General features: G+C 59.3%; 110 protein-coding genes, 4 tRNA genes and 1 riboswitch (1 of these 115 running past the window's edge). Of the genes, 63 read left to right on the top strand and 51 right to left on the bottom strand.

Annotation, left to right across the window (positions count from 1 at the left end):
- Together ACN0Q0_RS04045 and ACN0Q0_RS04040 are read right to left on the bottom strand one after the other, a co-directional pair.
- Nucleotides 1–914, bottom strand: partial view of a Gfo/Idh/MocA family protein gene (locus ACN0Q0_RS04045; protein ID WP_417242085.1) — the 5' portion only. The gene continues 142 nt to the left of window position 1, outside the view; 914 of the gene's 1056 nt are visible here — the first part of the coding sequence; the start codon lies at nt 912–914; its stop codon lies off the left edge, out of view.
- Between the two features lie 233 nt (nt 915–1147).
- A tRNA-Leu gene (locus ACN0Q0_RS04040) sits at nt 1148–1233 on the bottom strand.
- Nucleotides 1234–1376: 143 nt separating this feature from the next.
- On the opposite strand from ACN0Q0_RS04040, the gene ACN0Q0_RS04035 reads away from it, so the two are divergent.
- On the top strand, nt 1377–2366 hold the full coding sequence (locus ACN0Q0_RS04035; RefSeq protein WP_417242084.1) for a complex I NDUFA9 subunit family protein: 990 nt from the start codon (nt 1377–1379) through the stop codon (nt 2364–2366).
- Nucleotides 2367–2423: 57 nt separating this feature from the next.
- Here the strand turns inward: ACN0Q0_RS04035 and ACN0Q0_RS04030 are convergent, their stop codons facing one another.
- Complete coding sequence (locus tag ACN0Q0_RS04030; RefSeq protein ID WP_417242083.1) at nt 2424–3227, bottom strand: undecaprenyl-diphosphate phosphatase; 804 nt, start codon at nt 3225–3227, stop codon at nt 2424–2426.
- Between the two features lie 225 nt (nt 3228–3452).
- On the opposite strand from ACN0Q0_RS04030, the gene ACN0Q0_RS04025 reads away from it, so the two are divergent.
- The 6 genes from ACN0Q0_RS04025 (at nt 3453) to ACN0Q0_RS04000 (ending at nt 13259) form a co-directional block, all read left to right on the top strand.
- Nucleotides 3453–4886, top strand: coding sequence for an NAD(P)-dependent oxidoreductase (locus ACN0Q0_RS04025; RefSeq protein ID WP_417242082.1), 1434 nt, complete (start codon nt 3453–3455; stop codon nt 4884–4886).
- A gap of 163 nt (nt 4887–5049) precedes the next feature.
- Entirely contained in the window at nt 5050–9585 is a 4536-nt protein-coding gene (gene gltB / locus ACN0Q0_RS04020) for a glutamate synthase large subunit (RefSeq protein ID WP_417242081.1), read from the top strand.
- Between the two features lie 135 nt (nt 9586–9720).
- Nucleotides 9721–10491, top strand: coding sequence for a monofunctional biosynthetic peptidoglycan transglycosylase (gene mtgA, locus ACN0Q0_RS04015; RefSeq protein WP_417242080.1), 771 nt, complete (start codon nt 9721–9723; stop codon nt 10489–10491).
- Between the two features lie 49 nt (nt 10492–10540).
- Complete coding sequence (locus ACN0Q0_RS04010) at nt 10541–11206, top strand: glutathione S-transferase family protein (protein WP_417242079.1); 666 nt, start codon at nt 10541–10543, stop codon at nt 11204–11206.
- A 27-nt stretch (nt 11207–11233) separates the two neighbouring features.
- Entirely contained in the window at nt 11234–12274 is a 1041-nt protein-coding gene (gene queG, locus ACN0Q0_RS04005; RefSeq protein ID WP_417242078.1) for a tRNA epoxyqueuosine(34) reductase QueG, read from the top strand.
- A 67-nt stretch (nt 12275–12341) separates the two neighbouring features.
- Nucleotides 12342–13259 (top strand): DMT family transporter, encoded by a 918-nt coding sequence (locus ACN0Q0_RS04000; RefSeq protein ID WP_417242077.1) that lies wholly within the window; start codon nt 12342–12344, stop codon nt 13257–13259.
- Between the two features lie 11 nt (nt 13260–13270).
- Here ACN0Q0_RS04000 and ACN0Q0_RS03995 read toward each other — a convergent pair whose 3' ends face one another.
- Both ACN0Q0_RS03995 and ACN0Q0_RS03990 read right to left on the bottom strand, forming a co-directional pair.
- Nucleotides 13271–13747 carry a hypothetical protein gene (locus tag ACN0Q0_RS03995; protein ID WP_417242076.1) on the bottom strand — a complete coding sequence of 159 codons (477 nt, stop codon included), beginning with the start codon at nt 13745–13747 and terminating at the stop codon, nt 13271–13273.
- A gap of 83 nt (nt 13748–13830) precedes the next feature.
- On the bottom strand, nt 13831–14700 hold the full coding sequence (locus tag ACN0Q0_RS03990; RefSeq protein ID WP_417242075.1) for a branched-chain amino acid aminotransferase: 870 nt from the start codon (nt 14698–14700) through the stop codon (nt 13831–13833).
- 164 nt (nt 14701–14864) lie between these two features.
- Between ACN0Q0_RS03990 and ACN0Q0_RS03985 the strand changes: the two genes are divergently transcribed.
- The 5 genes from ACN0Q0_RS03985 to dxs all read left to right on the top strand — a co-directional run bounded on the left by ACN0Q0_RS03985 (nt 14865) and on the right by dxs (nt 19224).
- Nucleotides 14865–15377 carry a MarR family winged helix-turn-helix transcriptional regulator gene (locus ACN0Q0_RS03985; RefSeq protein ID WP_417242074.1) on the top strand — a complete coding sequence of 171 codons (513 nt, stop codon included), beginning with the start codon at nt 14865–14867 and terminating at the stop codon, nt 15375–15377.
- On the top strand, nt 15374–16072 hold the full coding sequence (locus tag ACN0Q0_RS03980; RefSeq protein WP_417242073.1) for a response regulator: 699 nt from the start codon (nt 15374–15376) through the stop codon (nt 16070–16072). Before ACN0Q0_RS03985 ends, ACN0Q0_RS03980 begins: the two co-directional genes overlap by 4 nt.
- A gap of 98 nt (nt 16073–16170) precedes the next feature.
- On the top strand, nt 16171–16413 hold the full coding sequence (locus tag ACN0Q0_RS03975; protein WP_417242072.1) for an exodeoxyribonuclease VII small subunit: 243 nt from the start codon (nt 16171–16173) through the stop codon (nt 16411–16413).
- 11 nt (nt 16414–16424) lie between these two features.
- Entirely contained in the window at nt 16425–17279 is an 855-nt protein-coding gene (locus tag ACN0Q0_RS03970) for a polyprenyl synthetase family protein (protein WP_417242071.1), read from the top strand.
- Nucleotides 17280–17295: 16 nt separating this feature from the next.
- Entirely contained in the window at nt 17296–19224 is a 1929-nt protein-coding gene (gene dxs / locus ACN0Q0_RS03965; RefSeq protein ID WP_417242070.1) for a 1-deoxy-D-xylulose-5-phosphate synthase, read from the top strand.
- A gap of 8 nt (nt 19225–19232) precedes the next feature.
- On the opposite strand, the gene ACN0Q0_RS03960 is transcribed toward dxs, so the two are convergent.
- The gene (locus ACN0Q0_RS03960; protein WP_417242069.1) at nt 19233–20093 is read right to left on the bottom strand and encodes an SDR family oxidoreductase; all 861 of its coding nucleotides are present in this window, start codon (nt 20091–20093) and stop codon (nt 19233–19235) included.
- Nucleotides 20094–20230: 137 nt separating this feature from the next.
- Between ACN0Q0_RS03960 and ACN0Q0_RS03955 the strand changes: the two genes are divergently transcribed.
- The 3 genes from ACN0Q0_RS03955 to ACN0Q0_RS03945 all read left to right on the top strand — a co-directional run bounded on the left by ACN0Q0_RS03955 (nt 20231) and on the right by ACN0Q0_RS03945 (nt 23106).
- Nucleotides 20231–21712 (top strand): AMP nucleosidase, encoded by a 1482-nt coding sequence (locus ACN0Q0_RS03955; RefSeq protein WP_417242445.1) that lies wholly within the window; start codon nt 20231–20233, stop codon nt 21710–21712.
- A 132-nt stretch (nt 21713–21844) separates the two neighbouring features.
- Complete coding sequence (locus ACN0Q0_RS03950; protein ID WP_417242068.1) at nt 21845–22135, top strand: HU family DNA-binding protein; 291 nt, start codon at nt 21845–21847, stop codon at nt 22133–22135.
- A gap of 110 nt (nt 22136–22245) precedes the next feature.
- The gene (locus ACN0Q0_RS03945) at nt 22246–23106 is read left to right on the top strand and encodes a DMT family transporter (RefSeq protein WP_417242067.1); all 861 of its coding nucleotides are present in this window, start codon (nt 22246–22248) and stop codon (nt 23104–23106) included.
- A gap of 14 nt (nt 23107–23120) precedes the next feature.
- On the opposite strand, the gene aroC is transcribed toward ACN0Q0_RS03945, so the two are convergent.
- Entirely contained in the window at nt 23121–24224 is a 1104-nt protein-coding gene (aroC, locus tag ACN0Q0_RS03940) for a chorismate synthase (RefSeq protein ID WP_417242066.1), read from the bottom strand.
- Between the two features lie 111 nt (nt 24225–24335).
- A riboswitch (TPP riboswitch) is annotated at nt 24336–24439 on the top strand.
- Between the two features lie 41 nt (nt 24440–24480).
- On the opposite strand from aroC, the gene thiB reads away from it, so the two are divergent.
- Genes thiB through ACN0Q0_RS03925 form a run of 3 tightly spaced genes read left to right on the top strand, consistent with a single transcriptional unit; the run spans nt 24481 to nt 27666 of the window.
- Complete coding sequence (gene thiB / locus ACN0Q0_RS03935; RefSeq protein WP_417242065.1) at nt 24481–25458, top strand: thiamine ABC transporter substrate binding subunit; 978 nt, start codon at nt 24481–24483, stop codon at nt 25456–25458.
- Nucleotides 25434–26984, top strand: a complete 1551-nt coding sequence (locus ACN0Q0_RS03930) for a thiamine/thiamine pyrophosphate ABC transporter permease ThiP (RefSeq protein WP_417242064.1) — start codon at nt 25434–25436, stop codon at nt 26982–26984. Before thiB ends, ACN0Q0_RS03930 begins: the two co-directional genes overlap by 25 nt.
- On the top strand, nt 26971–27666 hold the full coding sequence (locus tag ACN0Q0_RS03925) for an ATP-binding cassette domain-containing protein (protein ID WP_417242063.1): 696 nt from the start codon (nt 26971–26973) through the stop codon (nt 27664–27666). The genes ACN0Q0_RS03930 and ACN0Q0_RS03925 overlap by 14 nt, the downstream gene beginning before the upstream one ends.
- 79 nt (nt 27667–27745) lie before the next feature.
- Here ACN0Q0_RS03925 and ACN0Q0_RS03920 read toward each other — a convergent pair whose 3' ends face one another.
- The 6 genes from ACN0Q0_RS03920 to dapF all read right to left on the bottom strand — a co-directional run bounded on the left by ACN0Q0_RS03920 (nt 27746) and on the right by dapF (nt 33438).
- Nucleotides 27746–28564, bottom strand: a complete 819-nt coding sequence (locus ACN0Q0_RS03920; protein ID WP_417242062.1) for a cytochrome c1 — start codon at nt 28562–28564, stop codon at nt 27746–27748.
- Between the two features lie 16 nt (nt 28565–28580).
- A complete protein-coding gene (petB, locus tag ACN0Q0_RS03915) occupies nt 28581–29906 on the bottom strand; it encodes a cytochrome b (protein ID WP_417242061.1) in 1326 nt (441 codons plus the stop codon).
- 11 nt (nt 29907–29917) lie between these two features.
- Nucleotides 29918–30481: a ubiquinol-cytochrome c reductase iron-sulfur subunit gene (gene petA / locus ACN0Q0_RS03910; RefSeq protein WP_417242060.1), complete on the bottom strand. Its 564-nt coding sequence runs from the start codon at nt 30479–30481 to the stop codon at nt 29918–29920.
- A 209-nt stretch (nt 30482–30690) separates the two neighbouring features.
- Nucleotides 30691–31341, bottom strand: coding sequence for a glutathione S-transferase (locus tag ACN0Q0_RS03905; protein ID WP_417242059.1), 651 nt, complete (start codon nt 31339–31341; stop codon nt 30691–30693).
- A 4-nt stretch (nt 31342–31345) separates the two neighbouring features.
- Nucleotides 31346–32605, bottom strand: coding sequence for a tRNA (N(6)-L-threonylcarbamoyladenosine(37)-C(2))-methylthiotransferase MtaB (mtaB, locus tag ACN0Q0_RS03900; RefSeq protein WP_417242058.1), 1260 nt, complete (start codon nt 32603–32605; stop codon nt 31346–31348).
- Nucleotides 32605–33438, bottom strand: coding sequence for a diaminopimelate epimerase (dapF, locus tag ACN0Q0_RS03895; protein ID WP_417242057.1), 834 nt, complete (start codon nt 33436–33438; stop codon nt 32605–32607). The genes mtaB and dapF overlap by 1 nt, the downstream gene beginning before the upstream one ends.
- Nucleotides 33439–33540: 102 nt before the next feature.
- On the opposite strand from dapF, the gene ACN0Q0_RS03890 reads away from it, so the two are divergent.
- Nucleotides 33541–33616 (top strand) — tRNA-Lys (locus tag ACN0Q0_RS03890).
- A 151-nt stretch (nt 33617–33767) separates the two neighbouring features.
- Here ACN0Q0_RS03890 and ilvD read toward each other — a convergent pair.
- Nucleotides 33768–35609, bottom strand: a complete 1842-nt coding sequence (gene ilvD / locus ACN0Q0_RS03885) for a dihydroxy-acid dehydratase (RefSeq protein WP_417242056.1) — start codon at nt 35607–35609, stop codon at nt 33768–33770.
- Between the two features lie 126 nt (nt 35610–35735).
- Nucleotides 35736–36794, bottom strand: coding sequence for a LacI family DNA-binding transcriptional regulator (locus ACN0Q0_RS03880; protein ID WP_417242055.1), 1059 nt, complete (start codon nt 36792–36794; stop codon nt 35736–35738).
- Nucleotides 36795–37119: 325 nt separating this feature from the next.
- Here ACN0Q0_RS03880 and ACN0Q0_RS03875 point away from each other — a divergent pair.
- Nucleotides 37120–37196, top strand: a tRNA-Arg gene (locus ACN0Q0_RS03875).
- Nucleotides 37197–37228: 32 nt separating this feature from the next.
- Here the strand turns inward: ACN0Q0_RS03875 and ACN0Q0_RS03870 are convergent.
- Together ACN0Q0_RS03870 and ACN0Q0_RS03865 are read right to left on the bottom strand one after the other, a co-directional pair.
- Nucleotides 37229–37927, bottom strand: a complete 699-nt coding sequence (locus ACN0Q0_RS03870; protein WP_417242054.1) for a winged helix-turn-helix domain-containing protein — start codon at nt 37925–37927, stop codon at nt 37229–37231.
- Entirely contained in the window at nt 37899–38201 is a 303-nt protein-coding gene (locus tag ACN0Q0_RS03865) for a hypothetical protein (protein ID WP_417242053.1), read from the bottom strand. Before ACN0Q0_RS03865 ends, ACN0Q0_RS03870 begins: the two co-directional genes overlap by 29 nt.
- Before the next feature lie 172 nt (nt 38202–38373).
- Here ACN0Q0_RS03865 and ACN0Q0_RS03860 point away from each other — a divergent pair, with 172 nt between their 5' ends.
- The 3 genes from ACN0Q0_RS03860 (at nt 38374) to ACN0Q0_RS03850 (ending at nt 40864) form a co-directional block, all read left to right on the top strand.
- A complete protein-coding gene (locus ACN0Q0_RS03860) occupies nt 38374–38868 on the top strand; it encodes a hypothetical protein (protein WP_417242052.1) in 495 nt (164 codons plus the stop codon).
- Between the two features lie 142 nt (nt 38869–39010).
- Complete coding sequence (locus ACN0Q0_RS03855; RefSeq protein WP_417242051.1) at nt 39011–39637, top strand: ribonuclease HII; 627 nt, start codon at nt 39011–39013, stop codon at nt 39635–39637.
- A gap of 126 nt (nt 39638–39763) precedes the next feature.
- On the top strand, nt 39764–40864 hold the full coding sequence (locus tag ACN0Q0_RS03850) for a site-specific DNA-methyltransferase (protein ID WP_417242050.1): 1101 nt from the start codon (nt 39764–39766) through the stop codon (nt 40862–40864).
- Nucleotides 40865–41068: 204 nt separating this feature from the next.
- On the opposite strand, the gene ACN0Q0_RS03845 is transcribed toward ACN0Q0_RS03850, so the two are convergent.
- Nucleotides 41069–42199: an alkane 1-monooxygenase gene (locus tag ACN0Q0_RS03845; protein WP_417242049.1), complete on the bottom strand. Its 1131-nt coding sequence runs from the start codon at nt 42197–42199 to the stop codon at nt 41069–41071.
- Between the two features lie 29 nt (nt 42200–42228).
- Nucleotides 42229–43311, bottom strand: a complete 1083-nt coding sequence (gene mutY / locus ACN0Q0_RS03840; protein WP_417242048.1) for an A/G-specific adenine glycosylase — start codon at nt 43309–43311, stop codon at nt 42229–42231.
- Between the two features lie 151 nt (nt 43312–43462).
- Here mutY and ACN0Q0_RS03835 point away from each other — a divergent pair, with 151 nt between their 5' ends.
- Nucleotides 43463–43951, top strand: a complete 489-nt coding sequence (locus ACN0Q0_RS03835) for a DUF721 domain-containing protein (RefSeq protein WP_417242047.1) — start codon at nt 43463–43465, stop codon at nt 43949–43951.
- Entirely contained in the window at nt 43948–44589 is a 642-nt protein-coding gene (locus tag ACN0Q0_RS03830) for a DsbA family protein (protein ID WP_417242046.1), read from the top strand. The genes ACN0Q0_RS03835 and ACN0Q0_RS03830 overlap by 4 nt, the downstream gene beginning before the upstream one ends.
- A gap of 3 nt (nt 44590–44592) precedes the next feature.
- On the opposite strand, the gene lpxK is transcribed toward ACN0Q0_RS03830, so the two are convergent.
- The 6 genes from lpxK to ACN0Q0_RS03800 form a co-directional block, all read right to left on the bottom strand.
- Entirely contained in the window at nt 44593–45585 is a 993-nt protein-coding gene (gene lpxK / locus ACN0Q0_RS03825; RefSeq protein WP_417242045.1) for a tetraacyldisaccharide 4'-kinase, read from the bottom strand.
- Nucleotides 45582–46871, bottom strand: coding sequence for a 3-deoxy-D-manno-octulosonic acid transferase (locus tag ACN0Q0_RS03820; RefSeq protein ID WP_417242044.1), 1290 nt, complete (start codon nt 46869–46871; stop codon nt 45582–45584). Before ACN0Q0_RS03820 ends, lpxK begins: the two co-directional genes overlap by 4 nt.
- 11 nt (nt 46872–46882) lie before the next feature.
- Nucleotides 46883–47128 carry a DUF4170 domain-containing protein gene (locus ACN0Q0_RS03815; RefSeq protein WP_417242043.1) on the bottom strand — a complete coding sequence of 82 codons (246 nt, stop codon included), beginning with the start codon at nt 47126–47128 and terminating at the stop codon, nt 46883–46885.
- 83 nt (nt 47129–47211) lie between these two features.
- A complete protein-coding gene (locus ACN0Q0_RS03810) occupies nt 47212–47994 on the bottom strand; it encodes a 3'(2'),5'-bisphosphate nucleotidase CysQ (RefSeq protein ID WP_417242042.1) in 783 nt (260 codons plus the stop codon).
- Nucleotides 47981–49327, bottom strand: coding sequence for a TldD/PmbA family protein (locus tag ACN0Q0_RS03805; protein WP_417242041.1), 1347 nt, complete (start codon nt 49325–49327; stop codon nt 47981–47983). The genes ACN0Q0_RS03810 and ACN0Q0_RS03805 overlap by 14 nt, the downstream gene beginning before the upstream one ends.
- A gap of 85 nt (nt 49328–49412) precedes the next feature.
- Nucleotides 49413–50936: a hypothetical protein gene (locus ACN0Q0_RS03800; RefSeq protein ID WP_417242040.1), complete on the bottom strand. Its 1524-nt coding sequence runs from the start codon at nt 50934–50936 to the stop codon at nt 49413–49415.
- Nucleotides 50937–51094: 158 nt separating this feature from the next.
- Between ACN0Q0_RS03800 and ACN0Q0_RS03795 the strand changes: the two genes are divergently transcribed.
- Together ACN0Q0_RS03795 and ACN0Q0_RS03790 are read left to right on the top strand one after the other, a co-directional pair.
- A complete protein-coding gene (locus ACN0Q0_RS03795; RefSeq protein ID WP_417242039.1) occupies nt 51095–51712 on the top strand; it encodes an enoyl-CoA hydratase/isomerase family protein in 618 nt (205 codons plus the stop codon).
- A complete protein-coding gene (locus ACN0Q0_RS03790; protein ID WP_417242038.1) occupies nt 51675–52901 on the top strand; it encodes an NAD(P)/FAD-dependent oxidoreductase in 1227 nt (408 codons plus the stop codon). The genes ACN0Q0_RS03795 and ACN0Q0_RS03790 overlap by 38 nt, the downstream gene beginning before the upstream one ends.
- On the opposite strand, the gene holA is transcribed toward ACN0Q0_RS03790, so the two are convergent.
- The 5 genes from holA to ACN0Q0_RS03765 all read right to left on the bottom strand — a co-directional run bounded on the left by holA (nt 52867) and on the right by ACN0Q0_RS03765 (nt 58824).
- Nucleotides 52867–53892 (bottom strand): DNA polymerase III subunit delta, encoded by a 1026-nt coding sequence (gene holA, locus ACN0Q0_RS03785; protein WP_417242037.1) that lies wholly within the window; start codon nt 53890–53892, stop codon nt 52867–52869. The genes ACN0Q0_RS03790 and holA overlap by 35 nt on opposite strands.
- Nucleotides 53889–54383: an LPS assembly lipoprotein LptE gene (gene lptE, locus ACN0Q0_RS03780; RefSeq protein WP_417242036.1), complete on the bottom strand. Its 495-nt coding sequence runs from the start codon at nt 54381–54383 to the stop codon at nt 53889–53891. Before lptE ends, holA begins: the two co-directional genes overlap by 4 nt.
- Nucleotides 54370–56946 (bottom strand): leucine--tRNA ligase, encoded by a 2577-nt coding sequence (gene leuS / locus ACN0Q0_RS03775; protein WP_417242035.1) that lies wholly within the window; start codon nt 56944–56946, stop codon nt 54370–54372. The genes lptE and leuS overlap by 14 nt, the downstream gene beginning before the upstream one ends.
- Before the next feature lie 101 nt (nt 56947–57047).
- Entirely contained in the window at nt 57048–57593 is a 546-nt protein-coding gene (locus ACN0Q0_RS03770) for a DUF3576 domain-containing protein (protein WP_417242034.1), read from the bottom strand.
- Nucleotides 57594–57747: 154 nt separating this feature from the next.
- Nucleotides 57748–58824, bottom strand: coding sequence for a porin (locus ACN0Q0_RS03765; RefSeq protein WP_417242033.1), 1077 nt, complete (start codon nt 58822–58824; stop codon nt 57748–57750).
- Between the two features lie 212 nt (nt 58825–59036).
- On the opposite strand from ACN0Q0_RS03765, the gene ACN0Q0_RS03760 reads away from it, so the two are divergent.
- Nucleotides 59037–59690 carry a YggS family pyridoxal phosphate-dependent enzyme gene (locus ACN0Q0_RS03760; protein WP_417242032.1) on the top strand — a complete coding sequence of 218 codons (654 nt, stop codon included), beginning with the start codon at nt 59037–59039 and terminating at the stop codon, nt 59688–59690.
- A gap of 6 nt (nt 59691–59696) precedes the next feature.
- On the opposite strand, the gene ACN0Q0_RS03755 is transcribed toward ACN0Q0_RS03760, so the two are convergent.
- Nucleotides 59697–60197 (bottom strand): L,D-transpeptidase family protein, encoded by a 501-nt coding sequence (locus ACN0Q0_RS03755; protein WP_417242031.1) that lies wholly within the window; start codon nt 60195–60197, stop codon nt 59697–59699.
- A complete protein-coding gene (gene ribA / locus ACN0Q0_RS03750) occupies nt 60194–61282 on the bottom strand; it encodes a GTP cyclohydrolase II (protein WP_417242030.1) in 1089 nt (362 codons plus the stop codon). The genes ACN0Q0_RS03755 and ribA overlap by 4 nt, the downstream gene beginning before the upstream one ends.
- Nucleotides 61283–61454: 172 nt before the next feature.
- Here ribA and ACN0Q0_RS03745 point away from each other — a divergent pair, with 172 nt between their 5' ends.
- The 5 genes from ACN0Q0_RS03745 to ACN0Q0_RS03725 all read left to right on the top strand — a co-directional run bounded on the left by ACN0Q0_RS03745 (nt 61455) and on the right by ACN0Q0_RS03725 (nt 64983).
- Complete coding sequence (locus ACN0Q0_RS03745) at nt 61455–62141, top strand: response regulator transcription factor (protein WP_417242029.1); 687 nt, start codon at nt 61455–61457, stop codon at nt 62139–62141.
- Nucleotides 62142–62368: 227 nt separating this feature from the next.
- Nucleotides 62369–63157, top strand: coding sequence for an exodeoxyribonuclease III (locus tag ACN0Q0_RS03740; protein ID WP_417242028.1), 789 nt, complete (start codon nt 62369–62371; stop codon nt 63155–63157).
- A gap of 69 nt (nt 63158–63226) precedes the next feature.
- Nucleotides 63227–64132, top strand: a complete 906-nt coding sequence (locus tag ACN0Q0_RS03735; RefSeq protein WP_417242027.1) for a tetratricopeptide repeat protein — start codon at nt 63227–63229, stop codon at nt 64130–64132.
- 27 nt (nt 64133–64159) lie between these two features.
- On the top strand, nt 64160–64789 hold the full coding sequence (locus ACN0Q0_RS03730; protein ID WP_417242026.1) for an LON peptidase substrate-binding domain-containing protein: 630 nt from the start codon (nt 64160–64162) through the stop codon (nt 64787–64789).
- Entirely contained in the window at nt 64789–64983 is a 195-nt protein-coding gene (locus tag ACN0Q0_RS03725; protein WP_417242025.1) for a Trm112 family protein, read from the top strand. The genes ACN0Q0_RS03730 and ACN0Q0_RS03725 overlap by 1 nt, the downstream gene beginning before the upstream one ends.
- Before the next feature lie 7 nt (nt 64984–64990).
- On the opposite strand, the gene ACN0Q0_RS03720 is transcribed toward ACN0Q0_RS03725, so the two are convergent.
- The gene (locus ACN0Q0_RS03720; RefSeq protein ID WP_417242024.1) at nt 64991–66214 is read right to left on the bottom strand and encodes an FAD-dependent monooxygenase; all 1224 of its coding nucleotides are present in this window, start codon (nt 66212–66214) and stop codon (nt 64991–64993) included.
- Between the two features lie 92 nt (nt 66215–66306).
- Between ACN0Q0_RS03720 and ACN0Q0_RS03715 the strand changes: the two genes are divergently transcribed.
- The 4 genes from ACN0Q0_RS03715 to ACN0Q0_RS03700 all read left to right on the top strand — a co-directional run bounded on the left by ACN0Q0_RS03715 (nt 66307) and on the right by ACN0Q0_RS03700 (nt 72613).
- The gene (locus tag ACN0Q0_RS03715) at nt 66307–67635 is read left to right on the top strand and encodes an amidase (RefSeq protein ID WP_417242023.1); all 1329 of its coding nucleotides are present in this window, start codon (nt 66307–66309) and stop codon (nt 67633–67635) included.
- A 129-nt stretch (nt 67636–67764) separates the two neighbouring features.
- Nucleotides 67765–68946, top strand: a complete 1182-nt coding sequence (locus ACN0Q0_RS03710; RefSeq protein WP_417242022.1) for an aminotransferase class I/II-fold pyridoxal phosphate-dependent enzyme — start codon at nt 67765–67767, stop codon at nt 68944–68946.
- A gap of 13 nt (nt 68947–68959) precedes the next feature.
- The gene (locus ACN0Q0_RS03705) at nt 68960–71905 is read left to right on the top strand and encodes a DNA translocase FtsK 4TM domain-containing protein (protein WP_417242021.1); all 2946 of its coding nucleotides are present in this window, start codon (nt 68960–68962) and stop codon (nt 71903–71905) included.
- 99 nt (nt 71906–72004) lie between these two features.
- Nucleotides 72005–72613 carry a LolA family protein gene (locus tag ACN0Q0_RS03700; RefSeq protein ID WP_417242020.1) on the top strand — a complete coding sequence of 203 codons (609 nt, stop codon included), beginning with the start codon at nt 72005–72007 and terminating at the stop codon, nt 72611–72613.
- A gap of 96 nt (nt 72614–72709) precedes the next feature.
- Here the strand turns inward: ACN0Q0_RS03700 and ACN0Q0_RS03695 are convergent, their stop codons facing one another.
- Together ACN0Q0_RS03695 and ACN0Q0_RS03690 are read right to left on the bottom strand one after the other, a co-directional pair.
- On the bottom strand, nt 72710–73294 hold the full coding sequence (locus ACN0Q0_RS03695; protein WP_417242019.1) for a lytic transglycosylase: 585 nt from the start codon (nt 73292–73294) through the stop codon (nt 72710–72712).
- 100 nt (nt 73295–73394) lie between these two features.
- Nucleotides 73395–74276: an AEC family transporter gene (locus tag ACN0Q0_RS03690; protein WP_417242018.1), complete on the bottom strand. Its 882-nt coding sequence runs from the start codon at nt 74274–74276 to the stop codon at nt 73395–73397.
- 85 nt (nt 74277–74361) lie between these two features.
- On the opposite strand from ACN0Q0_RS03690, the gene hspQ reads away from it, so the two are divergent.
- Complete coding sequence (hspQ, locus tag ACN0Q0_RS03685) at nt 74362–74688, top strand: heat shock protein HspQ (protein ID WP_417242017.1); 327 nt, start codon at nt 74362–74364, stop codon at nt 74686–74688.
- Between the two features lie 13 nt (nt 74689–74701).
- Here the strand turns inward: hspQ and ACN0Q0_RS03680 are convergent, their stop codons facing one another.
- Both ACN0Q0_RS03680 and ACN0Q0_RS03675 read right to left on the bottom strand, forming a co-directional pair.
- Nucleotides 74702–75187 (bottom strand): ATP-binding protein, encoded by a 486-nt coding sequence (locus ACN0Q0_RS03680; protein WP_417242016.1) that lies wholly within the window; start codon nt 75185–75187, stop codon nt 74702–74704.
- Nucleotides 75177–75521: an STAS domain-containing protein gene (locus tag ACN0Q0_RS03675; RefSeq protein ID WP_417242015.1), complete on the bottom strand. Its 345-nt coding sequence runs from the start codon at nt 75519–75521 to the stop codon at nt 75177–75179. The genes ACN0Q0_RS03680 and ACN0Q0_RS03675 overlap by 11 nt, the downstream gene beginning before the upstream one ends.
- Before the next feature lie 90 nt (nt 75522–75611).
- Between ACN0Q0_RS03675 and ACN0Q0_RS03670 the strand changes: the two genes are divergently transcribed.
- The 3 genes from ACN0Q0_RS03670 (at nt 75612) to ACN0Q0_RS03660 (ending at nt 77528) form a co-directional block, all read left to right on the top strand.
- The gene (locus ACN0Q0_RS03670) at nt 75612–76070 is read left to right on the top strand and encodes a GAF domain-containing protein (RefSeq protein ID WP_417242014.1); all 459 of its coding nucleotides are present in this window, start codon (nt 75612–75614) and stop codon (nt 76068–76070) included.
- A gap of 9 nt (nt 76071–76079) precedes the next feature.
- Complete coding sequence (locus ACN0Q0_RS03665; protein ID WP_417242013.1) at nt 76080–76745, top strand: RluA family pseudouridine synthase; 666 nt, start codon at nt 76080–76082, stop codon at nt 76743–76745.
- 129 nt (nt 76746–76874) lie between these two features.
- Nucleotides 76875–77528 carry a peroxiredoxin gene (locus tag ACN0Q0_RS03660; protein ID WP_417242012.1) on the top strand — a complete coding sequence of 218 codons (654 nt, stop codon included), beginning with the start codon at nt 76875–76877 and terminating at the stop codon, nt 77526–77528.
- Nucleotides 77529–77612: 84 nt separating this feature from the next.
- On the opposite strand, the gene ACN0Q0_RS03655 is transcribed toward ACN0Q0_RS03660, so the two are convergent.
- The 3 genes from ACN0Q0_RS03655 to pnp form a co-directional block, all read right to left on the bottom strand.
- Nucleotides 77613–77993 carry a VOC family protein gene (locus tag ACN0Q0_RS03655; RefSeq protein ID WP_417242011.1) on the bottom strand — a complete coding sequence of 127 codons (381 nt, stop codon included), beginning with the start codon at nt 77991–77993 and terminating at the stop codon, nt 77613–77615.
- 69 nt (nt 77994–78062) lie between these two features.
- Entirely contained in the window at nt 78063–78803 is a 741-nt protein-coding gene (locus ACN0Q0_RS03650) for a helix-turn-helix domain-containing protein (RefSeq protein WP_417242010.1), read from the bottom strand.
- 184 nt (nt 78804–78987) lie between these two features.
- Entirely contained in the window at nt 78988–81120 is a 2133-nt protein-coding gene (gene pnp, locus ACN0Q0_RS03645; RefSeq protein ID WP_417242009.1) for a polyribonucleotide nucleotidyltransferase, read from the bottom strand.
- A gap of 429 nt (nt 81121–81549) precedes the next feature.
- Here pnp and ACN0Q0_RS03640 point away from each other — a divergent pair, with 429 nt between their 5' ends.
- The gene (locus ACN0Q0_RS03640) at nt 81550–82236 is read left to right on the top strand and encodes an SGNH/GDSL hydrolase family protein (protein ID WP_417242008.1); all 687 of its coding nucleotides are present in this window, start codon (nt 81550–81552) and stop codon (nt 82234–82236) included.
- A 267-nt stretch (nt 82237–82503) separates the two neighbouring features.
- On the opposite strand, the gene rpsO is transcribed toward ACN0Q0_RS03640, so the two are convergent.
- A complete protein-coding gene (gene rpsO / locus ACN0Q0_RS03635; protein WP_417242007.1) occupies nt 82504–82773 on the bottom strand; it encodes a 30S ribosomal protein S15 in 270 nt (89 codons plus the stop codon).
- Between the two features lie 147 nt (nt 82774–82920).
- On the bottom strand, nt 82921–83214 hold the full coding sequence (locus ACN0Q0_RS03630; RefSeq protein ID WP_417242006.1) for a DUF5665 domain-containing protein: 294 nt from the start codon (nt 83212–83214) through the stop codon (nt 82921–82923).
- Between the two features lie 167 nt (nt 83215–83381).
- Between ACN0Q0_RS03630 and ACN0Q0_RS03625 the strand changes: the two genes are divergently transcribed.
- The gene (locus tag ACN0Q0_RS03625) at nt 83382–84380 is read left to right on the top strand and encodes a hypothetical protein (protein ID WP_417242005.1); all 999 of its coding nucleotides are present in this window, start codon (nt 83382–83384) and stop codon (nt 84378–84380) included.
- Nucleotides 84381–84402: 22 nt separating this feature from the next.
- Here ACN0Q0_RS03625 and ACN0Q0_RS03620 read toward each other — a convergent pair whose 3' ends face one another.
- Genes ACN0Q0_RS03620 through rbfA form a run of 3 tightly spaced genes read right to left on the bottom strand, consistent with a single transcriptional unit; the run spans nt 84403 to nt 86295 of the window.
- Entirely contained in the window at nt 84403–84909 is a 507-nt protein-coding gene (locus ACN0Q0_RS03620) for a DUF1643 domain-containing protein (protein WP_417242004.1), read from the bottom strand.
- Nucleotides 84910–84961: 52 nt separating this feature from the next.
- Complete coding sequence (gene truB, locus ACN0Q0_RS03615; protein WP_417242003.1) at nt 84962–85870, bottom strand: tRNA pseudouridine(55) synthase TruB; 909 nt, start codon at nt 85868–85870, stop codon at nt 84962–84964.
- Nucleotides 85870–86295 carry a 30S ribosome-binding factor RbfA gene (gene rbfA, locus ACN0Q0_RS03610; protein ID WP_417242002.1) on the bottom strand — a complete coding sequence of 142 codons (426 nt, stop codon included), beginning with the start codon at nt 86293–86295 and terminating at the stop codon, nt 85870–85872. Before rbfA ends, truB begins: the two co-directional genes overlap by 1 nt.
- 113 nt (nt 86296–86408) lie before the next feature.
- Here rbfA and dapB point away from each other — a divergent pair, with 113 nt between their 5' ends.
- A complete protein-coding gene (gene dapB / locus ACN0Q0_RS03605; protein WP_417242001.1) occupies nt 86409–87218 on the top strand; it encodes a 4-hydroxy-tetrahydrodipicolinate reductase in 810 nt (269 codons plus the stop codon).
- Between the two features lie 25 nt (nt 87219–87243).
- On the opposite strand, the gene ACN0Q0_RS03600 is transcribed toward dapB, so the two are convergent.
- Nucleotides 87244–87459 (bottom strand): DUF1674 domain-containing protein, encoded by a 216-nt coding sequence (locus ACN0Q0_RS03600; RefSeq protein ID WP_417242000.1) that lies wholly within the window; start codon nt 87457–87459, stop codon nt 87244–87246.
- Between the two features lie 47 nt (nt 87460–87506).
- Between ACN0Q0_RS03600 and ACN0Q0_RS03595 the strand changes: the two genes are divergently transcribed.
- The 11 genes from ACN0Q0_RS03595 (at nt 87507) to ACN0Q0_RS03545 (ending at nt 100266) form a co-directional block, all read left to right on the top strand.
- On the top strand, nt 87507–88787 hold the full coding sequence (locus tag ACN0Q0_RS03595) for an RsmB/NOP family class I SAM-dependent RNA methyltransferase (protein WP_417242444.1): 1281 nt from the start codon (nt 87507–87509) through the stop codon (nt 88785–88787).
- Between the two features lie 108 nt (nt 88788–88895).
- Entirely contained in the window at nt 88896–90641 is a 1746-nt protein-coding gene (locus ACN0Q0_RS03590; RefSeq protein ID WP_417241999.1) for a heparinase II/III family protein, read from the top strand.
- A gap of 28 nt (nt 90642–90669) precedes the next feature.
- Nucleotides 90670–92259: a bifunctional phosphoribosylaminoimidazolecarboxamide formyltransferase/IMP cyclohydrolase gene (gene purH, locus ACN0Q0_RS03585; RefSeq protein WP_417241998.1), complete on the top strand. Its 1590-nt coding sequence runs from the start codon at nt 90670–90672 to the stop codon at nt 92257–92259.
- 33 nt (nt 92260–92292) lie between these two features.
- On the top strand, nt 92293–92766 hold the full coding sequence (lspA, locus tag ACN0Q0_RS03580; protein ID WP_417241997.1) for a signal peptidase II: 474 nt from the start codon (nt 92293–92295) through the stop codon (nt 92764–92766).
- A 57-nt stretch (nt 92767–92823) separates the two neighbouring features.
- Nucleotides 92824–93321: a DUF3035 domain-containing protein gene (locus tag ACN0Q0_RS03575; protein WP_417241996.1), complete on the top strand. Its 498-nt coding sequence runs from the start codon at nt 92824–92826 to the stop codon at nt 93319–93321.
- Between the two features lie 96 nt (nt 93322–93417).
- Nucleotides 93418–94761: a M16 family metallopeptidase gene (locus tag ACN0Q0_RS03570; RefSeq protein ID WP_417241995.1), complete on the top strand. Its 1344-nt coding sequence runs from the start codon at nt 93418–93420 to the stop codon at nt 94759–94761.
- Nucleotides 94758–96062 carry a M16 family metallopeptidase gene (locus ACN0Q0_RS03565; protein ID WP_417241994.1) on the top strand — a complete coding sequence of 435 codons (1305 nt, stop codon included), beginning with the start codon at nt 94758–94760 and terminating at the stop codon, nt 96060–96062. Before ACN0Q0_RS03570 ends, ACN0Q0_RS03565 begins: the two co-directional genes overlap by 4 nt.
- 67 nt (nt 96063–96129) lie before the next feature.
- Nucleotides 96130–98028, top strand: a complete 1899-nt coding sequence (gene mutL, locus ACN0Q0_RS03560) for a DNA mismatch repair endonuclease MutL (RefSeq protein WP_417241993.1) — start codon at nt 96130–96132, stop codon at nt 98026–98028.
- Complete coding sequence (locus ACN0Q0_RS03555; protein ID WP_417241992.1) at nt 98025–99188, top strand: DNA recombination protein RmuC; 1164 nt, start codon at nt 98025–98027, stop codon at nt 99186–99188. The genes mutL and ACN0Q0_RS03555 overlap by 4 nt, the downstream gene beginning before the upstream one ends.
- 88 nt (nt 99189–99276) lie before the next feature.
- The gene (locus tag ACN0Q0_RS03550) at nt 99277–99678 is read left to right on the top strand and encodes a DUF3775 domain-containing protein (RefSeq protein ID WP_417241991.1); all 402 of its coding nucleotides are present in this window, start codon (nt 99277–99279) and stop codon (nt 99676–99678) included.
- Nucleotides 99679–99756: 78 nt separating this feature from the next.
- Complete coding sequence (locus ACN0Q0_RS03545; protein ID WP_417241990.1) at nt 99757–100266, top strand: hypothetical protein; 510 nt, start codon at nt 99757–99759, stop codon at nt 100264–100266.
- 106 nt (nt 100267–100372) lie between these two features.
- Here the strand turns inward: ACN0Q0_RS03545 and ykgO are convergent, their stop codons facing one another.
- Complete coding sequence (ykgO, locus tag ACN0Q0_RS03540) at nt 100373–100498, bottom strand: type B 50S ribosomal protein L36 (protein ID WP_005850168.1); 126 nt, start codon at nt 100496–100498, stop codon at nt 100373–100375.
- Between the two features lie 61 nt (nt 100499–100559).
- Nucleotides 100560–100634, bottom strand: a tRNA-Val gene (locus ACN0Q0_RS03535).
- A gap of 173 nt (nt 100635–100807) precedes the next feature.
- Here ACN0Q0_RS03535 and ACN0Q0_RS03530 point away from each other — a divergent pair.
- A complete protein-coding gene (locus tag ACN0Q0_RS03530; protein WP_417241989.1) occupies nt 100808–101668 on the top strand; it encodes an N-formylglutamate amidohydrolase in 861 nt (286 codons plus the stop codon).
- 3 nt (nt 101669–101671) lie between these two features.
- Here ACN0Q0_RS03530 and ACN0Q0_RS03525 read toward each other — a convergent pair whose 3' ends face one another.
- Nucleotides 101672–102925: a DNA polymerase IV gene (locus ACN0Q0_RS03525; RefSeq protein WP_417241988.1), complete on the bottom strand. Its 1254-nt coding sequence runs from the start codon at nt 102923–102925 to the stop codon at nt 101672–101674.
- Between the two features lie 89 nt (nt 102926–103014).
- Between ACN0Q0_RS03525 and ACN0Q0_RS03520 the strand changes: the two genes are divergently transcribed.
- From ACN0Q0_RS03520 to ACN0Q0_RS03510, 3 genes are read left to right on the top strand one after another with little or no spacing between them, the layout of a single operon-like run.
- A complete protein-coding gene (locus ACN0Q0_RS03520) occupies nt 103015–103908 on the top strand; it encodes an SPFH domain-containing protein (protein WP_417241987.1) in 894 nt (297 codons plus the stop codon).
- The gene (locus ACN0Q0_RS03515; RefSeq protein WP_417241986.1) at nt 103908–104192 is read left to right on the top strand and encodes an NfeD family protein; all 285 of its coding nucleotides are present in this window, start codon (nt 103908–103910) and stop codon (nt 104190–104192) included. Before ACN0Q0_RS03520 ends, ACN0Q0_RS03515 begins: the two co-directional genes overlap by 1 nt.
- The gene (locus ACN0Q0_RS03510) at nt 104182–104622 is read left to right on the top strand and encodes an NUDIX hydrolase (RefSeq protein ID WP_417241985.1); all 441 of its coding nucleotides are present in this window, start codon (nt 104182–104184) and stop codon (nt 104620–104622) included. The genes ACN0Q0_RS03515 and ACN0Q0_RS03510 overlap by 11 nt, the downstream gene beginning before the upstream one ends.
- Here ACN0Q0_RS03510 and pyrF read toward each other — a convergent pair.
- Nucleotides 104619–105329 (bottom strand): orotidine-5'-phosphate decarboxylase, encoded by a 711-nt coding sequence (gene pyrF / locus ACN0Q0_RS03505; RefSeq protein ID WP_417241984.1) that lies wholly within the window; start codon nt 105327–105329, stop codon nt 104619–104621. The genes ACN0Q0_RS03510 and pyrF overlap by 4 nt on opposite strands.
- Before the next feature lie 70 nt (nt 105330–105399).
- Nucleotides 105400–105675, bottom strand: coding sequence for a hypothetical protein (locus ACN0Q0_RS03500; protein WP_417241983.1), 276 nt, complete (start codon nt 105673–105675; stop codon nt 105400–105402).
- A gap of 172 nt (nt 105676–105847) precedes the next feature.
- On the opposite strand from ACN0Q0_RS03500, the gene clpB reads away from it, so the two are divergent.
- The 4 genes from clpB to msrQ all read left to right on the top strand — a co-directional run bounded on the left by clpB (nt 105848) and on the right by msrQ (nt 111759).
- Nucleotides 105848–108475, top strand: a complete 2628-nt coding sequence (gene clpB, locus ACN0Q0_RS03495; protein WP_417241982.1) for an ATP-dependent chaperone ClpB — start codon at nt 105848–105850, stop codon at nt 108473–108475.
- A gap of 142 nt (nt 108476–108617) precedes the next feature.
- Entirely contained in the window at nt 108618–110114 is a 1497-nt protein-coding gene (locus tag ACN0Q0_RS03490; protein ID WP_417241981.1) for an FMN-binding glutamate synthase family protein, read from the top strand.
- A gap of 107 nt (nt 110115–110221) precedes the next feature.
- Nucleotides 110222–111148 carry a protein-methionine-sulfoxide reductase catalytic subunit MsrP gene (msrP, locus tag ACN0Q0_RS03485; RefSeq protein ID WP_417241980.1) on the top strand — a complete coding sequence of 309 codons (927 nt, stop codon included), beginning with the start codon at nt 110222–110224 and terminating at the stop codon, nt 111146–111148.
- Nucleotides 111148–111759 carry a protein-methionine-sulfoxide reductase heme-binding subunit MsrQ gene (msrQ, locus tag ACN0Q0_RS03480; protein ID WP_417241979.1) on the top strand — a complete coding sequence of 204 codons (612 nt, stop codon included), beginning with the start codon at nt 111148–111150 and terminating at the stop codon, nt 111757–111759. Before msrP ends, msrQ begins: the two co-directional genes overlap by 1 nt.
- Nucleotides 111760–111878: the final 119 nt, after the last annotated feature.

Below are 111878 nucleotides of genomic sequence, written 5' to 3'. Positions count from 1 at the left end.
CTGACAGGCGGGGATGTGATGTCGCGCCATGTCGCGGTGAGCCTGTCATCGCCAAGGCAGGCACGCATCGTGCTTTTGTGGTTGTGGTCGCACACCTCAATGGCGCCGTCTGTGCCGTGGATGCGCAGCGTGAGATCGTTCAGGTGCCCAGTGGCGAACCGGCTTGCATGCACCACACCCACGGCTCCGTTCTGAAGGCGCACCTGCATCGTGGCGCTGTCATTGGCGTCAAGTGTGTATGCCCCGATTGCCCCGCCGGGGGCCTTGTCGAATGTCGTCAGGCGACAGGAAATATCGTCCACCCGAGAGCCTGCAGCAAGGGTGGCGAAATCGAGGATGTGAACGCCGACATCGCCCAAAACGCCCTTGGACCCATGTCGGGTCGAGAGGCGCCAAAGCCACGTTGGATCGGTTTTCCAATCGCCCCATGCGGGCTGTGTCAGCCAGCTTTGCAAATAGGAGGCTTCGAAATGGCGCACCGCACCAATCGCACCCTGACCAATGAGGTGGGCCGCATGCATCAGGCTCGCACCGTTTCGGTAGGATAGGTTAACCATGTTTATAACGCCCGCGTGTCGGGCCGTTATCGCCATCTCGCGGGCATCGGCATAGGTCGTGGCCAACGGCTTTTCGCATAAAACGTGTTTTCCCGCCGTCAAGAGCGGCAGCGTGGTGGCGGCATGTGCGCCGTCCGGCGTGACATTGGTCACGGCATCAAACGCACCCCACGCCAAGGCCTCGTCAAGCGTGCTAAATCCGTTGGAGATGTCATGTTTTTCGCAAAAGGCGCTCAATCGGTCCGTGTTTGTGTCCACGCCTGCGACGATATCCACACCGTCGATGGCCGCGAAGGCTTCGGCGTGATTGGCTGCCATGCCGCCCGTTCCGAGGATCAAAAGTCGAATTTTGTTCATGTGAAACCCCCTGCGCCATTTTGGTGGAATCTCGATCTGTGGGCCAAATCGGAAAACGACTCGCACCCAAGCCCGTTCGGATAACAGTCAAACAGTGGAATCAAGGTCGGTTCCAGTTGTTTTATCCGGAGGTCCTGCGGAGATTCGTTCAACTGACCCACGGTGATTTAGCCTCGTGGCAGCCGGAGTGTTGGCCCGGGTGAGGGGAATCTGTTCACAATGTCGGGGGTAAGTGGTGCCCAGAAGAGGACTCGAACCTCCACGTCCTTGCGGACACTAGCACCTGAAGCTAGCGCGTCTACCATTCCGCCATCTGGGCACGATGTCGTAGCGCCGCGATGTAAAGTGGGATTGAGCCGGTGTCAACGGCGTTTGTGTCGATTTTGTATCCTGCAATCACGTCTTGTTCATTCGTGTCTGAAAAGCTATTGAAAGTGCGACATTCAGGCATTGGAGATGCAGATGGCAAAATTGGTCACCATCTATGGCGGCGCTGGCTTTGTCGGGCGGTATATCGCCCGTCGTATGGCGAAAGAGGGTTGGCGCGTTCGCGTTGCGGTCCGTCGCCCCAACGAGTCGCTTCATGTGAAACCTTATGGCGCGGTTGGTCAGGTCGAGCCGATCTTCTGCAATATTCGCGATGACGCTTCGGTGCGTGCTGCGATGCAGGGTTCTGACGCGGTTATCAACTGTGTGGGCGTTCTTACCGAGCGTGGCAAAAACTCTTTTGCGGCTGTGCAGTCCGAGGGGGCCGGCCGTATCGCAAAGATTGCCACCGAGTTGGGTGTGCCCCGCCTTGTTCATCTTTCGGCCATCGGCGCCGACAACGCATCGCAAAGCGATTATGCCCGTACTAAAGCCGAAGGCGAAGCGGCTGTCGTGTCGGCCTTCCCCGGGGCTGTCATTTTGCGCCCTTCGGTGATCTTTGGCATTGAGGACGGATTCTTTAACCGCTTCGGCAAAATGGCGGCAAAAATACCGTTCGTTTTGTCCATCGTGGGTGGCGACACCAAATTCCAACCCGTTTATGTCGATGATGTGGCTCAGGCTGCGGTTGCGGGTGCGCTCGGTACCGCTCCTGCGGGCGTTTACGAGTTGGGCGGCCCTGATGTGGATACACTCAAAGGTATGATCGGCAAGATGCTTGTGTCGATCCGCCGCCGCCGTCTCATTATCAATCTGCCGTTCTGGGTGGGTCGGATTATGGCGACGGGATTTTCTGTCGCGCAGTTCCTCACCGGCGGCCTGTTTCACAACGGCATCCTGACAAAGGACCAGGTGAAAAACCTTGCTGTTGATAACGTCGTGTCAGACGGGGCCAAGGGATTTTCCGATCTTGGGATCAAGCCGACAGCGATGAAGATTATTCTGGACGATTACCTTTGGGTCTACCGTCCACATGGCCAGTTCGAGGCTGTTCGCGAAAGCGCAAAGGGCCTTCGCGAATACTAGAGCCGGCGTCTCCGGTGAACATAAAACGCGCTCCATTCGGGGCGCGTTTTTTCATGTTTAGGAGTAGGCCATTGCCAGAAGAACGAGACCAAGGATCACACGGTAATAGACGTAGGGCGCAAAGCTGACTGACCGCAACAGGCGCATCATCAGGGTGAGAGCAAGGAGGGCAGCGACAAAGGCAAAGGCTGCGCCGAGTGCGGCGTATTTCATCATCTCGATATCTGCCTCGCCCGCGACATCAATGCCAAGCAGGATGCCCGAGGCGATGATCGTGGGAATCGACATCAGCATGGAAATCTTGGCCGCGTCTTCGCGGGTGTAGCCCAATGCGCGCGCGCCGGTGATGGTGATCCCTGAGCGGGAGGTGCCGGGGATGAGTGCGATGGCTTGCCACAGGCCGAGAATAATGGCGTCGCGCCGGTTCCAGTCGGTGGCTATTTTGGAGTCCTCACCTTTTTTGTCGAACCAGTACAGGACAAGGCCAAAGATCAGCATGGCCCATCCGATAACGGTGATGGACCGCATCGCATCTGCGAGGCCGGTTACTTTGGCGATGAGGCCTACGACGATGACGGGAACGGTGGCGACGAGGAGGAGGAAGGCGAGTTTTGAGCCTTGTGTGTCGATCCGGCCCGTCAGCATGCGTGGAATGCCGGCAAGGCCCGATTTCACGTCGGTCCAGAAAAACAGGATCACTGCACCAAGGGTGCCGACATGAACGGCCACGTCGATGGTCAGGCCCTGATCCCGCATTCCTGTGAGTTGGGGTAGGAGAATCAGGTGCCCCGAGGAAGAAACAGGAAGAAATTCAGTGAGGCCCTGAATGAGAGCAACAAGAAGAAGGTAGAAGGTGCTCATAGAGGTCTCTTTTTTGCACTATTTCTGAAACGATAAACTCATTTAATCTCAATAAGAAGACCAAATATAAGTCATACAAGCTTACCTATAAGATCAGAAAAAATGTAAATTTTATGATGAGCTGTCAATTCAAATCCATAATACGTCAGCACTTATGACTTTTCTTTTGAACTTGGCTTGTGTAGATAGGGCGCAAATCTCGTCAACTCATGGGGATAGTGCGTTATGGCAAAAGAGCCTATGCTGAAATTTGTGTCGGTCGGGCGTGATATGCCTGAAAAGCGGACGGCGGAGGTCCGTAAGGAAGATTTCAATGAAATCTATGCGGAGTTCGCAAAGGAGAAGGCGGCGGAGCAGGCTTCGCGCTGTTCTCAGTGTGGCGTGCCGTATTGCCAGACGCACTGTCCGTTGCACAACAACATTCCCGACTGGTTGCGCCTGACGGCCTCCGGTCGCCTGAAAGAAGCCTATGAGATGTCTCAGGAAACCAATACGTTTCCGGAGATTTGCGGGCGCATCTGTCCACAGGACCGTCTGTGCGAAGGCAACTGTGTCATCGAGCAATCCGGCCACGGCACTGTGACCATCGGTTCGGTCGAGAAATACATCACCGACACCGCCTTTGACGAGGGGTGGGTCGAGCCGATTGCACCGACACACGAGCGCACCGAGAGCGTTGGCATCATCGGCTCCGGCCCGGGGGGTCTGGCCGCCGCCGACCGTCTGCGCCGCCAAGGTATCCAGGTCACGGTCTACGAGCGCTCCGACCGCGCCGGTGGCCTGATGATGTACGGCATCCCGAGCTTCAAACTGGAAAAAGACATCGTTCTGCGCCGCGTCAAACAACTCGAAGAGGGCGGCGTCAAAATCGTACTTAACTGTAACGTTGGCACGGACATCTCGTTCGATGACCTGCGCGCGAAACACGATGCTGTGTTGATCGCAACGGGTGTTTACAAGTCCCGCGACCTTCAGGGACCGGGTTCGGGATCCAAAGGGATCGTGCGCGCACTCGACTATCTCACGGCCTCCAACAAGGTCGGTTTTGGCGATAAAGTCGCCGAATACGAGAGCGGAGAGTTGAACGCAGCGGGCAAAAAAGTCGTCGTGATCGGCGGCGGTGACACGGCGATGGACTGTGTGCGCACCGCGATCCGTCAGGGCGCCACATCCGTCAAATGCCTCTACCGTCGTGACCGCGCCAACATGCCCGGCTCGCAACGCGAAACCCAGAACGCCGAAGAGGAAGGCGTGGAATTCGTCTGGCTCGCGGCCCCCAACGGGTTTGCGGGTGATCCGGTCACGGGCGTCATGGTGCAGAAAATGCGCCTCGGCGCACCCGATGCCTCCGGTCGCCAGTCCCCCGAATTGATCGAGGGTGCGGACTATGTCGAAGAGGCCGATCTGGTCGTCAAGGCGCTCGGGTTCGAGCCTGAAAATCTGCCCGAACTCTGGGGCACTGACGGGTTGGACGTCACGCGCTGGGGCACCGTTCTGGCCGATTTCAAGACCCACGCGACCGCGCTCCCCGGTGTCTATGCCTGTGGCGATATTCAACGTGGCGCGTCTTTGGTTGTCTGGGCAATCCGCGATGGCCGTGAGGCCGCCGATGCGATTCTCGAACAGGTCAACGCCGCCGCTGCCGTGGCCGCAGAGTGAAAAAGTAGGACAGGGATTGCGCAGCGATATCGGGTAAAATTGCCGGTCAGACCCCCGTCGGACAGTTGTCGGACATGTGTCGGACCCACCGAACGTTGCGCACCCGATCAGATTTCAAAATAGGACAACCGTCCTGACCCACCAACGAAGGAAGGGTTATACAATGACAGTATACGATGAAAAATGGGCCGCACGCGAAGAAGCAAAACGCGCTTACATGGCCGAGCACTCCTTGTTCCGCGAAGAGGATGAACACTCCTCTTGTGGTGTCGGGCTTGTTGTTTCCATTGATGGATCGAAGTCCCGCAAGGTCGTTGAAAACGGCATCACCGCGTTGAAGGCCATCTGGCACCGTGGTGCGGTTGACGCCGATGGCATGACGGGGGACGGCGCGGGCATCCACGTCCAGATCCCTGTTCCGTTCTTTTACGATCAGGTCGAGCGCACGGGCCACACGCCGCGCAAGGGCGAGTTGTTGGCCGTGGGTCAGGTGTTCTTGCCGCGCACCGATTTTGGCGCACAGGAAACGTGTCGCACAATCGTCGAGAGCGAAGTGTTGCGCATGGGGTATTACATCTACGGGTGGCGTCACGTCCCCGTGGACACGTCCTGTTTGGGTGAAAAGGCCAACGCGACCCGCCCCGAGATCGAGCAGATCCTGATTTCGAATTCCAAAGGTGTGGATGAGGAAACATTCGAGCGCGAGCTTTATGTGATTCGTCGCCGGATTGAAAAAGCCGCCGCCGCCGCGGGCATTGGTCAGCTTTATATCTGTAGCCTGTCGTGCCGCTCGATCATCTACAAGGGCATGATGTTGGCCGAGCAGGTGGCCGAGTTCTATCCCGATCTGATGGACGCGCGTTTTGAGTCCGCCTTTGCGATTTATCACCAACGCTATTCGACCAACACATTCCCGCAGTGGTGGTTGGCGCAGCCGTTCCGCATGTTGGCGCATAACGGCGAGATCAACACGCTCAAGGGCAACCTGAACTGGATGAAGAGCCACGAGATCCGCATGGCGTCGTCCACGTTCGGTGACATGGCCGAGGACATCAAGCCGATCTGCCCGCAAGGTTCGTCGGACAGTGCCGCGCTTGACGCGGTGTTCGAGGTTCTGGTGCGTGCGGGTCGCACGGCGCCGATGGCGAAAACCATGTTGGTGCCTGAGTCGTGGTCCAAGAACGCACAGGAGTTGCCACAGTCGTGGCGCGATATGTATTCCTATGTGAACTCGGTGATGGAGCCGTGGGACGGTCCCGCAGCGCTTGCCATGACCGATGGTCGTTGGGTTTGTGCCGGTCTGGATCGCAACGGTTTGCGCCCGATGCGTTATGTCGTGACGGGGGACGGTTTGGTGATTGCGGGGTCCGAGGTGGGCATGGTGCCGACCGACGAGGCCACCGTGGTGGAGAAGGGTGCGCTTGGTCCGGGTCAGATGTTGGCCGTGGATATGAAAGAGGGCAAACTTTATCAGGACACGGAGATGAAAGATGCATTGGCCAATGCACAGCCGTTTGGTGAGTGGGTTGGCAAGATCAATGATCTTGATGAGGAACTGACCGGTCTCGAAGAGAAGACCCTGTTCACGGGTGAGGAGCTTAGAAAGCGTCAGATCGCGGCGGGTTATTCGATTGAGGAACTGGAGCAGATCCTTGCGCCGATGGCCGAGGATGGCAAAGAGGCATTGGCCTCGATGGGTGATGACACGCCCTCTGCCGTGTTGTCGGAAAAGTACCGTCCGTTGTCGCATTTCTTCCGCCAGAATTTCAGTCAGGTGACGAACCCGCCGATCGACAGTTTGCGCGAGTTCCGCGTGATGTCGCTCAAGACGCGGTTCGGCAACCTCAAGAACGTGTTGGATGAGGACAGCAGCCAGACCGAGATCTTGGTGTTGGAGAGCCCGTTTGTGGCCAACGCGCAACTGGATGCGCTCAAGACGCATTTCAACGCGCCGATGAAAGAGATCGACTGTACCTTTGACGCGGATGGCGGGCCGAACGCGTTGCGTGACGGGCTTGACCGTATTCGGGCCGAGGCCGAGGATGCGGTGCGCTCCGGGGGTGGTCACCTTGTGTTGACGGATCAGGGGCAGAACGCCGACCGCGTTGCGATGCCGATGATTCTGGCGACCTCTGCGGTGCATTCGTGGCTGACGCGCAAGGGTTTGCGGACGTTCTGTTCGATTGGTGTGCGTTCGGCCGAGTGTATTGATCCGCATTATTTTGCGGTGTTGATCGGCTGTGGGGCGACCATCGTGAACGCCTATCTCGCCGAGGACAGCCTTGCCGACCGGATCGAGCGTGGTCTGTTGGATTGTACGCTGACCGAAGCGGTGTCGCGCTACCGTGCGGCGGTGGACGCGGGTCTGTTGAAAATCATGGCCAAGATGGGCATTTCGGTGATCTCGTCGTACCGTGGCGGTCTGAACTTCGAGGCCGTGGGGCTGTCGCGCGCGATGGTTGCCGAATTCTTCCCCGGGATGCATTCGCGCATCTCCGGTATCGGCGTCGCGGGCATTCAGCGCAAAACCGAAGCCGTGCATAAACAGGGGTTCCACGGCGGCAAAGTCCTGCCCGTTGGCGGGTTCTACAAGTCCCGCAAATCCGGCGAGACCCATGCGTGGGAAGCACAAGCGATGCACATGTTGCAATCGGCCTGTGATCGCGCGTCCTACGAGATGTGGAAGCAATACAGCGCCAAGATGCAGGCGAACCCGCCGATCCATCTGCGCGACCTGCTCGACATCAAACCCTTGGGCAAAGCCGTTCCGATCGAGGAAGTGGAAAGCATCACGTCGATCCGCAAACGCTTTGTCACGCCGGGCATGTCGCTTGGGGCCTTGTCGCCCGAGGCGCACCGCACGCTTTCCATTGCGATGAACCGCATTGGCGCGAAGTCGGATTCCGGTGAGGGTGGCGAAAGCCCCGACGATTTCACGCCGGAACCCAATGGCGACAACCCGTCCGCCAAGATCAAACAGGTGGCTTCGGGGCGCTTTGGCGTCACCGCCGAATATCTCAACCACTGTGAAGAGCTTGAGATCAAGGTGGCTCAGGGTGCGAAACCCGGTGAGGGCGGCCAGTTGCCCGGCATGAAGGTCACCGACCTGATTGCCAAGCTGCGCCACTCGACCAAAGGCGTGACGCTCATCTCGCCACCGCCGCACCACGACATCTACTCGATCGAGGACCTCGCACAGCTGATCTACGACCTCAAGCAGATCAACCCGCGGTGCAAAGTCACGGTGAAACTCGTGGCGTCCTCGGGTGTCGGTACGATTGCCGCAGGCGTGGCCAAGGCGAAAGCCGACGTCATCCTGATCTCGGGTCACAACGGTGGCACGGGCGCCTCTCCGGCGACCTCGATCAAATTCGCAGGTCTGCCATGGGAAATGGGCCTCACCGAGGCGCATCAGGTGCTCGCCATGAACAACCTGCGCGACCGCGTGACCTTGCGCACCGACGGCGGGTTGCGCACGGGGCGTGACATCGTGATGGCGGCAATGATGGGGGCCGAGGAATACGGCATCGGCACCGCCGCACTCATCGCGATGGGCTGTATTATGGTGCGTCAGTGCCAGTCGAACACCTGTCCCGTGGGCGTGTGTACCCAGGACGAAGACCTGCGTGCGAAATTCTCGGGCAGCGCCGACAAGGTGGTGAACCTCATCACGTTCTACGCGCAAGAAGTCCGTGAACTGTTGGCCTCTATCGGCGCACGTAGCGTTGACGAGATCATCGGTCGCGCCGATCTTTTGACACAGGTATCGCGCGGGTCTGCGCATCTCGACGATCTCGACCTTAACCCGTTGCTGTTGTCGATGGATGGGGCCGAGAACATCGTTTACGACCGTTCCAAGCCACGCAATGCCGTGCCTGATACGCTCGATGCACAGATTGTGTCGGACGCGGCGCGGTTCCTCAACGATGGCGAGAAAATGCAATTGTCCTATGCGGTGCAAAACACGTTGCGCACCGTTGGCACGCGCACCTCGTCGCATATCGTCACCAATTTCGGGATGCGCAACGATCTTCAGCCTGACCACCTGACCGTGAAACTCACGGGGTCGGCGGGTCAATCGCTCGGGGCGTTTGCCGCGCCGGGTCTGAAAATCGAGGTCTCGGGTGATGCCAACGACTATGTGGGCAAGGGGCTTTCGGGCGGGATCATCACCGTGCGTCCGCCGATGCATTCGCCGCTTGTGGCGTCTGACAACACCATTATCGGCAACACCGTTTTGTACGGTGCGACCGATGGCTATCTGTTCGCCGCAGGGCGTGCAGGCGAACGTTTCGCTGTGCGCAACTCGGGTGCAAAGGTGGTGATCGAGGGCTGTGGGTCCAACGGGTGTGAATACATGACCGGCGGTACGGCGGTGATTCTCGGGACGATTGGCGCCAACTTCGGGGCCGGTATGACCGGTGGTATGGCCTACCTCTATGACCCTGCGGGCAACGTTGAGGATCTGATGAACCTTGAGACGCTCGTGACCTGTCGTGTGACTGTCGAGCACTGGGAAAACGACCTGAAGACCTTGATCGAGCGGCACGCGGCGGAAACAAACTCCGCCAAGGCCCGCATGATCTTGTCGAACTGGGATGTCGAAAAGGGCAATTTCCTACAGGCCTGTCCAAAGGAAATGCTGGTCCATATTCCGGCGCCCTTGTGGCTCGAAGAGAAAGCGATTCCTGCCGAATAGGCCGGATTAGAGACGCATTACGGAAAGCCCTCGCACCTGCGGGGGCTTTTCTTTTGGTCACACCCGCGCGGTGATTTTGCGGTGGGGGTGTGGCGGTGCTTGACCCTCATACGAATTCCATGTTCCCACTGTCCCATGGCAAAAAAGACCACCAGAAAATCCACCAAAACGGCGGCGTCGGGACGGGCGCGACAGGCAACGCGTGCGCCAAAGGGCGGCGATGTGGCGCCGATGGGGCTCTTGCGTCGTGTGCGCCGGCGGATTGTGCGTCTGGGTCTGGCGGTGGTCGTGTTGTGGGTCGTGTGGATTCTGGCCTATGCCGTGATCCCCGTTCCGGTGACGCCCTACATGATGGCCGAACGGATGCGCGAGGGCGAGTTGGATTACCAATGGACGCCGATTGATGACATGGCGCCGGTTCTGGCGCGGTCTGTTGTTGCCGCCGAGGATGCGAATTTCTGTTTGCATTGGGGGTTTGATATGGCGGCCATTCGCGATGCGATCGAGCATGGTGGTGCGCGGGGGGCCTCGACGATTTCGCAGCAGACGGTCAAGAACGCGTTTTTGTGGCATGGGCGGTCGTGGCCGCGCAAGGCGATCGAGGCGCTCACGACGCCGGTGGTCGAGATGTTGTGGAGCAAGCGGCGGATATTGGAGGTGTATCTGAACATCGCCGAGTTTGACGCGGGTGTGTTCGGGGTCGAGGCGGCGAGCCGTCATTATTTCGGTGTCGGGCCTGACGAGGTGAGCGCCATTCAGGCCGCCCGCCTTGCCGCTGTTTTGCCCAGTCCAAAGGACCGGAGTGCCGGTAAGCCGGGCCAGTTTGTGCAGCGGCGTGCGCGTCAGATTGCCGATGGTGCGGCCACTATTGCCGCAGATGGCCGTGCCGGCTGTTTCGAGGATTGAAACGCCCCGCCATTCACGGCAAGTAGGGGCAAACAATGAGTATTAACCGATGAACCGACTGTATCACGTGCCGCTCTCTCCGTTTTGTCGCAAGGTGCGCCTTGTGCTTGCGGAAAAGAAAATCGAAGCCGAATTGGTGGAGGAGCGCTATTGGGAGCGCGATCCCGATTTCATGCGCCGCAACCCTGCGGGCAAGGTGCCGATTTTGCGCATTGGCGAGATGAACCTGTCGGAAAGCTCGGCGATTTGCGAGTATCTCGAAGAGGTTTATCCCACGCCGTCGTTGATGCCCAAAGACCCCGAGGGGCGGTATGAGGTGCGGCGTTTGGTGTCGTGGTTTGATGACAAATTCCATCAGGAAGTGACGTCGAACCTGTTGTACGAACGGGTGAACCGCAAGTTGATGAAGGCGGGTTATCCGGTGTCGGCGAACGTCAAGGCGGGGTCAAAGGGGATCAAGTATCACCTCGATTATATGGCGTGGTTGCTGGATCGTCGCCGGTGGCTTGCGGGGGATGCGATGACGCTTGCGGATTTCACGGCCGCGGCGCATCTGTCCTGTCTCGACTATATCTCGGATGTGGATTGGAACCGTTCGGCCGTGGTCAAGGATTGGTACGCAAAGATCAAATCACGTCCGGCGTTCCGGTCGCTGTTGGTGGATCAGGTTCCGGGCTTTCCGCCGCCCGCGCATTATGCCGATCTTGATTTTTGATTTATCCTGTCCCTGAAAGGGGCGAATGTGACACATCTCGATAAGGACACCGTGCGCGCCAAAGCGTTGGAGGAAGGATTTTCCAAGGTCGGGTTCGCGCGGCCGGATTTGCCGGAGGCGATGGCGCGTCTGCGGGCCTTTGTCGCGGCGGGGCGCCACGGTCAAATGGGGTGGATGGAGGAGCGCATGGCGTGGCGGGGTGATCCGACCGCGCTGTGGCCCGAGGCGAAATCGGTGATCATGTTGGCCGAGGCCTATACCCCCGACGATGATCCGATGGAGGCCGTAAACAGACCCGAATCCGGCGCAATATCTGTCTATGCTCGCAACCGCGACTACCATGATATCGTCAAGAAACGTCTCAAACGCGTTGGCCGCTGGTTGATCGAGCAGGCGGGCGAGGACACCCAGATCAAGGTGTTCGTCGACACCGCCCCCGTGATGGAAAAGCCGCTCGCCGCAAAGGCGGGACTGGGGTGGCAGGGTAAGCACACCAATCTTTTGGGGCGCGATATTGGCAGCTGGTTTTTCATCGGGGCGATTTTTACCTCGGTAGATTTCGACCCTGATCCCGCCGAAATCGAGCGATGCGGGTCGTGCCGTGCCTGTTTGGATGCCTGTCCGACCGATGCGTTCCCCGCGCCATACCAACTCGATGCGCGGCGCTGTATTTCCTATCTCACGATCGAACATCACGGCCCCGTCGACGAGGAATTGCGGGCGCGGATGGGCAATCGCATTTACGGCTGTGATGACTGCCTCGCCGCCTGTCCGTGGAACAAATTCGCGATGGAGGCCAAAGAGCTGCGCTATGCCGCACGCGATGACTTGCGTGCGCCGCCCTTGGCCGAACTGGTGCAACTGGACGATGCTGCCTTTCGCGAAAAATTTTCCGGCTCCCCGATCAAACGGGTGGGACGCGACCGGTTCGTGCGCAATGTCCTGTATGCCATTGGCAACTCGGGCGATCCGAAGTTTGTGCCACAGGCCACCGCATTGACCCGCGATCCCGACCCGACGGTCGCGGATGCGGCGCGTTGGGCGGTAGGGCGGCTTGCAAAAACGTAGACGGGTCAATGCTTGCGCGGGGTGTTGAACGCGCTACCCTACGGGCCTGTCAAAAGGACACCAAACCATGAGCGTGATGCGCGGCATCGGATTAAAACTTGCGTCTTTGGTGGTGTTTTTGGCCATGGCGTCTTTCGTGAAATCGGCAACCACCGAAGTGCCATCGGTTCAGGCCGCATTTTTCCGGTCGCTGTTCGCCATTCCGGTCGTTGTCGGCTATCTTTTGTCACGCGGCGAGTTGCGGCAGGGGCTAAAAATGGTGCGCCCCGGAACGCATTTGATCCGCGGGATTTTGGGGGCGTGTTCGATGATGCTCGGGTTTACGTCATTGGCGTATCTGCCGCTGCCCGATGCCACCGCTATCGGATATGCGCGCCCCCTTTTCATTGTGCTGTTCTCTGCGGTTTTGCTTAAGGAGCGGGTGCGCCTTTTCCGGTTTACGGCGGTGGCCATCGGGATGGTGGGGGTGTTGATTATCCTGTCGCCACGCCTGACCATGTTGCACGGCGTGCCGTCCCCGTCGGAGAAATACGGGGCCCTGGCCGCGTTGATTGCCGCCGTTATCGTGGCGTTCATCCAATTGCATCTGCGCACAATGGTCAAAACGGAATCCACCACCTCCATCGTGTTTTGGTTTTCGGTGATTGCCACGCTTGTCACGGGGCTGACGTTTCCGTTCGGATGGGTCATGCCAAGCGGGTGGATTTTGGCCCAACTGGTGCTTGCGGGGCTCTTGGGCGGGGTCGGCCAGATCCTTTTGACGGCGTCGTACCGTCATGCGCCTGCGTCGACTCTGGCCTCGTTTGAATACACGTCGATGGTGTTCGCGGTCCTTGTTGGCTACGCCTTTTTCGGGGAGGTTCCGACATGGATGACGATCATCGGGGCGGCCATCATTGTGGCGTCCGGTCTGTTGGTGATCCACCGTGAGCGGCAATTGGGTCTGTCCGCCGAGCGGTTGAAAAAGACCACCGCGCTTATGTAGCTGTCGCGGCGCTATTCAGACAGGATACGGACCCAGAAGCTACCGTTCTGAAGTTTTGCTTGTTCCTTGCGCAGCGCGAGGGCGCGTTGTTTTGTCACCATGCGCTCGGCCTCGACGGCGGGGCGAATGCCCTCTGCGGCCCGTTCAATCGGGAAGGGGCCGATGATGCTGTTGCCGACCTCATAGCGCACGGTGATATCGTTGCCGCGTTTCGCGGTGCGAAACTGGACCCGTGTTTCGGTGTTGAAGCCGCCAAAGGATTTGGTAAACGCCGCGCGGTAATCGTCAAGCGACAGGCTCGCGTCGGCCTGCGGGCCAAAGGTGATTTGTGTGACGATGAGTGTTCTGTCGCTCATATGGCCCGCTTCGATCATCCGTTCAAGGGTGATCCCGAGCGGGCGCAGCGCCGGATTTTTGGTGGTGTGGTACATTGCGAGCATAAAAAAGGCCGGTGCGATGACCAAAAATGCAGTGATGCTGATGAACATTGTTTCGCGCTTGATCAAAAGAACTCTCCGCCTGATTGGATCGACGGAGAGTCGCATTTTAACCTTTAGGACGGGTTAATTCCTTAGGCGCGCACGAGTTTTTCGTAGCTTTCGGCGATATCGCGGGTCAGGGCGCCGACCTCGAATGTGTAGTCACCGATCTGGCCCACGGGGGTCACTTCGGCGGCGGTGCCGGTGAGCCAGCATTGTTCGAACCCTTCGAGTTCCTCGGGCAGGATGCGGCGCACGTGGACCTTGATGCCTTTTTGTTCAAGCATCGTGATCACGGTCTGGCGGGTGATGCCGTTGAGGATGGCATCGGGATCGGGGGTGTGGACCTCGCCGTCCTTGACGAAGAAGATGTTGGCGCCTGTCGCCTCGGCCACGTAGCCGCGGTAGTCCATGAACAGCGCATCGGAGCAGCCTTTGGCCTCGGCGGCGTGTTTGGACATGGTGCAAATCATGTAGAGACCGGCGGCCTTTGCGGCGGTCGGGATTGTTTCGGGGGAGGGGCGTTTCCATTTGGCGATGTCGAGTTTGGCGCCGTTCATTTTGGCGTCGCCGTAGTAGGCGCCCCATTCCCATGCGGCCACGGCCATGCGGACGGGGTTTTTGTTGGAGGCCACGCCCATATCTTCGCCGGCGCCGCGCCATGCGACAACGCGGACATAGGCATCGTCCCACCCGTTGGCTTTGAGCACATCGTATTTGGCTTTTTCGATCTCTTCGACGGTGTAGGGGATTGGCATGTCGAGCAAGGCGCCGGAAGCCAGAAGGCGTTCGGAGTGTTCGACCGATTTGAAGATTTTACCGTTGTAGCAGCGCTCGCCCTCGAACACGGAGGAGGCGTAGTGCATGGCGTGGGTCAGAATGTGGACGTTCGCGTCGCGCCATTCGACCAGTTTGCCATCCATCCAGATTTTGCCGTCGCGATCATCATATGCGCCTGCCATAGGGTGTATCCTCCGATTGGGTCGAGGTGGGATGTGTGTCACAATACCGCCGCGAAGCCGTTATTTTATTGCACGAAATCGGATCGTCGCTACCAATTGGACCTTGGAATGTCAATAACGCTGACATAAGATTGCGGGCAACGGACTGGTGATGTGAGGATTGTATGGCGGACGGTAAAAGCGGCGGCAATACGGGGAGCGAAGGGCTTCTCTTTCTCACGGATGAACAGTTGCGCAAGGGCATCGAGGCGATGTTCTTTGCCTATCGCGGGTTCACCCAAGACCCCGATCTTATCCTTGACCAACACGGATATGGCCGTGCGCATCACCGCGCTGTCCACTTTATCAACCGCACGCCGGGGACGACGGTCAACAATCTGTTGCATATCCTCGGCGTTACAAAACAGTCTCTAAACCGTGTGCTTCGGGCCTTGATCGAGGATGGTCTGGTGGAGAGCCGGATCGGCAAACGCGACAAGCGCGAGCGGCATTTGTATCTGACCGATACGGGCAAGCTGCTTGAGGCGGAGCTGTCGGAGGCACAGCGCGGGCGGATGCGATCGGCCTACCGCGAGGCGGGCCACGAGGCTGTCGCGGGGTTTCGAAAGGTGCTTGAGGCTATGATGGATCCCGATCAAAGGGCGCATTTCGACGCTTTCAAGGAGGGGGACAGTTGAAGAGCGATATTCACCTTCTCATTGTCGATGACGACGAGCGGATCCGCGATTTGCTAAAGAAATATCTGATGCGCAACGGGTTTTGCGTCACATCGGCGCGGGATGCGGCCCATGCGCGGCGGCTGTTGGCGGGGTTGGAATTTGACCTCATCGTCCTTGATGTGATGATGCCGGGCGAGGACGGGATTGCGCTGACCCGTGATTTGAGGATGCGCATCGCGACCCCGATCATGCTTTTGACGGCCAAGGGCGAGACCGAGGACCGGATTGCGGGGCTTGAGGCGGGGGCCGATGATTACATCGCCAAACCGTTCGAACCCAAAGAACTGCTGTTGCGGATCAACGCCGTTTTGCGACGGGTTCCGGACGAGGACACCACGGATCAGGTACCAAAGCACCTGCTTTTGGGTCTGTTTCGCTACGATATCGAGCGTGGTGAACTGTGGCAGGGCGATACGCCTTTGCGCCTCACGGCGACCGAAAGCCAATTGATGCGCATCTTTGCCGCCACGCCCGCCGTGGCCGTGTCGCGCACGGATCTTGTGGAGCGGTTGGGCCGCGATGGCGGTCAGGCCCAAGAGCGCGCCGTGGACGTTCAAATCACCCGGTTGCGCCGCAAGTTGGAAACCGATCCACGCCAACCGCGTTACCTGCAAACGGTGCGCGGTGAGGGGTATATGCTCGTCCCTGAATAACGGTGCAGGTCAGGCGGATGTTAACACAAAAGCGGGTGGCGCTAACTGTCCTGACGCACTAGTTTGGGGGCGACGTGATTATCGCCGGGGAGCCTCACATGACCGATACAGCCGTAGACCAAATGAGTTTTGAAGCCGCTATGGCGGAACTCGATCAGGTTGTGGGCAAACTCGAGCGCGGCGATGTCGCACTTGAGGACAGTATCGCGCTCTATGAACGCGGCGCGAAACTCAAAGCGCATTGTGAAACCAAACTCAAAGATGCCGCAGAAAAGGTTGACCGGATTTCCGTCGGCGGCGACGGTCAGGCCACGGGAACAACGCCCGTCGAAGGTCTGTAATGCAAAGCCGGATGGACCACTGTCATCGCGCCGTTGATGCGTGTTTCGATGCGGCCCTCGCACCGCTGGGCAATCGCCCTGTCGAGGCTGCAATGCGCTATGCCTTGGGGGGCGGCAAACGGCTTCGGGCGTTTTTGGTGATGGAGGGGGCGCAGCTTCATGGTGTTGCGCCCGCGCAATCCGTCTGGGCCGCCGCCGCGATCGAGGCCATCCACGCCTATTCCCTCGTCCATGATGATTTGCCGTGCATGGATGATGACGACCTGCGCCGTGGTCAGCCGACCGTGCATAAACGGTGGGACGAGGCCACCGCCGTGTTGACGGGGGATGCGCTTCAGACACTTGCGTTTGATTTGTTGACCCGTCCCGAATTGGGCGCATCGAGCCGGATCAGGGTCGAATTGATCGCATCTTTGGCCAAATCGTCGGGCATTGGCGGCATGGTGTTGGGTCAGGCACAGGACATCGCGGCGGAAACCGCGCCGGTCCCGCTCGACCTTGCGGCGATCACCGAATTACAGGCCAACAAGACCGGCGCGTTGATCGAATGGTCCGCGCGTGCGGGGGCGATTTTGGGCGGGGCCGATCCCACGGCACTGGGCCATTATGCCAAAGCCGTGGGTTTGGCGTTCCAGATCCAGGATGATATTCTAGATATCGAAGGCGACGCAGAGAAAACGGGCAAGGCCGTTGGCAAGGATGCCGATGCGGGCAAGGCCACGTTTGTCTCTCTTTTGGGTCTTGCGGGTGCGAAAACGCGTGCGCGTGATCTGGTCGATGAGGCCTGTGCGGCGTTGAGTCATTATGGCTCGCGTGCGGATGCCTTGCGGGATGTGGCCCGTTTCGTTATCTCGCGTGAAACTTAAGGCAGGAGTTGCGACAATGTCCGACCGCCCCCAAACACCGATCCTTGACCGTGTCACGGTCCCCGCCGATATGAAGACGCTCAGCGATGGCGAGCTCAAACGCCTTGCAGGGGAGTTGCGGGCCGAGACGATTTCGGCCGTGTCCGAGACGGGTGGGCATCTTGGTGCGGGTCTGGGTGTGGTCGAGTTGACTGTGGCGCTTCATGCGGTGTTCGACACGCCAAAGGACCGGTTGATCTGGGACGTGTCGCACCAGTGTTATCCGCATAAAATCCTCACGGGGCGGCGCGATCGCATTCGCACCCTGCGCCAACCGGGCGGCTTGTCGGGGTTCACCAAGCGTTCTGAAAGCCCCTATGATCCGTTTGGCGCCGCGCATAGTTCGACGTCGATTTCCGCCGCCCTCGGGTTTGCGGTGGCGCGTGATCTGGGTGGGGCGACCGAGCACGGGATTGGCGATGCGATTGCGGTGATCGGCGACGGGTCGATGTCGGCGGGCATGGCGTTCGAGGCCATGAACAACGCGGGTCATCTGGGCAAGCGGATGATTGTCATTCTCAACGACAACGAGATGTCGATTGCGGAACCTGTGGGGGCGCTGTCGTCCTATCTGTCGCGGCTGTACGCGGGGGCGCCGTTCCAGGAATTGAAAGCGGCGGCCAAGGGGGCGGTGTCGTTGCTGCCGCATCCGTTTCAGGAGGGCGCAAAGCGGGCCAAGGAAATGCTCAAGGGCATGACCGTGGGCGGGACGATGTTCGAGGAGTTGGGATTTTCCTATGTCGGTCCGATTGACGGTCACGATCTGGATCAACTGCTGTCGGTTCTGCGCACGGTGAAGGCGCGGGCCACGGGTCCGATCCTGATCCACGCGATCACGAAAAAGGGCAAGGGCTATGCCCCCGCCGAGGCCGCCGCTGACAAAGGTCACGCGACTGCGAAATTCGATGTGGTGACGGGCAAGCAGAAAAAGGCGAAGTCAAACGCGCCGTCCTATACCGCTGTGTTTGCCAAGGCGCTTTTGGATGAGGCGGCGCGCGATGACAAGATTTGCGCGGTAACGGCGGCGATGCCCGATGGCACGGGATTGAACCTGTTCGCGGAGCGCTACCCGTCGCGGTGTTTCGATGTGGGCATTGCCGAGCAGCATGGCGTGACCTTCGCAGCGGGTCTGGCCGCGGGCGGGCTGAAACCGTTTTGCGCGATGTATTCGACGTTCCTGCAACGTGGTTACGACCAAGTGGTGCATGATGTGGCGATTCAGCGCCTTCCCGTGCGGTTCGCGATTGATCGTGCGGGTCTGGTCGGGGCCGATGGCGCGACCCATGCGGGATCGTTCGATGTGGCCTTTATGTCCAACCTGCCCGGTATGGTGGTGATGGCTGCCGCTGATGAGGCCGAGTTGGTCCATATGGTGGCTACGGCTGCGGCGCATAATGACGGGCCGATTGCGTTCCGGTATCCGCGTGGCGAGGGGGTCGGTGTCGAGATGCCCGAGCGCGGTATTCCGCTCGAGATCGGCAAGGGCCGGATCGTCAAGGAGGGCACGCGCGTGGCGCTGTTGTCCTTTGGCACGCGCCTTGAGGAAACCATGCGGGCGGCGGAAGCCCTGGAGGCACGGGGCGTGTCGTGCACCGTGGCCGATGCCCGGTTTGCCAAACCGCTTGATGAGGATCTGATCCGCAATCTGGCCGCGAACCACGAGGTTCTTATCACGATCGAAGAGGGCGCTATCGGCGGATTCGGGTCACATGTGGCCGATTTCCTCGCCAACGACGGTGTGTTCGACCGCGGGATCAAATTCCGGTCCATGGTGCTGCCCGACACGTTCATTGATCAGGCAAGCCCCGAGGCGATGTACGAGGTCGCGGGCCTGAGTGCGGCGGATATCGAGGCCAAGGTGATGGCCGTTTTGGGCGTGGCCGATATCGCGACCAAACGCGCCTGATCCGTCTTTTATTCCGCGTCCAAAAGCGCCTCTAGCCCCGTTTTGTAATCGGGGTACAGAAGCTTTACACCCAGAACGGATTTGATCCGGTCATTGCGGACCTTTTTGCTCTCGGCATAAAAACTGCGGGCCATAGGCGACATGTCCGCCGTTTCAAAATCGACAGCTTCGGGAAGCGGTAGGCCCAAAAGCTCTGCGGCATAGGCGATCACGTCCTGAGGCGGGGCGGGATCATCGTCACACACATTGAAAATCCCGCTGCATTGGGGTCGATCGAGCGCGGCCTCAAGCACCTGCGCGATATCGTCGACATGGGTGCGCGAGAACACCTGACCGTCCTTGATGATGCGCCGCGCGGTCCCGGCGCGCACTTTGGCAAAGGGGCCGCGCCCCGGACCGTAGATGCCCGCGAGGCGGAAAATCGACAGGGGGACATCGTGGGTGGCGCAAAAACCGCGCCATGCCGCTTCTGCCTCGACCCGCATCCGGCCGCGCCGTGTTGCGGGAGACAGGGCGGTGTCCTCGTCCACCCAATCGCCGCCGTGATCGCCGTAAACCCCCGTGGTCGACAGGTAGCCCACCCATGTGAGGCGCGGTGCCACCTCGGTCAAAAGAGCACGGTGTTGGGCCAGCATCGGGTCGCCATCGGCATCGGGGGCGGCGGAAATCAAAAGGTGGGTGGCGTCGCGCAACGCGGCGTCTATGTCTTGGTCGGGAACGACCACGGGCGTGACGCCGCTTGCGCGGATCCCCGCCGCTTTGGCCGCATTGCGTGTGGTTCCGGTGATGCGCCATCCCTGTGGCACCAACCGTGCAGCCAAGGCCCGGGCGCTATATCCGTGGCCGAATGAAAACAGATGTCCCGTCACGTTTGTTCCGTCCTTACGCTTTAGTTTGTGCGCACGGTCTTGCGCCGCGCCGTCAAGTGATGACAAATGACTCTAGAGGCTTGGACCCGAAATCAAGTCCAAAGAAAAAGACGCACAGGAAAAAGAGACCGCCCGTGATCCAGAATGTAAATCCGCTGACCATCGAGACGCCCGAGACACCCGATGCCGAACTGTTCACCGATCCCGTTGCGGCGGTGGACCGGTTGGAGGCGCTGTATCGCTCTGCCACGCGTTATCTGACGGAGCAGTTTTCCAAGGCGGCAACAGGGACGGCCCCCGCGGCGCGTCACCGTGCGTTCTATCCCGAAATCCGTGTCACCACGACATCGTTCGCGGCGATGGACAGCCGGCTGTCCTTTGGCCATGTGTCCAAACCCGGGAGCTATTCGACCACGATCACGCGCCCTGATTTGTTCCGTAACTACCTGATCCAACAGATCACCCAGATTGTGCGCAATCATGGTGTGTCTGTGTCGATCGGGGCCTCCGCCGTGCCGATGCCGGTGCATTTCGCCGTGGCCAATGACGAGAGCATTACCATCCCGCAAGAGGGCGCGATGAATTACCCGTTGCGCGATTATTTCGATGTGCCGGATCTGGCGACGACCCACGATGATATCGTCAACGGGTCGGGGTATCTGAACGCGGATGGCTCGGGCCCGCTTGCCCCCTTTACCGCGCAGCGCGTGGATTATTCGCTCGCCCGCCTGTCGCATTACACCGCGACCGATGCGACGCATTTTCAAAACCACGTCCTGTTCACCAACTACCAGTTCTATGTGTCCGAATTCGAGGCCTACGCCCGCGCTCAGATCGACGATCCGGATAGCGGTTACACGTCGTTTGTCTCGACAGGCAACGTCGAGATTTTCGACGGACAGACCCCGATTGCGCCGACAACCAAGATGCCGCAAATGCCGACCTACCATCTCAAACGTGCGGATGGGTCGGGTGTGTCATTGGTCAATATCGGTGTTGGCCCGTCGAACGCCAAAACCGCCACGGACCATATTGCCGTGCTGCGCCCCCATGCGTGGATCATGGTCGGTCACTGCGCGGGCTTGCGCAATTCGCAGCGGCTCGGGGATTTTGTCCTCGCCCATGCGTATTTGCGTGAGGATCATGTGTTGGATGCCGATCTGCCGGTTTGGGTTCCGATCCCTGCCTTGGCGGAGATCCAGACCTCGCTCGAAGATGCGGTTGAGGAGATTACCCAATTGGAGGGTTATGATCTCAAGCGGATTATGCGCACGGGGACGGTGGCGACGATCGACAACCGGAACTGGGAATTGCGGGACCATTCCGGCCCGGTGCAGCGGTTGAGCCAGTCGCGTGCTGTGGCGCTTGATATGGAAAGTGCGACGATTGCCGCCAACGGATTCCGGTTCCGCGTGCCGTACGGGACGTTGCTATGTGTGTCCGACAAGCCGTTGCATGGGGAGTTGAAACTGCCCGGTATGGCATCGGAGTTCTACACATCTCAGGTGTCGCGCCATCTTTTGATCGGAATTCGTGCAATGGAGAACCTGCGCAAGATGCCGATTGAGCGGATTCATAGTCGCAAGTTGCGCTCGTTCGAGGAGACGGCCTTCCTTTAATCCTGCTTTTTTACCCAAATACGGTAAAATATTGCCCAATCGCATACTAATCGTTGTGTCCCCTCACAATATTCGCTTAAAAATGCGCAATAACCCCCAATTACATGGGGGAGAGTTACGAGGAGTTACACAATGTCCACCAAACCAATGACCAAGACCCAGCTTGTTGCCGCACTGGCAGAAGATATGGGCACCGACAAGAAATCCGCTGCTGCTGCACTGGACGCCGTTATCGGCATCATCACCAAAGAAGTGTCTGCCGGCGGTGCTGTGACCCTTCCCGGTGTTGGCAAAATCTATTGCCGCGAGCGCCCCGAGCGCATGGTCCGCAACCCGCAGACTGGCGAGCAAATGAAAAAAGCTGCCGACAAAGTTGTCAAAATGACGATCGCCAAAGCGCTCAAAGACAGCGTGAACGGCTAAGATCGACATGTCGATTTTGAGGAGGGGGTCGCCGTGAGCGGCCCCTTTTCTGTTTGAGGCGATACCTGATGTTACATCGGGCAATGATGACATGAACCGGGGACCTACCTATGGATATAAAAGCAATCATGATGGGTCTGGCGTTTGTCCTTATCTGGTCGTCGGCCTTTACCTCTGCGCGGATCATCGTGGCGGATGCTCCCGCGCTTGCGGCGCTTGCGTTGCGGTTTTTCCTGTCGGGTGTGGTCGGTGTGGCCATTGCGCGGTCGCTTGGCCAGAGTTGGGCGTTCACGCGGGCGCAGTGGCGCGGGATCATCATTTTCGGCCTGTGCCAGAACGCCGCCTACCTCGGGCTGTACTTCCTCGCCATGCGCTCCGTCGAGGCCTCGCTTGCCTCGATTCTGGCGTCCTCGATGCCGTTGGTTGTGGCACTGTTTTCGACCCTGTTCCTGCATGACCGGCCCAAACCCCTCGCTGTTGCGGGGCTTGTGACCGGCTTTGTCGGTGTGCTTGTGATCATGTCACACCGGCTCTCGGCGGGGAGCGATGTTGTGGGCATTGTGATGTGTGTCATCGGGACGGTTGCCCTTGCCATCGCCACGCTCACCCTGCGCTCGACGGGCGCGGGTAAAAACGTGTTGATGGTGGTGGGCATTCAAAGCCTGATCGGGTCCAGTGTCCTGATCGTCCTGTCGCCCTTTGTCGACACCTATACGCTCAACATGTCGGGCAAACTGGTCTTTGCGATGCTCTACACCACGTTCCTGCCGGGCCTGTTTGCCACATGGCTGTGGTTCAAACTCGTCGAGCGCATCGGCACGGTCAAGGCCGCCGCCTTCCACTTTCTCAACCCGTTTTTCGGTGTGGCCATCGCGGCTGTGCTCTTGGGCGAAGCCGTGACGCGGTGGGACATGATCGGCGTGGCCACCATCATGGCGGGCATCCTCGCCGTGCAGCTGTCAAAGGCGTAGAGTCGTCCGCGCCCTTAGCCGCCGATCTGTCCCTTGGGTCCATCGCCCACCTGACCGCGATGCAAGAGCAGGTGGTCAAGCACGACACAGGCCATCATCGCCTCGCCCACAGGCACGGCACGGATGCCGACACAGGGGTCATGGCGCCCCTTGGTGATGAGATCGGTTTCGGCGCCCTCTTTGGTAATCGTCTTGCGCGGGGTGAGGATCGACGAGGTCGGTTTGACGGCAAAGCGCACGACCAGATCCTGACCTGTGGAAATCCCGCCCAAGATGCCGCCGGCGTGGTTCGATGCGAACTCTGGCCCATCTGGCCCCATGCGCATCTCGTCGGCGTTCTGTTCACCCGTTAGGCAGGCCGCGTTCATGCCCTCGCCAATCTCGACGCCTTTAACGGCGTTGATCGACATCATCGCGGCGGCCAGATCCGTGTCTAACTTGGCGTAAATCGGCGCGCCAAGCCCCGCGGGGACACCCGAACAGGTGATCTCGCAAATCGCGCCAATGGAGGATCCGCTCTTGCGAATGCCGTCCAGATAGGTGGCCCAGTGTTCGGCGGTTTTGGCCGAGGGCACCCAGAACGGATTGTTGTCGATCTCGGCCATATCGCGGGGGCCGTCGATGCCGTGCGGCCCGATTTGGGTCATGTAGCCTTTGATGTCGATGCCAGGCACCAGTTGATCCAGAACCGCGCGGGCAATGCCGCCCGCCGCCACCCGCGCTGCCGTTTCGCGTGCGGAGGACCGCCCGCCGCCGCGATAGTCGCGAATGCCGTATTTCTGGAAATAGGTGATGTCGGCGTGACCGGGGCGGAATGCCTGTGCGATCTCGCCGTAATCCTTGGATCGTTGATCGGTGTTGCGGATCAACAGCTGGATCGGCGTGCCTGTGGTTTTGCCCTCGAACACACCGGACAGGATTTCGACCTGATCGGGTTCCTTGCGCTGTGTCGTGTATTTCGACGTGCCGGGTTTGCGCTTGTCGAGCCAGACTTGCAGCATCTCTTCGTTGATCTCGATGCCGGGAGGACAGCCATCGACCGTCGCGCCAAGGGCAGGTCCGTGGCTTTCCCCCCAAGTGGTGAAGCGGAAAAGATGTCCGAAGGTATTCATGCTCATGGTCTGCTCCTCGTGTTGTCCCTGCTTTACCCGATGTCACAGGGTTGAGCAATCAGGCGTGGTGTGTCGCGTGTAGAGGGCTTGCACTTCGCGCCAAACGCACATAGCGTCGCCGTCACCTCGGGGTGCCACCTTTGTTGTGGCTGAGATGCGAAAGCGGACCCGTTGAACCTGAACCGGCTAACACCGGCGGAGGGAAGGTATCAGCGATACGAGCTGCCCCTTTTTCTTCGCCCATTTGACTATGGAGCGAGCCATGAAATATGGACTGACTTTTGCAGCAACCTTTGCTGCTTTCGGCGCGAATGCCGATCCTTTGACCATCTATGCCCCCGATTATTTCGCCTCTGAGTGGGGTCCTGGTCCCGCGATCAAAGCGGCGTTCGAGGAAACCTGTGGTGGTTGTGAAATCGAATATGTGACGGGCGATGTCTTGCCCCGTATCTTGCTTGAGGGCGAACGCACCCCCGCAGATGTCGTGATCGGGTTGAATTCCGATGTGACCAAAAAAGCCCGCGAAACGGGTCTTTTTGCGCCTCATGGGCTGGATTTGTCACCTTTGACGCTGCCGCTTGAGTGGACGGATGACACGTTCCTGCCGTTCAACTGGGGCTATACGGCGTTTGTTTACGACAACACGAAAATCACCAACCCGCCCGCGTCCTTTGCCGAGCTTGTAAACTCGGACGAGGAGTGGACCATCGCGATTCAGGATCCGCGCACCTCGATTTCGGGGCTTGCTCTGGTGCTATGGGGCCAAGAGGTGTTCGGGGACGAGGCCGAGGCCGCGTGGGCGAAACTGGCGCCCAAAATCACCACGGTGACAAAGGGATGGTCGGAGGCCTACGGGCTGTTCACCGATGGTGAGGTCGACATGGTGTTGTCCTACACGACCTCGCCCGCTTATCACATCATCGCCGAAGAGGACGACACAAAGTCCGCCGCTTTGTTCGATGAGGGGCATTATTTCATGGTTGAACTGGCCGCGAAACTGGCCGGAACCGATCAGCCCGAGTTGGCGGATGCGTTCATGGCCTTTATTCTCGATGAGCGGTTTCAGACCCTTATTCCGACTGCGAACTGGTCCTACCCTGCGGCGCTGCCAAAGGATCAGTGGCCCGCTGCATTCTCGGAATTGAACTATCCTGAAACGGCGATTTTCCTGAACGAAGACGAGGCCGCAGCGGCCCGTGACGAGGCCATCGCCGCATGGCGCGCCGGCCTGTCTCAATAGGCACTTGGTCGGGGCTGATTGCGGCGGCGCTTGTCGCGGTTTTCAGCCTCGGCACATTGATCGCAGTGGCGTTGAGGGCGGAAGAGTTTTCCGCCCTCTCAAGCTATGATTGGGCGGCGGTGCGGTTCACTGTTGTGCAGGCCGCATTGTCGGCGGGGCTGTCGGTGGCGGTGGCCATTCCCGTGGCGCGGGCGTTGTCGCGCCGTGCGTTTGTCGGGCGTGGGGTGCTTGTGACGCTGTTGGGCGCGCCGTTCATCCTGCCCGTTATTGTCGCGATCCTTGGTCTCACGGCGGTGTTCGGCAAAAGCGGAATTGTCTCGAAACTGTTGTTTTGGGCCGGATTAGAGCCTCTTTCGATCTACGGATTTCACGGTGTGATCCTTGCGCATGTGTTTTTCAACATCCCGTTGGCCACCCGACTTTTATTGCATGGGTGGGGGGCGATTCCCGCCGAGCGGTTCCGGCTTGCGGCCTCCTTGCGCTTTACGTCCCGTGATGTGTTTCGCCATATCGAGGTGCCGATGCTGCGTGACCTTGTTCCCGGGGCGTTTGCGGTGATCTTTCTGATTTGCACCACATCCTTTGCCGTGGCGTTGACCTTTGGCGGCGGGCCGAAAGCGACCACCGTCGAGCTCGCGATTTACGAGGCCTTCCGCTACGATTTCGACCTCGGAAAGGCCTCCCTACTGGCGCTGATCCAGTTTGCCATTTGTGCCGTTGCCGCCGGTGCGTCGATGCGGTTTCGGGTGCCTCAGGTGATGGGGGGCGCGCTTGACCGGACGGTGCTGCGGTTTGATGCGGCCACGCCGGTGGCGCGTCTGTCCGACGGGATCTGGATCGTGCTTGCCGCGCTGTTCCTGCTCTCGCCTCTGGCGGCGTTGATCGTGGATGGCGCGGCGGGGCTGTTGCACCTCCCCGCCTCTGTGTGGCTATCTGCGCTGCGTTCCATTGCCACGGCGCTCGGCTCCGCGGCGCTTGCCATTGCCCTGTCTCTTGCTCTTGTCCTCGTGGCACAGCGGTGGGCGTGGATCGAAGGGGTCGGGATGCTGTCCATCGCGGCCTCGCCCTTGGTGATGGGGACGGGGCTGTTCATTATGATTTTCCCGTTCATCGACCCCGCTGCGCTTGCCCTTGTCATCACGGCGCTTGTGAATGCGGTGATGTCGCTGCCGTTCGTCATCCGCGCGATTGCGCCCGCCGTTGCGGGGAGCGAGGCGGCCTACGGGCGTCTGGCGGATGGCCTTGGCATGTCGGGATGGACGCGGTTGCGGTTGGTGACCCTGCCGCGCATTCGTGCGCCACTCGGGTTCGCGGCGGGTCTGTCGGCGGCGCTGTCAATGGGTGACCTTGGCGTTATCACCCTGTTTGCCCGTCCCGAACAGGCGACCCTGCCGCTCCAGATTTACCGCCTCATGGGGTCCTATCGCATGGATCAGGCAATGGGGGCGGCGCTGTTGTTGCTCGCGCTGAGCCTTGGCCTGTTTTACATTTTTGACCGGGGAGGGCGCGGCCGTGCTCACACTTGACGACCTCAACATCACACAGGGCGATTTCCGCCTGAGCGCCGGTTTTGCCGTCCCGATGGGGACGACCACGGCCATTCTCGGCCCGTCAGGGGCGGGAAAGTCCACGTTGCTGTCGGTGATTGGCGGATTCTTTGCGCCCACGTCGGGCCGCGTGACGTGGGAGGGGCGTGACCTGACCGCGATGCCGCCCGCGAAACGGCCGATGGCGCATCTGTTCCAAGACAACAACCTGTTTCCGCATATGACGGCGGCGCAAAATGTCGGGTTGGGGATCAAGCCAACGCTGCGCCTGTCGCCCGCGGACAAGAGGGCTGTGCAGGAGGCTCTGGCGGCCACGGGTCTGGGGGATATGGGCAACCGCCGTCCGGCGCAGCTTTCGGGCGGGCAGCAATCGCGCGTGGCGCTCGCGCGGGTGTTGGTGCAACGTCAGCCGCTTGTGCTGCTCGATGAGCCGTTCTCGGCACTCGGACCGGCCATGCGCAAGGATATGACGGCTCTGGCGCGGGATGTGGGCGCGCGGATCGGCGCGACCATGTTGATGGTGTCGCACGATTTGGGCGATGCACAGGCCTTTGCCGATCAGGTGATCTGGGTCGAGGGTGGCGAGGCCCATCCGCCGCGCACATGGACGCAAATCGCGGCCCACCCGCCGCAAGGGTATCGTGACTACATCGGTCACTAACCTGCGTTTGATGCACCCCATTAAAAAAGCGCCCCGAAATCCGGAGCGCTTTTCATGTCATGTCATATCTGTCTGAACGTTACAGATCGACTTTTTTGCCTTTGTGCGGTGCCCAAAGCTTTTTGTTCGTCAGATACAAAAGCGAGGTCAGCAAGGTGAGGAAGACAACCGCGAGGAAGCCGGTGTGCTTGCGGGCTTCCAGTTTCGGTTCGGCGGCCCACATCAGGAAGGCAGCGACGTCTTCGGCTTCGTGGTGCAACTCGGTGGAGTGACCGTCCGCGTATTCGACATCATCACCGTAAAGTGGTGGCGCCATGGCAATCCATCCGCCCGGGAACGCGGTGTTCTCGTAGTAGATGGTGCCTGCTTCTTCTTTTTCTTCACCGGTGTAACCGGCGAGGATTCCGACGATGTATTCGGGACCACCCGTGCCACGCAGGAGCTGATTGATCCCGGAGCCGTAGGGGCCGTGGAATGCGGCACGTGCCTTGGCCAACAGGGACAGGTCAGGTGCGTTTTGCGAGTTGTTGGCGGGGAACTTGTCGTTCGCCGTCAGCGCGCGTGCGGCACCTTCGTCGTAGTCGAACAAATGCATGTTGGAGGCTTCGTCGTTCACGGGGAACTCGGCCGCATAGGCGCGAACCTGATCCTCGGGAAGCATCGGGCCGCCTTTGTCCGCAAGGGTGCGGATCGCAACGTATTGCATCCCATGACAGCTGGAGCAGACTTCAGTGTAGATCTGAAGACCGCGCTGGAGCTGCATCTGGTCGTAGGTGCCGAACGGGCCTTCAAAGGAGAAGTCCACGTCATGGATGTGTGCCGCATCGCCCGCAGCCATGGCCGCGGATGCGGTCAGGCCCAGAGCGGTGAGGGCGGAGAGGGTAAGTTTCTTCATCATTTCCCTAGTTCCTTTCTCACTCGGACGTGTTTTTGGCTGCGGCCGGATAGTGGGCCAGGAAGTCTTCTTCGATCGTTTCGGGAAGCGGAAGCGGCTTCTCGATGACGCCCAGGAGCGGCATGAGGACGAGGAAGTAGCCAAACCAATACGTCGCACCGATCAGTGAGATATACGGATAGATACCGTCGGTTGGCATCGCACCAACCCACATCAGCACCACGAAGTCGATGGACAGGAGCCAGAACCACCATTTGAACATCGGGCGGTATTTGCCGGAGCGGACCGTCGATGTGTCGAGCCAGGGCACCAGAGCCATGACGATGATCGCGCCGAACATGGCGAGGACGCCAAAGAACTTTGCGTCAACGATGCCACCGGTGAGGAACGATACGGCCTGAACGATCCAGACGTCAGCGGTGAAGGCACGCAGGATCGCGTAGAATGGCAAGAAGTACCATTCTGGCACAATGTGCGCAGGTGTCGAAAGAGCGTTGGCTTCGAGGTAGTTGTCGGGGTGGCCGAGGTAGTTCGGCATAAAGCCCACGACAGCAAAGAACACGACCAACACAACACCGAGAGCAAAGAGGTCTTTGATCACGAAGTAGGGCCAGAACGGCAGTGTGTCTTTCTCGGCTTCGGCTTTGGAGGTCTTGCGCACATCAACACCGGTGGGGTTGTTGTTGCCCGTGGTGTGGAAGGCCCAGATGTGAACGATCACAAGAGCGGCAATCACGAAGGGCAGCAGGTAGTGCAGCGAGAAGAAGCGGTTGAGCGTGGCGTTGTCCACAGCAGGCCCGCCGAGCAACCATGCCTGAATTGGCTCGCCCACGAGTGGGATCGCGCCGAACAGGCCGGTGATCACGGTTGCGCCCCAGAAGGACATCTGACCCCAAGGCAGCACGTAGCCCATGAAGCCCGTTGCCATCATCATCAGGTAGATGATCATGCCGACGATCCATGTGATTTCGCGTGGCGCTTTGTAGGAGCCGTAGTAGAGGCCGCGGAAGATGTGCAGATACACCGCAAAGAAGAACAGCGATGCGCCGTTCGCGTGCAGGTAACGCAGCATATAGCCACCGTTCACGTCGCGCATGATGTGCTCGACAGAGGCGAATGCCATGTCGACGTGGGGGGTGTAGTGCATCACCAGAACAATACCGGTGACAATCTGGAGGCCGAGGCAGAAGGCAAGAACAATGCCCCAGATCCACATCCAGTTGAGGTTTTTCGGCGTCGGGATCATCAGCGTGTCATAGACAAGGCCAACGATCGGCAGACGGGTGTGAACCCATTTTTCGATACCGGACTTAGGTTCGTAGTGGTCGTGTGGAATACCAGACATCAGTTTCTCCCTCAGCCCAGAATGATTTCAGCGTCGCCGTCAAAGGCCGCCATCGGAACCGGAAGGTTCTCGGGCGCCGGACCTTTGCGGATGCGGCCGGATGTGTCGTAGTGCGAACCGTGGCATGGGCAGAACCAGCCGCCAAAGTCACCGGCACCATCGCCGAGCGGCACACAACCGAGGTGGGTACAAACCCCCATCATCACCAACCATTCGCCGTTTTCGTCCATCGAACGGTTTTCGTCGGATGCATCAAGCGTTGCATCACGGTTGTCGTTGCGTGCGCTTTTGTCGGGCAGGTCGGTCATCGGCACAGCGCGGGCTGCGTCGATCTCGTCTTGCGTGCGACGACGGATGAACACGGGCTTGCCGCGCCATTTGACCGTCAACTGTGTGCCAACCGGCACATCAGCGATGTTTACGCGGATGGAGGCCAGAGCCTTAACATCTGCGGATGCGTTCATTTGATTGACCAAAGGCCAGACCGCGGCGCCGGCTGCTACTGCACCTGCGCCACCAGTGGCGTAGTACAGGAAATCGCGGCGGGTGCCTTCGTGTTCGTCTACGTGGGACACGAGCAAATCTCCATTGTCTCAAGCCGGAACCAACCGGCCAATGCTTTCGGGACCACAGTTTCCCCGTGGTCCTTCGGAGGCGCTTTTAGCGGGGCAATGCGTCCACGTCTAGCATACAATAGGACGCAGGGGCCGTTGAGAGGGTCCAGAGTGACATTCAAACCCGCCCGATGCGGGATTTTTGTCGAAATGTGAGCGCAACCATTGCCTTAAGGCCGCGGTGTGACCCGCTCGGGGAAACGTACCGGATCTGAGTCGCCCACCCATTTGGGATATTTCGCCATGATCGCCGCAAACCGGTCTGATGCGAGGAACCGCGTGAGCCATCCGTGAACGCCGGCCCAGTCCTGTGCGTCGAACCAAATGCGGTCCGTGTTGGCGAATTGGCGTACAAATGTGAGTGTAGCCATGTCGGCCAGAGTGGGTGCCGCCCCGAACAGCCACGGTGTGTCGCGCAACTGTGCATCAACGCGCCACAGTATCGCCGCCGCCGTATCGCGCTCGTGTGTGGCGTCGACATCGGCGTATCGTGTGGCATATTTGTAGCGGTCGAGCGCGGATTTGAATGGGCCGTCAATGGTGGCGATCCAGTCCTCCCCCTGAGGCGGCATGTCGCACCACCCCTCGGGATCTGCCTGCGCAAGCGCCCAGTCCATAATGTCGCGGCTCTCGTCAATCACGGTCCCGTCGTCGATCAGGACGGGCACCGTTGCTTTGGGGGAGGCCGCGATCAATTGCGCGGGCTTGTCGCGCAGCACCACTTCGCGCAGCTCGACCTCGATCCCTGCGGACACAATCGCAAGGCGGGCGCGCATCGCATAGGGGCAGCGGCGGAACGAATAGAGGATGGGACGGCCCACCGCGTCACACTGCGAGTTGCGAGCCGTTCAGCCCGATGATGGTGGCACGGACAATCGCGCCCTCTGTCTGTGGCACCGCAAAGCCGACTTCGGTGAACTGCTCGGTGCGGCCCATATGCGGATTTTCCATCAGGATGGAATGCGTCCGCCCGACCTGCGCCTCAAGGTGCTTGCGGACCTGCGCATCTCCCGCCCCGCGCAACCGCGCCGCACGATCCTTGATCGCCTTGCCGTCTACGGCGGGCATTCTGGCGGCGGGGGTGCCTTCGCGGGCAGAATACGGGAAGACGTGCAGCCACGTCAGGTCGCACTCCTCAACCAGTTTCAGCGAGTTTGCGAACATCTCTTCGGTCTCGGTCGGGAAACCCGCGATGATGTCGGCGCCAAAGGTCATATCGGGGCGCAGTTTCCTGGCGTCTTCACAGAACCGGATCGCATCATCGCGCAAATGGCGTCGCTTCATCCGTTTGAGAATCATGTCGTCCCCCGCCTGAAGCGACAGGTGAAGGTGCGGCATGAGACGGTTCTGGGTGGCAATTGCCTCCATCAGGGCGTCATCGGCCTCAATCGAATCAATCGAGGAAATCCGCAGCCGCGCCAGATCGGGAACCAGTTTGAGAATGCGCATGACCAAATCACCCAAACGCGGCGCGGCGGGCAGGTCCGCCCCCCATGAGGTCAGATCAACACCCGTCAGGACAACTTCGTTAAAGCCCTTCTCCACGAGCCGCTTGATCTGATCGACCACAACGCCCGCAGGCACAGAGCGCGAATTGCCGCGCCCGTAGGGGATAATGCAAAAGGTACAGCGGTGGTCGCAGCCGTTTTGCACCTGTACATAGGCGCGGCTGCGCGTGCCGAATCCGTCGATCAGGTGGCCCGCCGTTTCGGTGACGCTCATAATATCGTCGACCTGGACGCGTTCGGTCCGGCCGATGAAATCCGGCCCCATCGCGGACCATGTTTCCGGCTGCATCTTTTCGGTGTTGCCGATAACGATATCGACCTCGTCCATCGCACTAAAGGTCCCGGGTTCGGTTTGCGCGGCACAGCCCGTGACGATGATTTTGGCATCGGGGTTGTCGCGGCGCAGTTTGCGGATCTCTTGGCGCGCTTTGCGCACGGCCTCTGCCGTCACGGCGCAGGTGTTGACCACCACGGCGTTTTTGACGCCCGCTTTCGCCGCGAGATCTTTCATCGCTTCGGTTTCATAGGCGTTGAGGCGACAGCCGAGGGTCGCAAAGACGGGCGGTTTTTCGGACATTACAGACGCTCCAGAAAGGATGCGTCGAACTCGCCCTTGAACACAAGCTGCACAGGGCCGGTCATCCATACGCCATCGTCGCGCCAGTCGAGGCTCATCCACCCGCCATCGACCTCCATGCGCACACAGCGATCCGTCAGGCCGCGCTGGGCGGCGGCCACAACGGTGGCGCAGGCCCCCGACCCACAGGCCAGAGTGATTCCCGCCCCGCGCTCCCACACGCGCATTCTGATCTCGTCGCGGCTGCGCACCTGGGCGAACTCTACATTGGTGCGTTGGGGGAACAGCGGATCATGTTCGATGGTCGCGCCACGCACGGCCACGTCCACACCCGCGATGTCGTCAACAAAAAACACCGCGTGCGGATTGCCCATGCCGACCGCCACGGGGTCGCCCGCGAGGGGCAGGTGGTCGGTGTCCACGGCGTGGCTCAGCGGCACCTCGTGCCAGTCGCGTTGCGGATGGCCCATGTTCACCGACACCTCGTCACCTGCGCGCACCGCGCCCAGAATGCCGCGCTCTGTGCGGATGCTGACGCTATCCGCGCCGCTCTCGGTCATCATCAGCCATGCAACACAGCGGGTGGCATTGCCACAGGCCCCTGCGCGGCTGCCGTCACTGTTCCAGAAATCAAGCGTGATGTCGGTGTCCTCGCCGTCACGGATTTCGGCAAGCTGGTCAAACCCCACGCCGCGATTGCGATCTCCGACCGCCTTGGCCAAGGCGGGGGTCACGCGTGCGTCCATCCCCCGGGAATCAAGGATCACGAAGTCATTGCCGAGCCCGTGCATCTTTACGAAGGGGAGGTTCGAGGGGGAGAATACCTGTTTCATATCGCGGCATATAAACCTTGATGGAACCTTTTCCAAGAAAATCTCTGTTTAGTCCTTGACCCTCACGCGCTGCGCTCTTAATACCCGCAACACGATGAAAGTGGGCCGTTAGCTCAGCTGGTAGAGCAACTGACTTTTAATCAGTAGGTCGATGGTTCGAACCCATCACGGCTCACCACTTCGTCCCTAAGAACCCGCGCTTTCGAGCGCGGGTTTTTTGATTCTGGGGGTTTTGCCTGCGAATCGACCCCAATCCCCGTAAAACCCCCCGTAAAAACGCAAAACGCCGCCCCGAAGGACGGCGTGATGATCGTTCCGGTTGGCCGGATTTATGCGTCGTCAGGCAGAATCCGAACCGCGCCCTTGTCGGCGGCAGAGGCCAAAAGCGCATAGGCCTTGAGCGCGGTGGACACATGACGCGGGCGCGGGTCCTTGGGTTTCCACGGCAGTGGGCCCATTTCCTCGCGGCGGCGTGCCAATTCATTTGCCTCGACCTTCAGATTGATTGTGCGGTTGGGGATGTCGATTTCGATTACGTCCCCCGTTTCAACCAGTCCGATCGTACCGCCCTCCGCCGCCTCGGGAGAGACGTGGCCGATGGACAGGCCCGATGTGCCGCCCGAAAACCGGCCATCCGTGAGCAAGGCGCATTTTTTGCCGAGGCCTTTGGATTTGAGGTAGGAGGTGGGGTAGAGCATCTCTTGCATCCCCGGACCGCCCTGTGGCCCCTCATAGCGGATCACAACGATATCGCCCGGCTCGACCTTGCGGCTGAGAATCGCGCTCACCGAATCATCCTGACTTTCGAACACCCGCGCTTTGCCGGTAAATTTCAGAATGCTGTCGTCCACGCCCGCCGTTTTCACGATACAACCGCGCTCGGCGATGTTGCCGAACAGAACGGCCAGACCGCCATCCTTGGAAAACGCGTGCTCAACCGAACGGATCACACCGTTCTCACGGTCGGTGTCGAGTTCCTTGTAGCGATTCTCGGTGGAGAAGGCCTGTGTTGTGCGCACCCCGCCCGGGGCGGCCTTGAACAGGTGTTCGGCCTCGGGGTTGTTGGCGACCGTGATGTCCCATTTGGCAATCGCGGCGGCCATCGTGTCGGCGTGAACCGTGCGCACGTCGCCGTGGATCAACCCGCCACGGTACATCGACCCGAGGATGGCGAAAATGCCGCCCGCGCGGTGGATGTCCTCCATGTGAACGTTCGCCACCGAGGGCGCGACCTTGCACAGCACCGGAACCTTGCGGCTCAGGCGGTCAATGTCATCCATCGTAAAGTTGACCTTGCCCTCATAAGCGATGGCCAAGAGGTGCAACACGGTGTTGGTCGAACCACCCATCGCAATGTCGAGCGACATGGCGTTTTCAAAGGCTTCGAACGTGGCGATTTCGCGGGGCAGGTAGCCGGGAAGCTCTTCTTCGTAGTGTTTCTTGGTGATCTCGACGATCTTGCGACCGGCTTCCAGAAAGAGGTTTTTGCGATCCGCATGGGTGGCCAAGGTCGATCCGTTGCCCGGAAGGGCAAGACCGAGCGCCTCGGCCAGACAGTTCATCGAGTTGGCGGTGAACATACCCGAGCATGACCCACAGGTCGGACAGGCGGCTTTCTCGATCTCCTCCACCTGCGCGTCGGTGTAGCTTTCGTCGGCGGCCGAGACCATCGCATCCACGAGGTCGAGCTTTTGCACGATGTCGCCATCTTGCACCTTGCCCGCTTCCATCGGGCCACCGGAGACGAAAATCACGGGGATGTTGAGGCGCATTGCGGCCATCATCATCCCGGGGGTGATTTTATCGCAGTTGGAAATACACACCATCGCATCGGCACAGTGGGCGTTGACCATGTATTCGACGCTATCGGCAATGATTTCGCGTGAGGGCAGGGAATAGAGCATCCCGTCGTGGCCCATCGCAATGCCGTCATCCACCGCAATGGTGTTGAACTCTTTGGCCACGCCGCCTGCGCCCTCGATCTCGCGGGCCACCATTTGACCGAGGTCTTTGAGGTGGACGTGACCGGGAACGAATTGGGTGAACGAGTTGACGACCGCGATGATCGGCTTGCCGAAATCGTCGTCCGTCATGCCTGTGGCGCGCCAAAGGCCACGCGCACCGGCCATGTTACGTCCGTGGGTAGAGCGGCGGGATTTGTAATGGGGCATCTGCAGTTTCCGTTGTCAAAATGTGTTGTGGTCACGCATAAGCACGCGCGTTTGTCGCCCGTTTACGCGGTTTTCACGTTTGTTTCCAGTCAATCAGTGGTGAGATTGCGTTCAGGGGGGCTTGCCTTAAAGCGGCTTTTTCTTACGACGGAGCGTGTCGCCAAAATAAAGCTGCGGCTCAAGGATGATTTCCTCACCGGTGGGCGCCTTGTCATCGGCGGCACGTGCGGCGATGATTTTCGCGGCGGCACGGCCGATTTCAACACGGCACGCATCCATTGTGGCAAGCTTTTTTGGCAGACCTTCGATGAACTCGATCTTGTTGAACCCCGCCAACCCGATGTCCCCCGGAACGTCGATACCGTTGTCGAGACAGTACAGCAACCCGCCAGAGGCGATCATGTCGTTGGAGTAATACAGGAAATCAAGCGGCTCATCGGCGTTGCGTTCCAGAATGGTCTGGGTCATCTCGCGCCCTTTGACCAAAGCGGAGCCGCCCGAATAGAATTCCTGATCGGCGATCTCCAGACCGGCCTTGGCAAGGGTCTCGGTAAAGCCCTCGAAGCGTTTGCGCGCACGGTGGTCGAGCGGCATTTTCGTGCCGAGGAACCCGATCCGCTTATACCCCGCCTCGATGATGGCCTGTGCCATCTGGCGACCCGCACGGCGGTGCGAAATGCCGACCTTTGCGTCAATGGCATCGCCGTCCGTGTCCATGATCTCGACCACGGGAATCCCCGCTGCGGCCAACATCGCCTTGGAGGCATCGGTATGTTCAAGCCCCGCAATGATCACACCCGAGGGGCGCCATGACAGCATCTGGTAGAGCACTTTTTCTTCGCGTTCGGGTTTGTAATGGGTGACGCCGACCACGGGTTGGAGTTCCGTGTTGTCGAGGATGTCGGAAATGCCCGTCATCACCTCGGGAAACACCATGTTGGACAGGGACGGGATAATCACCGCCACGAGGTTCACACGGCTCGACGCCAAAGCCCCGGCGATTTTGTTGGGGACGTAGCCAAGCTCGCGGGCCGCCTCCAGCACTTTGTTGCGGGTGGCTTCCGACACATCGCCGCGATTTCTAAGCACGCGGCTGACCGTCATCTCGGAGACGCCCGAGGCCTCGGAGACATCGCGAAGTGTAAGCGGACGCTTCGGTGGTGTGAAATCCTGATCCTGCGACATGGCCATTGGCTCCATTTTATATATCCCTCACAGAATACATTATAAAACCACCTTGTCCACGCTGCGCAACCTGTGTATGTTATCGCTAACACGTTGCCCGATACCCTTTGCGCGCACAGTTATATCCGGATCGTCCTGCAAGCTCTCTAACTCTCAGTGCGGTTCCGGATTTAAAAAGGGGGAGTGGTGGGCCAATTTCACTCCCCCTTTTTTCCTATCCGGTCCCGGAATCGCCACTCAAAACACACCCCGCACCGCGCTGCGCCGGATTTGGACGGCTTTCCCCTTGCCCCCAAACACTCCCCCCCGCTAAACACCGCGCAGTGGTCCCGTGGCTCAACTGGATAGAGCAGCCCCCTCCTAAGGGGCAGGTTACTGGTTCGAATCCAGTCGGGGTCACCATTTTCAATGTGCGTGGTTCGGGTGTTCGGGGGTCAGACCATCTGGATGGCGTCTTTGGACACCGATAACAGGTAGCCTTTGCGGGCGATGTTTTTCACCAACATCTCGCTGACCATTTGATTCCCCAACGTGTCGCGCAGGCGTTTGATGCGTGTGGCGCCGGCGGCCTCGTCGCAATCCGCGACCGGGCGCCCTGAAATCATCGCTTCTATTTCTGCGCCCGATAACATGTCGCCATCAAGGCGCGCTTCGGCCAGTATCGACATGGTTTCCATCGCGGCGGGTGTCAGTTGGAATGCCATGTCGTTGAGGTAAACGGCGTTTTCGGCGCGGGAGATTTGCAGGCTCGATACCTGCATTCCGGCGCGCTCAATCTCGCTCATGCGGCGGTTCATGGCGAGGATCGTCACCACAAACACCAAGGCGGCGACCAATAGAGCGGTGGCGAAAATCAGCAGGACGAAAATCACCATGCGGTAACTGGTCAGCGTGTCCGAGAATGCCGTGCCCGACTGGGCGAGGATTTCGAGCAGTTTGATTTCGGCCCCTGTGGTCAGGTCGTTCTCGACGAAAATCCGTTCCACCCGCGCGTTGAACGCATTGGCGTCCGGCAGGGTGGCGAACAAAAACGCGGCGGTGGCAAGCAATATGAGGACAATTGCCCCAACGCCGACCGCCACAACCCGCGCCGAACGCGCACTATCAGTATTTGAGGAAAAACGCGCCAACACTGTCTTTCAGAGCCTCCAGTTCGGTCTCGTCGATCATTGCGGCAATCGTCAGAAGAATCCACCCGTCATGCGCAAGGCGCGGGGCGAGTGCTGCGGCTGCGGCGTCTTTTGAACAGGCCGCGTCAGGCACCGCCGCCACACCAAAGTGCAGCTTGAGCGGATCTTCCCGCTTGGCCTTATACGAGACGTAGCACTCCGCCTGCGCGAGGGCGGGCATGAGCGCGATGAGGCCGGTGGCCAACCCGATGCGGGCGATATGTGTGATGCGTGTCATGGCGGTATCCTTGGGCAAAGGGCGCGTGATATTCAATAACAAAGCCCGCTTTGGCGGCTGCTATCCGATATCATGCGGCTGATATTGTGCGATTTTGCCGCTCTGGCCCAATGTTGTTTCATCACCGACGCCTCTGTTTGCCTGTCGGTCACGTCACACAAAGGATCACCAGATGAGACATACAAAATTCACCGCAGGCCTCATGGCCCTTTCGATTTCTGTTGCGGCTTATGCCGCCCCCGCACGCGCAGGGGACGAGGATGTCGCCCGTGTCGTCGGAGGCCTGTTGACGCTGTTCGTGGTCGGAAAGCTCATTGATGACGCGGGCAAGTCGAAAGCAACGGTGACCACCGCGCGCCCGCCGGCCCAATCGCACCACGATAGAAACGGGCGCCGCCGCCACGATGTACCGCGCCACGAGACAAAACCGACACCCTCGGCGCATTTTGCAATCCCCGCGCAATGCATTGTGACGGTGGATCGGCGTCATGGGCCGGATACCTCCATCGCGATGGAACGGTGTCTGGATCAAACCCGCCGCTCCAATGCGCCCTTGCCACGCCGCTGTGAGACGGATGTGCATACCCGCAAAGGCACGGTCGGTGGCTATGACATGAGCTGTCTGAACCGGTTCGGTTACGAGGCGGTCGCCGCCCGCCGCCGCTAATCCGGAACCCATCCACATAGAATACGCGACAATCATGTCCCCATGGGTCGCGTTACGCGGGCGGGAGGTTACATGTGGACCTCCCGTCCCTTTTTCATATCCGTTTCTTGCCATTCGCCCCGCGATGGGGTTTCACGGGCCTATGGTAAAAACAGCGCCCGATTATTCATTCGAAACCGCCGCGACCACCCGTGGCTATGGCCGTATTGTCGGTGTGGACGAGGTGGGCCGTGGTCCGCTTGCCGGACCTGTTACCGCCTGTGCGGTTTGGCTCGACCCCGCCCGTATCCCCGCGGGGTTGAATGATTCCAAAGCCCTGACCGAAAAACGCCGTCTTGTGCTCTACGATCAGATTATGGCGGTGGCGGATGTGTCGATTGCCTCGTGTTCGGTCGAGGAAATCGACGAGATCAATATCCTGCAAGCGTCATTGCGGGCGATGGAGCGTGCGGTTGCGGGCCTGTCGGTGGCCGCTGATTATGTTCTGGTCGACGGCAACAAAATCCCCGCCGCATTCGGCCTAAATGCCGAAGCCGTCGTCAAAGGCGACGCGCGATCCGTGTCGATTGCGGCGGCCTCGATTGTGGCCAAAACATGGCGCGACCGGCGGATGGTGGATTTGGCGCAACAGTACCCCGGCTACGGGTGGGAAAAGAACGCGGGCTATGGGACAAAATTGCATCTCGACGGCCTCCGAAATCTTGGGGTGACCCCTCACCATAGACGTTCGTTCAAACCGGTACACAACATCTTGTATCAAGATAAATAACTAAGTGACTGATTCAAAAAAGAAATTGACCGCGAATCATCTTTGACTCATCTTAAGCCTCATAAAATGACGCCGAAAACGGTGCGGTAACGATGCTCCAATAAGGGGCGCGACAAGAGGCAGAGTATGACGACGAAAACACGTGAGGCAGCCACAGAGCTGCCGCTAAACCAGATCCTTGGTGGCGATTGCATCGAGATCATGAACAGCCTTCCCGAAGGCTCGGTTGACCTGATCTTTGCGGATCCGCCCTATAACCTTCAACTGCGCGGCGATCTTCACCGCCCCGACAATTCCAAAGTCGACGCGGTTGATGATGCTTGGGATCAATTCGACAGCTTTAAGGTCTATGACAATTTCACGCGCGACTGGCTTGCCGCGGCGCGTCGGATTCTCAAACCGAATGGTGCGATCTGGGCGATCGGGTCGTATCACAACGTCTATCGCATGGGCGCCGAGCTTCAGAACCAAGGCTTCTGGATTCTCAACGATGTGGTGTGGCGCAAATCCAACCCGATGCCGAACTTTCGTGGCAAACGGTTCACCAATGCTCATGAGACAATCATCTGGGCGTCCAAAAACGAAGCCGCGAAATACACCTTCAACTACGAGGCGCTCAAGGCGCTGAACGAAGGCATCCAGATGCGGTCGGATTGGGTCTTGCCGATTTGTAACGGGGGCGAACGTCTCAAAAACGAAGACGGCGAAAAAGCACATCCGACGCAAAAACCCGAAAGCCTGCTGCACCGTATTCTGGTTGGCACGACCAACCCCGGTGATGTGGTGCTTGACCCGTTCTTTGGCACGGGGACAACGGGCGCTGTCGCCAAAATGCTTGGCCGTGAATTCATCGGTATCGAGCGCGAAGAGAAATACCGCAAGGTCGCGCAAAAGCGCATTGATGCCGTGCGCAAGTTCGACAAGGACGCGCTGCGTGTGTCCACCTCGAAACGCGCCGAGCCACGCGTGCCGTTCGGCCAGTTGGTCGAGCGCGGCATGCTGCGCCCGGGCGAGGAATTGTACTCTCTCAACGGTCGTAAAAAGGCAAAGGTCCGTGCCGATGGCACCCTTGTGGCCAATGATGTCAAAGGGTCGATCCATCAGGTCGGCGCACATCTGGAGGGGGCGCCCTCGTGCAACGGGTGGACCTACTGGACGTTCAAACGCGATGGGCAACAGGTGCCGATTGACGTGCTGCGCCAACAGATCCGTGCGGAGATGAACTAGCCCCGCCTCCGCCCCGTCATAGCCGTGGCGCCCGCCCGTTTGCCCGACAAAAGTCCGACACAGGTCCGACAAAAGTCCGACAGGCCTTTTTGCGGGTGCCACGCGCTTTATTTTCCAGATTTGAATACCGCCTGATGCCTGTGGTCTGACTTCCACGGCATCCACTTATGCCCCGCCTTTATGGCGGGGCTTTTTTATGTGGCGCTATTGCGCAGGGGCCGGATTGCGACCGTATTTATAGTCATCCCAATCGGTGATGTCGGGATAATACCGGTCGCGCCATGCCCGCACTTTGGGGTTCATAATGCGCCGCCAAAGCGGTGGCACCAGAGCGACAAAGGCAATCACGGTATAGCCATAGGGCAGTTGTGGTGCGTCCGTTTCGTCATAGTTTTGCAGCAAGGGAAACCGGCGATCCGGTTTGTAATGGTGGTCCGAATGGCGTTGCAAATTGATCAGCAACCAATTGGTCGCCATATGCGCCGCGTTCCAACTGTGGTGCGGTTTGACGTGTTCATATTTGCCGTCCCCGAGGTGGCGGCGGGTCAACCCGTAATGTTCGATGTAGTTGGTCAATTCCAATTGCCAAATGGCCACGCTCGCCTGCCAGATAAACAGGAAAAACCCCGCAACACCGCCAAGCAAAACCGCGAGGGCGAGCATCAGGATTTGCAGTGTCCAATAGCGGAAATGCGGGTTGCGCGGATGCCACTTTGACAGGCCCCGACGCGCCAGCATCGCGGCCTCGGCGCGCCACGCAGAGCGCGGACAGGCCCGCAACACCCGAAAGAGATAGTGGTGGAACCCCTCGTTATAGCGCGCCGTCACCGCATCGCGCGGCGTGCCGACATGGATGTGGTGGACAAGCAGGTGTTCGGAGCGGAAATGGGAGTACAAAACAGACGCCAAAAGCAGATCGCCAAGCCACCGTTCCGTGGCATTGCGTTGGTGCATAAGCTCGTGGGAATACACGATCCCGATGGTGCCTGACGAGACGCCAAGGCCAAAGAACAGCACGATGGTGGCAAGCGTCGACAGGTGGTCGGTGTGGGTGACAAAATAGATCAGCCCAAAGATATTGACGGCCTGTATCGGGAACCAGATCAGCGTCACCAACCGATACCAGAATAGCGCCTTTTCAGGGGTTTGTGGGTCAGGGTTTTCCGTGTTGAGACCCAAAACGGCATCCAGTGCGGCGAACAGATACCACGCGTAAAGCGGCACCAGAATGGTCCACCATCCGCCCATGACGGCCCCGATCCACAACAGCGGCACAACCCCGAGCGACAGCCAGAACGGTATCGCGTTTCGGGTGGAGATTCTGGTCATATCCATCTTGGCACCTCATACAGTCACGTTGGTCATCACGTTGGCGCGGACCCTACCTCCCGATTGTCGAAGGTTGCTTGGGCAAGGTCAAATGCCTTTCGCATCAGGGTCGGCAAATCCGAAGGGCGGAATGCGGCCTGCGGGACCAAAACCGTCCCTTCGGGGGCGGTGACGCAGGGCGCGACATGCACGGATAATATCAGGTGGAAATGGGTAAAGGTGTGACGGACCTCCCCGACGTGGTGCCACGGCGCATCATAGGGGGGCGTGGCGGACGGGGCCTCGTTCCATTCGGATGTCGGCCATCCGAGCATCCCGCCCAAAAGCCCCTTTTCGGGGCGCTTTTCCAACACCCATTCCTTGGCGGCGGTGCGGGTGACATAGACATGGCCCAACCGCACGGGTTTGGGTTTCTTTGGCACCTTCTTGGGCAACTGCGCGGCGACGCCGGACCGGTGGGCGCGGCAGACGTGAACGAGCGGGCAGATGTCGCAGGCGGGGGATTTCGGGGTGCATACCGTCGCGCCCAGATCCATCACCGCCTGCGCATAATCGCCGGCGCGGGCTGTGGGCGTCAGGCGCGTGGCCAAAGCCATCAGTTCGGGTTTGGATGTGGGCAGCGGGATCTCGACCAGAAACAGCCGTGACATCACGCGTTCCACATTGCCGTCCAATACGGTTTCGGGGGCGTCGAACGCAATCGCGGAAACGGCGGAGGCCGTATAGGGGCCTATGCCGGGTAGGGTCAGAAGCGTGGCGTGACTGTTCGGGAACGCGCCGCCGTGCTCGGCCACGATGACCCGCGCACATTTGAGCAGGTTGCGGGCGCGGGCGTAGTAGCCAAGCCCCGCCCACTCGGCCATCACGGCATCGTCGGGTGCCGCGGCAAGGTCGGCGACCGTTGGCCACAGCGCGGTGAACCGTTCGAAGTAGGCCTTTACCGCCGCGACCGTTGTTTGCTGTAGCATGATCTCGGACAGCCATACGCGGTAGGGGTCTGGAATGATTCCCCGTGCGCGATCCTGTGGGGCGATGCGCCACGGCAAAACGCGGGCATGGGCATCGTACCACGCCAGAAGCGGGCCTGTGATGTCATTACATTTCAAATCGTCACGCAATGTTTAGCATCCGTCATCGGCTTTCTACTGGTGCAAGGCGTCTGGACCACTACAATAGAGCGCAGGGCCGAAGAGGCCAGATGGAGACTTGGAATAATCGATGGCCGCCAAACCGGAACATAAAACCGCGCGTAGACGGAAGGGGTTCGAAATGACCTCCGGCCTTTTGCAGTCGCGTATCCGCACGGCGACCGAGGCGCGCGGGTTTTCCGAAACGCGGCTTTTGACCCATTGGCCCGAGGTGGTCGGTGAGCAAACTGCCGCAATGGCCCGCCCGATCAAGGTGTCCTACGCCAAGGGCGGGTTCGGCGCGACGCTCACCCTGTTGACCACTGGCGCCTTTGCCCCGATTTTACAGGCCGAATTGCCCAAAATCCGCGACCGCGTGAATGCGGTGTACGGGTTCAGCGCCATCACCCGCATTCATATTACACAGACCGCTCCCACGGGTTTTGCCGCCGGGCGCGTTCAGTTCGAGACGACGAAAACCGACCAGAAACCCGCCCTTGATCCCGCATTGGTTCACGAGGCGCATGAGATGTCGACAGGTGTCCATGACGAGGGATTGCGCGCCGCGCTTGATCGACTCGGGGCGAATGTCCTAACCAAAAACGCCAATCATTCAAAGGTGGACCCATGAACAGACGCACTTTCCTTACAACGACCGCTCTCGCAACCGTTGGATTTATGTCGAGCTTTGCCCTGCCAGGCTTTGCACAGGACGCCGAGGCCGTTGAGCCGACCACTGTTGTGGTGCCTGATCTGACAATCGGTGACGCCGATGCGCCAATCGAGGTTATCGAATATGCATCCTACACCTGTCCGCATTGCGCGAATTTCCATGAGGCGGTCTTCAAGCCGTTGAAAAAGGATTACATCGACACGGGTAAGGTCAAGTTCACCTACCGCGAAATCTACTTTGACAAATTCGGCCTTTGGGCGTCGATGGTTGCCCGCTGTGGCGGTTCCATGCGGTATTTCGGTATTCAATCCTTGCTTTATGAACAACAGGAAGAGTGGATTGCAGGCGGCAAGGACGCGATGCAAATCGTCGAAAACCTGCGCAAAATCGGCAAAACGGCGGGCCTGTCCGATGCTGATCTGGATGCCTGTATGAACAATGGCGAAATGGCGCAGGCGATGTTCGAGAAAGCCAGTCAAGAGGCTGAGGCCGACGATGTCAGCTCGACCCCGAGCCTCGTCATTGATGGCGTGAAACATTCCAACATGTCCTACGCGGATCTTCAAAAAATCCTCGACGAAAAATTGGCGCAATAACCTTTAATCAAGTCCGAGGCGTGTGAGGGTGGCGTCGATCACCGCCCAATCGTCGCTCGCCAAACGGACGGGTAGGGTGACAACCTTCTGGCGAAAGGCGCGGGGCAAACGCACCGCGTCTTTTTCCGTTGTGACCATCTGTGCGCCCAGGGCGAGGGCCTCGATCTCCAGCCGTGTCATCAGTTGCGTCGACAGCGGTTGGTGGTCACTCAGAGCTTCGGCCCGCAGGAGCTGCGCCCCAAGGCCTTTAAGCGTCGCAAAAAATTTCTCGGGATGGCCAATGCCGGCGAAGGCCAGAACCGGCTGTCCCTCCCATTCGAACCCCGTTTGCAACGGTGACAAATGCGCCCGAACGCGCGGGACGGACACCACATTTGACCACAGTGACGAAAAGCGGTTTTGGGCTGCGGCATCCCCGATGGAGATGACGGCGTCCGCGCGGGCAAGGCCGCGTGTGACGGGTTCGCGTAGCGGTCCGGCGGGAATGACGCGCCCGTTGCCAAAACCGCGATGGGCATCGACCACGACAAAGGTCGCGTCCTTTTCGACGCTGCCGTTTTGCATTCCGTCATCCAGAAGGATGACATCGGCGCCTCCGGCCTGTGCGGCGCGGACCCCGGCGGCGCGGTCTTTGGCAATCCATGCGGGGGTAAAGGCGGCGATCAGGAGCGGCTCGTCGCCCACCTGATCCGCGCTGTGGCGGCGTTCATCGACACGGGTCGGCCCGTCGAGGGACCCGCCATAGCCACGCGAGACAACATGCACCGATTTGCCACGCGCGATCAGCCGTTGGGCGAGGGCGATCACGGTCGGCGTTTTGCCTGTGCCGCCGGCGTTGATGTTGCCGATGCAAATGACGGGGACGGTTGCCGTGAGCCCCGTTTTGGCCACGCGGCGTGCGGTTTGACCGGCATAGACCGCGCCAAGCGGCGTCAACATGCGTGCAAGAAATCCGGGGTGTTTGGCCGTGTTAGACCAGAATTTTGGCTCTCTCATCCGTCAATCGCCTCTCGCACATCGAGAAGATCGTGCAGCAGGTCGGCTGTGCGTGTCGAGACTTCCGCCCCCGACGACATCACCGCCCATGCGGCATTTGCGGCCACAGCGGCGGCATCGGGGGCGAGCAGTTCGCGCACGGCTTCGCTCAAATCCGTGTCCGAACGGACAAGTCGGGCCGCTTTGGCCGCGCTCAATCGCGCATAGGCATTGGCGTGGTTGAACACGTGTGATCCATGGACGATCGCCGACCCGTAGCCCACAGCATCATTGGGTGACGTCCCGCCGTCCTGAGTGAGGGACGCGCCCAAAAAACTCGTCGGGGCGGCGCGATACCAGAGGGCATTTTCGTCAATCCCGGGATCCGCAATCAGGATCTGGATTTCTTCGGTTATAGGGGTGAGGTCGCGGCGATGCGCGATGCGCAGGCCCGCGTTTGCGGCCTGACGTTCGAACGTATCCCGGGCGGCGTCGTCGTTGAATGTCGCGATCAACAAAAGCCGGTGTGCGCGGCGCATCACGGTGGCATGGGATTTCAAAATGTCGGACACTTCGCCCGCGCACAGGTTTGCGGCGAACCATGTCGGGCGGGTGCCGATTTCGCGGGACAGCTCTGTAAACCCGTACTCTTCGAACCGGTGCGACAGCGTGCCTTCTTCGAGGGGGCCGAGCACATCGACCTCACGCCCCTCGGCCCCCATCCGTCTCCAAACGGCAGCTTGGGCCTCATTGCCGGCGATGACATGATCGAACCGGGAGAGGGTGATGTGGCGCAGCGCAGGGAGGAGAAACCGTGTGTCGATATCCAATGCGCAATCGGGGGCCGCAATGGCGACACTTGCGATTTGCGCCTCTTGCGCGTGCCAAAGTAAAGAGGGGCGAAACCCGTCTCCGATCCACCCCAAAGCGTCCGGTTGCCAGTGATCCAGAAACCGTTTGACCACCACAGTGCATTCGTCGGGAAGTGGCATGTGGATGACGTTCGCAAGGAGGGTGATATGCTCGGGCAGGGGATCAACAGTCGTCAAAAGACACGCCAGACCCGGCCGTTCCTCGCGTAGGGTTTCCAACAGTTCAAGGGCGGCAGGCACCGATTGGATGCGGGCGACGTGAAACCAGACGAGCTCCCCCACAGGGCGCTCGGGGAGGGTCCGCGCGAGGCGGTGATCACAGTCTTTTTGCGACAGGACGCCACACGCCTGAAGGCGCCGCAGCCGTTTTACGGCTTGCGACTCCGAACGTGCGGTACTGGCGAGATAGGCCCGAAGGGATGCGGGTTTGGCCACGAGGCCGATCCTCAGGAATCAAGCTCTTCGGTCGAGCTTGCGGCCGCTTCTTCGTCACGCAGGCGATGCAGGTGCGCGATAAAGTAGCGCATGTGCGCGTTATCAACGGTGCGCTGGGCCTCGGATTTCCATGCCGCGTGTGCGGAGTCATAATCCGGAAAAATGCCGACAACGTGGATGTCATCCGTGTTGCGAAATGTGGTTTTGGTCGGGTCGACCAGTTCGCCACCGAAGACGAGGTGAAGTCGTTGAGCCATGAAATCCTCCATCGGGTCATTGCGGTTGCACCCTATCCGATCCAGTTGGACGGTCAAGGCGCTCTGGCGGAATGCCCGCCGCCTTACGCTTTGGCGAGGCGGGACACGATGGCATTGGAAAGTGTGTCACAGCCCGCGATAAGGCCGTTGATCGCGGGGTGCGGTTGGTTGAATGCGGGGCGTGCGCCCGTGCGGTCCATCACCACGCCGCCTGCCTCCTCCATAATCAACGACCCCGCCGCCACATCCCATTCCCATGTCGGGCGCAGCGTCATCATGGCATCGTAGCGTCCTTGGGCGACAAGCGCGAGACGGTAGGCGAGGGAGGGACGGAACTTGCGCACAAAAGACGGCGGACCGCCTTGCCAATGTTCCGCGGCCAGAACCCCCTTTTTCATCAACACGCGGGCGCCATCGGGCAGCTGACAATTGCCGACCCGAATGGCTTGGCCGTTCAGGGTCGCGCCGCCGCCTTTGGTTGCCGCAAACAGGCGGTCGCGCAGCGGCAAATAGACCACCGCCGCGATGGGCTCGCCGTGTTCGACAATGGCCAGAGAATGCGCCCAGTTGGTATCGCCCTGGATAAAGCTGCGGGTGCCGTCAACCGGATCGACGATCACCACGCGGTCCTTGCCCAGACGAGCGTCCGTATCGGCGGTTTCCTCGGACAGCCACCCGTAGGTCGGGCGCTCGGTCGCAAAGCGGTCCCGCAGATAACCGTCCACGGCCAAATCGGCCTCGGTCACGGGACCTGCGCCGTCCCCCTTGTCCCAGACTTCAGGGTTGGCGTTCCAAAACGGGACCGCCAGTCGACCCGCTTCATGGGCCGCGTCAATCAGCAGCGCGAGGTCATCAGTCACCGGCAAGGGTCATCCCCTCGACCAAAAGCGATGGCACCACGGTGCTCAGGTGCGTGCGGGCATCGTTTGCGGGGATGAGCGTGGCGAGCATCTCGCGCAGGTTGCCCGCGATCGTACATTCGTTGACGGCATAGGCGATCTCGCCGTTCTCGATCCAAAAGCCCGCCGCGCCGCGTGAATAATCGCCGGTGGTGGGGTTGATGGTAGAGCCGATCATGGATGTGACGAGCAGGCCCGTTCCCATGTCGGCTATCAGCTCTTCGCGGGTCTGTGTGCCCTGCGTTAGGGTCACATTGGACAGCGAGGGCGAGGGTGGGGATGAAACGCCACGTGCCGCACTTGCGGTGCTGTCCATGCCCAGTTTGCGGGCGGAGGCAAGGTCGAGGGTCCACCCCATGAGGCGTCCGTTTTCAATGATGGCGCGGTCCTTGGTCGGCAACCCTTCGCCGTCAAACAGGCGCGAGGCCGTGACCCGTTTGCGGTGTGGCTGCTCCACAATCGACAGGCCTGCGGGCAAGATAAATTCACCCATCGCATCGCGCAGCCAACTGGACCCGCGTGCAATCGACGCACCGTTTACGGCCCCGAGCAAATGCCCGATCAAAGAGGCGGAGATGCGTTCATCGTAAAGCACGGGGTAGCTGCCGGTTTTGGGTTTACGTGCGCCGATGCGATCCACCGTGCGCTTGCCCGCGAGGGTTCCAATGTCGTCGGGAGTGGGCAGGTCGGTTTGAAACACGCGCGACTCGCCGCAATAATCGCGCTCCATCTTTGCGCCATCGCCGGCGATGGCCACACAGGATGTCATGCGGTCCGAGCGCATGTAGCGGCCTTCGAATCCGTTGGATGCGGCCATCTGGATGCGGCGGCGACCATAGGCGGCGGAGGCGGACTGGACCTGGCTTACGCCCTCGACGGCCAGTGCGGCGGCCTCGGCGCGGGCGGCGTCCTGTTGCAGATCGGCGGGGCTTGGTTCGTCGGTCGGGTCGTAAAGCTCCAAAACGGATGTATCGCGGTCTTGCGCCAACTGGCTTGCCTCGGCCAGACCGATATAGGGGTCCTCGGGGGCCATACGCGCCATCGCAACGGCCCGTTCGGCCATCGTGGTCAGCGTTTCCTCGCGGGTATCGGAGGCGGAGACACAGGCCTGTCGCTTACCGATCAGAACGCGCAGACCGATGTCGACGCCCTCGGAGCGCTCGGCATGTTCCAACGCACCGGCACGCACATCAATAGAGACCGATGTCCCATCCACCGCGAGCACATCGGCGGCCTCGGCCCCTGCACGTTTCGCTGCATCCAAAAGCTGTGCGGCCAATGCCGATAGGTCTTGCGCCATGGTCTATCCTTTGTCTCGTTTGGATAAAGGACTTAAGCCGCATGGCTCTATCTCGCAAGGGCGCGCAGGCTTTCGGGGTGTTGCGTCAGAACGGCAGCGGCATCCCGTTGGCAAGGATCTGTCCGTCCTCGGTCCGCTCGATATGCGAGACCAATGTGCCAACCTCCGGACCCGGGCGGGCGAGCATTCCGAGCATCATCTGTGCCATGCCGCCAAATTCGGGTGGGGCGATGCCCATACGGGTCAGTGTATCGATCAACGAGGTGACATTTGTCATCGTCACATCGATGCTTCCGGCCAGATCAGGCAGCCCGCCCATGGGGCTCGCCGCGCCTGTGATCGCCTTGAACGCGCCGGTGGCGTCGACTTTGGCCCCGGCAAAGGACACCAGAAGCGTATCGAGGTTCAGCCTGTCGAGTTGTGGCGCCCCCCCGTCCGTGATCGCGGCCGGATTGGTCGGGGTCAGGGCCTCCGTCACCAAGGCATCACCGCTCAGTTTCAGGGTCACGGTTGCGGGTTCCTGGCTCAGTTGCCCTTGCGGGTCGAACATCGCCCAAATTGCGGAGGACACGCCGATATCTTCGAATGACAGGCCAAGCCCGAAGGGCTGTGCGGTTTCGCGCCCCGTCAGAGGAAGGTTGATATTCGTGCTCATGTTGGCAATGAAAACTTGTGCATCGTCAACGGGGACCGCAGGTCCTGAAATCGTTGCTGCGATGTCGCTGCTGCTTGTCTCGTAACTTGCGCTGCCGTCCAACGTGGACATATCGACCCATGTGTGGCCTATGGTGCCGGCGACTTTGGTGGCGGACGGGCTGTCCCCGTCGGCGAATTGCGTCTCGAACGTGCCGGTTTCAAACGATTGTGCGAACCGTGCGGTCAGGTTCGACAACGCGGTGTTCCAATCCTCGGGATTGGCCTGTTCGGTTCCCTCGTACTCACCTTCGGTCGACACGTCTTTCATGGTGAGGTTGATCTGGGCTTGTGGACCCTCGGCCCCCGGTTGGTTCATCTGAAGGCCGTAGCTGTCGGCATCGAACAGGAACTGGCCTGTCAATTTGGTGCCGTCCAGTGTTGACGACCATGCGCCCGAGACATCGCTCATCGTCATCTCGGTGGTCTGGGCCAAGGCCATTTCATCCGCGCTTGAAACTTCGGACAAAAATTCGAAATCGGCGCCGTCCACCTTGTACATGACCGCATCGGGATCGCCGGACACGATGATGTCACCCATCACCATCACATTGCTCGTCATTTCCGCGAGAATGTCATCGCCGTCTATCTCGCTAAATGTCGGGTAAGAGGCATGGCTTATGATCGGTGATACAAAGTCCATTTTCACCGTGCCGTTGCCCAAATTCACGAGGTTCAGTTGCTCCATCGTGGTGACGGAACTCAGCCCGCCCTCGTCCGCGCCTGAGCGAAACTCCACATTGCGCGCGATGAGCGTTTTGCCGTCCCGTTCCAGATCGGCGGTGACAGACTGGCCAAACAACTTGATCGTCGCCAAGGTATCGTTCCACACGTCCTCTGGCGTCACATCCGCGACGACGGGCATGGCGATGGCGGTACAAAGCAGGGTGGACGGGATGAGGGCAAATGCGCGCATGAAATCTCTCCTTAGAAAAGTTACCTGTAGGGTTTCCCTCTTTGACGGTGGGGTCAAGACTGGAACGCACTTGCGGCCCACCGTAACATGGACCTATCAGACATATGCGTCCGCTTTGGGCGGAACTTGGCTGATACCGAACCACAAGGAGATCTGCGATGATTGACGTGCGCAAAGAGGGCGGTCTGTGGGTTGTGACCCTGAACCGACCCGAAAAGGCAAATTCGCTGACCGCAGATATGCTTGCCACCTTGGTTGATACCGTGCGGGCCGCGCATGGGGTGGCGCAGGTTCTGGTGCTGACGGGGGCGGGCAAAGTGTTTTCTGCGGGCGCTGATCTGGACGCGGCCAAAGCGGGCCTTGCCGTGTCTCCCCTGTGGGAAGATCTCTCATCGGCCTTGGCGGACCTGCCGTGTCTGACCATCGCCGCGTTGAACGGCACGCTTGCGGGTGGTGCGTTTGGCATGGCCTTGGCCTGTGATTTGCGTCTCGGCGTCCCCGAGGCAAAGTTTTTCTACCCTGTGATGAAACTCGGCTATCTGCCGCAGCCCTCTGACCCGAAGCGCCTTGTGGCGCTCGTTGGGCCGGCGCGGGCCAAAATGATCTTGATGGCGGGGCAAAAGATCGACGCGGAGGAGGCGCTGTCGTGGGGGCTTGTTGACCGTCTTGTGGATCGTGACGGCCTACTGTCTGCGGTATCGGAATTGAGTCAGGCCGCCCTGTCGGCTACGCCCGAACATGTTGCAGGGATCAAAGGGTTGGTGCGCGGTGGCTGATCCCGTTGAGACCTGCGATGCGCTTGTCATCGGTGCGGGGCCTGCGGGTCTGATGGCGGCGGATGAAATGTCGCGGGCGGGTCTGTGCGTTGTGATCGCCGAGGCCAAACCATCGCCTGCGCGTAAATTCCTTATGGCCGGAAAATCGGGTCTGAACCTTACGAAACACGAGGATTTGGAGGCGTTCATCGCCGCCTATGACCCGTGCCCGCCGACGATGGTGGAGGCCTTGCGCGGATTTGGCCCCGAGGCCGCGATTGCATGGGCCGGAGCGCTTGGGCAAGAGGTCTTCACGGGATCGACGGGGCGGGTGTTTCCCAAAGCGATGAAGGCCTCGCCGCTGTTGCGCGCATGGCTCGCCCGACTGGACGGCCAAGGCGTCACCCTGCGGCGCAACTGGCGTCTGACGGGGATCGACGACGGGTTTACGTTCGAGACGCCCGAGGGCGTGCACCGCCTGTTGCCCGCCGTTGCGGTTCTGGCCTTGGGCGGTGCCAGTTGGGCGCGATTAGGGTCGACAGGCGCGTGGCGCGATATGATTGCCCCCCTTGGTCCCGTGACGCCCTTTCAGGCGTCAAACGTGGGATTGCGCCATACGTGGTCATCCCACATGGAGCGGTTCTTTGGCTGTGCCGTCAAAAATATCGGTTTGAAGTCGGGCGATTTTTCCTCTCGTGGCGAGATGGTCATTTCGCGCAAAGGTCTTGAGGGGGGCGGGATCTATTCCGTGTCTCGCGGCTTTCGGACGGGGGCGCCGTTGGTGGTCGATTTGATGCCCGATTGGGATGACGCGCGTCTGGGACAGGCTCTAAAGCGGCGCAAGACAAAGGACAGCACAGCGAATTTCCTGCGCAAAACATTGCGCCTGCCGCCCGAAAAAATTGCCCTGTTGATGGAGTTCGCGCGACCGTTGCCCGTTGATCTCGGTCCCGCACTCAAGGCCTTAAAGATCACCAATGCAAAGCCCGCGCCAATGGACGAGGCCATCTCGACATCGGGTGGCGTGTCGTTTGATGCGCTCACACCTGCGCTTGCGTTCAAATCGCGCCCCACCTTATTCGCGGCAGGTGAAATGCTCGATTGGGATGCGCCCACGGGGGGCTATTTGATCACGGGGTGTCTGGCCACGGGACAGCTCGCAGGGCGGGGGGCACTCAGCGCCTTTGCGCAAGCATCGCAAGACGGATAAGCGCACGTTCCATCACGGCCATGGTCGGCGCCCGCGAAGCAGAGCGCAATGTCAGGTCGGTTTCCGTCAAGATCTTGAGCGCGTCTTCGAGTTTGAACATACCCCAATTGTGGGCCTGTCGTGTCATGCGGTCGCGGCGCGGGCCAAAGATCGGCGGGCGGGCGCGGGCAATCCCCGAGGACGCCCCGCCCGGATCAGAGGCGGCGGCGTGCAGCGCCCGAAAATGACGCATCGTGTAGATCGACAACGCCACGGCATCGATGCCCTGACCTTCGATTTTTTTGAGGATAGGACCGAGGTCCTCCTTGCGCCCGTCTGCGGTGGCGTTGAGCACATCATCCACTTCCGTCTCGGTGGTCACGGGGGCGCATGCTTCGATCTCTGCGCTTGTCAGCGGGGTCTCGTCGCCGATTTTGTAGAGCGATATTTTTTCAAGCGTCTGACGGAAATCGCCGGGATCAAGCACCCGCGCCAAGGCTTCGATATCCGCCATGGCGTGGTTCGATAGGTTTTTCAGGCCGGATCTGGTCAGGGTCGCCTCGATTTCCGCGCGGGACGGCGGATCGGCATAGATCGCGGCGGCATAGGCGCGGGGGTGCCCCTCGAACGCCTTGCGCAGCTTCGATGTCGCTTTCAGACTCCCTGCGGTGACAACGATTTGGGCATCGCCCTCGCTCCAGTCGCTGAGCGCCGCGATGATCATCGGGCCGACGAGTTCGGTGGCCTCGTCGACAAAGGCCACACGCGGACCGGGAAAGAACCCCTGACTTTTGACCGCATCCGATAGTAATGCCTTGTCCTTGCGCAACTCCGCTCCGGATATGCGGGTCAGGCGCATTTCCTCTTCACCCTGAGGGCCGATGAGGGCGGCGATCAATTCCTGACGTTTGAGGGCGATCCGCATCGTGTCGGGACCGTAGATCAGCACGCCTGCGCGTTTCGGGTCCGGCTTGGCAAAATAGCCCACAGCGTCACGGGGGGACAGTTTCATCCCGCGGTTCCCACACCGGCGAGGATCTGTGCCACGACCTTGTCGGCCAGTTGCACCGTCAGGCGGGTATAGGCATCCCGCGTGGCTGTGAGGGCGGCAAAGGTCGATCCGGAGGTGGAGTAGGCGGAAAAGGCCGTGACGTTCCCGCTGCTGACGATGTCGCCCGACGACAGGTCCGTCAATGTATAGGTCGCCTCACCCGTGACGTGGTAGCGGTTGATTTCCTGATCGCGGGTCAGGCCGATAGAATCCTCATCCGTGGAAATCGTGTAGTCGAGTTTGAACCGCGCCGTGCGGGCGGCGCCGAACCGGTCTTCGACAGCGCGCACGAAGGTATAGTCCTCGCGCGTTTCCGGCGTGGCCAATTCGATGGCGTCACGCAACACACCCGCCCGCCCGTTCGGGCCATAGGCGGGCGCAAACCCACAGCCCGCCAAGCCGCCAAAGGCGGTGGCGGTCAAAAGAAAGCTGCGGCGGTTAAACGACGACATTGACGATGCGACCCGGGACAACGATGAGTTTTTTCGGCTGCCCGCCATCGAGCGCCTTGATCACAGCATTGTTCGCCAGAACCAGTTTTTCAATCTCTTCTTTGGGCATATCCGTTGGCACCGTGATCTCGTCACGGCGTTTGCCGTTGATCTGGATCGGTAAGGTCACGTTGTCCTCAACGAGCATTTTCTCGTCCGCACGGGGCCATGGCGCCCGCGCGATCAGGCCCTCACCCCCCAACATCGACCACATTTCCTCGGCGAGGTGCGGGGTCATGGGGGACATGAGTTGTGCCAGGATCTTGAGCGCAAACCGTTTTGCCTCACGGCCCGCTTTGGATTTCGCAATGGTGTTGGTGAAACCGTATATTTTGGCGATCGACGCGTTAAAGCCGAAACTCTCGATGCCTTGCGTCACCTCAAGCATGGCTTTGTGTGTGGCACGAATCAAATCATCATCACCGGTGCCGCTCTCCGGTGCATTTTCCAGTTCCGCCGTGAGACGCCACACGCGGCCAAGGTGTTTGAACGACGCCTCTGCACCGCTTGCGGTCCATTCAACGTCCCGCTCGGGAGGCGAATCCGAGAGTACAAACCAACGCGCGGTGTCGGCACCGTATTGTTTGATGATCTCGACGGGATCGACCACGTTGTTCTTGGATTTCGACATCTTGGCGGAGGGGATGACGGTGATCGCCTCGCCTGTCGCTTTGACATAGGTGCCGCCATCGCGCTCCTCGACCTCGTCGGGATAGTGGTAGATGGCGCGGCCGTGTTCGTTCTTGCGCTCTGCATTCTGATAAATCGCGTGTGTCACCATCCCTTGGGTAAAGAGTGCGTTGAACGGCTCGCGGGCGCTGTCGGGCAGGTGGCCTGTTTCGTTCATGGCGCGGGCGAAAAAGCGCGAGTAGAGCAGGTGCAAAATCGCGTGCTCGATGCCGCCGATGTATTGATCGACGTTCATCCAATAGGCCGCGTCCTCGGGCTCGGTCGGCGTGGTGGCGTGCGGCGAGGTGAAGCGGGCGTAGTACCACGAGCTGTCCACAAAGGTGTCCATCGTGTCCGTCTCGCGCAGCGCATCGGCGCCACAGCTCGGGCATGTGCAGTTGCGCCATGACGGATGACGGTCAAGCGGGTTGCCCGGTACGGAGAAATCAATCGGCTTGCCATCTTCATCGAAGGGCAGTTCGACAGGCAGGTTCTCTTTCTTTTCGGGCACCACGCCGCAGGTCTCGCAATGGACCACGGGGATCGGACAGCCCCAGTAGCGTTGGCGGCTCAAGCCCCAATCGCGCAGGCGGAACTTGGTGACGCCATGACCCACGCCGTTGCTCTCGCAAAAATCGATGGCGGTTTCGACGCCTTGATCCCCCGTCTGGACCTCGTCGCCTGCAAACCCGAGCAGGTATTTCACCGCGTCGGTTTTGAACGGCACAAAGGCCTCGGTGGTGTCCAGATCGCCCTCGGTGGGCGCAAAAACGTAGTTGATCGGCAGACCGTATTTGGTCGCGAAATCATAGTCGCGTTGGTCGTGCGCCGGACAGCCGAAAATCGCGCCCGTGCCGTAATCCATCAAGATAAAGTTGGCGATATAGACGGGCAGTTCCCATGCCGTATCAAACGGGTGGCGTACTTTCAGGCCTGTATCAAGACCAAGTTTTTCCGCCTTTTCAATGACCTCTTCGGTTGTTCCGCCCTTGCGGCATTCGTCACAAAACGCGGCAATCTCGGGATTGTCGGCGCAGAGTTTCTTGGCCAGAGGGTGATCGGCGGAGATGCCGACAAAGGATGCGCCGCGCAATGTGTCGGGACGGGTGGTGTAAACCTCCACACGGTCGTGGCCCTCGGGCGCGTCGATCAACGAGAAGGCAAATTGCAGACCGCGTGATTTGCCGATCCAGTTTTTCTGCATCGTCTTGACCTTGTCCGGCCAATTGTCGAGCGCATCGATGGACGTCAAAAGATCGTCGGAATAATCGGAGATTTTAAAGAACCACTGCGTCAGGTCACGCCGCTCAACGGGCGCACCAGAGCGCCACCCGCAACCGTCAATCACCTGCTCGTTGGCCAGAACCGTCATGTCGACGGGATCCCAGTTCACGGTGGCGTTCTTGCGGTAGACCAGACCCTTTTCGAGAAAGTCGATGAACATGCTCTGCTGTTTGCCGTAGTACTCGGGATCACAGGTTGCGAACATGCGTGTCCAGTCGATCGACAGGCCGAGCGGCTTCATCTGATCAACCATCGTGTCGATATTGGCGTAGGTCCAGGTTTTCGGGTGTCCGCCCGAGGCCATGGCCGCGTTTTCGGCGGGCATTCCGAAGGCGTCAAAACCCATCGGGTGCAATACGGAAAATCCGCACGAGGATTTGTAGCGCGCGACAACATCGCCCATCGTGTAGTTGCGCACGTGGCCGATGTGGATGCGTCCCGACGGATAGGGGAACATCTCGAGGACGTAATATTTCTCTTTGTCGGGGTCCCGTTTGGCGAGGAAAACCTCGGCCTCGTTCCAGGCATGTTGCCATTTCGGTTCCAGATCGGCGGGCGCGTAGCGGCTCATGTTCGTTTCCTTCGTTTCTCACGTAAAACGCCGGGCATCAGTGGCCCGGCGTGGTGATAATCCTTTGGCTCTCTTGGGTCTAGAGGCCAATGCAGTATCGGTTATTTCCCCGACCGCAACTGGCGGGCGCGGGTCAAAATCGCATCTTCGACCGCGCGAACGGTTGCGGCACTGACAGCGCCGCCGCGGGTATAAAGCGAAATGTTCAGGGTGCGGGCATCCAGAGCGGGATCGGTGACGTGGATTGTCGCGCGGTAAGCGCGACCACCCCCCGGAGGGGTGCCATACCCGGTGGTGATCACGCCTGTGAATGGGTCCGCGGATTGGACGGGCAAAAAGGACAGCACTTCGAGTGCGGCGTTCCAGATGTATTTGTTGACCTGAACATCGCTCGTGGCGCCATTGCGCCCGCCGCCAAAGATGGTGCGGGATTTGCGTTGTTCGATGACAATGGTTTCGCCGTTGGGGATTTCGACGGCTTGGCCGGTTGAGCGTGTGTCAACGACTTGGCCGCCATCGGCCACAACGGTCTTGCCACCGCCCGAAAACGGGCCGGAGCCGATCGAGCCGAACCCGATGCTGTCGCTGATCGAGCCACAGGCGGTTAGGGCCAGAGTTGCAAATAGAGCAAGGCTTGGACGGTACATGCTTGATCCCCTCAATATCAATCGCCGCAACCGTATAGGCCAACGTGAGAGGGAACAAGTGGTTAGACGCAGGACGCCGGATGCAAATGGCGTCTCCGAACGGAAAGGGCCACCCCGAAGGGTGGCCCAAACTTAACTCAAATCTCGGGAGAGATTAGAATTTGAGGGACAACTGAAGTGTTGCGCCTGTGTTCAGCTCGTAACCGCCGGTGACTGTGTCGATGTCGTCGGTTGCAGCGCCGGTGTAGCTTGTGTGGTCAGCGTAGGACGCGATGAAGGATGCGCCGCCGCCGAGGTCGTACTCAGCTGCTACGTAGGCTGCGAAATCGTTGTCTGCAACGGAGTCGCCGTCGATGTAACCACCGGTAACTTTCAGGCCATTGCCCATGTCGTATGTCGCGCCGAGGCCGTACTCGTCGGAACCCATGAGGTTCTTGTAGTATGCTTTAGCTGTGAGTGCGCCTTCGGAGTAGACAGCGGATACGCCGTATGTGTCGTCGCCTGCGGATTCAGCAACGTAGAACGCGCCGAGAGCAACGGGACCAACAGGGTAGCCAACTTCGAGGCCGAGCGAGTTTTCGTCAGCTGTCTGGTTTTTCGCGTATGCAACTTTCACGGACGCGCCGGAGAAGGTTGTTGCTGCGGACAGAGCGAAGATTTCGTCGCTGTTGTAGTCGCCGGAAACGGATGCTGGGCCTGCATCTTCTTCTTGGTAAGCTGCGGTCAGAACAACGTTGCCGAATGTTGCTTTAGCGCCGAAACCAACCTGGTATGTGTCGCCAGTTGCTTCGTCAACGCCAGTCGACACAGCAGCTTCAACACCACCGAAAGTGCCGCCGATGATCAGAGTTGCTTCACCGTCGTTTTCGGAGAAACCGTCTTGTGCCATTTCGGACACGCCGGACCAATGGGAAACAGCAGCCCACTCGGTGTCGCCGTATGTGAAGTAGGAGTTGGCGTTGGCCAAGGAGATTGTCAGGTTGTCGTCGAAGTTAACGTCCTGATCTACGTTGCCACCGTTGTCGTCAAGCTCAACACCGTATGTTACGGATGCGGTCCAGCCGTTGTTCAGCTCGGCAGATGCTTTCATGTCAACGTCAACATCAACGTACACGCCGTCTTGGAAGTCGTCGTTGTAGCCCAGTTTGGCTGCGCCGGAGAAAGAAATGTCAGCAGCAGCTGCGCCGGCGAAGCCAACGATTGCTACGGAGGAGAGAAGGATGTTTTTCATAGTGCCCTCGTGGAGTTTAAAAATCAGGATGCCGGGTTGCCCGACACATGCCGAATGAAATGCGCCGAATGACTGTTTTGGTCAAGCGACAGGCGGGGCGGGTGCGCATGATACACAGAAATGATGCAACTAGGACACACACCTGTTGCATGGCCTATGGTGCGCACAATACAAAGCGAACAGGCCATAAATGCGATGAAAGAGAGTAAAATATGGGGTTTGAACAGGTCAATGCACGGGTGGAAGCGGCCGTAGAGGCTGCGCGGCGGCCAAAAGGCGCGGTGCAGCTTATCGCTGTGTCCAAAGTGCAACCCAATGCCCGTGTGGCGGCTGTTTTGGAAAAAGGACACCGCGTTTTCGGTGAAAACCGCGTTCAGGAGGCCGCGGAAAAGTGGCCCGGGTTCAAAATGCGATTCCCGGGGGTCGAGTTACACCTCATCGGACCGCTGCAAACCAACAAGGTGCGTCAGGCGATGGAGCTGTTCGACGTGATCCAGACGGTGGACCGGCCGAAACTGGCCAAGACCATTGCGCGGATTGCAGATGAGGTGGGGCATTGTCCGCGTTTGTTCGTTCAGGTCAACACGGGCGAAGAGGCGCAAAAGGCGGGTGTTTTGCCCGGTGATGCGGATGGCTTTATAACAGAGTGCCGTGAGATGGGGCTCACGGTTGAGGGATTGATGTGCATTCCGCCTGCCGATGGAGATCCTGCGCCCCACTTTGCCATGCTCGCCGCGATCGCCGCCCGCAACGGGATCGACGCGGTGTCGATGGGCATGTCGGGGGACTTCGAGGTGGCGATTGCGGCGGGGGCCACGCATGTTCGTGTCGGGTCGGCGATTTTCGGGGATCGTGACTACGGGTGATGCGCCTTAGCGGATGACCAACCGTGTGCGTGGTGTGATGTGATCCACGATCCATGCGAGGTGATCGGCGCGAAAGGCTACGCACCCTTCGGTCGGGTGGCGCGGTTTGCGCCAACGATGCACGAAAATGGCCGAGCCTTTGTGTGGTGTGGCCACAGGCCAGTTCCAATCTGTGACCACAAACAGGTCATAAAGCGGGTCGGCGCGGCGTAGTTTTTCGTGGCTCCCGGAAAAGGGTGATTTTACCGCCCCATTATAGAGTGCGTGATTTGGGGCGTCGCACCACAGATCGCGGGGGGTGATTGGGCGGGCGCCGTGGACCAATATGCGGTCGGGGCGCGCCCAGACGTGCGGGAGGGCGTGGATGCCGCGCGGTGTGGCGCTGTCGCCTTCGTGTTTGTTGTCCGTTATCCCGCCCTTGCCGATGGCGCAGGGAAAGCGGCGTCCGCGAAACCGTGCGCCCCATTTTGTCACCACAATATCGTCGGGGCCGATGGCGCGGGTCACAGCAGATGCCCCGATTTCTTGGCTTTGGTCGCCAGATAGGCGGTGTTGTGGGCGTTTTCGCCAACCTTGAGCGCCACACGTTCGGTCACGGTGATCCCTTGGTCCTGCATCCGTGCGATTTTGGCGGGGTTGTTGGTCATCAGGCGCACCGCGCCAAATCCCATCTCTTTCAGGATCGCGGCCCCGATGCGAAAATCGCGCTCGTCGTCCTCAAACCCGAGGCGGTGATTGGCCTCGACGGTGTCAAAGCCCTGATCCTGAAGCGAGTAGGCGCGCATTTTATTGGCGTGGCCGATGCCGCGCCCCTCCTGATTGAGGTACAACAGCACGCCTGTGCCTTCCTCCCCCATTTGTGCCAGTGCGCTGCGCAGTTGCGGGCCGCAATCGCATTTGAGCGATCCGAGCAGGTCGCCCGTAAAACACGCCGAATGCAGGCGGGCCAGAACCGGCTTGCTGCGATCAGGGCGACCGATTTCGACAGCAAAATGTTCCTCGCCGCCATCATCGGGACGAAACACATGCACGCGCCCCGCCTCGGATGCGACGAGCGGCACGCGGGCGTGGATCACATCCATGAGTGGCGCAAGGTCGGCCATGAGAGGCAGAGCGGTCTCGACGGGCAATACGGTGAGGCCGTTGGTGGCGGCGATCTGTGCCGCATTGGCAACCGTGACAACAATCGCGGCGGGCAACAGGCGGGCGGATTTGGCGAGGGCAATGGCGGCGCGGTGAACGGTGGCATCCCCGTCACGGACAGAGACAAACGGACCTTTCATCGGATGGGTCAGGTCGTCGGCGGGGTCCGCGACCGACCCGACCCAAAGCGTTGTGGCGTCCTTTGGCAGTGTCAATCGCGCCACGTCACCGTCATAGGCGCGCGCATTCAGGGTCGTTGCGCGGCGTGACGTAATGGTCAAAACAGGCGCACCCAATGCGGTCATATCCGCGAGGCGTTCGGGGGACAGCCCCTCGGCGGCAATCGCAATTGCATCGCCGTGGGGGCTGCGCAGGGCCACGGGAACCCCCATACGCAGGTCGGCGCGGGCGCGGGCGATTAACTCAGGCAGGCTGGGCGCGAGGCTCATGGGCGGGCTTTCCGTTACAATCGTGACCCCTGATGTAGCGATTATTGGCGCAATGTGAAACATTTAGCGTGCATTTCACACGGTTGCGTGAGGGAACTGTCGCAAATCTTGTCGAATGCGTGATCGCGCATCACATCTATCCCAGACAGAGACAAATGCAGGAGGTCTGACAATGGCCACTCTCAAACGAATTCTCCTTGTGGATGATGATGACGATCTGCGCGAGGCCCTGAGCGAACAACTCGTCATGACCGAAGACTTCGACGTCTTTGAAGCGGGCGACGGGGCCGGCGGCATGGAGCGGGTCAAAGAAGGTCACTATGACCTTGTCATTCTTGACGTGGGTCTGCCCGATACCGACGGGCGTGAATTGTGCAAACGGATGCGCAAATATGGCGTGAAATCCCCGATCCTGATGCTCACGGGGCAGGATAGCGATGCCGACACGATTCTCGGCCTCGATGCGGGCGCGAATGATTATGTGTCCAAGCCGTTCAAGTTTCCGGTCCTTTTGGCGCGTATCCGTGCGCAGTTGCGCACCCATGAGCAATCCGAGGCTGCGGTGTTCCAACTCGGGCCGTATACCTTTCAGCCGGCGCAAAAGATGTTGATCACCGAGGACGAAAAGAAAATCCGTCTGACCGAGAAAGAGACCAACATCCTTAAATTCCTCTATCGCGCCACCGAGGGTGTCGTGGCCCGCGACACGTTGCTCCACGAGGTGTGGGGATATAATGCCGGTGTGACCACGCACACGTTGGAAACCCACATTTACCGCCTGCGCCAGAAGATCGAACCGGATCCCTCGAACGCGCGTTTGTTGGTGACGGAATCGGGCGGATATCGCCTCGTTGCCTAGGCGCCGGAATAATTTTTGAAAAAAATGCAAACACGCGGGAACCTTTTGACGGTCTCGCGTGTTGTCTTTTCGAAGCCGCAGCGTATCGCGGATAAGATACGCAGTCCCTCGTTCCCTCCTCCCATAGCCCGGCTCTTGTAGCCGGGCTTATTTTTTGCACGGCTTTCGGGTGGCCTTGGGCGTGGCGCGGCGCTACTGTTTGCGCCGATCCAAAGGAGACGAGCCTCATGTCCTTCACCCTTGCTACGTGGAATATCAACTCCGTGCGTTTGCGCGAACCGATTGTGTGCAAGCTGCTCGAGGAGGAGGCCCCCGATGTGCTGTGCCTTCAGGAATGCAAATCGCCCGTCGATAAAATCCCGATGGAGCGGTTTCACGCCCTTGGCTACACCCACATGGTTGCGCGTGGCCAAAAGGGCTACAACGGCGTGGCGATCCTGTCCAAGATCCCGATGATCGAGGCCGGAGCGGCGGATTATGCCTCTCTCGGCCATGCGCGTCACATCGCGGGCAAGTTGGAAAACGGCGTGACCATCCACAACTTTTACGTCCCCGCAGGGGGTGACAAACCCGACCGCGAGATCAATGAGAAGTTCGGGCAAAAGCTCGATTACCTCACCGGGATGCGCGATGCGTTTTTTGCCGATGCCCCTGAAAAGGCGATCCTTGTGGGGGATCTCAACATTGCCCCGCGTGAGGACGATGTGTGGGACCACAAAAAGCTGCTCAAAATCGTGTCGCATACACCCGTCGAAATCGAACACCTCGCCCAAGTTCAGGACGCGGGAAAATGGGTCGACATCACCCGTCAGGATATCCCCGACGGATTGCTCTATTCGTGGTGGTCGTATCGCGCCAAGGATTGGGATGATGCCGATAAGGGCCGTCGGCTTGATCACGTTTGGTCCACGCCCGACATTGCGACCGCGGCGCATTCCAGTCGCGTGTTGCGTGCCGCGCGCGGGTGGGATCAACCCTCGGACCACGCCCCCGTGTTTGCGACATTTGACCTCTAACGCGGCTCTTTAAATCGCGCCCCGCACGGCGCATATAACAGCCAACAGACCTTTAGCGGAGACGATCCAATGGATTTTGGGCAAGCAACCCCCGTCGTATCTGACGACAACGTATATGATGTGACCGAAGCCGATTTCATGGAAAAGGTCATCGACGCCTCGCATGTCACGCCGGTCATCCTTGATTTCTGGGCGCCGTGGTGTGGCCCGTGTAAAACGCTTGGCCCCGCGTTGGAGGCGGCGGTGAATGCCGCAGGTGGCAAGGTCAAGATGGCCAAGATCAACGTGGACCAGAACCAAGGGATAGCGGGCCAGATGCGCGTGCAATCCATCCCGACCGTGTTCGCCTTTCATCAGGGCAAGCCCGTTGACGGGTTTCAGGGCGCCTTGCCCCAATCCGAGGTCGATGCTTTCGTCGCCAAAATTGCCGACATGCACGAAGAGGACGGCGGGCTTGCCGATGCGATCGAGGCCGCAGACCTGATGTTGGCCGAGGGCGAGATCGATGACGCGATCGAAACCTTTACCGCCATCCTCGAAGAAGACCCCGATGCCGCCGCGGCCTTTGCGGGTCTGGCGAAATGCCATCTGGCCAAGGGTGATCTGGAGGCCGCCGAGGCCGTGCTCAACGGTGCGCCCGCCGATGTGGCCACCCATGCCGCGATTGAAGCGGTTCAGGCGCAGATTGCCCTTGCCCGCGAGGCCGAACATGCCGGTCCCGTTGACGAGTTGCGCGCCAAGGTGGCCGCGGATCCCGCCGATATGGCGGCCAAACTGGAGCTGGCCACCGCACTTCACGGTGCGGGCGATGTGGCGGGGGCTGTCGATGTGCTGCTTGAGGCGGTGCGTATGGATCGCGATTGGAACGAGGCAGCGGCCAAAACGCAGCTGTTCAAAATCTTTGACGCACTTACCCCCAATGACAAAATTGCGCTCGACGGGCGGCGCAAATTGTCGTCGATCCTGTTTGCCTGAGGCCCTCACCGCGCTAGGTGTGTTCCTATGATGAACGCAATCGAACTCCCACAGGTGATCCCTGTCTTTCCGTTGCCCGGGGCGCTTTTGCTGCCACGGGCGCGGCTTCCGCTTCATATCTTCGAGCCGCGCTATTTGCAGATGATCGAGGAGTGCATGGCCACGCCCGCGCGTCTGATCGGCATGGTGCAACCCGTCACCGATACGCGCCTGAGCGCCATTGGCTGTGCGGGGCGCCTGACGGGGTTTTCCGAAACCGAAGATGGCCGCTACATGATCACCCTGTCCGGCGTGTCGCGTTTTCGCGTGGGCGAGGAGGTCACAGGCCCCGCCGCCCCCTACCGCACATTCGCCGTCAATTGGGACAGTTTTGCCGCCGATATGGGCCGCACCGAGCATGACCCGTCTTTGGATCGTGACGGGTTCATGCGTTTGTTGTGTCGCTATTTCGAGAACGAAGGGCTTGAGGCCGATTGGGACAGTCTGGGCGAGGCCGATGACGAGTTGCTGATCAATTCGCTCTCGATGCTCGCGCCGTTTGAACCGGAGGATAAACAGGCCCTTTTGGAGGCACCCTCCCTTTCCACGCGCCGCGAAACTCTGGTAACGCTTATGGAGTTCGCCCTACATGGCGGCACCAATCAGGAGATAATGTGATGGACGCCGAGCAATCCCAAATCCAATTCGACCGCCGCATGTTGGAGGCGCTTGTCTGCCCCGAAACGCACGCGGTGTTGAGCTATGACGCCGAACGTCAGGAGTTGGTTTCCAAAGCCGCCGGACTGGCGTTCCCGATCCGCAACGGCATTCCGATCATGTTGATCTCCGAGGCCCGCAAACTCGACGGTTAAGCCCGCGTCACAGCGGGATCCCGCGCATCAGTTTCGGCAGATCCCCGTTGACGCCCGCGGCTTCACGGATCGCTTCGCGGCGCACATTCGGCAGCGCATTCACAACACCCATCCCGAGGTCGCGCACAAGACGCAGCATGGGATTGTCGTTTGAGAACAGTTTGTTGAACGTGTCTGTCATCAGGGCCATCGTGGCAATGTCAAAGTGGCGCCACTGGCTATAGCGGGCCAGAACGTCCTCGCGTCCGATGTCTTCGCCACGGCGATGCGCCTCGACCAACACTTCGGTGAGCGCTCCCACATCCTTTAGCCCTGCGTTCAATCCCTGTCCCGCGATGGGGTGCATCCCATGGGCGGCATCCCCGACCAAGGCCACGCGCGGGGCGTAAAATGCATTGGCGAGCGTGATGTTGAGCGGGTAGGTGAACCGCCCGCCGGCAAGTGAAATCTCTCCGAGAAAATCGCCAAAGCGCGGTTTGAGCACGGCGAGGTAATCCTCATCCGACAGCGCCTGGATTTGTTGTGCCACCTTGTCGCTCTCGGTCCAGACAATCGAGCTTTGATTGTCGGGCAGAGGCAAAATAGCAAGCGGGCCGGGGGGCAGGAAATACTGATGGGCGCAACCGCCGTGGGGCTTTTCATGTTGGATCGCACAGACGAGCGCGGTTTGTTTGTAGCTCCACCCCGTGCGCTTGATCCCCGCACGCACCGCCGTGCCGGAGGCGCGTCCATCGCAGCCCACGACCAATTTGCCCGCAATGGTGGTGCCATCGGCAAGGGTCAGCACCGCACCCCGCTCCGAGATGTCCTGTGCCGCCACCATGCCCTCGATCTGGGTGATCCTGGCGTGACCGTCCAAAGCGTTCAGAAAGGCACGGCGCAAAAAACGGTCTTCGAGCATGAACCCGACCGGACCGTCGTCAATTTCGGCGTGGTCGAATTCGAGCATGAACGGGGCAGGGGCCTCGCCCGGTTTGCCGTCCGTGACTTTGACGTCAAGGATCGGTTGGGCATGTGGCGCGACCGCGGCCCAAAGGCCGATGGCCTTGAGCAGACGTTGCGAGCCAAGCGACAGCGCGTAGCCGCGTCCGTCGAAATCCGAGGACATGCGTGCCTGCGCGGGCAGGGCGTCAATAATGGTCACGGACAGGCCTGCGTTGGCTGCGGCCAACGCCAAAGCGGGACCATTGAGCCCGCCGCCCACGATGAGCAGATCGTTTGTATGTGTCATGACCGTCAATATGACGCGCCGCACGGGATTGTCCATGCGCCTTTGCGTCGCTAGCGTAGGGAAAACGACATGACAGCTATCAGGGATAAACCATGGCCGATTACCACGAGATGAGCATGTGTGATCTGGGGCGCGCGATTGGTGCGAAACAGATTGATCCCGTTGATTTGACCGCGCATTTCCTTGACCGCGTGCAAACGCACCGCCTTTCGGATCGCATCTATGCGCGTGTCATGGCGGACCGCGCGATGGCCGAGGCCACGGCGGCGGCCGAGCGGGCGGCATCGGGTGTGCGGCGCGGGCTGCTTGATGGTGTGCCGGTGTCGTGGAAAGATCTGTTTGATACGGCGGAGGTCGCGACCGAGGCGGGATCGGCCCTGCTTAAGGGGCGCGTTCCAACGGCAGATGCACAGGTGCTCAAACGCGCCACGGCCAACGGTCTGGTGGCGCTGGGCAAGACCCATATGAGCGAATTGGCGTTTTCGGGTTTGGGCCTCAATCCCGTCACCGCCACGCCGCCCTGTGTAAATAATGAGGCGGCGGTGTCGGGCGGCTCGTCTTCGGGCGCTGCGACCTCGGTGGCCTACGGTTTGGCGGCGGGGGCAATCGGGTCGGATACGGGTGGATCGGTGCGCATTCCGTCGGCGTGGAACGATCTTGTGGGGTTGAAAACCACCTCCGGTCGGCTGTCGCTTGATGGTGTTGTGCCGCTTGTGGCGTCCTTTGATACCGTCGGGCCGCTGTGCAAAACGGTCGAGGATGCGGCGGCGAGTTTTGCGGTTCTCGACGGCACGCCTGCGCCCGATTTGCGCGGCACATCGCTTGCGGGTAAACGCTTTTTGATCCTCGATTGTGTGGTGTTTGACGACATCCGGACCGGGCCGCTTCGCGGGTTCGAGGGGGCGGTTGAAAAACTCAAATCCGCAGGGGTCACGATTGACCGCGCCGCCGTTCCCGCCGCCGAAGAGGCGATGGAACTGTCCGCGATCTTGTTCAATACCGAAGCCTACGCCGAATGGCGCGAGGTGATCGAGGCCGCGCCTGAGGTGATGTTCCCGCGCATTCTCGACCGTTTTCGCGCCGGGCAATCCTTTGGCGGTTGCGACTATGTGGCCGCATGGAAATTGCTGCACCGTTTGCGCACCGAATACCTTGCGCAGACGGCGGGGTATGACGCGGTTCTCCTGCCGACCGCACCGATCCTGCCGCCCGATATGGCGCGGCTGATGGAGGATGCGGATTACTATGTGACCGAGAACCTCCTCGCGCTGCGCAATACACGGGTCGGAAACCTGTTGGGGTTGGCTGCATTGACCCTGCCAACGGGTGTTCCGTCCACGGGGATTTCATTGCAAACCCCGCCAAATTCCGAAGCACGATTGCTGCGCCTCGGGGCGGCGGTGGAGGCGGCTTTGGCCTAAAAGTCACATATTATGCCCGAGGGGCGTGATGTGACGCCTCTTTTTGTGGACCGGAGCCGCGCGTCTCGTTATCTTGGGCGTAATGAACCGGGCGAAAATGATCCGGAAAATGAGGCAGTAGCAGTAATCATGACGTTCCCTGAGCGGTTTTCAAACCTGCCAGAATATGCGTTCCCGCGTTTGCGGAGCCTTCTCGACGCGCATGCGGCGGGTGGCGATGTGATGCATATGACCATTGGCGAACCCCGCCACGCCATGCCCGATTTCGTGGCGGGCGTGTTGGCGGAAAATGCGCACCTGTTTGCCAAATATCCCGCCAATGACGGTACAGACGCTTTGCGTGCGACTATCGCTGCATGGATTGCCCGCCGGTTTGGCGTGACCGTCGATCCCGCCACCGATGTGATGGCGCTCAATGGCACGCGCGAGGGGTTGATGAACGCCTGTATCGCCCTGTGTCCCGAGACCAAGCGTGGCAAACAGCCCGTGGTTTTGACACCCAACCCGTTTTATCAGGTCTACGCCGTGGCGGCTGTGACCGTGGGGGCCGAGCCTGTGTTCGTGCCTGCAACCCGCGAAACGGGGTTCTTGCCCGATTATGCGGGATTGCCCGCCGATGTGCTTGACCGGACCGCCATTGCCTACATCTGTAGCCCGTCCAATCCACAAGGGGCTATTGCGTCACGCGACTATTTGCGCGACCTGATCGCACTGGCCGAAAAGCACGATTTCAAAGTGTTCGCGGATGAATGCTATTCCGAAATTTACCGCCGCGAGAAACCCGTGGGCGCGTTGCAGGTGGCACGTGAAATGGGCGCGGACCCCGAGCGCGTGGTGATTTTCCACTCGCTGTCCAAGCGCTCCAACATGCCCGGATTGCGGTCCGGCTTTGTGGCGTCGGGACCAAAAAATATTCACCACATCAAACAACTGCGGGCCTATTCGGGGGCGCCGCTGCCGTTGCCGGTTCAGGCGGTCTCGGAACGGGTGTGGGCCGACGAGGCACATGTCGACGTCTCACGCGCGCTCTACGTCGAGAAATTCAATATCGCGGACGAGGTATTCGACGGCATCGCGGGGTGCGCGGCACCCGATGCGGGATTTTTTCTGTGGCTGCCTGTCGCCGATGGCGAAGAGGCGGCGATAAAACTCTGGACGCGCACAGGCATTCGCGTCCTTCCAGGCGCGTATTTGTCGCGTGACGCGAACGGGCAAAACCCCGGCGCGGGCTATATCCGGGTCGCTTTGGTGGCCCCAAAAGAAGAAACACAGCGCGGGCTCATCACGCTTCGCGACTGTTTGTACGGGTAGGAAAGAGGCAAAGATGGCATCGTATCAGGCACGCGGGAGAGACCCTCTTTTTGATCGCAACACGCAAGCGGTCTTGGAGCGGCGCAGCAAGGAACTCATCGGGATCTGCCTGTTGGGCGTGGCTGTTGTGTTTGCTTTGATGCTTGGCTCCTATGTTCCCGAAGATCCGTCATGGATTTCCGTGACCGAAGCCCCTGTCCAGAATATTCTCGGGCGTGCCGGTGCGATGGTCGCCTCGCCGCTGATGATCGTTGTCGGCTATGCCGCATGGGGTCTGCCGTTGGTGTGTGGCGCATGGGGGCTGCGGTTCGTGCTTCACCGTGGTGCCGAACGCAGCCTGTCACGCTCCGTGTTCGCCCCAATCGCCATTGCTGTCGCCGCTGTTTTCGCCTCCTCCTATGGCACCACGACACAGGGGTTTGGTGGGCTGTTCGGAGATACGGCGCTCGGGGCGCTTGTCGGACTGTTGCCGATGGGGGCCGCATGGTCGCTCAAAACGATGACCTTTGTCAGCCTTGCTGCGACCGTCATTGCGGCGCTCTTTGTGTTGGGTTTTACCCGCTCCGAATTGAATACGGGCCTGCGCTTTCTCGTGTTGGGCGTCGTGTCGCTTTACGCTGTTTTGCTGCACATTTTGGGACGCACCGCCAAAGGCTCCGTTTCGGCCACCCAACGTATGGCGAGCCATGCCGCCGAGCGCCGTGATGTGCGCCGTGCCGCAGCGGCACAAGCGGCCGAACGACAGGCCGCGATTGACGCGCAACATGCACATGCGGCCCCTGTCGCCGCGCCGCGCGTGGTGCGGGCCGATGCGCATATGGTTGCCCCTGCGCCCGCGGGATACCCCGCCGAACCGGCCCCCGCAAAACCGTCTCTTTTGGGCGGCTTGCTCAAACGCACGCCGGAACCGGCCTACGACCTCGAACCCGAATTGATCGAGCCGGAGCTTGCCCCCGAGCCGCCTGTGACCCACGGCAATGATCAACGGATTTCGGCAAAGATTTCGACCATTATCAGTTCGCGCGCCCGTGCCGGCGCACGCCCCGCCGAGACCCCCGAACGTGTGGAGCCGCCATTGAGCGCCGCGCAAAAGGCTGCCGCACGCTACAAAAAGGGTCCCGCGCCGATGATCCTCGCGGACGGGCCACGCGCCGCCACCGCATCGGCATTCGATGCGCAGCAGGGCTATGACGCACCGTCCGGATATGCAGACCCCTATGATGATGGCTATGGCGACCCCTATGCGGGCGCTGACGAGGAGCCGGTTATCGAGCCGTTGGACGTGCCTGATTACGTGTCCCCCCAAGCGCAACGGTTCACGCCCGCCCCTGCGATTCCCGAGGCCAAAAAGGTTGTGCAGCACCCCGTGCGCAAACCTGCCGTCCCGTCGAAACAGGCACAGGCCGAGGCGCAGCCTGCGCTCAAATTCGACCCGAAAGAGGCCGAATACGAAGTTCCGCCACTGTCCTTGTTGGAAAACCCGATCCACATCGAGCGCCACACCCTGTCCGACGAGTCGCTCGAAGAGAACGCGCGGATGCTCGAAAACGTGCTCGACGATTACGGCGTCAAAGGCGAGATTGTCTCCGTGCGCCCCGGCCCCGTTGTGACCATGTACGAACTGGAACCCGCTCCGGGTCTCAAGGCTTCGCGCGTGATCGGTTTGGCCGATGATATTGCACGCTCGATGTCGGCGCTTTCGGCGCGTGTGTCCACCGTTCCCGGCCGGTCGGTGATCGGCATCGAATTGCCCAACGAACATCGCGAAACCGTGTCGTTCCGCGAAATCCTGTCGACCCGTGATTTCGGAGACGGCAACCAAAAGCTACCGCTTGCCCTCGGCAAGGATATCGGCGGCGACCCCGTTGTGGCCAACCTCGCAAAGATGCCCCACCTGTTGATCGCGGGGACCACCGGTTCGGGTAAATCCGTGGCCATCAACACCATGATCCTGTCGCTCCTCTACAAGCTGACGCCAGAGGAATGCCGCCTGATCATGATCGACCCGAAGATGTTGGAGCTGTCCGTTTATGACGGCATTCCACACCTGTTGTCGCCGGTTGTGACCGACCCGAAAAAGGCGGTTGTGGCGCTCAAATGGGCCGTGGCGGAGATGGAAGACCGCTATCGCAAAATGTCCAAAATGGGCGTGCGCAACATCGACGGTTATAATGGCCGCGTCAAAGATGCGCTTGATAAAGGCGAGATGTTCTCGCGCACCGTACAGACGGGATTTGACGACGAGACGGGGGATCCCATCTTTGAAACCGAAGAGTTCCAACCCGAAAAAATCCCCTATATCGTCGTGATTGTTGACGAGATGGCCGACCTGATGATGGTTGCGGGCAAGGAGATCGAGGCCTGTATCCAACGCCTCGCCCAGATGGCGCGGGCCTCTGGTATTCACCTGATCATGGCGACACAGCGTCCGTCCGTCGACGTGATCACCGGCACGATCAAGGCCAACTTCCCCACACGTATCTCGTTTCAGGTGACGTCCAAAATCGACAGCCGCACCATTTTGGGTGAGCAAGGCGCCGAGCAGCTTTTGGGCATGGGTGACATGCTTTACATGGGCGGTGGCGGTCGGATCACGCGGTGCCACGCGCCGTTTGTGTCGGACGAGGAAGTCGAAAAAATCGTGTCCTATCTCAAGGCCTATGGCCCGCCCGATTACGTTGGCGGCGTGGTCGAGGGACCTGCGAGCGACAAGGAAAGCGACATCGATGCCGTGCTTGGCCTGTCGACAGGCGGAAACACCGACGTCGAGGACGCGCTTTATGACACGGCCGTGGCCATCGTCGTCAAGGACCGCAAATGTTCGACCTCCTACATTCAGCGCAAACTGTCGATCGGCTACAACAAAGCCGCGCGACTGGTTGAGCAAATGGAAGACGAGGGTGTCGTGTCCTCGGCCAACCACGTCGGCAAGCGCGAGATTCTGGTCCCCGAAAAATAGCGGCCACTCCGGAATCCTGAAATATGAAATCACGCGGAATTATGCCCGCGTGATTTCTTTTTAGGTGAAAGCAGTCCGTCGCGCGCCTATATCTACGCTATGACATTCATTCGTACCGCTTTGGCGCCCGCCCTTGTTGTGATCTCCCTCGCCGCGCCTGCCGCGGCGGACAAACTGTCGCTTGACCAGTTGTCGCAATACCTCAACACGCTCGGCACCGTGTCGGCCGATTTCGTGCAGACCAACGACGACGGGTCCAGATCCAATGGTGTTTTGACGATCAAGCGACCCGGGCGGATGCGGTTGGAATATACCACCTCAAAGGATCTGGTGCTGACATCGGGCGGTCAGGTCGGGGTGTTTGATGCGGGCTCGAACGAACCGCCACAGCGGTTCCCGCTCTCGAAAACGCCGCTCAACGTTATTCTCAAGAACAATGTGAACCTGTCGCAAGCCCGCATGGTCGTGTCGCACACAGAGGAAAACGGCGACACGGTGGTGCGCGCACAGGATCCTGCGCACCCTGAATACGGGTCGATCGATCTGATTTTTAGCGATACACCGGTTCTCAAGGCGTGGGTTGTGCATGATGACACGGGAGGATCGACCACGGTGCAACTGACCAGAATGCGTCTGGGCGGGAATGTTCCGGATGCACAGTTCAACATCATGGCCGAGGCCGACAAACGCGGGACGCCCGTGGACTGACGCCGCGCCGTCACGATGAACAGCAGACATGAAAAAGGGCGGCCCGTGCGGGACGCCCTTTGATGTTTTTGTCGTTCATTCCGTCCGGATGGACGCTTATGCCTTGCCGCAGGCCCTGAGCTGTGCGGCATAGGTGCTTGAGCGTGCGCCCACTTCGGCGGACACCCGCATCAGCCATGACTTCGCGCGGTAGCTGCCGCGGGCATAGCCGGTGCGGCCCTCGTGATAGGCGAGGTATTGCGCGCGGGCGTCGGATTTCGCGATGCCAAGCGTGTCGGTCGATTTCGCCATATACCACCCCATAAAATCGGTGGCGTCGTTGATGCGGTCACGCCGTGCGCCAAACCCGCCCTCGGATTTGCGGTACTCGTCCCATGTTCCGTCAAGGGCCTGCGCATAGCCATAGGCAGAGCTTTGGCGGCCCATGGGAATCACGCCGAGCACGAATTGATAGGGCGTGCGCGCGTTGCCGATGAATTTGCTTTCCTGATAGATTGTCGCCATCTGGACGTTGACGGGGATGCCCCACTTGCGCTCGGCGCGTTTCATCGCCCGCAGATAGTTCGGGTGTTGGCTCACGATGGAGCACGCATTGTCTAGGTTGCGCGGTGCGGAATGGTTGCCGCTACCGCAGGCCGACACCAATACCAATAGTGCGACTGTTTGGACTGCTTTACGCATGACTGCCTCTCGAGTTTTTTATCGTCTTTTTCCCGACACTACCCGATTTCACGCTTTGGTAAAATGCCTTTCCCGTGATCGTGAGGCCCGTCGGCAATAATCAGAGAAGCAGACCGAGCAACACGGGCAAGTAGATCACCGATAAAAGTGTCGAGGCCACGACGAGGCCCGCGACCTCTTGGGCCTCGGCGCCATATTTTTCGGCCAACATGTAGGATGTCACGGCAACGGGAGTGGCGATCTGGACCACCAGAACGGCAAAGGGAACAGAGGCAAGATCGAACCATGTGCCGACGACGGCGGCAATGCCCGCGCACAAAATCACCTTGCCGATAGACAGGGCCACCGCGCGTCCCATGCTTTTGACTTGCAGGCGGGCAACGGCGACGCCGAGTGTGATCAGCATGACGGGAATGGCGATCTGGCCAAGCAGATCGAGCGTGTTCATGGCAAAGGCGGGCAGGGTCCATCCCTGCCACAAGAACAAACCGCCCAGAACGGTTGCGCCGACAAGCGGTTCCTTGATCACCTTTCCCGGATGCCCGCCACCGGCCGTGACATAAACACCAAAGGTGAAGGACCACAGGGCCATGACGGCAAAAACGATCACGGCGTAGCTGAGGCCTTCGTCGCCGAATGCGAAGTAGGCCAAGGGCAGGCCGAGGTTGCCGGTGTTGCCGAAAATAAGCGGGGCGAGATAGGTGCGGATGTCCATTTTAAAGACTTTGACCACCACAAACGCGACCACCGTGACGGCGGCAAATGCAACCGTGGCGGCCAGAAACAGCGAGGTCAGGGCGGCGGGATCAATCTTGGCATTCACCAGCGCGACAAAGATCAGAGCGGGGATCGACAGGGTCATTGCAAGCCGCGTGACAAACTCGATCCGGTATTCATGACCTGCCTTGACCCACCCGAACCCGATGAGGGCAAGGATGAATACGGGGGCGACAATTTCAAGGACTGTTAGAACAAGCTGCACAGACTGTTTCCCGAATTTTTGGCTCCCCACCGTGGACAGCCCTAGGGTTAAAGGTCTACTAACCAGAAACGGGGGTTGCAATGTCATGCTAAAGACGCGCGCCAAATATCATCTTGGACAGGTCGTCAAACACCGCAAACACACCTTTCGCGGCGTGGTTTTCGATGTGGATGCCACATATTCCAAAACGGAAGAGTGGTACGACAATATTCCCGAGGCCAGTCGCCCCGAAAAAGATCAGCCGTTTTACCATCTGCTCGCGGAGAACGAGGAAAGCTATTACCTCGCCTATGTGTCGGAACAGAACCTGATTGCGGATTATTCAGGGGTTCCGGTGGAGCACCCCGACCTTCCCGATCTGTTCGGCCCGTTCGAGGACGGAACGTATCCGCTCCATTTCCAACTGAACTAATCGTACCCGCCGGTTAGGGACGGGTGTCATGGTTGGTGGCGCTATTCATGCAAAAGCTGAATACATTCGAGTTTCCGTTGCGGACGTAACGGAGATCGTGGGCCAGTTCACGGATCAAAAACCAGCCAAACCCGCCTTCTGGTAAATCATTGATCTCCCCGTTGATGGGCGCAAGGACGCCCAAGGGCGGCTCACCGTTTGGCATGGCTTGTCCGCGATCTGTCACTTTGAACTTTAACCGGCCGGGTTCGCCGGACACTTTCACCTCGATCATGCCCTCGCCGGTGTCGTCATAGGCGTGTTCGACGATGTTGTTGAGGGTTTCGGCCAGAACCAGTTCAATGGACGTGACTTCCTCGGACAAAAGCCCGCGCTCGGTCAGGGCGGCTTTTAAGGAACGCAAGGCTTTGCGCACGGACGTGTTCGACGCCTTCATCGACACCCGTTGAAGAATGCGTTCAGGCCGGACGGTGAATTCGGGGTCGACTTTAAGAAGCATGCTCTAATCCGGTGGTAACATCAGAAACGGCAGAGTGGATTTTGAACACTGTGTCCATGCGCGTGAGGTGAAACACCCGTTCGACCGGCGGCTGAAGCGCCGCCAGTTCAAGTGTCATTCCGTTGTCTAGCGCCTTCATACAGGCGACAACAGCCCCAAGGCCGGAGCTGTCGAGAAACCCGACCTGAGCCAGATCGAGCAACACACGATCCGGTGCGCCCTGTGTCAAATTCCGGATGCCATCCTTGAACTTGATGGCACTGGCCGCATCAATACGGCCCTCCTCGACGGTGATCAGGCGAAGATCGTCAAAATCCTTGTGCGTCAGTTTCATCGGCCTACCTATTCTTCGAACTCTTGCAGAGGGTAGGGGCAAATCGTTAAGAGCGGGTTTGCGCGTCACAATAAATAAAGGATTCCACAAATGGATGATGGACTGGACCAACGGGTCATTGCGCTCACGCAGGGCGAAACGGACGCTGTGGCGTTGATGGCCACCGTGGCCTGTGAGGTGCATCATAGCGACACGCGCTTTCACTGGACGGGATTTTACCGCGTTGTCGCGCCCGAACTGATGAAAATCGGTCCCTATCAGGGGGGACACGGGTGTCTTGTGATCCCGTTTTCGCGCGGGGTGTGCGGGGCCTGTGCGCGCACGGGCGAGGTGCAATTGGTCGATGATGTCGAAACCTTCGCCGGTCATATCGCCTGTGCCTCCTCCACGCGGTCCGAACTGGTTTTGCCTGTGCGCAACGCGGCGGGGGATCTCATCGCGGTTTTCGACATTGATAGTGACCTGCCCGCCGCGTTTACGTCACAAGATGCGGTACAGTTACAGGCGCTCCTCGATCAGGTCTTTGCGGATGTCGCGCCCGCGTGCTAGGCGCAGGACATGAACCCGATGACCTCTTCCGACTACACCCCGCCCGATGTTCCGCTCGACGTGATCCACGCCGACCATGAGGTTTTGATTGTGGGCAAACCGGCGGGGCTTCTCTCCGTCCCGGGCAAGGGCGAACACCTTGCCGATTGCCTGATTACGCGGGTGCAATCGGCCTTTCCGGAGGCGCTATTGGTGCATCGGCTCGACCGTGACACGAGTGGCGTCATGGTGTTTGCCCTCACGCGCCACGCCCAACGTCACCTCGGTCTGCAATTTGAAAAACGTCATATGAAAAAGACCTATCTGGCGCGGGTTCATGGCAAAATGGCCGAGCGCACGGGGACGGTTGATTTGCCGCTGATCGTGGATTGGCCGAACCGGCCCCGCCAAATGGTGTGTCACGAGACAGGGAAACAGGCGGTGACCGACTGGCGGGTACAGCGCTATGAGGACGACATTCCCGCCACCCGTGTGCGCCTGTTCCCCAAAACGGGCCGCACGCACCAGCTGCGCGTTCATATGTTGGCGCTTGGCCATCCGATTTTGGGCGATCCGTTTTATGCCACCGGTGCCGCGCTCGATGCCCCGCGTCTCATGTTGCACGCCGAAAACCTGAAGTTCCGCCACCCCGATGGCGGCAAAGGCATGTCGTTCACAGCCAAATGCCCGTTTTGACATAGGGCACATGGTCTCGTTGAGGCGTATTGTCGCGAACAGGGGTCTTTCCCCGATACGCCCTCTTTCAAAGTGGGCGTGCGCTCTTATGTTGTGGGGGACAGCTTCATAATGACAGAGGAGAAGACCATGGGCCTTCGTATCAACGACATCGTTCCCGACCTTACCGTTCAAACCGATCTGGGAGAGTTTTCCCTGCATGACTGGATTGGCGACAGTTGGGCGATCCTGTTTTCGCACCCCAAAGATTACACCCCCGTCTGCACGACCGAATTCGGGGCCGTTGCGCAACTGACCGACGAATGGGCTGCGCGTAACACCAAAGTGCTCGGTATTTCCGTTGATGGCGTCGAGGAACACAAAGGGTGGAAGGGTGATATCGAAAGCTTTGCCGGCACCAAGGCGGGTTTCCCGATTGTGGCCGATACCGATCTGGCGGTTGCGAAAGCCTTTGATATGCTGCCTGCCGAGGCCTATTTGCCCGATGGCCGCACACCCGCTGATACCGCCACCGTGCGCTCGGTCTTTATCATCTCGCCCGATAAAAAGGTGCAGCTGATTATGACTTACCCCATGTCTGTGGGCCGCAATTTTGCCGAGGTACTGCGTGCGCTCGACGGCTTGCAACGCACCTTCGGGCAACCGCTTGCAACACCTGCAAACTGGACCACAGGTCAGGACGTGATCGTCGCCACGGCGCTCGATGACGCCGCCGCCACCGAAAAATACGGCGCACTCGACAAAAAACTGCCCTACCTGCGGTTCGCAAAAGATCCGAAGTAAGCGGTTTGATACGCAAATAGCGCGGGCCCCCATCGGGGTGGCCCGCGCCGTTACTCGTTACACCAAACTCTTGGTCGAGCGTGTTTAGGTCATAGAGTTGAGGCCAAACATGTTGCCCTCGGTATCTTGGCACAATGTGACAAACCCAAACTCCCCGATTGAAAACTTCGGCCGGATAACAATGCCACCTGCATCGGCCACGCGGGCTTCTTCGACAGCGGTGTCTTGGGACGCGAAATAGACGATGGTGCCGCCAACTCCGGGGCCTGCGTGGGCAGATTTTGTCAACGCACCCGCCGCGCCATAGGTGCTCATATCCGCGTTGAAGCTCATCATCTGGGACTCACCCGTTGGATCAACGATCTCGACAAGCTTTTGGCCAAGGACCGTTTCATAGAAAGCCACTGCGCGGCTCAGGTCGTCTACATAGATGTCAAACCATCCAACTGCGTTCATTTTCGTCATGTCATGTTCCTCTGAATTGCGGGGTATGACACGAAACTACCGCGCTATCGCGGGTGTGTATTGTAGATATCAGACATCGAATTTCCGGTTGTACTTTCCGGGCGTGTAACCCGTTGCGTTGCGAAACGAGTGGATGAAATGCGACTGGTCGGCATAGGACCACGTGTCAGTGCCATTCAACGCCTGTTGCAAACGCAGGATTTTGAGAAAGTCATGCGGGGCAAACCCCGTGGTGCGCTTGAGCGTGCGTTGAAGTTGGCGTGTGGACAGGGCGCATACCTCGGCCATGTCGGCCACGGTACTGATCCAGTCGAGGTTTTGAAATATTTTTCCGGTCACCGGATTGGGGGCGACCAGTTTGGCGTCGACCAACATCTCCACCAACTGTACGAGGATCTTTTGTTGTTCCTTGAAATTCCGGTTGTGCAGGTCTGCGTTGACCCCGAGCAAGGGCAACTCACCCGTGTAGGGCACGCCTACCATCCCGTGCGCCACCTGCGCGCTGTCGCCTTGCCAGACACCGGGTAGAAACCGGATGTTCACAAAATGAAATGACCGCCCCAGATTGAACTCCTCGGAGGCGGCGCGCAATTTGGACACGCCCGTAATCTTGTCATTGAGTTGGTCGAACACGACATAGGTGCAGGCATCGGGCAGGGCGTGGAACCGATAATCGTCGGGCAATGCCCCGTCGGTCTTGAGCTCCAAAAACCGATGCACAACGCCGCGCAAATGGCTTGGGGGCTCGGCCTCGACGAATTGTACGTCTTGGACCGCCTTCTCGATGCCGTTGCCTTTGGGGTCGTACATCTGTGGTGTGCCTCCGATCCAGTGCCATTTTGCGGTCGGTCTTTTCTAACGGCACATTTCGAAATCGCAAAGCATCCTTGGGGCGATGCGGGTTGCGCCGCCTGTCGCGTCCCCTTGTCCGGAATGCGAAAAAGCCCCGCCGTTGCCAGCGGGGCTTTTCAATTCTTTCAAAGAAAAGGGAGGATTAGTCCTCTTTCTTCTCTTCTGCGATCTCTTCGCCCGTTGTCTGGTCAACCATTTTCATGGCCAAACGGACCTTGCCGCGGTCATCAAAGCCCAGGAGTTTGACGTAAACTTCCTGACCTTCCTTGAGGACGTCGGACGGGTGGTTGAGGCGACGGTTTTCGATCTGGGAGACGTGCACGAGGCCGTCACGCTTGCCAAAGAAGTTCACGAATGCGCCGAAATCGACGACCTTCACGACTTTACCTTTGTAGATCTTGTTTTCCTCGGGCTCTGCGACGATCGAGTGGATCATGTCGTAGGCTTTCTGGATGGCGTCACCGTTCGGGGATGCGATCTTGATGATGCCTTCGTCGTTGATGTCGACCTTGGCACCGGACACTTCGACGATCTCGCGGATGACTTTGCCGCCGGAACCGATCACTTCGCGGATTTTATCCGTTGGGATCTGCATGGTCTCGATGCGTGGTGCGTGGACAGAGAAATCGCCCGCGCCGGACAGCGCTTTGTTCATCTCGCCAAGGATATGCAAACGGCCCGCTTTGGCCTGAGCCAGAGCTTTTTGCATGATCTCGGGCGTGATGCCCGCGATTTTGATGTCCATTTGCAGCGACGTGATCCCGTTTTCGGTACCTGCCACTTTAAAGTCCATGTCGCCAAGGTGATCTTCGTCGCCCAGAATGTCGGACAAGATGGCGTATTCGCCGTCGTCTTCCATGATCAGACCCATCGCAACACCGGCCACAGCGGATTTGAGCGGAACGCCCGCATCCATCATGGACAGGGAGCCACCACAAACGGAGGCCATCGACGAGGAGCCGTTGGATTCGGTGATCTCGGAGACCACGCGCACGGTGTACGGGAAATCGGTGGGCGCAGGCAGAACCGCCTGAAGCGCACGCCATGCCAGTTTACCGTGGCCGATTTCACGACGACCCGGGCCAGACACACGACCAACTTCACCCACCGAGTAGGGAGGGAAGTTATAGTGCAGCAGGAAGTTCGATTTGTACGTGCCTGTCAGCGCGTCGATCATCTGTTCGTCGTCGCCGGTGCCGAGCGTGGTCACAACCAGACCCTGTGTCTCGCCGCGTGTAAACAGGGCGGAGCCGTGGGTGCGGGGCAGGATACCGGTTTCGGACACGATCGGACGGATCTGGTCCAGAGCACGACCATCGATACGCTTGCCCTCTTTCACGACAGTGCCGCGCAGGACGGAGGACTCGAGCTTCTTGAGAGCGGAACCGAGGTTCTCGTCAGCAAGCTGCTCCTCGCTCAAAGCGGCTTTGATGCCCTCTTTGGCGGCGGCAACGGCGGCAACGCGCTCTTGCTTGTCGGTGATCGCATAGGCCGCTTTCATCGCCGCCTCGCCGGCGCCCTTAACCGCGTCGAACAAGGCCGCGTAATCGGGGGCCTGGAAATCGAACGGCTCTTTGGCGCAATCTTCGGCCAGATCAATGATCAGGTCGATGACGGGCTGGATCTGCTCGTGGGCAAAGTTGACCGCGCCGAGCATCTCTTCCTCGGACAGCTCGTAGGCTTCGGACTCAACCATCATCACGGCGTCTTTGGTGCCGGCCACAACCAGATCGAGACGCTGCTCGGGGTTGTTGCGCAGCATGTGCATGTCGTCGACGGTCGGGTTGAGGATGTAATCGCCATCTTCATAACCGACGCGCGCACAGGCGATTGGGCCCATGAACGGTGCGCCAGAGATCGTCAGAGCCGCGGAGGCGGCGATCATGGCCACAACATCGGGATCGTTGACGAGGTCGTGGGACAAAACGGTACACATCACGAGCACTTCGTTTTTGAAACCCGGAACAAACAACGGACGGATCGGACGGTCGATAAGACGCGCAGTCAGCGTCTCTTTCTCGGTCGGACGCGCTTCGCGTTTGAAAAAGCCGCCCGGAACTTTACCGGCCGCATAATATTTTTCTTGGTAGTGAACCGTGAGCGGGAAGAAGTCCTGACCCGGCTTTTGCTGTTTGGCGAACGTTACGTTGGCCATAACGGAGGTCTCGCCCAGAGTGGCGATGACGGTCCCGTCAGCTTGGCGGGCAACTTTGCCCGTTTCCAGTGTCAGCGTCTCTTCGCCCCACTGGATGGATTTTTTCACTTCGTTGAACATCTAGCTATCCTAATTGGGAGCACTCCCGACCCCTGTCGGGTCTCCCGTTATATATGGCGGCCGCATTGCCGCCGACCCCTCGTATCTATCGTTCGCTATGCGGGGGTCGTCGCATAGACATCTCAGATATGCCGCGCACATACAGCAAAACCACGCTTTTGGAAAGAGGGTGCATGCGGGCGGCGTCCGGGCGGGTTCGCCACGGTGGTTTTCTGACGGTATCGCGTTGAATGGGGACAGAGGGGGCGGCGGAGGAAAGGGGCGAAAGCCCGCGCCGACCCACATCCCCGCTCCCCACGACAGTTTTCCTCACCGAATGTTGTGCTGTACCGGCGATTGGCGCGCGCGGCAAAGATCCGTAAACTTCCGTAAAGAGTTGTGCGATACTGTGTGCGTCACCATCGCATCCTTGATGCCGTGAGGTTTGATTTGATCCGTTTGTTTTCTCTTTTGAGCGGCCTGTTCTTTGCGCTCTGCGTCCCCGCGAGCGCACAAGAGGGGGCCAGAATTCTCGCCATCGGGGACTCCCTTATGGCGTGGCACGAGGCGGCGGGGCAATCGATTGCGGATGTCGTGGCCGAGCGCCTTGGCGAGCCTGTGGCAAACCGGTCTGTGAGTGGGGCGAAAATCATCCATGCCCTGCCGATCACGGGGGCTTTGGGAATGCGGATCGACAGTCAGTTCCAACCCAAAGGATGGGATTGGGTGATTATGACGGGCGGGGGAAATGATCTCGTTTTCGGATGCGGGTGTGGCGCCTGTGAACGTCGCATGGAGCGGATGATCGACGCCAATGGCACGCGCGGCAAAATTCCCGAACTGATCGCCCGTATCCGGGCCACGGGCGCGCGCGTCGTCTATATCGGCTACCTGCGCAGTCCCGGTGTCGGATCCATGATTGATGCCTGTTTGCCGATGGGCAACACGCTTGAGGCGCGGATCGCCGCAATGGCAGAGCGCGATGCGGGTGTGACGTTTCTGTCACTGGCGACGTTGACGCCGAACGGGGACCGGTCGATGCATGGTGTGGATATGATCCACCCGTCGGTGAAGGCGTCCCGTGTCATCGGGATGCAGGTGGCGCAGATTATCCAAAAGGCGGATAAAACCCGCTGACCTCATAACGCACGCCGGCCTCATGGGCCGCCCTGATCGCGGTTGTGTGTCGGGGGGCAACGGTTTTTGTGGGGTCGCAAGCGGGTGGGCTAGCCGCGTTTTGCGTTGGAAATTGTTTAAACCCTGCGCCCCAAAGATATGCATCTTGTCAAATAGTCTGTCCCGAAGATGTGTAACTTATCAATCTATTGGTCTAAATCCTGTTCAGAATGCACATGCAAAAAGCGCGCCCCGGGGGACGCGCTTTTCACTAAAATGTCTGTCAGCTTAGCGACGGATGCCGAGACGCTTGATAAGGTCGAGGTACCGTGCTTCGTCTTTGGACTTCGTGTAATCGAGAAGCTTACGGCGCTTTGCAACCATCATGAGAAGGCCACGGCGACCGTGGTTGTCTTTCTTATGGGTTTTGAAGTGCTCTGTCAGTGTCGCGATACGCGAGGAGAGGATGGCAACCTGTACTTCGGGCGAACCTGTGTCGCCGTCTTTGGTGCTGAACTCTTTGATAAGGCGTGCTTTTTCTTCTACAGTAATCGACATCGGGGTCTCCTTTAAAGGTTAGGGTACGAAGACGGCGCAGGCCGGGATGTCGTCCAGCAAGGCCCATGAACACCCGCATGTCACCACGCGGATGGGGGCGTATAGGCGGATTCTTTCAGAAAAGGAAGGGATTTTTGGCTGCGGGCGTTATTCGCCGGTCTCGACCCGTTGGCTTTCGCTCATGATTTCGGAGGCCAGTTGTTTGGCCCATTCCCCGACAATTGGAACGACTTCCATCTGGTTGAGGATGAACCCGACAATCGATACCAAAATCGTCGCCCCCGCGACAGAGCCAAACCCAAAGGCAAGGCCTCTAAGCAATTGAAACCACATGAGTTTCCACGTCGAGTTGTGAATTTTGACAAAGCGATGGTCGTTCAGGCGCCGCACCTCGGCGGTGAGCGCGTCCAGTTCGTCATTTTGGAGTTTGGCATCGGTCATGGCCTGCACGATAAGAGTATTTACAGAAAAAACAATGACCTAGGGCGCCCCCGAAGGAAAATTAATAAAGTTTAACAAGTGTTTAGTCTGAATTTTTGGCATTTTAACTTAACGTAAGCCCCAAAGTGTTGTATACATACGCGTGTATTTAGATTTGGGGTTTGCACATGTTATGGGCATTGGCACTTTTAGGGGTACTGCCAGCAGCGTTCCTGTTCGGCGATGATACCGCAGACTCTGATTCAGAGGCCGAGGCCGATGATATGTCCACGGCCCCTGTCGCGGATAACGCCGACGATGGTTCGGATGGTCTCTCTTTCCTTCTTGATGCCTCGAACATTGCCCTGCGCGATTCCCCACTGAATTTGTCCGATGAAGACGACGCAAGTGGCGAGGATGATGTTGTCCTTCCAAACGATCCGGATGTTGCGGCCACCCCTGGCCCGTCGGGTTCGGATACGGATGAGGTTGCGTCAATCACAGATCCCGATTCCGCCGCCGTTGCGGGGCCAGATGGTGCCGATACGGATGATGTTCTCGACGCCAATATGGACGATGAAAACGTTACGGGCGATTCGAGTGGCGAGACGGTGAATTACATTCTCGACGATGAGGGGGACAGCCTTGTCCTGCCCGACGCCCGTGAACAGGGCGGCACGGATGCGACGCTGACCGTTGAGGATGGCGTGGCTTCGTTGGAGACAGATGGCACGCTTAATGTCGTTCAGGGTGGCGCGGGAGATGACACCATCGGCGGCGGTGATGATGCGGCGATTGTGTTCGGAAATGCGGGCAATGACGCGCTATATGCGGGTGATGGCTCTGCGATCCTTGATGGCGGTGAGGGCGATGACACACTGGTCGCAGGTCAGGATGCCCATGCAAGCTACTACCTGAACGGCGGCGCGGGTAGCGATACGTTTGTCATGGAATTTGATTCCGCCGCCGGGATGCCAACAATCGAGATCGCCGATTTTGATCCCTTGGTTGATATCATTTCTATCGAGGTGGACGCGGTGACGGCCGCGAGCGGTCCGGTTGATTTGACGGTCACACAGACCGAGGATGGCCTTTCAAGCACGATCGAGATCAATGAAATCGTTGTCGCCACTGTGACAGGTGTCGCGAACCTCGACCCAAATATCATCGCGCTGACGGGCGTTTGATCCCGTCCCAATCCTGTTGCCTTTAAACCCAAAGTTCGGGTTGCGTCTCGTATGAGATATAGAGCGGGTGCTTGGGATGCCCCGCTTTTGAAAGCCCGAGGTGGAAAAGGTCGTGACCCGTTTCCCGCAGTAATTTCTCAACAGATGCGCCGCGCGATAGATGCGCCCCGTGCGTTCCCCACGCGCACACAATGCTGTCGGCCCAGTCACTGAACGCCAGAATCGTCGCATCATTTTCGGGACCAACGGGGTCGGGGGCTGCACGCATTTTTTTCGGGTCGGTGTCGCGCCACGCAAATATATTGGTGACACAAAAGGACCCGAACCCAAGTGCGCGGGCGCGGCGTTCGCATCTCTCGACGGTGGGGTCGTTTTGAACCTCGGTTGCCGTGGACGGGTTGAGCATAACGAAAAGCACTTTACGCCCGTGTGTATTCCACGTGCGGATCAGGGAATAGCGATAGGCCTCACAGTCGGAGTAGACAGCGACCGAGGGAGCATCATCTTTGATGTGTGTGCGTGTAATCATTGCGACATGAATGGCCGCTTGCGGCGCGTGGTGCAAGCGGCGTGTGGTCTGCCTAAAGGTTGAACACGCGGGACGGGTGCAATTCGCCGGACTTGAACACTCCGACCGCAACGGGTTGCCCCTCAAAGGACGCCCAGACCTCGTCGCCATATTCGACGCCATCCGCGGGGTAGACCATTCCGGGGTTGCCGTTGCCCAGACGGATTACGCCATCGGGGGTACAGCGCACCTCGTCGAGGTCGGCAAGGCCTTCCTGGATCGGGCGAATGTAGCTGTCGAGGCTTTCGGTTTTTGCGTGTGCGTCAAGGGTCTCGATGGTGATGCCATCAGAGGCCTCCCACGGTCCGGACCATTCGCGGCGCAGCCATTCGACGTGACCGAAACAGCCCAGAGCCGCGCCAAGATCGCGGGCAATCGCGCGCACATAGCCGCCTTTGCCACAAACCATTTCGAGCAAAACGTGGTCGTCGTCTGTGCGCTCGATAAAGCTCAACTCATCCACATACAGCGGGCGTGCGGCAATTTCGAACTCGGCATCATCGCGGGCCAGTTTATAGGCGCGTTCGCCGTCGATTTTGACGGCGGAAAACTTTGGCGGCACCTGCATGATATCACCGCGAAACGGAGCAAGTGCGGCTTTGATGTCGTCGTCGGTGGGGCGCATATCGCTTTCGGACAGGACTTCGCCTTCGGCGTCATCGGTGTTGGTGGCTTGGCCAAGGCGCACGGAAAACCGGTAGCATTTCAACGCATCGGTGATGAAGGGAACGGTTTTGGTTGCCTCGCCAAGGGCCACAGCCAGAACACCCGTTGCGTCGGGATCAAGCGTACCGGCATGGCCCGCTTTTTGTGCGTTCAAGGCCCAACGGACTTTGTTCACAACCGAGGTCGAGGTCATGCCTGCGGGTTTGTCCACGATGACCCAACCGTGGAGTGCGCGGCCCTTTTTGCGTCGGGCCATTATTCGTCCTCGTCAGTCTCTGGGGTGTCGGCCTTGTTGATGTCGCGCTGCACGCGCTCATCTTCGAACAGGCGACGGGTCGCGTCCATGCGGTCAAACGTATCGTCGAGCGCAAAGCGCAGCTCGGGCGTGTGTTTGATGCCCAAGGCCTTGCCAATGTGATGGCGGATTTCGCCACGATTGCGGCGCAGCGCCAAAAGGGCGGTTTCCGCGTCTTTGCCACCCAGAGGCAGGACAAAGGCGGTGGCCACACGCAGATCGGGTGACACGCTGACCTCACCCACGGTGATGGACATCATCGTGAGGTCGGGATCATGGATTTCTCCACGCGACAAAAGCTCCGACAGGCGTCTGCGGATGGCTTCGCCGATGCGAAGAGTGCGGTGCGAGCCACTCGGCCCGCTTGTATGAGATCGTTTTGCCATAGAGGCGAGATAGTCGTGATTGGCCGTTCATGCAAGCGAGCCTTTGCCAAATAACCAACCACGCGTTAAACCACGCGCAACGTAATTCCCGTCATTTCCACTGGAGACCGCACATGTCTGACCTTCCTGGCATCGTTATCACCGGCGCATCGGGCCGTATGGGCCAAATGTTGATCAAAACTGTTATGGCCTCGGACAAGTGTGCTTTGGTCGGAGCGGTCGAACGTACGGGCCACGATTGGGTCGGGCGCGATGTGGGGGAGGCTATGGGTGGCGCCGCGATTGGCGTGCGGGTCACGGACGATGCGTTGGAGGCGTTTGCAACGGCGCAGGCTGTGATTGATTTCACGGCCCCCGAGGCAACATTGGAATTCGCGGCCTTGGCGGCGCAGGCGCATTGCGTCCACGTGATTGGCACCACAGGGATGAGTGACGCACAGATCGCCAAACTGGAACCTGCGGGCCGCCATACGACGATCATTCGTGCGGGCAATATGTCGCTCGGTGTGAATCTGTTGACCAAGCTGACAAAGATGGTCGCACAGGCGTTGGACGATGACTACGACATCGAGGTGGTCGAGGCGCATCACAACCGCAAGGTGGATGCCCCGTCAGGTACCGCGCTGATGCTTGGAGAGGCCGCCGCCGAAGGGCGCGGTATCTCGTTGGACGATGTGCGCGATTCGGGGCGGGACGGGATCACCGGTGCGCGTCAAAAGGGCGACATCGGGTTTTCCGCGATCCGTGGTGGCGATATTGTGGGTGAACACGATGTGATGTTCATCAGTGGCGAAGACCGCATTATTTTGCGCCATGTCGCCAGTGACCGGTCGCTCTTTGCCAAGGGGGCCGTGAAAGCGGCGCTTTGGGGTCAGGGCCAAAAGCCCGGCGAATACGACATGATGGACGTGCTCGGGCTCTAAGCGGCTAACCGCATAGCGGGCCTCGTCAAAAATCGATGGCGAGGCCTTTTTTCTCCCAGTCACCATAGCGCACGGGCTCGGGGCCATCGCGGCCGCCAAGCTCGATCGGCATGGATTTTGCCTCTGCTTGGGCTTGCACGCGGCGCTCTTCGGCTTCGATCAGCGCACGTTGGGCCGCCGCCGGCAGGTCGGAAATGTCGCGTCCGTTTACAATGAGAGGCATTTCAGGCGTGTCGTTCATGGTCTAATCCTTGTCCGTGCGTTCATTCTGATATACCCGCCATGACCATGAAAACAAGTTCCTCAAAAGTCGCGGGCCTCGATCCGCGCCGTGTGGCCCTCGCATTGCTTGATGCGGTGACGATCGAAAACCGTCTTTTGTCCGAAGTCCTGACAAAGAAAACCGCTGTTCTCGCGTTTGATGACCGCGCCCGTGCGCAGCGTCTCGCGACAGAGTGTCTGCGGGTGATGGACCGGTGTGACCGGATGTTGGGGCCGTATTTGTCGACGCTTCCCGCGCCGCATGTGATGAATGCGCTGCGATTGGGCGTCTATGAGATGTGCGAGGCGGGCGAGGCATCCTATGGCGTGGTGAACAGCTATGTCTCGCTGATGCAGGAAAATGCGACATTTGCGCATTTCAAAGGGTTGATCAACGCGGTTCTGCGCAAGGTGTCGGGAGATATCGCCAAGTGGGAGACGCTGCCCGTTCCGATGATGCCCAAATGGCTGCGCAAGCCGTTGATTGCGGATTTCGGAAAAGCGACCGTTGCCGCAATGGAACTTGCGCAATCCAAAGGTGCGCCGCTTGATCTCACGGTCAAAGGCGATGCGGCTGCGGTGGCGGCAGCGACGGGTGGCACGGTTTTGCCAACGGGATCCGTGCGCGTGGATGGGGCTGTCCAGGTGACAAAACTTGCGGGTTTTGACGCGGGTGAATGGTGGGTCCAAGACGCGGCTGCGGCCTTGCCTGCCAAAATCCTTGCGGCCAAACCCGACGAGCGTGTGCTTGATCTGTGTGCCGCACCGGGCGGCAAAACGATGCAACTTGCGGCCACAGGGGCCGAGGTTACAGCACTTGATATTTCCGAGAGCCGGATGAAGCGCGTGACGGAGAACCTTGCGCGTTGCGGTCTGTCGGCGGAAATGATTGTCGGTGATGCCCTTGAATACGAGGGCGGGCCGTTTGATGCGATTCTTCTGGATGCGCCTTGCACGGCGACAGGGACCATTCGACGTCACCCCGATTTGCCCTATGCCAAAGACGGGTCTGATTTCCCGTCCTTGTTCGAGTTGCAAGAGCACATGATTGACCGTGCCTTGGGTCTTTTGAAACCCGGCGGACGGTTGGTCTATTGCACCTGTAGCCTGTTGATTGATGAGGGCGAGGAGCAGGTGCGCGATGCCTTGGCCCGTCACCCTGATCTGTGTGTGGACCTTGAGGCGTTGAAAATCCAAGGGGTCGAGGACGATTGGATCGGCGCAGAAGGTCTGCGCACGCGACCCGACTTTTGGGCCGAACGTGGCGGGATCGACGGGTTTTTCATTACGGTTTTCCGCCGCACGTGAGCGCGGGTATAAAACGGCAATGACAGATCGGCTGCGTCACGTTATCTTGCCCGCAAAACAACGACCCGCACACAGCGGGCGCAGGTGAGTTTAGTGAGGCAGACGCGGATGTCGCGGAAAGACGATTGGCGGGCAAAAACCATTCGTCGCATGAACAGGGTTCATGCGTGGCGTGCATCGCGTAGCAAACCCGCAATGGGGTTTGTGTCGCAACCCGAACCCAAATCTATCGGATCCTTTGCCAGAGGGCGTCAGCTGATCGCGGGTAACTTCTTGTTTGCCGGACATCTTGTGGAGGCGCCAAAGTCCTCCGTTTGGGATATCACGCCACCCACACCCGATTTCACCGAGGACCTGCACGGCTTTGCGTGGCTCGATGATTTGGCCGCGGTGGGGGACGTGAATGCGCGGGCGCGGACCCAGGACTGGATCAAGGAATGGATGCGTCGCCATATGAATGGCTCGGGCGCAGGATGGACCCCCGATCTGACGGGGCGGCGCTTGATCCGGTGGATCAACCACGCATTGTTTTTCCTGTCGGGACAAGACGCCGCGACCTCGGACGCCTTTTACAAAACCCTTGCACAGCAAACAATTTTCCTGACCCGCCGGTGGCATACGGCGTCCGAGGGCTTGCCACGGTTCGAGGCCCTTACGGGGCTTATCTATGCAGGTTTGTCGCTTCAGGGGATGGAAGAGCATGTTGCGCCCGCCGTCAAAGCGCTCGCGCGGGAATGTGATGCGCGCATTGACGCGCAGGGTGGATTGCCCACGCGCAACCCCGAAGAGTTATTGGAGGTCTTCACCCTGTTGACATGGGCGGCCTCGGCGCTGTCCGAGGCGGGAAAGGTCGCCGACGAGGCGCATCTGTCTGCCCTTGCGCGGATTGCGCCGACCCTGCGTGCGCTGCGACATTCCGATGGCGGGTTGGCGCGGTTCCACGGTGGCGGACGCGGTGCGGACGGGCGGCTTGACCATGCTTTGGCGGCCTCGGGTAGCCGCGATGCGGCGGGCGAGGGATTGCACATGGGCTATCTGCGGATCCACGCGGGGCGTACCTCCCTGATCACCGACGCGGCTCCGCCGCCCGCGATTCCCGTGTCGTTTAATGCCCATGCCTCGACCTTGGCCTTTGAGATGACATCGGGGCGACGCCCTGTGATTGTCAATTGCGGCTCGGGTGTGAGTTTCGGGCCGGATTGGCGCCGTGCCGGACGGGCGACCCCATCGCATTCCACGCTTGGGATCGAAGGGTTCTCGTCGTCGCGGCTTGGCCCGAAAACGATGGTCGGGGGACATTTGCGTGAGCTCTTGGTTGATGTCCCCACAGATGTACGGGTCGAGATGCGTGCCGGCGGCGACGATGTCGGGTTTGTTGGTGGCCATAATGGCTATGTGCGCACCCACGGTTTGACCCATGTCCGCCAGATTGATCTGAGCCATGACGGGCGTGGTTTGGCGGGTGAGGATACACTGGCCACGATCACCGGTGCGGATGAAAAGCAATTCGACCGTATGATGGACCGCCAAAAGCTTCAGGGTATTCCGTTTCAGGTGCGGTTCCATCTCCATCCCGATGTGGACGCCGAGTTGGATATGGGCGGTGCTGCCGTGTCTATGGCGCTCAAGTCGGGGGAGATTTGGGTGTTCCGCCATGACGGACGGGCAACTTTGAGCCTCGATCGGTCGGTTTATCTCGAAAAAGGACGATTAAAACCGCGTGCGAGCAAACAAGTGGTTCTATCTGCGGCCGCAATGGATTATGCGACGCGCGTCCGTTGGACTCTGGCGAAAGCGCAGGAGACGCCAAACACCCTGCGTGATCTAGAGATGGATGACGAGACGCCGAGTTGATTTAGACTTTTGATCTGGGGACTGCCACATGACCGATCTCGCACCTGTAAAGCGCGCGCTTCTTTCCGTATCCGATAAAACCGGCCTCGTCGCATTGGGCCAAGCGCTCGCTGCGAAAGGCGTTGAACTGCTGTCGACGGGCGGCTCCGCCAAGACATTGCGTGACGCGGGCCTCGACGTCAAAGACGTGGCGGATGTCACGGGCTTTCCCGAGATGATGGACGGTCGCGTGAAAACGCTGCACCCCAAAGTTCACGGTGGCTTGCTTGCCCTGCGCGACAATGCCGATCACGTCAAGGCGATGGATGCGCATGATATCGGCGCGATTGATCTGTTGGTGGTGAACCTCTACCCGTTCGAGGCCGCGCTTGCGCGGGGTGCGGGTTATGACGAAATGATTGAAAACATCGACATTGGTGGCCCGGCTATGATCCGCGCCGCCGCCAAAAACCACGGGTTTGTGACCACGGTTGTGGATGTCGAGGACTACGATGCGCTGATCGCGGAATTGGATGCAAATGGCGGTCAGACCACCTACGCCTTCCGTCAGAAACTGGCTCAAATCGCCTACGCCCGCACCGGTGCCTATGACGCAGCCGTGTCGACATGGATGGCCGATGCTCTCGGTGATACGGCCCCGCGTCGCCGCGTTGTCGCCGGCCAGATCAAACAGACCTTGCGCTATGGCGAAAACCCGCACCAAACCGCGTCCTTCTATGTTGATGGCTCTGCGCGTGCGGGGGTTGCAACCGCGACCCAACATCAGGGCAAAGAGCTGTCCTATAACAACATCAACGACACCGATGCGGCATTCGAATTGGTTGCCGAATTCGATCCCGCCGAAAGCGCCGCCGTTGCGATTATCAAACACGCCAATCCCTGTGGTGTGGCCAAGGGGGCTACGCTTCTGGAGGCCTATCAAAAGGCGTTCGATTGTGACCGCACGTCTGCGTTCGGCGGCATTGTCGCACTCAACAAGGCGCTCGACGCGGACACAGCGGCGGCAATCACCGAGATCTTTACCGAAGTCGTCATCGCCCCCGGTGCATCCGATGAGGCAAAGGCGATCTTTGCGGCGAAAAAGAACCTGCGCCTTTTGACCACGGACGGCTTGCCGGACGTATTGGCGACCTCGAACACGGTGCGTCAGGTGGCAGGCGGAATGTTGGTTCAGAACAAGGATGCGGGCTTCATCGGTCTCGATGATCTGCGTGTCATGACGGAAAAAACGCCGACCGAAGAGCAACTTCAGGATCTGTTGTTTGCATGGAAAGTTGGCAAGCACGTCAAATCCAACGCCATTGTTTATGTCAAAAACCAAGCCACTGTCGGTGTCGGCGCGGGACAGATGTCGCGCCTCGACTCGGCGTTGATCGCCGCGAAAAAGGCCGAGCGTATGGCCGAGGCGATGGGCCTTCCCGCGCCACTGACCATCGGGTCGGCTGTGGCGTCCGATGCGTTCTTCCCGTTTGCGGACGGCTTGCTTGAGGCCGCGGCTGCGGGGGCGACCTGTGTGATCCAACCAGGTGGCTCGATGCGCGACCAGGAGGTCATCGATGCGGCCAATGAGGCGGGTCTGGCGATGGTCTTTACGGGTATGCGCCACTTCCGTCACTAATTGATCCACCCGAAACACCGAATTGGAGAGCGCATGCGCCTAACCCTCTGGACAGCTTTGATCACGTTTGTTTTCGATCAGATGTCGAAATGGGTCGTGGTGCATGCGCTCAATTTGCGCTCCGTGGGTGAGATTGTTGTCGTAGATCCCTATCTCGTTTTCCGGATGGCATGGAATGATGGTGTCAATTTCGGTCTGTTTTCCGAGTATGCGGTGTTTATGCGGTGGATCTGGATCGGGTTGGCTGTTGTCGTGTCGATCTGGGTCGCTACATGGGTGCGTAAAGAGGGATTCTCGGCCATCGGCAACCTGAGTGCGGGTCTGTTGATTGGCGGGGCGCTTGGCAACGCGCTTGATCGCGTGCTTTACGGCGCCGTGGCGGATTTTCTCAACACCTCATGTTGCGGCTTTTCCAACCCCTATTCGTTCAACGTCGCGGACATCGCGATTTTCGCAGGGGCGTTCGGTCTTATCCTTTTCACGGGTGATGGTAAAAAGCGGGCGTGACGTCCTCGTTCGCTTGCGTTACATATGGTCTGGCAAACGGCTTAAGGGACGGGGTTCATGCAATTTAAGGCTCTAAATACGGGATTGTGCCTGATGGTGATGCTCGCGTTGACAGCGTGTGCGCCCAAAGCGGATTTGCGCCCCGCCGCGATCTCGACCGGCCCTGATGAATTTGGTGTCGTTCCGTCCAAGCCGCTCGAAGCGCCAACCGATTTCACGACCTTGCCGACCCCGACGCCCAAAGGCGGCAACCTTGCCGATCAACAACCCAAAAACGATGCAATTGTCGCACTTGGCGGACGGCCCAACACGGGCAGCGACGTTGACGGCGGGATTGTGTCCTATGCCTCGCGTTTTGGTGTCAATCCGGCGATCCGCACCGATCTTGCGGCCGCGGACGAGGCAAAACTCAAACGCAGCGGGTGGGCGGGTTTGCCGTGGCAGAAAAACAAGTATGAGCGAGCGTATAAACGCTTTGCGCTTGACCCTTTTTCCGAGTGGCAACGCCTGCGTGCGCTTGGTGTGAACGTGCCATCCGCGCCGCCCCGCAACTAACGCACCCTCCTGTTCGATCACATCCACGTCACCCCCGCTTGCTCTTCGCTTGCGGTGGCGCAACTATGTCGTGAACGCATTTAGATAGGTACTCGAATGATCCGTAATCTCGCCGTTGTGTTGAGTGTGCTTGCCTCCCCGCTTTTTGCCGTGGAGGTCAGCCAGTTCGAGTTGGATAACGGTATGGAGGTCTATGTCCTCGAAGATCACCGCGCTCCCGTTGTTGTGCATACCGTGTGGTACAAAGTGGGCGCTGCCGATGAGCCGATGGGCAAAAGCGGTATTGCGCATTTCCTTGAGCACCTGATGTTCAAAGGTACCGACAAGATGGCCGCGGGCGAGTTGTCGGAAACCGTGACGCGTAATGGCGGGTCGGACAACGCGTTTACCTCGTGGGATTATACCGCTTATTACCAACGGGTTGCCGCTGACCGTTTGCCGTTGATGATGGAGATGGAAGCGGACCGGATGCGCAATCTGCAGATGACCGAAGAGGACGTGGTGACCGAGCGCAATGTGGTTCTTGAGGAACGCAATATGCGCACGGAGAACAACCCCGGTGCGCTGTTCATGGAACAACGCCGCGCCGCGCAATATCTCAACCACCCTTACGCCATTCCGATTATCGGGTGGAAGCACGAGATCGAACAACTCAATCGTGATGACGCCTTTGCGTTTTATGCCCGCTATTATGCGCCCAACAATGCCACCCTCGTGGTGGCGGGGGATGTCGATCCCGATGAGGTGTTCGAGATGGCAAAAACCTATTTTGGTCCAATTGCGCCCACGCCGGATTTGACGCCACGCCTGCGCCCGACCGAGCCGCCGCAATTGTCCGAGCGCCGCCTGTCCATGTCGGACCCGCGTGTGTCGCAGGCCTATGTCACACGGACGTACCTTGCGCCGGAGCGCAACACAGGTGACCAAAAAGAGGCCGCGGCTTTGCAATTTCTCGCGGCGCTGTTGGGGGGCGATGCCGCGACATCGGTGTTGGGGCAAAAATTGACATTCGAGACGCAAAAGGCGGTCTATGTGTCTGCATATTATGATGGTGCAACATTGGATGCGGCGAGTTTCGGGTTGGTGATCGTGCCAACGCCCGATGTGAGTCTGGAGGATGCGGAGGCCGCATTGGATGGCGCCATTGCCGAATTTATGGACGAGGGCGTCGATCAGGAACAGTTTGACCGCCTTAAATCGCAACTCCGCGCGTCCTTGATCTATGATGAGGACAATATCGAAGGATTGGCGCGCCGGTACGGCGAGCTTTTGACGCTTGGCCTGACCTTGGATGATATTCAGGCGTGGCCGGATGTGCTTGGTGCCGTGACGCCCGATGACGTCATGGCCGCCGCGCGTGCCGTATTTGATAAATCCAACGCTGTGACCGGATGGTTGATGCCAGACGCGCCACAAGCCGCCACGGAGGTGACGCAATGATCCGTATTCTGGCCGCGGGCCTCTTTGCCATTTTCACAACCTCTGCACAGGCCGCTGTCGAGGTTCAGGACATCACCACACCTGACGGGTTCAAGGCATGGTTGGTTGAGGAACATTCGATTCCCTTTACCGCGCTCGAAATCCGGTTTCGCGGTGGCTCGTCACTGGACCGTGAGAACAAGCGGGGCGAGATCAACCTTATGATGGCGCTGATCGAAGAGGGGTCGGGCGATTTGGATGCGCAGTCCTTTGCCAAGGCCCGTGACGCGCTTGCGGCCAGCTATTCGTTCGACGCGGGCATGGACAGCGTGTCGATCTCCGCGAAGTTTCTTACCGAAAATCGCGATGTGGCCGTGGCGCTTTTGCGTCAGGCCATTTTGGAGCCACGCTTTGACCCCGACGCAATCGAGCGGGTCAAAGGGCAGGTGTACTCGGTGATCCGCTCCGCGCAGACCGACCCAAGCGAGATTGCATCGGCGATGTTCTATTCCAATGCCTTCGGGACACACCCGTATGGCACCTCGGCGGACGGTACGTTGGACAGTGTCGAGGCGCTCACCCGTGACGACATGTTCACCGCGTATACAAACGCGATGGTCAAAGATCGCGTGTACATCGGGGCGGTCGGGGACATCACCGCAGAGGCGCTTTCGACGCTCATTGATGATCTGCTCGGGGATCTGCCACAAAGCGGTCCCGATATGCCCGCATCCATTGCGCCCGCGCTGCATGGGGGCGTGACGGTGGTTCCCTACGAGACGCCGCAATCTGTGGTTCTGTTTGGTCATGCAGGCATCGCGCGGGACGCCGAGGATTATATCCCCGCCTATATCGCCAACGAGATTTTCGGCGGCGCCGCCGAAAGCCGTTTGATGGAAGAAGTCCGTGAAAAGCGCGGGCTGACCTACGGTATCGGCGCATACCTTGCGTCATTTGATTACGCAAATATGGTGGCAGGCCAATTTTCATCGGCCAATGGTGCCGTGGCCGAAGCTGTTCAAGTGGTCAAAGACGAATGGGACAAGATCGCCCGTGATGGCATTACGGCCGAGGAGCTGGATATCGCAAAGACCTATCTGACGGGTGCTTACGCGTTACGGTTCGACGGGAATGCGCCGATTGCGAAAATTATGGTTGGGATGCAAATGGTTGGCCTTAGCCCTGATTACATTACCAAAAGAAATGACATGGTGAACGCTGTGACACTGGATGAAATCAACCGTGTGGCGCGGGCGCTCTATGATCCCGAATCGCTGACGTTTGTTGTCGTGGGCCAACCCGAAGGATTGAATGCCGAGTAAAACCGGCGCGAAATCCTGCCGAATTCGGCATAGTCGAATCGGGAGGGGCCATGCTACCTCTAGTGGCATGAATTCCCCACGCCCCAACATAAGCTATGAACCGCGCCCCTGGATCCGTCAACTGGACGAGGGGGCCATCAACCGTATCGCGGCGGGCGAAGTGGTCGAGCGACCTGCGTCCGCGGTGAAAGAACTGGTTGAAAACGCGGTCGATGCGGGCGCGCGCCGGATCGAAATTGACTATGCCGATGGCGGCAAAACCCTCATCCGTGTGACCGATGACGGCTGTGGGATGACGGGCGATGATTTGCCGCTCGCCCTGTCGCGCCACGCTACGTCAAAGATCGACGGTTCCGACCTTCTCGACATTCACACCTTCGGGTTTCGTGGTGAGGCTCTGCCGTCGCTTGGTGCTGTTGGTCGCCTTAAAATCACCTCCCGCGTTGAGGGGGGCGAGGGCGTATCGCTGACCGTGTCGGGCGGACATATGGAGCCGGTGAAACCCGCAGCCTTGTCAAAGGGGACGATCGTCGAGTTGCGCGATTTGTTCTACGCCACGCCCGCGCGGCTCAAATTTCTGCGTACAGACCGTGCTGAATCTCAGGCGATCACCGATGTGATCAAGCGCCTTGCGATGGCCGAGCCGTTTGTGGGGTTTACCCTGCGTGACGTGTCGGGCGGGGGCGAGGGGCGCGTGACGTTCCGCGCCGACCCCGAAAGTGGTGATTTGTTCGATGCTCTCCACGGACGTTTAGCACAGGTTTTGGGCAAAGAGTTTGCCGAAAACGCCTTGGCGATTGATGCCGAGCGCGAGGGGCTGCATCTGACCGGCTACGCTGCCTTGCCCACCTATTCGCGCGGATCCGCCGTGACGCAGTTCCTGTTCGTCAACGGACGTCCCGTCAAAGATAAACTTTTGGTCGGGGCGCTGCGGGGAGCCTATTTCGATTTCCTGAGCCGTGACCGCCATCCTGCGGCGTGTCTGTTCATCGATTGTGATCCGCATCTGGTTGACGTGAACGTCCATCCCGCCAAATCCGAGGTACGGTTTCGCGATCCCGGATTGGCGCGCGGGTTGATCGTCTCGGCGTTGCGCCACGGGTTGGCGGAGGCCGGTCATCGGGCCTCCTCGACTGTGGCCAATGCCACTTTGGGCGCGATGCGGCCCGAGGGGCAGGGCGATGTCCCGCGGTCCTACCAGATGGATCAGCGGTCAGTGGGTGGTTTCGCGCGGGGATACACACCACCACCGCGTCCCTCGTCGGATGTGATGGAGCAGAGCTATCAATGGCAGGCGCCAGAGCGGTTCGACACCCCGGGGTTTGCCGAGGCGGCCTATCCGTCTGCACGATTCGAGGATGTGGAGGCTGCGCCCGAGGTTGAGGCGCTCCCGCTTGGAGCCGCCCGTGCGCAGGTCCATGAAAACTACATCATTGCGCAGACCGGGCGTGGTATTGTGATCGTCGATCAACATGCTGCGCACGAACGTCTGGTCTATGAAAAGCTCAAGGCGCAGATGGCCGAAAACGGTGTGGCGTCTCAGGCTTTGTTGATCCCCGAAGTGGTCGAACTGGGGACAAATGATGCGCAGACGTTACTGGATCTGGCGGATGATCTGGCGCGACTTGGCCTTGTGATCGAACCCTTTGGTGGCGGCGCCATTGCCGTGCGCGAAACCCCCGCCATTTTGGGGCGTGTCGATGCAAAGGCGATGATCTCCGACGTGCTTGATGAGTTGGCGGATGTGGGCGATAGCCTCACCGTACAAGCGCGGATCGAGGCGGTGTTGTCGCGCGTGGCCTGTCACGGGTCGATCCGTTCGGGCCGCCGGATGCGTGCCGAAGAGATGAACGCGCTGTTGCGCGAGATGGAAGCCACCCCGCATTCGGGTCAGTGCAACCACGGACGCCCGACCTATGTGGAATTGAAACTCACCGATATTGAACGGCTGTTCGGGCGCACATGATCCAGATTGGCGCGACAACGATCAATTTGTCTGATCCGCTGACGGCTTTGGCCTTGATTGCAGGCGGGGTGCTTTTGCTCGTTGTTGTGCTCCTGTTCGTGATGCTTAAACGGTCGAGTGAGGCCGCACGTATGACACAGCCGCTCGCGGGCCAGATGTACCAATTGGGCCAAACCGTGCGAATGCTGTCGGACGGGCAGCAACAGCTTGCGGGCGGGTTGACCCATGTGTCGGAGGCGCAGGCGGCATCACAGGCGAACATGATCCAGTTGATGGAGAAGCGTCTGGCACTGGTTAGCGAAACGATGAACGAAAGTCTTCAGGGGTCGGCGCGGCGCACCGCACAGTCCCTCGGGGATTTACAACAACGCCTCCAAACCATCGATAAGGCACAGGCCAATATCGAAAAGCTGTCGGGAAATGTCTTGTCATTACAAGATATCCTGTCGAACAAGCAGACCCGCGGGGCGTTCGGAGAAATCCAGCTCAACGACATCGTGGGTAAGGCATTGCCCAAAGACAGCTATACATTGCAAGCAACACTGTCGAACGGCAAGCGGGCCGATTGTTTGATCCACCTGCCCAACCCGCCGGGGCCGATTGCCATCGATAGTAAATTCCCGCTAGAGGCCTATGAGGCATTGCGGCGCGCGGATACGCAATGGGAGTTGAATGACGCGGCCAGAATGCTGCGGGCGGCGGTGAAAAAACACATCAACGACATTTCCGATAAATATATCCTTGAGGGTGAAACCGCCGATGGCGCGTTGATGTTCCTGCCGTCCGAGGCGGTCTACGCCGAGTTGCACGCCAATTTCCCCGAACTTGTGCGCGAGGGGTTTGATAAACGGGTCTGGATCGTTTCGCCCACGACCTGCATGGCAACGCTCAACACCATGCGGGCGATTCTCAAAGATGCGCGGATGCGTGAACAGGCGGGCGCTATTCGCAAGGAACTGGCGTTGCTGCATGGTGATGTCGAGCGGCTCGGGACACGGGTCGGGAACCTTGACCGTCATTTCGGACAGGCGGCCAAAGACCTTGAGGACATCAAAATTTCGGCTGATAAGGCGGGCAAACGGGCGCACCGGCTCGATAATTTTGATTTCGAAGAGCTGGCTCCGGACGCGCCAGTCGTGCCGATCACGTCCGGAACGTGAAACGACGCGGGGCGATCCGCGTTTGACCTAGGTCATGTCTGACCTGCATCCCAGAGCGCACACTCGACCATGAAAGATATGGAGGAGCATGATGGATATCAGCCCAAACAAAGTCGGTTTTGTGATTGTCAGAGCGCGTGAACTTTCTGTCAAAGTGGGCCGTTGGGATCGATCGGGCGACGATGCCGATGCTGATACCATTTACGAATCCCGCCGCTCGGACGCCACGGGGAGCGAGCTCAAAAGCTTCATCAAAAATCTCAATGAGGATGAAAAGGCCGCTCTGGTGGCGATTATGTGGATTGGCCGCGAGACCTTTACGGCCGACGATTATGACGAGGCGTTCGAAACAGCCAGGCAAGAGGCCTCGGCCCCGACGGAAAACTACCTACTCGGTATCCCGCTTTTGGCTGATTACCTTGAGGACGGATTGGAATCGCTTGGTGTCGACACGTCCGAATTGGAAGACGAGCTTTACCGCAAACTCTAATGCGCCGGTTGTCGCCGTGATGTGATTGTCGCAGACCTGTTCTCTCTGCTACCAATACGGGAACGGAGAGGAGACCCCATGCGATTTTTGACAGGTATTGTGGCGAGTATTGTGTTGCCCCTGAGTGCGGCGGCCGATCCCGTCACACAGGCGGTGCAATCCTATTGCATTACACCTTTGGCCAATGACATTGCGCTCGGTTTTGGCCTTGAGCGGGCGCCAAAGGAGATGGAGGGTAAACTCCTCAACGGGAAAGTGGCAAAGCTGTATCGCACCGATGATTCCCGGGTGTTGGTTGTGGCGCATGAAAGCGGGCAAACCTGTGAGATTATGGCGCTCGGCACCGATATCGTTGAGTTCGCGGTTGCCACGTCTGAGTGGCGTGTGGACGGGGTGCAGATGACCGCAAGCGCCAGTACCAACATCAATCCGGAGGGCCAAAGTGGCGGGTATTTCGCGGCGGCGTTGGAGGCCGGTGGCTACGTACAGTCGTTTGTGACGGTCCTGCCCGAGCGGCATTTCATCGGCGTGACCACATCGCGGGTGGACGATAGCGCACAGGCACGCGAAGTGTTGCAGGACCAATGAGCGGCGCAAGCAGCCCGTTCTGAAACAAGCCCACCATGCAACACGACATAGAAAAAGCCGCGCGGGTCGCCCCGTGCGGCTCAATCAATAATCGCTGCTGAACTTCTTAACCCTGACGGGCCTTGAAGCGGCGTTGCGTCTTGTTGATCACGTACACGCGGCCTTTACGGCGCACGACGCGGCAGTCGCGGTGCCGGTTTTTCAGCGAGCGGAGTGAGTTACGAACTTTCATAGTCTTTCTCCTAATCGCGGCGCCTGCGTGCGCCAGTTAAAACCTATCCAACGTCAAAGAATGGTGGGCGTAACAAGGTTCGAACTTGTGACCCCTTCGATGTCAACGAAGTGCTCTACCACTGAGCTATACACCCATCCTACCTCGGAAATTTGCGCTTTACTCTCCAAGGCCTTGTGAGCCCCGAAAAACAAAACGCAGGATAATTTCCGCGTCAGTTCGTGGGCGTATAAAAGGAGTCGGGTGATTGATCAAGGGCTTTTGGTGAGTAATTTCACTCGTTATAGTTTCGAGCAAGAGGACCCATGCATGAGCAACGCGTCATATCTGTTGAAACACCCCAAGGAAAGAACCACGTCGGTTGTCTTTTCCTCGCCGCATAGCGGTCGTGAATACCCTGAAAGTTTTGTAAAACAATCGGTTCTCGATCCTTTGACGCTGCGTTCGTCCGAGGATGCCTTTGTCGATTTGTTGTTCAAACAGGTCACTGATTTCGGCGCTCCGATGATCTCGGCTGTGTTCCCGCGTGCCTGGGTTGATCTCAATCGCCGCCACGACGAGTTTGATCCCGCTCTGATCGAGGGCCTTGTGCGTGGTGTCCTAAGTCCCCGCGTGACCTCGGGGTTGGGTGTTGTGCCCCGTGTCGTGGCGGGCGGGCGCAATATTTATCGCGGCAAACTCACCCGTGAGGAGGTGCGGTCGCGCATCGAGGTGTTTTGGAAACCCTATCACGCCGCGCTTAAGTCGCTGTTGGACGAGGCGCATGCGGCATTTGGCCAATCGATTCTGATTGACTGCCATTCGATGCCACACGAAGCCTTGGTCTCGAGCGGCCCGCGCATGGCAAAGCTGCCCGAAATTGTGGTGGGTGACCGTTATGGTGCCTCGGCCGATCCGCGCATCGTCGCACAGGTCGAGGCGGCGTTTCGCGCCGAAGGGTTTGCAGTGACACGCAACATGCCCTTTGCGGGCGCGTTTGTTGTCGAACACTACGGGCGGCCAACACAGCGGCGCCATGCGATTCAGGTCGAAATTGATCGCTCGCTTTATATGAACGAGGCGCGCATTGAGCCACGGGCGGAGTTTGCCGAGGTTCGCGCGGCGTTGCTGCGTGCGGCGCGTCGTGTCGCGGCGATCGAGGCCGACGATGTGCCACTCGCCGCAGAGTGACGATCAGCGCAAGGATCGGCCTTTAACGATGGCGTCCTTGCCGAATTTTTTACGAATTTTGTCACTGGCCTCTTCGGCGCGGGCGCGTTTGATTGCATCGGGGTCAAGCAGGTCGGGCGAAAGATCCGCCCCGCTTGCATCGACCAGATTGGACAGGCCCACACCGATCAAGCGAAACGGCGCTTTGTCCATCGTATGATCGAGCAACCCGCGTGCCGTACGGTACAGCCGGTCAGCGGTATTCGTTGGATCATACAGGGTCAGGCGGCGTGTGAAGCTCGCATGTTTGGCGTTTTTGACCTTGAGCGTTACAACCCGCCCCGCAATCCCTTTGGCCTTGGCGCGATCCGATACCTTTTGCGCCAACCGCCACAGGTGTCCGTCGAGCACATCAAGGGCGGCGGTGTCTGCGGAAAATGTGGTTTCATTGGAGATGGATTTCATTGGCCGCCTGGCGGAGATCCGGCGCATATCCTGACCGCGCGCCAAATGCCAAAGGCGGTCGCCCATTGCGCCAAACCGCGCATGAAGGTCGTCTTTTTCCCAACGGCGCAGGTCTGTGAAGCTGCGGATGCCGGCCTTTTCCAACGCGGTCCGTGTCGCGGCCCCCACGCCCCAAATCAGGCTGACAGATTTGTCGGCGAGAAAGTCCATCGTTTCCGCCTCACCGATCACCGAAAATCCGCGGGGCTTGTCGAGGTCTGACGCGATCTTGGCGAGGAATTTGTTGTGACTTAGGCCAATGGAGCCGGATAGGCCCAGTTCGTCTGCCATGCGATTGATGAGGCGGGCAAGCATCACGGCGGGGGGACGACCGTGAAGTTTTGCGGTGCCACGCAGGTCCATAAAGGCCTCGTCAAGCGAAAGCGGCTCCACGTCTGGCGTCAGCTCGTCCATCAGCGACCGGATCGCGCGGGAGGCTTCGGCGTAGGCCGCCATGCGGGGCGGGACAACGATGGCTTCGGGGCATAGTTGCAGGGCTTTGAACATCGGCATGGCCGAGCGCACGCCCTTGATCCGGGCAATATAACATGCGGTTGTCACAACGCCGCGTTGTCCGCCCCCCACGATAAGGGGTTTGTCGCGCAGGTCCGGGTTGTCGCGCTTTTCGACCGAGGCGTAAAATGCATCGCAATCCATATGCGCCACGCCAAGGTCGAACAGCTCGTCATGCACCAGAATACGCGGCCGCCCACAGGCAGGGCAGCGGCGTCCAACGTCAAAGGTGGTGAGGCAATCGCGGCATAGGGCGGGCATGACAAGTCCTTGAACTGACGCGAGACTATACCCACATAACGCTCTATACTATCCATAGAACAAAGAACTTTACGAAGACAGGGACGCCAATGGAACCTTCTGATTTCTCACCTTTTTTGACGGGCGGAAACGTTGTTGCGTTGGCGCTTGCCGCGTTTATCGTCATCCTTATTCTCAAAGGCGTGCGGATTGTCCCGCAGTCGGAGAAATACGTGGTGGAGCGCTTTGGGCGCCTACGGGCCGTGCTTGGGCCGGGGATCAACCTGATCGTGCCGGTTGTTGATAATGTGCGCCATAAAATATCGATTCTCGAGCGCCAATTGCCCAATGCGATGCAGGATGCGATCACCTCGGACAACGTTTTGGTCAAGGTGGAAACATCGGTGTTTTACCGCATTACCGAGCCCGAAAAAACCGTCTACCGTATTCGTGATGTGGACGCCGCGATTGCAACGACCGTGGCGGGGATTGTGCGGTCACAGATTGGCAAGATGGAACTGGACGAGGTTCAATCCAACCGTGCGCAATTGATTTCCACCATTCAGGAATCGGTTGAGAATGCGGTGGACGATTGGGGTATCGAAGTGACCCGGGCGGAGATCCTCGATGTGAACCTCGACGAGGCCACGCGCTCCGCGATGCTGCAACAGCTTAACGCAGAACGCGCCCGCCGTGCCTCCGTGACCGAGGCCGAGGGCAACAAGCGTTCGGTCGAGTTGAACGCCGATGCGCAATTGTATGCGGCCGAGCAAGCGGCCAAAGCCCGCCGGATCCAAGCAGACGCAGAGGCCTACGCGACAAGTGTTGTGGCCGTGGCAATTGCGGAAAACGGCATCGAGTCGGCACAATATCAGGTGGCCCTTAAACAGGTTGAGGCGCTGACGGCGCTTGGCAACGGCACGGGCAAACAGACCATCGTTGTCCCCTCGGCTGCCCTTGAGGCCTTTGGTGACGCGTTCAAACTGTTCAAAGGGGCGAAATGATGGATGGTGGCCTAATCGTGCAATGGTGGGCGTGGGCGGTTTTGGCCATCGCCTTTTTCGGGTTCGAGGTCCTCGCACCGGGATTTGTGTTCCTGGGCTTCGGGGTCGGTGCGGGCCTTGTCGCGGGTCTCATGGCGTTGGGCCTGTTCGGACCCAACATTGCGGTAATCTTGTTGGTGTTTGCCGTCATCTCGTTGCTGTCCTGGTTCGCAATGCGTCAGGTGTTCGGCATCCGAAAGGGACAGATCAAAAAGTGGGATATCGACATCAACGATGATGTTTGAATTTGACGGTTCCGATTTTGACGGGGCCAAGATTGCGATTTTGCGGGGTGCGGATGTGCTCACGTTATTGCGCGATGATTTTGCTCACATCCCGTTTCCAAACCATTGGGATTTACCCGGTGGTGGCCGTGAGGGGATCGAGACGCCGCTCGAAACCGCTGCCCGCGAATTGGCCGAAGAGCTCGGGCTTGTGATGGATCCGGCCCGTTTTATCTATGCCAGAAAAGAGGCCGCGTATGACGGGATATCCGCACCGGTGTATTTTTTCGTCGCGCGGTGGGAGGCGCTTGTGGATTCCACGATCTGTCTGGGTGACGAGGGGCAAGACTGGCGTTGGATGGGGGTGACCGATTTTCTCGCTCACCCGATGGCGGTCCCGCCCCTCAAGGATCGTTTGCGCCGTTATGTTGACGATGCGGCGATGCTTTAAGCGCCCGCGATTTCGTCCTGGATCATTTTGGCGGCGGCGTGTGGATCGGCGTGTTGCCAGATCGGGCGGCCGACCACGATGTGATCCGCGCCATCTGTGATCGCTTGTGCGGGGGTTGCGACACGTTTTTGATCCCCAAGCGCCGCACCGCTCGGGCGCACGCCGGGGGTGACGATGAGTTTCCCTTCGGCTTCGGGCAGGGCGCGGATGAGGGCGGCCTCTTGTGGCGATGCGATGACGCCATCTGCGCCTGCGGCAAAGGCGTTGCCCGCACGCTCCTGAACCAAATCGCGGATGTCGCCGGTTTTGATCAGTGCGCCGTCAAGGTCGGCACGATCAAGAGAGGTGAGGATCGTGACGGCGAGGATTTTCATGTCCGATCCGCTTGCCCCCTCTTTGGCCGCTTTGACCACATAGGGGTCGCCGTGGACGGTGAGGAAATCCATGTCGAACTGGGCGATCCCGCGGACCGCATTTTCCACGGTCGCGCCGATGTCAAAGAACTTCATGTCGAGAAAGATCTTTTTGCCGTGCTCCTGTTTGAGCTCGTTGGCCAGTGCAAGGCCGCCCCCTGTCAGCATACCGAGGCCGATTTTGTAAAACGAGGCCGCGTCGCCGATACGGTTTACAAGGTCGAGCCCCTGCACAACGTTTGGTACATCAAGGGCGACGATAAGACGATCTCGGGCAGATACGGGAGCAGACATGGGACATCCTCTTTTATACTGTTTCCCTCACATGCGCTGTCCACCTTTGAGGGTCAAGAGTCTGTGGCCATTACGCGGCGGGGGAGGCGTGGTGTCCGACATGCATTGCGTGGGCAACTATGGATTTCAGATGCGCAATATTTGCGCCCCGTTCCTGTTTGCGGATGACCCGTGCGCGCAACACCAATCCCCGTGAGACTGTTTCGAAATCTGCGGTAATCGGCGCGGCCAATTCCACGGGATAGGTGATGCGATCCGTTCCTTCGTGGAAAATTACGCGGGCCTGAAACCGTTGTGTGGCGGCGTTAAAGGTGAGGCCGCTGACCTGAACGCGGTAGGGTTTCATTTTGCATCTCCTTCGGGGCTCAACGCAGGTGGTGTTCGATTGTTCCAAATCTGTGCTGATAACCCTTGAGATTGAGTCAATGCGGTCCCATTTAAATATCAAGGTTCCGACCCGGGGCGCGCCATATCGGGCGTCATCAAAAGCGGAACGCTTTATATGAAAGGAGATACCGATGGACATGGAGAAGTTCACGGAGCGCTCGCGCGGCTTTCTTCAGGCTGCGCAAACGATTGCAATGCGGGAGAGCCACCAGTCGCTCAAGCCCGAACACCTGCTTAAAGCCCTTATGGATGACAGCGAGGGGTTCGCCACGAGCCTCATTTCGCGCGCGGGCGGTGACGCGAAAGCGGTCGCGGCCAGTGTGAATGCCGCCGTTGCCAAGTTGACGCGTGTCACGGGCGATGCGGGCCAAACCTATATGGACCAAAGCACCGCAAAGGTGCTTGATGAGGCTGAAAAGATTGCCACGAAAGCGGGCGATAGTTTTGTCCCCGTCGAGCGGCTTTTGACGGCACTTGCCCTGTCGCGTTCCGAGGCCAAAAAGGCATTGGAAGCGGGCGGTGTGACTGCGCAGGGCCTCAATGAGGCGATCAACGACATCCGCAAGGGCCGCACCGCTGATAGCGCGTCCGCCGAGGACGGGTATGAGGCGTTGAAAAAATACGCCCGCGATCTGACCGAGGCCGCCGAGCAGGGTAAAATCGACCCGATTATCGGACGTGACGAAGAGATTCGCCGCGCGATGCAGGTGTTGTCGCGCCGGACCAAGAACAACCCCGTTTTGATCGGGGAACCGGGTGTGGGTAAGACCGCGATTGCGGAGGGTCTCGCACTGCGCATTATCAATGGCGATGTGCCTGAATCCTTGCGCAACAAAAAACTTATGGCGCTCGACATGGGCGCCCTCATTGCCGGGGCCAAATACCGTGGCGAGTTCGAGGAGCGGTTGAAATCTATCCTCAAAGAAATCGAAGCCGCAGCGGGTGAAATCATTTTGTTCATTGACGAGATGCACACGCTTGTCGGCGCGGGCAAGGCCGATGGCGCAATGGATGCCGCCAACCTGATCAAACCCGCACTTGCGCGCGGGGAGCTTCATTGTGTTGGCGCGACCACACTTGATGAGTACCGCAAATATGTCGAGAAGGACGCCGCTCTTGCCCGCCGTTTCCAACCCATTGTGGTTGAGGAGCCAACGGTCGAGGATACGGTGTCGATTCTGCGTGGCATTAAAGAGAAGTACGAGTTGCACCACGGCGTTCGGATTTCCGACAGCGCACTCGTGGCGGCGGCCACCCTGTCGCACCGTTATATCACCGACCGCTTTTTGCCCGATAAGGCGATTGACCTCGTGGACGAGGCCGCATCGCGGTTGCGGATGGAAGTGGATAGCAAGCCCGAAGAGTTGGACCAGTTGGATCGTCAGATCCTACAGCTTCAGATCGAGGCAATGGCGCTTGGCAAAGAGGACGATGATGCCTCGAAGTCGCGCCTTGAAAAGCTTGAGGGCGAGTTGACTGCGCTTCAGGAGCAATCTGCCTTGCTGACCGCAAAGTGGGAAAACGAGCGTCGTAAACTTGAGGGCGCCCGTGATCTCAAAGAGCAGCTTGATCAGGCCCGCGCTGCGTTGGAAATTGCCAAACGTGAGGGCAATCTCGCCAAGGCGGGGGAGCTGTCCTACGGTGTGATCCCGCAGTTGGAGAAACAACTGGCCGAGGCCGAAGCGGTTGAAGCCGCGGCGGACGGAGCCTTGATGGTCGAAGAGGCCGTGCGCCCTGAACAGATCGCCCAGGTAGTGGAGCGGTGGACCGGCATCCCGACCTCCAAGATGCTTGAGGGCGAACGGGACAAACTGTTGCGGATGGAAGACGGGTTACACAAACGCGTCATCGGTCAGCATACGGCCGTTCACGCCGTGGCCAATGCCGTGCGCCGTGCGCGGGCGGGCCTGAATGACGAGAACCGGCCGCTTGGCTCGTTCTTGTTCCTCGGACCGACCGGCGTGGGTAAAACCGAACTGACAAAGGCCGTGGCCGAGTTCCTGTTTGACGATGACAATGCGATGGTTCGCATCGATATGTCCGAGTTCATGGAGAAACACGCCGTGTCACGTTTGATCGGCGCCCCTCCGGGCTATGTTGGCTATGACGAGGGCGGCGTTTTGACCGAAGCCGTGCGGCGCAGACCCTATCAGGTCGTGTTGTTCGATGAGGTTGAGAAAGCGCACCCTGACGTGTTCAACGTGTTGTTGCAGGTTCTTGACGATGGGGTTTTGACCGATGGTCAGGGCCGCACCGTGGATTTCAAACAAACGCTGATCATTCTGACATCGAACCTGGGGGCACAAGCCCTGAGCCAGATGCCGGACGGGGCGGATCCGTCACAGGCGAAACGCGATGTGATGGACGCGGTGCGGGCGCATTTCCGCCCCGAGTTCCTCAACCGTCTCGACGAGACGATCATCTTTGACCGGTTGGGACGTGAGGATATGGGCGGGATTGTTGAGATTCAATTGGGTCTTTTGGCCAAACGTCTGGCCAAACGCGATATCGTTCTGACCCTTGATGAGGGGGCCAAACAGTGGTTGGCCGACGAGGGCTATGACCCTGTGTTCGGGGCGCGTCCGCTCAAACGGGTTATCCAGCGTGCGTTGCAAGACCCGTTGGCCGAAAGCCTGCTTGCGGGGGACGTCAATGATGGTGACGCCATCGCGGTGACAGCAGGGGCCGAAGGGCTGATTATCGGCGAGCGTAAAGGCGCGTCGAACCGGCCCAAACCCGACGATGCGGTTGTCCATTAACAAAGCGATATAAAAGACCAGAGGAAGGCGGCCCGATCGGGTCGCCTTTTTCATTCCGGCGTAGGACGATATGTTTGCGTTAACCCTGTTGTCATCTCGGGCGCTTATGTCAGGGTGAGCGAAAAGTGAGATGGAGATGGCGATGGTGATTTGGGCTTGGGCGATGAGTGCGTTACAGGTTTTGGCGCTTGTGTTTGTGGTTGTGGTCGGTTTGGTGGCGCTTTGGGCGTTGGTGATCTACTTCTTTGACAAAAGCCAAACGCGCGATGCGATCTTGCGCAACTACCCTGTGATCGGCCACTTTCGTCATTGGTTCTCGGTTCTGGGTGAGTTTTTCCGCCAATACTTCTTTGCGATGGACCGCGAAGAGATGCCCTTTAACCGTGCGCAACGCGATTGGATTTACCGTGCGGCTGACGGAAAAGGTAACACCGTGGCCTTCGGGTCCACCCGCAGTCTCTCCATTCCCGGCACGCCGATCTTTATGAATGCTGCCTTTCCGCCACTCGATGACCAGTTCACCATGTCCGAACCCATGGTGATCGGTCCGCATTGTCGTGTGCCTTATACGGCCAAGTCGATTTTCAATATTTCCGGTATGTCCTTTGGCGCGATTTCAAAGCCCGCCGTTCTGGCGCTCTCAAAGGGCGCAAAGGAGGCGGGGATTTGGCTCAACACGGGGGAGGGGGGGCTGTCGCCATTCCACCTCGAGGGGGGCGGTGATCTTGTCTATCAGATCGGCACGGCAAAATACGGTATGCGCGATGAGGACGGCAATCTTGATGATGACAAGCTGCGCGAAATGGCGGTGCATGATCAGGTAAAGATGTTCGAGATCAAGCTCAGCCAAGGCGCGAAGCCTGGCAAGGGGGGGATTCTCCCCGCTGCAAAGATCACGGCGGAGATTGCCGCGATCCGCGGGTTGAAACCCGGAGAGGATGGCGTTTCCCCGAACCGCCATCGTGAGGTGGATGATTTCGCAGACCTGCTCGATTTCATCGCCCATATTAGAGAGGTCACGGGAAAGCCTGTCGGGTTCAAGTTTGTGGTTGGGTCCTCGCGACCATGGGCGGAGTTTTTCGAATTGATCAACGCGCGCGGTCCCGAGAGTGCGCCGGACTTTATCACCATCGACGGCGGTGAGGGCGGAACGGGGGCGGCCCCGATGCCGCTGATCGATCTGGTGGGCATGCCGATCAAGGAAGCCCTGATCCGGATTGTGGACCTGCGGGACAAATATGGTCTGCATGATCGTATCCGCATCGTTGCAGGCGGCAAGCTTGTGAACCCCGCTGATCTGGCGTGGGCGATTTGTGCGGGCGCCGATTTTGTCGTGTCCGCACGCGGATTCATGTTCTCGTTGGGGTGCATTCAGGCGCTTAAGTGCAACAAGAATACCTGTCCAACGGGGATCACCACCCATGACCCGCACTTGCAAAAGGGGTTGGTGGTCGAGGACAAATATAAAAAGGTTGCCGCCTACGCCAAAGCGTCGATCAAAGAGTTGGAAATGATTGCGCATTCCGTGGGGGTTTTGGAGCCGCGTCAGATGCGCCGCAGCCATGTGCGCATCGTTCAGGCCGACGGCACCTCTATTCCGCTCGACCGTATCGTTCCGGGATTTAATGGTGAGGAGTGAGTGTTCGGGGCAAACGTTACAATTCTCCAACGCAGATGTGAAATGAGTTTGGTTTGCCAATGAACATGTGCGGGCTACCGTCATGGAAACACCGAAAGGGCCGGCAGATGACATTTAAATCCAAACTCAAATATTCCGATATCACATCCGAGCACACGTATATGAACCGCCGCGCGTTATTGGCGGGCATGGTGGGTGCGGGCGTGTTGGGCGCGACAGGGGCGCGGGCGCAGGACAAGCCCGTTTTCTCGATCAACGGGTTCGACACAACCGAGACGCCCAATACCTATGAGGAAATTACGACCTACAATAACTTCTACGAGTTCGGCACCGACAAGACTGATCCTGCAAAATATGCGAGTGCACTGACGACGGACCCTTGGTCGGTTGAAATCGACGGACTTGTCGAGCGCCCCGGATCCTACGGCCTCGGCGATATTCTGGCCAAGATGGATATAGACGAGCGCATCTACCGGTTCCGCTGCGTCGAGGCATGGTCGATGGTCATCCCGTGGAACGGCTTCGAGCTGCGTCAGCTTTTGCAATTGGCGGGGATACAATCCAAAGCCAAATATGTGCGGTTCGAAACACTCTACCGCCCCGAAGAGATGCGTGGGCAACAACGCCCCCTTCTGGATTGGCCGTATGTCGAGGGTCTGCGCCTTGACGAGGCGATGCATCCGCTCACTCTTATGGCCACGGGGCTCTATGGCAAAGAGTTGCCAAATCAGAACGGCGCGCCGCTGCGCCTCGTTGTGCCGTGGAAGTACGGGTTCAAGTCGATCAAATCGGTGGTGAAAATTACCCTGACGGATACGCAGCCCGTGAATACCTGGAAAGCGATCAATCACCGCGAGTACGGATTCTATTCCAACGTGAACCCCGAGGTGAGCCATCCGCGCTGGACCCAGTCCTCCGAGCGGCGCATCGGGGGCGGTCTGTTTGCCAAACGCATCGAGACCGTCAAGTTCAACGGATATGAGGAACAAGTGGCCGACCTGTATAAAGGTATGGACCTCACGGTGCAGTACTAATGGCGTTGGTCGATGCTGTGAACAAAGTGGCGCGGCGCATTCCCGCGTGGCCTCTTTATATAGTGGCGATCATTCCGCCCGTTGTGATGTTCTACTGGGCGGTCACGGGGCGTCTCGGCGTGGATCCCGTAAAAAGCCTCGAACACGAAATGGGCGAGCTTGGCCTCAAGGTCCTGATTGCAACGCTCGCCATTACACCGCTGCGCAAATTTGCGGGCCTCAACCTGATCAAGTTCCGCCGTGCCTTGGGGTTGATCGGTTTTGCCTACATCTTTCTCCATCTTCTGGTCTGGCTTGTTCTCGATGTGCAAATTGTCAGCCAGATCATCAAGGACATCCTCAAACGTCCCTATATTACGATCGGGATGGCAGGGTTTGTTATGATGCTGCCGCTTGCGGTGACATCGAACAACTGGTCGATCCGAAAGCTCGGGTCGAAATGGCGCGGGCTACATAAGCTCTTCTATCCTGCAATCTTGCTTGGCGCCGTTCACTTCGTGATGTTGGTCAAAGGGTGGCAGGTGGAGCCTCTTGTCTATTTGGCAATTGTCGTCGCTCTGTTGGCCACGCGCGTAAAGATGCCAAAGAGACTACGACCCGCGGCGTCGTGAGGTTTCGTGAAGTTGTGTTTTGGGAAGGGCGGTTCGGGTACGGGCCGCCCTTTTTCGTGGAGCGGGTTGTGGTGAGTGTGGTTTTTTGGGTGAATTGCGGGTGAGAGCGGTGTTTGAGC

It is taken from the genome of Celeribacter sp. (assembly GCF_048259695.1).
In the GTDB taxonomy this organism is placed as follows: domain Bacteria; phylum Pseudomonadota; class Alphaproteobacteria; order Rhodobacterales; family Rhodobacteraceae; genus Celeribacter.
Note: the sequence above shows the minus strand (reverse complement) of the source record. Positions and strands in the feature narration are given on the sequence as shown.

Excerpts from the sequence above, each read along its gene's own strand:
- ACN0Q0_RS04035 (WP_417242084.1), top strand. The coding sequence starts at position 1,377 with ATGGCAAAATTGGTCACCATCTATGGCGGCGCTGGCTTTGTCGGGCGG.
- ACN0Q0_RS04030 (WP_417242083.1), bottom strand. The coding sequence starts at position 3,227 with ATGAGCACCTTCTACCTTCTTCTTGTTGCTCTCATTCAGGGCCTCACT.
- ACN0Q0_RS04025 (WP_417242082.1), top strand. The coding sequence starts at position 3,453 with ATGGCAAAAGAGCCTATGCTGAAATTTGTGTCGGTCGGGCGTGATATG.
- gltB (WP_417242081.1), top strand. The coding sequence starts at position 5,050 with ATGACAGTATACGATGAAAAATGGGCCGCACGCGAAGAAGCAAAACGC.
- mtgA (WP_417242080.1), top strand. The coding sequence starts at position 9,721 with ATGGCAAAAAAGACCACCAGAAAATCCACCAAAACGGCGGCGTCGGGA.
- ACN0Q0_RS04010 (WP_417242079.1), top strand. The coding sequence starts at position 10,541 with ATGAACCGACTGTATCACGTGCCGCTCTCTCCGTTTTGTCGCAAGGTG.
- ACN0Q0_RS04000 (WP_417242077.1), top strand. The coding sequence starts at position 12,342 with ATGAGCGTGATGCGCGGCATCGGATTAAAACTTGCGTCTTTGGTGGTG.
- ACN0Q0_RS03995 (WP_417242076.1), bottom strand. The coding sequence starts at position 13,747 with ATGTTCATCAGCATCACTGCATTTTTGGTCATCGCACCGGCCTTTTTT.
- ACN0Q0_RS03990 (WP_417242075.1), bottom strand. The coding sequence starts at position 14,700 with ATGGCAGGCGCATATGATGATCGCGACGGCAAAATCTGGATGGATGGC.
- ACN0Q0_RS03985 (WP_417242074.1), top strand. The coding sequence starts at position 14,865 with ATGGCGGACGGTAAAAGCGGCGGCAATACGGGGAGCGAAGGGCTTCTC.
- ACN0Q0_RS03975 (WP_417242072.1), top strand. The coding sequence starts at position 16,171 with ATGACCGATACAGCCGTAGACCAAATGAGTTTTGAAGCCGCTATGGCG.
- ACN0Q0_RS03970 (WP_417242071.1), top strand. The coding sequence starts at position 16,425 with ATGGACCACTGTCATCGCGCCGTTGATGCGTGTTTCGATGCGGCCCTC.
- dxs (WP_417242070.1), top strand. The coding sequence starts at position 17,296 with ATGTCCGACCGCCCCCAAACACCGATCCTTGACCGTGTCACGGTCCCC.
- ACN0Q0_RS03950 (WP_417242068.1), top strand. The coding sequence starts at position 21,845 with ATGTCCACCAAACCAATGACCAAGACCCAGCTTGTTGCCGCACTGGCA.
- ACN0Q0_RS03945 (WP_417242067.1), top strand. The coding sequence starts at position 22,246 with ATGGATATAAAAGCAATCATGATGGGTCTGGCGTTTGTCCTTATCTGG.
- aroC (WP_417242066.1), bottom strand. The coding sequence starts at position 24,224 with ATGAGCATGAATACCTTCGGACATCTTTTCCGCTTCACCACTTGGGGG.
- thiB (WP_417242065.1), top strand. The coding sequence starts at position 24,481 with ATGAAATATGGACTGACTTTTGCAGCAACCTTTGCTGCTTTCGGCGCG.
- ACN0Q0_RS03930 (WP_417242064.1), top strand. The coding sequence starts at position 25,434 with ATGGCGCGCCGGCCTGTCTCAATAGGCACTTGGTCGGGGCTGATTGCG.
- ACN0Q0_RS03920 (WP_417242062.1), bottom strand. The coding sequence starts at position 28,564 with ATGATGAAGAAACTTACCCTCTCCGCCCTCACCGCTCTGGGCCTGACC.
- petB (WP_417242061.1), bottom strand. The coding sequence starts at position 29,906 with ATGTCTGGTATTCCACACGACCACTACGAACCTAAGTCCGGTATCGAA.
- mtaB (WP_417242058.1), bottom strand. The coding sequence starts at position 32,605 with ATGTCCGAAAAACCGCCCGTCTTTGCGACCCTCGGCTGTCGCCTCAAC.
- dapF (WP_417242057.1), bottom strand. The coding sequence starts at position 33,438 with ATGAAACAGGTATTCTCCCCCTCGAACCTCCCCTTCGTAAAGATGCAC.
- ilvD (WP_417242056.1), bottom strand. The coding sequence starts at position 35,609 with ATGCCCCATTACAAATCCCGCCGCTCTACCCACGGACGTAACATGGCC.
- ACN0Q0_RS03880 (WP_417242055.1), bottom strand. The coding sequence starts at position 36,794 with ATGTCGCAGGATCAGGATTTCACACCACCGAAGCGTCCGCTTACACTT.
- ACN0Q0_RS03865 (WP_417242053.1), bottom strand. The coding sequence starts at position 38,201 with ATGACACGCATCACACATATCGCCCGCATCGGGTTGGCCACCGGCCTC.
- ACN0Q0_RS03860 (WP_417242052.1), top strand. The coding sequence starts at position 38,374 with ATGAGACATACAAAATTCACCGCAGGCCTCATGGCCCTTTCGATTTCT.
- ACN0Q0_RS03855 (WP_417242051.1), top strand. The coding sequence starts at position 39,011 with ATGGTAAAAACAGCGCCCGATTATTCATTCGAAACCGCCGCGACCACC.
- ACN0Q0_RS03850 (WP_417242050.1), top strand. The coding sequence starts at position 39,764 with ATGACGACGAAAACACGTGAGGCAGCCACAGAGCTGCCGCTAAACCAG.
- ACN0Q0_RS03845 (WP_417242049.1), bottom strand. The coding sequence starts at position 42,199 with ATGGATATGACCAGAATCTCCACCCGAAACGCGATACCGTTCTGGCTG.
- ACN0Q0_RS03835 (WP_417242047.1), top strand. The coding sequence starts at position 43,463 with ATGACCTCCGGCCTTTTGCAGTCGCGTATCCGCACGGCGACCGAGGCG.
- ACN0Q0_RS03830 (WP_417242046.1), top strand. The coding sequence starts at position 43,948 with ATGAACAGACGCACTTTCCTTACAACGACCGCTCTCGCAACCGTTGGA.
- lpxK (WP_417242045.1), bottom strand. The coding sequence starts at position 45,585 with ATGAGAGAGCCAAAATTCTGGTCTAACACGGCCAAACACCCCGGATTT.
- ACN0Q0_RS03815 (WP_417242043.1), bottom strand. The coding sequence starts at position 47,128 with ATGGCTCAACGACTTCACCTCGTCTTCGGTGGCGAACTGGTCGACCCG.
- ACN0Q0_RS03805 (WP_417242041.1), bottom strand. The coding sequence starts at position 49,327 with ATGGCGCAAGACCTATCGGCATTGGCCGCACAGCTTTTGGATGCAGCG.
- ACN0Q0_RS03800 (WP_417242040.1), bottom strand. The coding sequence starts at position 50,936 with ATGCGCGCATTTGCCCTCATCCCGTCCACCCTGCTTTGTACCGCCATC.
- ACN0Q0_RS03795 (WP_417242039.1), top strand. The coding sequence starts at position 51,095 with ATGATTGACGTGCGCAAAGAGGGCGGTCTGTGGGTTGTGACCCTGAAC.
- ACN0Q0_RS03790 (WP_417242038.1), top strand. The coding sequence starts at position 51,675 with ATGTTGCAGGGATCAAAGGGTTGGTGCGCGGTGGCTGATCCCGTTGAG.
- holA (WP_417242037.1), bottom strand. The coding sequence starts at position 53,892 with ATGAAACTGTCCCCCCGTGACGCTGTGGGCTATTTTGCCAAGCCGGAC.
- lptE (WP_417242036.1), bottom strand. The coding sequence starts at position 54,383 with ATGTCGTCGTTTAACCGCCGCAGCTTTCTTTTGACCGCCACCGCCTTT.
- leuS (WP_417242035.1), bottom strand. The coding sequence starts at position 56,946 with ATGAGCCGCTACGCGCCCGCCGATCTGGAACCGAAATGGCAACATGCC.
- ACN0Q0_RS03770 (WP_417242034.1), bottom strand. The coding sequence starts at position 57,593 with ATGTACCGTCCAAGCCTTGCTCTATTTGCAACTCTGGCCCTAACCGCC.
- ACN0Q0_RS03765 (WP_417242033.1), bottom strand. The coding sequence starts at position 58,824 with ATGAAAAACATCCTTCTCTCCTCCGTAGCAATCGTTGGCTTCGCCGGC.
- ACN0Q0_RS03760 (WP_417242032.1), top strand. The coding sequence starts at position 59,037 with ATGGGGTTTGAACAGGTCAATGCACGGGTGGAAGCGGCCGTAGAGGCT.
- ribA (WP_417242030.1), bottom strand. The coding sequence starts at position 61,282 with ATGAGCCTCGCGCCCAGCCTGCCTGAGTTAATCGCCCGCGCCCGCGCC.
- ACN0Q0_RS03745 (WP_417242029.1), top strand. The coding sequence starts at position 61,455 with ATGGCCACTCTCAAACGAATTCTCCTTGTGGATGATGATGACGATCTG.
- ACN0Q0_RS03740 (WP_417242028.1), top strand. The coding sequence starts at position 62,369 with ATGTCCTTCACCCTTGCTACGTGGAATATCAACTCCGTGCGTTTGCGC.
- ACN0Q0_RS03735 (WP_417242027.1), top strand. The coding sequence starts at position 63,227 with ATGGATTTTGGGCAAGCAACCCCCGTCGTATCTGACGACAACGTATAT.
- ACN0Q0_RS03730 (WP_417242026.1), top strand. The coding sequence starts at position 64,160 with ATGATGAACGCAATCGAACTCCCACAGGTGATCCCTGTCTTTCCGTTG.
- ACN0Q0_RS03725 (WP_417242025.1), top strand. The coding sequence starts at position 64,789 with ATGGACGCCGAGCAATCCCAAATCCAATTCGACCGCCGCATGTTGGAG.
- ACN0Q0_RS03720 (WP_417242024.1), bottom strand. The coding sequence starts at position 66,214 with ATGACACATACAAACGATCTGCTCATCGTGGGCGGCGGGCTCAATGGT.
- ACN0Q0_RS03715 (WP_417242023.1), top strand. The coding sequence starts at position 66,307 with ATGGCCGATTACCACGAGATGAGCATGTGTGATCTGGGGCGCGCGATT.
- ACN0Q0_RS03710 (WP_417242022.1), top strand. The coding sequence starts at position 67,765 with ATGACGTTCCCTGAGCGGTTTTCAAACCTGCCAGAATATGCGTTCCCG.
- ACN0Q0_RS03705 (WP_417242021.1), top strand. The coding sequence starts at position 68,960 with ATGGCATCGTATCAGGCACGCGGGAGAGACCCTCTTTTTGATCGCAAC.
- ACN0Q0_RS03700 (WP_417242020.1), top strand. The coding sequence starts at position 72,005 with ATGACATTCATTCGTACCGCTTTGGCGCCCGCCCTTGTTGTGATCTCC.
- ACN0Q0_RS03695 (WP_417242019.1), bottom strand. The coding sequence starts at position 73,294 with ATGCGTAAAGCAGTCCAAACAGTCGCACTATTGGTATTGGTGTCGGCC.
- hspQ (WP_417242017.1), top strand. The coding sequence starts at position 74,362 with ATGCTAAAGACGCGCGCCAAATATCATCTTGGACAGGTCGTCAAACAC.
- ACN0Q0_RS03680 (WP_417242016.1), bottom strand. The coding sequence starts at position 75,187 with ATGCTTCTTAAAGTCGACCCCGAATTCACCGTCCGGCCTGAACGCATT.
- ACN0Q0_RS03675 (WP_417242015.1), bottom strand. The coding sequence starts at position 75,521 with ATGAAACTGACGCACAAGGATTTTGACGATCTTCGCCTGATCACCGTC.
- ACN0Q0_RS03670 (WP_417242014.1), top strand. The coding sequence starts at position 75,612 with ATGGATGATGGACTGGACCAACGGGTCATTGCGCTCACGCAGGGCGAA.
- ACN0Q0_RS03665 (WP_417242013.1), top strand. The coding sequence starts at position 76,080 with ATGAACCCGATGACCTCTTCCGACTACACCCCGCCCGATGTTCCGCTC.
- ACN0Q0_RS03660 (WP_417242012.1), top strand. The coding sequence starts at position 76,875 with ATGGGCCTTCGTATCAACGACATCGTTCCCGACCTTACCGTTCAAACC.
- ACN0Q0_RS03655 (WP_417242011.1), bottom strand. The coding sequence starts at position 77,993 with ATGACGAAAATGAACGCAGTTGGATGGTTTGACATCTATGTAGACGAC.
- ACN0Q0_RS03650 (WP_417242010.1), bottom strand. The coding sequence starts at position 78,803 with ATGTACGACCCCAAAGGCAACGGCATCGAGAAGGCGGTCCAAGACGTA.
- pnp (WP_417242009.1), bottom strand. The coding sequence starts at position 81,120 with ATGTTCAACGAAGTGAAAAAATCCATCCAGTGGGGCGAAGAGACGCTG.
- rpsO (WP_417242007.1), bottom strand. The coding sequence starts at position 82,773 with ATGTCGATTACTGTAGAAGAAAAAGCACGCCTTATCAAAGAGTTCAGC.
- ACN0Q0_RS03630 (WP_417242006.1), bottom strand. The coding sequence starts at position 83,214 with ATGACCGATGCCAAACTCCAAAATGACGAACTGGACGCGCTCACCGCC.
- ACN0Q0_RS03625 (WP_417242005.1), top strand. The coding sequence starts at position 83,382 with ATGTTATGGGCATTGGCACTTTTAGGGGTACTGCCAGCAGCGTTCCTG.
- ACN0Q0_RS03620 (WP_417242004.1), bottom strand. The coding sequence starts at position 84,909 with ATGATTACACGCACACACATCAAAGATGATGCTCCCTCGGTCGCTGTC.
- truB (WP_417242003.1), bottom strand. The coding sequence starts at position 85,870 with ATGGCCCGACGCAAAAAGGGCCGCGCACTCCACGGTTGGGTCATCGTG.
- rbfA (WP_417242002.1), bottom strand. The coding sequence starts at position 86,295 with ATGGCAAAACGATCTCATACAAGCGGGCCGAGTGGCTCGCACCGCACT.
- dapB (WP_417242001.1), top strand. The coding sequence starts at position 86,409 with ATGTCTGACCTTCCTGGCATCGTTATCACCGGCGCATCGGGCCGTATG.
- ACN0Q0_RS03600 (WP_417242000.1), bottom strand. The coding sequence starts at position 87,459 with ATGAACGACACGCCTGAAATGCCTCTCATTGTAAACGGACGCGACATT.
- ACN0Q0_RS03595 (WP_417242444.1), top strand. The coding sequence starts at position 87,507 with ATGAAAACAAGTTCCTCAAAAGTCGCGGGCCTCGATCCGCGCCGTGTG.
- ACN0Q0_RS03590 (WP_417241999.1), top strand. The coding sequence starts at position 88,896 with ATGTCGCGGAAAGACGATTGGCGGGCAAAAACCATTCGTCGCATGAAC.
- purH (WP_417241998.1), top strand. The coding sequence starts at position 90,670 with ATGACCGATCTCGCACCTGTAAAGCGCGCGCTTCTTTCCGTATCCGAT.
- lspA (WP_417241997.1), top strand. The coding sequence starts at position 92,293 with ATGCGCCTAACCCTCTGGACAGCTTTGATCACGTTTGTTTTCGATCAG.
- ACN0Q0_RS03575 (WP_417241996.1), top strand. The coding sequence starts at position 92,824 with ATGCAATTTAAGGCTCTAAATACGGGATTGTGCCTGATGGTGATGCTC.
- ACN0Q0_RS03570 (WP_417241995.1), top strand. The coding sequence starts at position 93,418 with ATGATCCGTAATCTCGCCGTTGTGTTGAGTGTGCTTGCCTCCCCGCTT.
- ACN0Q0_RS03565 (WP_417241994.1), top strand. The coding sequence starts at position 94,758 with ATGATCCGTATTCTGGCCGCGGGCCTCTTTGCCATTTTCACAACCTCT.
- mutL (WP_417241993.1), top strand. The coding sequence starts at position 96,130 with ATGAATTCCCCACGCCCCAACATAAGCTATGAACCGCGCCCCTGGATC.
- ACN0Q0_RS03555 (WP_417241992.1), top strand. The coding sequence starts at position 98,025 with ATGATCCAGATTGGCGCGACAACGATCAATTTGTCTGATCCGCTGACG.
- ACN0Q0_RS03550 (WP_417241991.1), top strand. The coding sequence starts at position 99,277 with ATGATGGATATCAGCCCAAACAAAGTCGGTTTTGTGATTGTCAGAGCG.
- ACN0Q0_RS03545 (WP_417241990.1), top strand. The coding sequence starts at position 99,757 with ATGCGATTTTTGACAGGTATTGTGGCGAGTATTGTGTTGCCCCTGAGT.
- ykgO (WP_005850168.1), bottom strand. The coding sequence starts at position 100,498 with ATGAAAGTTCGTAACTCACTCCGCTCGCTGAAAAACCGGCACCGCGAC.
- ACN0Q0_RS03530 (WP_417241989.1), top strand. The coding sequence starts at position 100,808 with ATGAGCAACGCGTCATATCTGTTGAAACACCCCAAGGAAAGAACCACG.
- ACN0Q0_RS03525 (WP_417241988.1), bottom strand. The coding sequence starts at position 102,925 with ATGCCCGCCCTATGCCGCGATTGCCTCACCACCTTTGACGTTGGACGC.
- ACN0Q0_RS03520 (WP_417241987.1), top strand. The coding sequence starts at position 103,015 with ATGGAACCTTCTGATTTCTCACCTTTTTTGACGGGCGGAAACGTTGTT.
- ACN0Q0_RS03515 (WP_417241986.1), top strand. The coding sequence starts at position 103,908 with ATGGATGGTGGCCTAATCGTGCAATGGTGGGCGTGGGCGGTTTTGGCC.
- ACN0Q0_RS03510 (WP_417241985.1), top strand. The coding sequence starts at position 104,182 with ATGATGTTTGAATTTGACGGTTCCGATTTTGACGGGGCCAAGATTGCG.
- pyrF (WP_417241984.1), bottom strand. The coding sequence starts at position 105,329 with ATGTCTGCTCCCGTATCTGCCCGAGATCGTCTTATCGTCGCCCTTGAT.
- ACN0Q0_RS03500 (WP_417241983.1), bottom strand. The coding sequence starts at position 105,675 with ATGAAACCCTACCGCGTTCAGGTCAGCGGCCTCACCTTTAACGCCGCC.
- clpB (WP_417241982.1), top strand. The coding sequence starts at position 105,848 with ATGGACATGGAGAAGTTCACGGAGCGCTCGCGCGGCTTTCTTCAGGCT.
- ACN0Q0_RS03490 (WP_417241981.1), top strand. The coding sequence starts at position 108,618 with ATGGTGATTTGGGCTTGGGCGATGAGTGCGTTACAGGTTTTGGCGCTT.
- msrP (WP_417241980.1), top strand. The coding sequence starts at position 110,222 with ATGACATTTAAATCCAAACTCAAATATTCCGATATCACATCCGAGCAC.
- msrQ (WP_417241979.1), top strand. The coding sequence starts at position 111,148 with ATGGCGTTGGTCGATGCTGTGAACAAAGTGGCGCGGCGCATTCCCGCG.